Origin of the sequence: Acidovorax bellezanensis (assembly GCF_025421555.1) — a bacterium.
Taxonomy (GTDB): domain Bacteria; phylum Pseudomonadota; class Gammaproteobacteria; order Burkholderiales; family Burkholderiaceae_C; genus Comamonas; species Comamonas bellezanensis.
The window spans coordinates 615,968-718,679 of the sequence record NZ_JAODYH010000004.1 but is presented as its reverse complement, the minus strand read 5'-3'; the positions used below and the strand labels follow the sequence as shown (position 1 = coordinate 718,679).

The window sequence follows — 102,712 nt, the reverse complement described above, 5'->3', positions numbered from 1 at the left end:
GCTGAAGAACGAAGCCAAGGTAATCTAAGGAGTTGATGGAAATGACCGCACTGGTAATTGCAGAACACGACAACGCGTCCATCAAGCCCGCGACCCTCAACACCGTCACCGCCGCTGTCGCCTGCGGTGGTGATGTGCACGTGCTGGTGGCCGGCCTCAACGCCGGCGCCGCCGCCGCTGCCGCCGCCCAGATCGCTGGCGTGAGCAAAGTCATCCACGCCGACGGCGAAAGCCTGGCCCACGGCCTGGCCGAGAATGTCGCCGCCCAAGTGCTGGCCATCGCCGGCAACTACAGCCACATCCTGTTCCCGGCCACGGCTGGCGGCAAGAACGTGGCTCCGCGCGTGGCCGCCCAGCTCGACGTGGCGCAGATCAGCGACATCACCAAGGTGATCGCCGCCGACACTTTCGAGCGCCCGATCTACGCCGGCAACGCCATTGCCACCGTGCAAGCGCTGGACGCGACCCGCGTCATCACCGTGCGCACCACGGGCTTTGACGCCGCTGCAGCCACCGGTGGTTCCGCCGCCGTGGAAACCGCCGCCGCAGCAGCCGACGCCGGCCAGAGCACCTTCGTCGGCAGCGAAATCGCCAAGAACGACCGCCCCGAACTGACGGCCGCCAAGATCATCGTTTCCGGTGGCCGGGCGCTGGGCAGCAAGGAAAAGTTCGACGAAGTGATCACCCCCCTGGCCGACAAGCTGGGCGCGGCCATCGGTGCTTCGCGCGCCGCCGTGGACGCAGGCTACGCAGCCAACGACTTGCAGGTCGGCCAGACCGGCAAGATCGTCGCGCCGCAGTTGTACATCGCGGCCGGCATCTCGGGTGCGATCCAGCATCTGGCCGGCATGAAGGACTCCAAGGTGATCGTGGCGATCAACAAGGACCCTGAAGCGCCTATCTTCTCGGTAGCCGATTACGGCTTGGAAGCCGACCTGTTCGTGGCCGTGCCGGAGCTGGTCCAGGCGGTATAAGCCCCAGAGTGAAGCGTTCAAACGCCTGCCCAGGAGACGGGGCAGGCGTTTTTTATTTTGACGAGAGAAAGAGAAAAACATGTCGCAATCGACTTCACGCCGTTCATTCCTTCACACCGCCGCCGCTGGCGCCGCCGTGGCCTGTGCGCCGGCCTGGTCGCAGACCGGCTGGCCCAGCAAGCCCGTGCGCATCATCGTGCCCTACACGGCGGGCGGCTTCACCGATCAGATGGCGCGCCTGCTGCAGATCGGCCTGCAAAAAGCCCTGGGCCAGCCCATAGTCATAGAGAACAAGCCCGGCGCCAACAGCATCATCGGCGTGGACCAGGTGGCCAAGGCCGCGCCCGACGGCCTGACATTCGGCGTGGTGATTCCCGCGTACGCGGCCAACACCACGCTGTACGACAAGCTGCCTTACAACCCCCAGAAAGACCTGGTGGGCGTTTCGCTGATGGGCGTGTCGCCCCTGGTCGCCGCCGTGGCCATGAACGCGCCGTTCAAGACCACCAAGGAGCTGGTGGCCTATGCCCGCGCCAACCCTGGCAAGGTGAGCTTCGCGTCCTCGGGCAGCGGCTCCAGTGCCCACCTGACGACGGAACTGCTGAAGCTGATCACCAAGACGGACATGGTGCACATTCCCTACCGCGGTGCTTCGCCGGCCCTGGTGGACTTGATGGGCGGGCAGGTGCCGCTGTTTCTCGATCCGCCCCCCAATCTGGTCCAGCCGGCCAAGGCCGGACGCATCCGGCTGATCGGCGTGGCCAGCGAAAAGCGCATTCCCAGCCTGCCCGAGGTGCCTACCTTCATCGAGCAGGGCATTGACGGGCTGGTGGCCAGCACCTGGGCGGCGATGATCGCGCCCGCGGGCGTGCCGCGCGACATCCTGCAGCGCATGTCGAGCGAAGTGCGCCGCATCATGCACAGCGAAGAGACGCGTGCGCGCCTCGATGCCATGGGCACCGTGGCCGAAGGCTCCACGCCCGAGGAGTGCGACCGCTTCATAGCGGCCGAGACCAGGAAATGGGGCCGCGTGATCCGTGATGCCAACGTGACGCTTTAAGCCGCCCTGCGCCCAGGCCGGCACCGGCCTGTGCGCTGCCCCCGCCGCTTCGCCACAGCGCCATGGCGTGGCGGCCCAGCGACCGCCTGCACAGTCGCCTCCATTCCCCCGCCGACGCGCCGACGCGCCGCCGGCCGCCGGGGCGCACTCCCGCATTTTGTGATCAGAATCACTTCGTTTTAATTCGTTTTAATTCGAATCGCTGCGCGTCCAAATGAATATGATTCTTATATAGATCCTATGGGCGGACGCGCCATTCCTTGCGCGGCCACCCATAGGCCCAGCAGCTGCCTTGTACGTCCTTTTAAAATGAAGGGGTATTATCGGTTTGCTGGAAATTGCTATCTATTTTTAGGAATGAAAAGAAAAATTCTATGTATTGAAATCGTTGATTTTTTGTTTTGTGACAGTTTGTTGATACAAAATGAAACAATGCTTCGTACGGAATTTCTGCCTGGCAAATCCACGTCGTTCAGAGGGGGATGGCTGCGTGGTGCGCGACAAGAAAATCAGTGGGCTGACGAATAGCAGTGTTTGGGGATGGAAAGATATCCTTTGAAGTTTTGCAAAAAGCGACCGATATATATCCAGTCCACAGCGTATTTGATCAGTTAACGGACGATGCCATTTTGCTGATCATGGAAATAGGTTCTGCGAAATATGGGAAGAAACCATCGGCCTGATCCCAGTCCATGGGGATTTGATCAGTTAACTGACAATGCCAATCATTGGCGGATTGAAAGAAATCCTATGCAATTCTGGAATAACTGCTCGGTCAAAGCCAAGCTCATCGGTACTTTCGCTTTGCTGATCGCCCTGATCATTGGCATTTCGGGCTACGCCATCTTCGTGATGAAGGAAGACAGCCAGCGATTCAGCAACTACATCGGCGGCATCAAGGCCCGCGGCGATGCGGCCAACAAGGTGCGTGACGCGGTCGATCTGCGCGCCATCGCGGCGCGCAATCTGGTGCTGGTGACCAAGCCGGAAGACCTGGCCCATGAGAAGGCCGTGGTGCAGACGGCGGTGGTCGATGTGCGCAAGAGCCTGGCGCAGCTCAAGGAGCTGTCCTCCAAGCCCGATGTGCCGCCGGAAGTGCGCGCCAAGATCGACGCCATCGCCAAGATCGAAGCCGAATACGAGCCAGTGGCCCTGTCCATCGTGGAGATGGCCCTGGGCGGCCAGCGCGAGGCGGCGGTGGAGAAAATGAATGCGCAGTGCCGGCCTTTGCTGGCGGCGCTGATCCAGGCCACGGACGACTACAGCAGCCTCACGGCGACGCGCTCCCAGACCATCATCGCCGAGACCGAAGCGAGCAACCAGCAAAAGCAGCTGGCGCTCATCATCGGCTGTGCCATCGTCGTGGCCCTGACCTGCTGGTCCGCGGCGCTGATCGTGCGCGCGGTGGTGCGGCCGCTGAACCAGGCCGTGGACCTGATCAACGACATCGCCCAGGGCGATATCAGCCAGAGCATCACGGTGGACAGCAAGGACGAGTTCGGCCGCCTGCTGTCGGCCCTCAAGAGCATGCAGGAAAGCCTGGTCACGCTGGTGTCCTCGGTGCGTCAGGGCGCCGATGGCGTGTCCACGGCCAGCGCGGAAATCGCCCAGGGCAACCAGGATCTGTCGGCGCGCACCGAAAGCCAGGCCAGCGCGCTGGAGGAAACGGCGTCTTCCATGGAGGAGCTGGGATCGACCGTGCGCCAGAACGCCGACAACGCCAGCCAGGCCAACCAGCTGGCCCAAAGCGCCAGCACCGTGGCCCAGCAGGGCGGCCAGGTCGTGGAACAGGTGGTGGTGACCATGCGTGGCATCAGCGATTCCAGCAAGCGCATTGCCGACATCATCAACGTCATCGACGGCATTGCCTTCCAGACCAATATCCTGGCCTTGAATGCGGCCGTGGAAGCGGCCCGCGCCGGTGAGCAGGGCCGGGGCTTTGCGGTGGTGGCCAGCGAAGTGCGTTCCCTGGCGGGCCGCAGCGCGGAAGCGGCCAAGGAAATCAAGCATTTGATCAACGAGAGCGTGGAACGCGTCACGGCTGGATCGACGCTGGTCGATCGCGCGGGCCACACCATGAGCGAAGTGGTTGGCAGCATTCGCCGTGTGACCGACATCATGGGCGAGATCAGCGCCGCCAGCTCGGAGCAAAGCGCGGGCGTGGCCCAGGTCGGCGAAGCCGTGACCAACATCGACCATGCGACCCAGCAGAATGCGGCGCTGGTCGAAGAGATGGCTGCAGCGGCCGGCAGCCTGAACGCGCAAGCCCAGGAGCTGGTGCGCTCGGTCAGCGTCTTCAAGCTCTCGCCCTCTGCGGCGCCCATGCGCCCGGTCAGCGTGGCGCGAGTTGCAGCACCCCAGCCGTCGCGCCCCGCGGCCGCGCCGGTCGCCAAAAAAACCAAGCCGCTGGCCAAGCCTGCGCTGGCTCCGGCCCGCAGCGCGGCCGAAGGGGAATGGGAAGCTTTCTGAGGCACACTGTGCGTTGCGCGCCCGCGGGCGCATCTCTGCTTGCCCCCTTTGCTGGGGGCAAGTGCATTCAGAAGGCCATTTCCCCATGAGCGATTTCCAACAACGTGTTGCCGCCAGCTTTGGCGCGCAAGGCCTGATGACCACCCTGGGCGCCACGCTGGCCCTGGTGGCCGACGGCGAAGTGCATATCGCCCTGCCTTTTTCTCCGCACCTGTCGCAGCAGCACGGCTATGTGCACGCCGGGGCCGTCACCAGCGTGGTCGACAGCGCCTGCGGTTACGCGGCCCTGACCCGCATGGCCCCCGGCCACGAAGTGGTCACGGCCGAGTTCAAGATCAACTTCATGCGCCCGGCACTGGGTGAGCGCTTCCTGGCCGTGGGCAAGGTGGTGAGCGCGGGCAAGCTGCTGCTGGTCTGCACCGGGGAAGTGCGGGCCTTCAGCGCCGGTAACGCCGACTACAAGGTGGTGGCACTGATGCAGGCCACCATGGTCAGCGTGGCGCCGCGCTAGGCAGCGGCTTGGTCAGCGCGCCAGCAGCGCCAAGGCTTCGGCCGCGATGCGCTGCGTCAGCGCCGCCGCGCCCATTTCACGCCCCAGGGGCGCGGCCTGTCCGGCCCACAGCGAACTGAAATCCGCCGATCCCTGTGCCTCGGCCGCCGTCTTCAGCGGCGCCAGTGCCCCACCGGCCAGCGGAAACGCCGGCGCCAGGGGCGACAGCGGGCCGGATTCGCGCATCAGGCGGTTGACCATGCCGCGCGCGGGCCGGCCGGTGAACAGGTTGGTCAGCGCCGTGGTCTCGGCCTGGGGGCTGCGCAAGGCCGCATGGTGGGCGGGAGTGACTTTGGCTTCGGGCGTATAGAGATAGGCCGTGCCGAGCTGCACGCCCGCCGCGCCCAGCATCAAGGCCGCCGCCATGCCGCGCCCGTCCATGATGCCGCCGGCCGCGATCACCGGCACGCGCACGGCATCGACCACCTGGGGCACGAGGGCGAAGGTGCCCAACTGGCTGTAGACCTCGTCCGTCAGAAACACGCCGCGGTGGCCGCCGGCCTCGGAGCCCTGGGCGATGATGGCGTCCACGCCGCGCGCTTCCAGCCAGCGCGCTTCGGCGACCGTGGTGGCCGAGGAAATCACCTTGGCGCCCGTGGCTTGGACGCGCGCCAGCAGCTCGGGCGCGGGCAGGCCGAAATGAAAGCTCACCACGGCCGGGCGGAATTCCTCGACCAGCGCGCACATGGCCGCGTCGAAAGGGTTGCGGCTTGAGGGCGCCACCGGCATGTCCGGGTCCAGGCCCAATTCCAGGTAGTAGGGGCGCAGGTGGGCGCGCCAGGCGGCTTCGCGCGCGGCGTCCGGCGGCGGGCTCTGGTGGCAAAAGAAGTTGAGGTTCAGCGGCGCCGCGGTCTGCGCGCGGATCAGCGCCAGTTCGCTGCGCACCTGGGCTTCACTGAGCATGGCGCAGGGCAGGGCGCCCAGACCGCCCGCCTGGGCCACGGCGATGGCCATGGCATGCAGGCCGGGCCCGGCCATGGGCGCTTGCAACAAAGGCAGGTCAATGCCGAAAAGATCGAGCAGACGGGAGTCGGGCCAGGTGTTCATGGTGGAGCTTGGATGGGGAGCCACGGAACTGCAGATTCTGCACCGGATGGCGACCGGCGGATGGCGGACGACTCAGCAGTGCAGGGCCGCAGCCGCCAGCGTCGCCACCCGCAGCGCCGTTTCGCCCGGCGTGCCGTCTTCGGCATGCCAGGCAAACGACAGGCCGGACCAGGCCAGAGTCCATTGCAGCAGGTGCTGGCGCTGCAGATCGAAGCCGGGCAGCTCTTCGGCGTTGTGCGCGATCTTGAGCATGGCGCGCTGGCCGCGCCACAGCACGGGCAGGAGCAAGGAGCCAGGGGTGTGCTGGGGCGGGCCATCCCGGGGCGGGCCATCGGCCGTGAGGCCCCAGCGGTGTGTGATTTCAGACAACATGGGCCCAGCCTAGCATTGCGTGGCGCCCACCGCCGCAGCTAATCCAGTTTGATCCCGGAAGAGTCGATGGCTTCTTTCCATTTGCCCGTGTCCTTTTGCACAAACTCGGCAAAGGCCTGGCCCGACAGCGCGCTGGGAAGGCCGCCCGTCTGCGACAGTTTGTCGCGCAGCTCGGCATCCTGCATGGCCGCGGCCATGGCGGTCTCTATTTTCGCGGCCATGTCGGCCGGGGTGGCGCTGGCCACGAAAATGCCGACCCAGGCACTGGAGAGCATGTTCTTGTAGCCGGCTTCGGCCATGGTGGGCACCTGGGGCAGCTCGGGCACGCGCGACTCCGAGGTGACGGCCAGGGCGCGCAGCTTTTGCGACTGGATGTGCGGCAGGGCCAGCGTGAGGTTGTCGAACTGAAACCGGGTTTCTCCCGCCAGCAAGGCCATGGTGGCCGGGGCCGAACCTTTGTAGGGCACATGCACGGCCGTGCTGTGGGTGCGCAGATTGAACAGCTCGCCCATCAGGTGGCTGGTCTGGCCAATGCCGGCCGAGCCGAAGGAGGCCTGCTTGGGACTGCTTTTGATGGCCGCGACCAGGTCCGCCACGCTCTTGTAACCCGTGCTGGCATTGACCACCAGCACATTGGGAAAGGAGATCACGCCGGCGACGGGCCGCAGATCCGCGGCCTTGTACGGCAGGTTGGGGTAGGCGCTGTAGTTGATGGCCTGGGGCCCGACATTGCCGGCCAGCAGAGTGTAGCCGTCGGCCGGCGTGCGCAAAAAGGCCTGCGTGCCTATGATGCCGCCGCTGCCAGGCCTGTTGACCACGATCACGGGCTGGCCTGTCAGGCTGGAGAGCTTTTGCCCGAGCAGGCGAATCGGGGTGTCCACGCTGCCGCCCGCGGCGCCCGGGACGATGATGGTGACGGGGCGCGTGGGCCAGGCTTCGGCGGCCTGGGCGGGTGTCAATGCCGTCAGGGCCCAAAGGCCTAGCAGGGCGCAGAGTGCGTATGGGCGCGGGGATGTCATGGTGGTGTTTCCTTGTCGGCGTTTTCAGAGCAGGCAGCCCAGGTGGTGGTCGGCATTGCCCAGCAGCAGGTCGTTGTCGAAAATGCGCTTGGCGTAGTGGCTGATCGGCGTCTCGTCCTGAAAACCGATGGCGCCGTGCAGTTGCAGCACGTCCAGGGCCATGCGCCGCCCTGTGACGCCGCTGAGGTACTTGAGCTGGCGGGCCTGGCGAGTGAGGGTCTCGGCGGGCGCGCCATCGAGTGCTTCGAGCACGCTGTCCAGGTAATGGCTGGCCTTGCTCCACTGGCGGTACAAATCCGCGACCCGGTGCTGCAGCACCTGGAACTCCGACAGCGGGCGTGAAAACTGCTTGCGTATGCACAGATAGTCCACGGTCTGGCGCAGGGCCTCGCGGCTCGCGGCCAGGCTTTCGGCGCTGAGGGCCAGCAGCGCAAAACCATGGGTTTTTTGCAGTGCCTGGCGCAGCGGCTCGCCTTGGGCGATGCGCTGGTGGCTGGCAATGGGCAGTTGCTCGAACTGCACGGCAAACGCCGGCCGGCCGTCGTGCAGGCGATAGGCTTGCAGTTGATCGCGCGCCGCGCATTGCGCGAGTTGCTGCGGCGTGAGGTGCAGCAGCAGCAACTCGCCCGAAGGGCTTTCGCTGGCGCTGAGCAGCAGGCCCGCGTCCGCGCCCTGGGCCTGGCCCTCGCCCATGACCAGCGCCGCGCGCCCGGTCAGCGTCCAGCCGTCGCCGCGCGCCGTGGCCGCAAACGAAGCGTCTTCTTCCAGCGGCAGGCCCAGGCGCAAGCTGCCCGCGCCCAGGCCCCGCAAAAGCGCGTCACTGGCGGCGCTGGCGGGCAGGGCCTGCAGCAATTGCATGGGCAAGACGCTTTGCCACAGCACGGGCGCGTTGACCAGCGACTCGCCCAGCGCCGCCATGGTGCGCACGGACTCGGACGGCGGGCGCTCCAGGCCGTCCAGCCGCTCGGGCAGGTTCATGGCCAGCAGGCCCAGGTCGATCAGCGGGGTCAGCACATCGCTGGCAGTTTCCCCGTCCACGGCCTGCAGGCGTTTTTGCCGCAGATCGAAACTGTGCTGCCTGTCCAGCCAGCTGCGCAGGGACTCGAGCAGCATGGCGCATTCGGGGGAAACCGGCGGCGCGGGCGGTTGGTGCAAGGCCGTCTGCTGGCCCAGAACCGCCTTGGCCACGATGCCCAGTTGCACTTCGGTCGAGCCGCCGGCCAGCGAGCTGCCGCGATAGCGCCAGAAATGCAGGGCGGCGTTGCCGTCGGCCTGTTCCGCGTGCGTGGCGGGCAGGCCTTGCAGGGCCTGGGGCGAAAGGCGCAGCGATTGCCGGCCGCGCAAGTCCATGTCCAGCAGGTGGATGTCCTGCAATAGCTCAATGCCGTCGAGCTTGAGCAGCGAGGCCTGCAGCGCCGGGCTGCCGCCGGCTTCGGCCAGGGCAATGGCCGGGTTCCAGCAGGCATCCAGGGCCTGGCCGCGCACGCGCAGTGCGGCCAGGCGGCTGCGCAGCAACACATGCTGGGCATTGTCCGGGGACCGGCCCAGGCGCTGCGCCATCTCGGCTTCCAGGGCCGCCAGGCCGGCCTTGCATTCGGCCACGCGGGCCACGAACAGCCGCTCTATGACCAGCAAGCCCTTGGCGATATGCCAGCCCTGGTCGACTTCGCCCACCAGTTGATCGGCCGGAATGCGCACCTCGTCAAAGAAGATCTGCACATGAAACGGCGCGCCGTGGATGTACTGGATGGGGCGCACGCTCACGCCGGGCGCCTGCAAGTCCACGAGGAAGACGGAAATGCCGTCCTGTTTGCGCGCGGCCTCGGGGTTGGTGCGCGCCAGCACCAGCGCCCAGTTGGCCCAATGGCCCAGGCTTTGCCAGATCTTGCTGCCGTTGAGCACCCATTCGCCGTCGCGCAACCGGGCCGAAGTCTTCAGCGCGGCCAGGTCAGAGCCCGCATCGGGTTCGGAGTAGCCCTGGGCCCAGTAGTCGTCAAAGTTGAGCATGCGCGGCAGAAAGCGCTGGCATTGGGCCGGCGTGCCAAAGCGCATCAAGGTCGGGCCTATGGTGTCTATGCCCAGGTTTTCGGCATGGGGCGCATCGCTGGCCGCCAGCTCCTCCTTGAACACGGCCTGCTCGCGCAGCGACCAGCCCGTGCCGCCGTATTGGCGGGGCCAGGAGGGCGCGGCCCAGCCTTGCTGGTGCAGGATTTTTTGCCAGCGGCTGGCCTGCTCGCGCGTCACCAGGGCATGCGAGCTCGTCGCGGCCTGGATGTCCGGCGGCACGGCGGAGGACAGGAACTGGCGCAGCAGTTGGCGAAAGCCATCGAGATCGGTGTCGGTCATGCGGAGCAAGGGAATGGGGGGAAAGGGCGGAGGGGCTGGCTTAGCGCTGGTCCGAAGGCCAGACCGGCGGGCGTTTTTCCACGAAGGCGGCCATGCCTTCACGCGCATCGTCGGTGGCCGCGACATTGCCGAAGTGTTCCACCGCCGACGCCACGCCCCGGCGGTACTCGACGTCGATGGCCTTGTGGAAAGCCTGGCGGCCCAGCTTCATGACCAGCGGGGATTTGCGGCAGAACTGCTGGGCGATGGCGCGCGCGCGCTCCAGCACCTCGGCCTCGGGCACGATCTGGTTGATCAGGCCCAGCTGCAGCGCTTCGGCCGCGGAAAAGCTGCGGCCGGTGAACAGCAGCTCGAAAGCCCGGTGCTTGCCGATGATGCGCGGCAGGTGGGTGTAGTGGATGGCTGGGGTGACACCCACATCGATTTCCGGGTAGCCGAAGCTGGCGGTGTCGGAGGCGATCAGCATGTCGCAGGAGACCGCCAAGGTCATGCCGCCGCCGCGCGCCGTGCCGCTGACAGCCGCGATGGACGGCTTGCCCAGCCGTGTCTGGGCTTCGAACAGTCCGCTGTAGAGCTTTTCCACCAGGGCCAGTTTGTACTCGAAGTCGGCATCGCCCATTTCGCTCAAGTGCAGGCCGGCGCAAAACCGGCCGGGGACGGCGCTGCCCAGGATCACGGCCTTGACGGCGGGGTCGCGCGCCGCGTCGGCCAGGTGCTGCAGCAGCTGGTCCATCATGGCTTCGGTGATGGCGTTGACCGGCGGGCAGTTGAGCAGGATTTCGGCGACGGACTGGCGCACCGTATAGGTGAGTGCGGGAGTGTTGGAGTGCATGGCAGGCCTTATGCGTGGGTGGCGACGACGCGATCGGCCAGCAAGGCATCGATCTCGTCGGGGGAGTAGTGCGCCTGGCGCAGGATGTCGCGGGTGTGCTGGCCCAACAGGGGCGGGGCACAGACCTGTTCGCGCGCCGCCTGGTTGAAGCGTATGGGCAGATTGACGCTCTTCATGGCGCCCAGGGTGGCGTGCTGGCTTTCCCCGACCACCTGGCGCTGGGCCAGCTGCGGGTGCTCCAGGGCCTGGTCCAGGGTGTGTATGGGCGAGCAGGGCACACCCGCGGCCTGCAAGGCCTGCAGCCAGTGGCGTATGGGCTGTTGGGCGATCTGCTGCTGCACCAGCGCCACGGTTTCGGCGAAATGCGCCACGCGGGCGCCGTTGGTGGCAAAGCGGGGATCGTCCTGGAATTGCGACAGCTGGGCGATGGGACAAAAGCGCTGCCACTGGCTGTCGTTGCCCACGCCGATCATCAGCGGCCCGTCGCTGGCCTCGAACACCTGGTAGGGCGCCATCGCGGGGTGGCCCGTGCCCATGCGTTGCGGCAGCTTACCGCTGCACCAGTAGTTCTGCGCCAGATAGCCCATGAAGCCCATGGCCGTGTCCAGCAGCGAGACTTCCACCAGGCTGCCGCGCCCGGTCTGGGCGCGCTCCAGCACGGCGGCCAGCACGCCGCCAAAAGCCATCATGCCGGTGCCCAGGTCCACGGGAGAGAAGGTGGCGCGGACCATGGGGCCGTCGGGCTCGCCCATCACCGCGACCATGCCGCTGAAGGCTTGCAGCATGACGTCGTAGCCCGGCTCCAGGCCCAGGGGGCCGTCGCGGCCGTAGCCGGAGATCTCGCAATAGATCAGGCGCGGGTTGAGGGCGGACAGCGTCGCATGGTCCACGCCCAGTTTCTCGGCCGTGCCGGAGCCAAAGCCCTGCAGCACGATGTCGGCATCGGCCACCAGGCGGTGCACGATGGCCCGGCCTTGCGGGCTTTTGAGGTCCACGGCCAGGCTTTGCTTGTTGTGGTTCACCGCCAGAAAGGTCGCGGACTGTCCCTGCCTCTGGGGCAGCCATTGGCGGGTGTCATCCCCCAGGCCCAGGGGCTCGACCTTGATCACTTCCGCGCCGAGGTTTCCCAGGTATTGGCCGCACAGGGGGCCGGCCAGCACCTTGCTCAGGTCGACCACTTTCAAGCCTTTCAAAGGCGTCATTCCATGCTCCGATCAGATAGGGGGGCGATTGCAAACGGGTTGGTCATCAGACGGGGCGAATGTCGATCTGCTTGCCCAGCAAGGCCCAGTGCTCGGTGTCCTTGAGCACGAAGGCATGCACCTTGTCGGGCGCGATGGCCATGCCCTGGGCGCCGCGCGCCTGCAGGGCGGCGATGTACTCGGGGTTGGTGATGCTGCGGTACAAGGCCTGGCGCAACTTTTGCACCGCGGGCGCGGGTGTCCTGGCATGGATCTGCAGCGACAGCCAAAAGCGCAGATTGACGGCTGGGTAGCCGCATTCCTGCATGGTGGGAATGGCGGGCAATTGCGGTGCGCGCTCCGCGGAAGTGATGGCCAGGCCCTTGAGGCGCCCGCCCTGGATCTGTCCCAGCGAGGTGGTCATGCTGTCGAACAGAAAGTCCACATTGCCGGCCATCACGTCGGTGGCGGCCGGCGCGCTGCCCTTGTAGGGCACGCCCACGGCGTCGATGCCGGCATTCTTGAGCAGCAGGGCCGCATAAATGTGCGGCGAGCTGCCCGAGCCGAACGTGGCATAGGTCAGCGTGCCGGGCTTTTGCTTGGCCAGCTCCACAAGCTCGGCCAGCGAGCCCACGCCCAGCTTGCCGGGGTGCACGACCAGCACATTGGGCACCACGGAGACAATGCCCAGCGTCTGGAAGTCGCGCGTGGGGCTGAAGCGCAGATTGGGGTACATCAGCGGGTTGATGGCCTGCATGCCCACGGTGTTGAGCAGCACGGTGCTGCCATCGGGCGGCGCATCGGCGACCATTTGCGCCCCGATGTTGCCGCCCGCGCCCGGCTTGTTCTCGACGATGACGGTCTGCTCCAGCTCCTTGGCCAGATAAATGGCCGCCAGCCGCGCCGAGAAGTCGCCCGGGCCGCCCGCGGCAAACGGCACGACGATGCGCAAAGTCTTGTCCGCATTGGCGCGGGCCAGCGAATGCGTGGCAAGCAGGCCCAGGGCCGTGCTTTTGAGCACGTCGCGTCGGTTGAACTGCATGGGGCGTCTCCTGTTGTTGTGTTTCAGGCCTCCAATGTGTCCAGGAATGCTATAACCGTCAAAGACCAAATATTGATGGTAGGTATCAATCTGATATATACCCCGGCGCAGGTCCGCGCTGGAAACGGTTCTGTTTTCGCTTTCATCCGCCATGTCCATCGATATCCGAAACCTGCAGTGTTTTCTGGCCGTCTGCGCGGCCGGCTCCATCTCCAAGGCGGCGCAGACCATGTACATCGCCCAGCCGGCGATGAGCATGCACATCAAGGGGCTGGAGACGGAGCTGGGGCTGCAGTTGTTCGAGCGCAGCGCGCAAGGCGTGACGCCCACCGCGGCCGGGCGGCGGCTGGAAAAGCATGCACAGGCCCTGCTGGCGCAGTTCGATCTGGCGCTGGACGAAGTGCGCCACATGGACGCCACGCCCAGCGGGCCGCTGAATGTGGGCCTGCCCCAGTCCATGGCCAAGCTGCTGACCGTGCCCCTGGTCAACGGCACGCTGGCCCACTGGCCTGGCGTGCAGTTGCAGGTGGCCGAGCTCAGTACCGGCTACATCCCGCAGATGCTGCTGCAGGGCCAGGTGGATGTGGGCCTGACGTTTCAAAAGCACGCCAGCGCGGGCATTCTTTACGAGCAGCTGGCGACCGAGGCCCTGGTGCTGGTGGCCCCGCCAGGCCAGTTCGCGCGGCGAAAGAACGCGGCCTTGCCCAAGATAGCCTTTGCCAGCTTGCAGCGCTACCCGCTGATCCTGCCCGCGCCCGAGCACGGGCTGCGCATTCTGCTGGACAGCGTGGCCAGTGCCCACCACCTGCAGCTGCAGCCCTTGGCGCAGGTCAACGCCATCCACCAGATCATCGATCTGGTCGCCTCAGGCGTGGGCTGCAGCATCCTGTCCTATGCGTCCGTGTTCCAGGAAATCAAGCGCGGGACGGTGTCCGCGGCCCAGATCCACGCCCCCGAAATCTCCCGGCCGGTGTACCTGGCGCGCCGCTCCACCGACAACCCCAGCATGGCCGAGTCGTCGATCTGCAATCTGCTGCGCGCCATTGTCCAGGAGCTGATCGCCAACGGCAGCTGGCCGGCCCAGGTCGCGGCCGGCTGATGCCGGACGCGACCGCCGGGCTCAGCGCGGCTGCCGGTACTGGTCGCGCAATTGCTTGCGGTTGAGCTTGCCGACGGCGGTTTTGGGAATCTCCTGCAGGAACAAGACCTGCTGCGGCTTCTTGTACGAAGCCAGCTGCTGGGCCACATGGGCGATCAAGGCCGCTTCGCTGACCTGCTGGCCCGCATGCAGTACCACGGCGGCCGTGACGATTTCCACCCACTTCTCGTGCGGCAGGCCGATCACGGCGCACTCGCGCACCGCGGGGTGGGTCATCAAGGCGTTTTCCACTTCGCGCGGATAGACGTTGTAGCCGCCGCTGATGATCATGTCCGAGGTGCGGTCCTTGAGGAACAGATAGCCTTTGGCGTCGAAGACGCCGACATCGCGCGTATAGACCCAGCCATCGGCGCCGAAAGTTCCCGCGGTCTGCTCGCTGGCGTTGTAGTAGCCGGCCACGGCCGACGGCGCGCGCACGGCGATTTCTCCGGGCGTGCCGGTGGGCACCGTGTGGCCGTGCTCGTCGACCAGCTTCATTTCCACGTCCAGCGCGGGCTGGCCGCAGGCGTCGAGCAGTTCCTCGCGGTGGTCTTCAGGCCGCAGCACGGCCAGGCACAGCGGCACTTCGGTCTGGCCGTAGTACTGCCAGAAGCGGTGCTGGCCCCACAGCTGCATGCCGCGTTGGATGATGGCGCGCGGCATGGGCGAAGCGCCGTAGATGACGGTGTGCAGCGCGCTGACATCGGTGGTGGCGATGTCGGCGTGCTCGAACAGCATCTGCATCATGGTCGGCACCAGATTGATGGCCGTGATGCGCTCGGCCTGCAGGGTGCGCAGGAACAGCCCGGGCTCGAAGCTGGGCAGGATCACGGTGCGCGCGCCGCGCAGCCAGAAGGGCAGCACGAAGACGCCGCTGGCGTGGATCATCGAGGCCGCGTGCAGCATGGCGTCGTCCGGCGTGGCCGGCAGCAGGTTGAGCAGCACGTTGCGGCAGACGCCGGCGTAGGAAGCCTGGGTGTGCTGGGCGGCCTTCAAGGTGCCGGTGGTGCCGGAGGTGAACAGGGTCAGGACGATGTCGTCGGGCCGCACTTCGATCTCGGGCCAGGTGGTGGGCTGGCGCTGCGCGAGCCGCATCAGGTCCTGCCCTCCTTCGACCTGGGTGTCCAGGCCCAGGCAGCTCAGGCCGGGCAGGGCGGCGTCCAGGGCCTGGGCGCGCTCGGCCAGGTCGGCGCCGAAGACCAGGTGCGTGCAGCCGGTTTCCTGCAGCATGCGCACATGCTCGTCCAGCGACAGCCGCGCATTGAGCGGCACGCGGTTGATGCCGGACTTGACGCAGGCGAAATCCAGCGGAACGCTGTACAGGCCGTTGTTGAGCAGCAGGCCTACGCGGCTGCGCGGCGCGATGCCGCAGCCCAGCAGCGCATGGGCCAGCCGGCTGCTGAGTTCGTCGACTTCGGTGAAGGTCATGCTTTGCGCGCCGAAGACGATGGCGGTGCGCGGGCCATGCTGCAGCGCGCCGCGCCGTATCAGTGCATGGTAGGTGGGGCTGCTGGGGAAGGAGGCGGTGGCTGCGGTGGAGTTCATGGAGGTCTTCTGTAGCGGTAACGGGTCAGGTAGGGCGGGTCGAAGGGGTGATTCCAGCTGGGCCAGCGCGGCCTAGCGCTTGAATTGGCCGTGGCGGCCGTCGCCTTGCATGAAGCGGGCGGCACCGGCCTCGCCTTCGGCGAAGACCATGGGCGTGCCCTGCGCGCCTTCGCGGCGCAAGGCCTGGGCCAGCGGCAAATCCCATTGCTCGTAGGCCGAGCGCCTGTCGGCCAGCATGCACTGTTGGGGAAAGGCGGCGATCTGCTGCGCCAGTTGCTGCGCGGCCGCCAAGGCGCCGCCTGGAGGCGTGATGCGGTTGACCAGGCCCATGGTCAGGGCTTCCGCGGCGCCCACGGGGCGGCCGGTGAGAATGAGGTCCAGTGCGCGCCCCATGCCGATCACGCGCGGCAGGCGCACGGTGCCGCCATCGATCAGCGGCACGCCCCAGCGGCGGCAGAACACGCCGAAAGTCGCGTCTTCGTCGGCCACGCGCAGGTCGGCCAGCAAGGCCAGTTCCAGGCCGCCGGCGACGGCGTAGCCGTTGATGGCCGCGATCAGGGGTTTGGCCAAGGCCATGCGCGTAGGCCCCATGGGGCCGCTGCCGCCGCCGTCGGGATCCAGTTCGTTGCGCAAGAGCGGATCCGCCGTGGCCGCGAGGTCCGCGCCCGCGCAGAAGTGGCCGCCAGCGCCGGTCAGGATGGCGACGCGCAAGGCAGCGTCGGCCTCGAAGCGCTCGAAAGCGGCACGCAGTTCGGCGGCCACCGGGCCGTTGACCGCATTGCGTTTTTCCGGCCGCTGGAGGGTGATGGTGCAAACGGCTCCATCCGCGTCGTATGAAATGTGCTGCATGGCGCTCTCCCAGGGCGTTGGCCCTGGTTTAATTACAAAAAAATCGGTTGACGGCCATGCTACGAAACATTTCTTTATTACACAAACATGGACGCTATCTGTAATGTTCCAGTGGAGCGGCCCACGGCGCCCGACCTGATCCTCGACCTGCTGGTGGCGAATGGCCGGGTCTTGCCGGTGCAGGCCCTGTGCCGCGCGGGCGCCTTGATGGGCATCAGCGATGCCACCATGCGCGTGGGCCTGACCCGGCTGGCCAGCCAGGGCAAGATCACCCACAGCGCGCGCGGCGCCTATGGCTTGAACCGCGGCGGCCCGGCATTGGCCCGAGATATCGACGATTGGCGGCGCAAAGGCGCGCAGACCGTGGCCTGGCGCGGCCAGTGGCTGGCCGTGCAGGATGCGGGCGTGCCGCGCTCGGACAAGACCGCCTGGCGGCGCCACAGCCTGGCCTTGCAGCTGCGCGGGCTGGCGCCGTTCCAGTCGGGCCTGCATCTGCGGCCCGACAACCTGCGGGGCGGTGTGGGCGCCGTGCGCGCCCAATTGCTGGAACTGGGCCTGGCACCGCAGGCGCTGGTGTTCTGTCTGGACGGTCTGGATGCGCAGCGCAGCGCGCAGGCCCATGCGCTCTGGGATGTCGCTGCGTACAGGAACGATTACCGCCGCCTGCAGCGGGCGCTGCAGGAGAGCGGCCAGCGTTTGCCCGCCATGGGCCTGGCGGCCGCGGCGCGCGAATCCTTGCTGCTGGGCCGGGCGGTGATTGCCTACCTGGTGCGCGACCCGCTGCTGCCGCCGGAGTTGATGGCGGACGACGCGCGCACGGCCCTGGTGCAGCAGATGCAGGCCTACCAGGACGCGGCCGTGCGCGTGTGGCGGGACTTCATGGGACTGCCGGCCGGGGCGCTTTAGCTTTGCAGCGCGGCCTGGGTGTGCTCGATGTGCTTTTCCAGTAAATCCACGGCCAGGGCAATGTCCTGGTCCATGCAGGCCTGGAGAATCAGCTGGTGCTCGGTCTGCGGCGTCTTGCGCCCGACCTTGTAGGACTGCATGGCGCGCAGGTGGCGACCGATGCCGCGCACGCTGTCCTCTATCATCTTGAGCAGCTTGGCGCGTCCGCAAGGGCGGTACAGCGTCAGGTGGAACTCGAGGTTGAGGTCGGCCCACTCCTGCGGGGAATCGCTGTCCTCATAGCGTTCGAGGATTTTCTGCGCCGCGCGGTGGTCCGAGGGCTGCATCAACGGAATCGCTAGCCGTAGCGCCCGCGCTTCGAGCGCGATGCGGATGTCCAGCGATTCAATGAGTTCCTGCACCGACTGGGACGAGACGATGGAGCCCTGGTGGGGGCGGTGCTCCAGCAGCCCTTCGGCTTCCAACCGCTTGAGGGCTTCGCGCACCGGAATGCGGCTGACGCCGAAGCGCTCGGCCAGGGCCTGTTGTTTGAGCTGTACGCCTATGCCCAGCTCGCCGTTGAGTATCAGGTCACGCAAGGCGTCGGTGATCGCATCCGCGGTAAGGATGGATTCGTTGGCGGGCGCTAGGCTGGCCATGGATGGGCCTGTGGGTCGTTGGCGTGCATGTCCCCATTTTATGAGCGAATCCAAAGTCGGATCCGTTCTTGCAGGCCCGAGCAGGCATGTCGGCGACAGTGCCGCTCACATGCCTGGCAAGGCCAGGTGCGAGGAGTTTTTGACCTCTTCCATGACGGCGTAGGTGCGGGTTTCGCGCACGCCCGGCAACTGCCACAGCACGGTGCCCGCGAAGTTGCGGTAATCGCCCATGTCCGCGCTGCGCGTCTTGAGCAGGTAGTCGAAGCCGCCAGCCACCATGTGGCACTCCATGATTTCCGGGCGCACCTGCACGGCGGCCTTGAACTGTTCGAAGACATTGGGCGTGGTGCGGTCGAGCAGGACTTCGACAAACACCAGCATGCCCGCGCCCAGCTTGAGGGGGTTCAGGCGCGCTTCATAGCCCAGGATGAAGCCGTCGCGCGTGAGGCGTTGCACGCGCGCCAGCACGGCCGTGGGCGACAGGCCTATGGTGTCGGCCAGCTTCAGGTTGGTGATGCGACCGTCGGTTTGCAGCGCCGCCAGGATGCGCAGGTCGAGCCGGTCCAGGTCCAGCGAGCCTATCGATTCGTCTAGTGATTTATTCTGCATATTTGATAAATTATGAACAAAAAAACGGCTAACAACCGCGCATTATGTGGGATATCACCAGTCAACGCGGAAATTTCCATGAACATGCATGCGCAGAACCATCCCGCCACATGCGGCCTTGTCGGCGAACTGGCCGAGCCTGGCGCGCTTCGCCGCCAGATCACGCGCGCCTACCGGCGGCCCGAGCCCGAGGCTGTGGCGGACCTGCTGGCGCAAATCCCTAGGGATGCCGACCCGCGCGTGCAGGCCCTGGCCTTGCAACTGGCCGAGCGCCTGCGCGCACGCAAGAACGCCAGCGGCCGGGCGGGCCTGGTGCAAGGCCTGTTGCAGGAATATGCGCTGTCCTCGCAGGAAGGCGTGGCGCTGATGTGCCTGGCCGAAGCGCTGCTGCGCATTCCCGACGCCGCGACGCGCGATGCGCTGATCCGCGACAAGATCGCCAATGGCCAGTGGCAGTCGCACACGGGGCGCAGCCCTTCGGTGTTCGTCAATGCCGCGACCTGGGGGCTGCTCTTGACCGGCAAGCTGGTGGCCACGCACAGCGAAGCGTCGCTGGCGACGCAGCTCACGCGCCTGATCGGCAAGGGCGGCGAGCCCATGATCCGCAAGGGCGTGGACCTGGCCATGCGCATGATGGGCGAGCAGTTCGTCACCGGTGAAACCATTGCCGCCGCGCTGGACAACGCACGCAGCCTCGAAGCCCAGGGCTTTCGCTACTCCTACGACATGCTGGGCGAAGCCGCCATGACGGCCGAGGACGCGGACCGTTACCGCCATTCCTATGAGCAGGCCATCCATGCGATAGGCAAAGCCTCCCAGGGGCGCGGCGTCCATGAGGGGCCGGGCATTTCCATCAAGCTGTCGGCCCTGCACCCGCGCTACAGCCGCGCCCAGCACGGCCGCGTGATGGACGAGCTGTATCCGGTGGTGCGCAGTCTGGCACTGCTGGCCCGGCGCTACGACATCGGCCTGAACATCGACGCCGAGGAGGCGGACCGGCTGGAGCTGTCGCTGGATCTATTGGAAAAGCTCTGCTTCGAGCCGGCGCTGGCCGCCTGGAACGGCATCGGCTTCGTGATCCAGGCCTACCAGAAGCGCTGCCCGGCCGTCATCGCCTATCTCATCGACCTGGCCCGGCGCAGCCACCAGCGCCTGATGGTGCGCCTGGTCAAGGGCGCCTACTGGGACAGCGAGATCAAGCGCGCCCAGGTCGACGGCCAGGACGGCATCCCGGTCTATACGCGCAAGGTCTATACCGACCTGTCCTACCTGGCCTGCGCGCGCCAGCTGCTGGCGGCGCCACAGCAGATCTATCCGCAGTTCGCCACCCACAACGCCCACACCATGGCGGCGATCTACATGCTCGCCGACCCGGCCCGCTACTACAGCGGGCAGTACGAGTTCCAGTGCCTGCACGGCATGGGCGAGCCGCTGTACGAGCAGGTGGTCGGCCGCAGCGAGGACGGCAAGCTCGGTCGCCCCTGCCGCATCTATGCACCCGTGGGCACGCATGAGACGCTGCTCGCCTACCTGGTGCGGCGCCTGCTGGAAAACGGCGCCAATACCTCCTTCGTCAACCGCATCGCCGATCCCGGCATCTCTATCGCTGCGCTGGTGGAAGACCCGGTGCAAGCCGTCGCCCGCATGGCCGACGAGGAAGGCCAGCCGGGCCTGCCCCATCCGGCGATTGCCCAGCCCGCGGCGCTCTATGGCCAGGCGCGGCGCAATTCGCAAGGCCTGGACCTGTCGAACGAGCTGACGCTGCGCGCGCTGGAGGCCACGCTGCAGCAAGGCGCGGACATCCGCTGGAGCGCGGCCCCGCTGCTGGCCGCCGCGCCCACGGGCGAGAAGGCCGAGGCGATGCCGGTGCGCAATCCCGCCGACCAGCGCGATGTGGTGGGCGAAGTGCGCGCCGCCAATGACGCCGAGCTGGAAGCCGCCTTGGCCGCGGCCGCCGACTTCGCGCCGCGCTGGGCGGCTACCGCGGCCGAGGAACGTGCCAGCGCCCTGGAGCGCACGGCCGACCTGCTGCAGGAGGGCCTGCCCCAGCTGCTGGGCCTGCTGTCGCGTGAAGCTGGCAAGACTTACGCCAACGGCATCGCCGAAGTGCGCGAAGCCATCGATTTCCTGCGCTTTTATGCGGCCCAGGCGCGCGCCGACTTCGACCAGCGCACACACCAGCCGCTGGGTCCCGTGGTCTGCATCAGCCCCTGGAATTTTCCGCTGGCGATTTTTGTGGGCCAGATCGCCGCCGCCCTGGCCGCGGGCAACTGCGTGCTGGCCAAGCCCGCCGAGCAGACGCCGCTGGTCGCCGCCGAAGCCGTGCGCCTGCTGCACCAGGGCGGCGTGCCGCCGGCCGCCCTGCAGTTGCTGCCGGGGCGCGGCGCCACCGTGGGTGCGCGCCTGGTCGCCGATGCGCGCGTGCAGGCCGTGATGTTCACCGGTTCGACCGAAGTCGCGCGCCTGCTGCAAGCCACGCTGGCCGGGCGGCTCGGGCCCCACGGCGCTCCCGTGCCGCTGATTGCCGAGACGGGCGGCCAGAACGCCATGGTCGTGGACTCCTCGGCCCTGGTCGAGCAGGTGGTCGGCGACGTGCTGGCTTCGGCGTTCGACAGCGCGGGCCAGCGCTGCTCGGCATTGCGCGTGCTGTGCGTGCAAAACGACGTGGCCGATCGCCTGCTGCACATGCTGCGCGGCGCCATGGCCGAATTGACCGTGGGCAACCCGGCCTGGCTGCGCACGGACGTGGGGCCGGTGATCGACGCCACGGCGCGCGAGCGCATCGAGGCGCATATCACCGCCATGCGCTCGCGCGGGCGGCGCGTGCAACGCCTGGGCCGCTGCGCGCCCGAAGTGCGCCAGGGCGGCACCTACGTCGTGCCCACCTTGATCGAGCTGGACAGCATCAGTGAACTGCAGCGCGAAGTCTTTGGCCCGGTGTTGCACGTGGTGCGCTATGCGCGCCAGGACCTGGGCGCGCTGATGGCACAGATCCATGCCACGGGTTACGGCCTGACGCTGGGCCTGCACACCCGCATCGACGAGACCATCCAGCAGGTGGTCGCCAGCGCCCATGTGGGCAATATCTACGTCAACCGCAATATGGTGGGTGCCGTGGTGGGCGTGCAGCCTTTCGGCGGCGAAGGCCTGTCGGGCACGGGGCCCAAGGCCGGCGGCCCGCTGTACATGTACCGCCTGCTCGCGCGCGGCCCCGAGGATGTGCTGTTGCGCGCGGCGCATTGCGGCCTGCCGGGATCGGTGGAAGAGGGTGCTGCGGTCGCCGCCCCCTCCTTTGCGTCGCTGCTGTCCTGGCTGGAGCGCCAGGGCGAGCGCGAACTGCTGGCGCAGTGCCGGCAACTGGCCCAGAGCGCAGGCCAGCGCCGGGCGCGGCTGCTGGCCGGCCCCACGGGCGAGCGCAATGTCTATTCGCTGCACCCGCGTGAAGCCGCGCTGTGCCTGGCGCAGACCGACGCTGCGCGGCTGTTCCAACTGGCCGGCGCGCTGGCCGTGGGCTGCCGCGTGATCTGGCCGGTAGGCCCCGAGGCGCTGGCGCTGCGTGCGCGCCTGCCGCTGGACATTCAGGAAGCGATTGCGCTGGCCCAGGACTGGCAGGCGCCGGGCGTGGTGTTCGATGTGGCCCTGCACCAGGGCAGCCCAGCCGACCTGCTGGCCACGGCGGCCCTGCTGGCGCGGCGCGACGGCCCCATCGTCAACCTGCGCTGCTTTGCCCCCGGCAGCGCCGGCGCGCCGCTCGAAGCCCTGGTGATGGAGCGCGCGGTCAGCACGAATACCGCCGCAGCGGGCGGCAATGCGAGCTTGATGACGATTGCCTGAGAAATACCGGTGAATGATTCAGCGATACGGCCGAACTTCGAACAATCATTCGGTTTCGGTCGTTCCAAAATAAAAACCATTGAACAAGGAAATGACGCCATGAGTGCTCCATTGACAGCGAAGTCGCATCCCCGCCTGGCCTTCATCGGTGGCGGGCAGATGGCGTCGGCCATGGTAGCCGGCCTGTTGCGGGCCGGACAGGACCCGGCCTCCATCCTGGTCGTCGAGCCCACGCCGGCCCAGCGCGCCCACCTGGAGCAGACGCTGCAGGTCAGCACCGCTGCCTGCGCCGACGCGCGCCTGTCCGCCGCCGACGTGGTGGTCTGGGCCGTCAAGCCGCAGGTGCTGCGCCAGGCCGCCGACGCGGCGCGCGCGCATCTGGGCGCGGCCTTGCATGTCAGCATCGCCGCCGGCCTGTCTTTGCAGACGTTGAGCGACTGGCTGCACAGCCAGCGCGTGGTGCGGGCCATGCCCAACACGGCCGCGCTGGTGGGGGCGGGCGTCACGGGCATGGCCGCGGCCGAAGGCGTGTCGGCAGCGGACCGGCAACTGGCGGCGAGCGTGCTGGCTGCTACCGGCCATTGCTTTTGGGTGGACAGCGACGAACGCATCGATGCCGTGACGGCCGTCAGCGGCAGTGGGCCGGCCTATGTGTTTCACTTCCTCGAAGCTTTCCAGGCCGCGGCCCAGACCCTGGGCTTCGATACCGAGGCGGCGCGCGAACTGGTGCTGCGCACGGCCGCCGGAGCGGTTGCCCAAGCCCAGTTGGGCGAGCCTTTCGGCATGCTGCGCGCGCGCGTGACCTCCCCCCAGGGCACGACGGCCGCCGCGCTGAACTGCCTCGATGCCCAGGGCACGCCACAGGCCATGCAGGCTGCCGTGCGCGCCGCCTATGAGCGCGCGGCTGCCTTGTCGCTGGAACTTTCCGGGCAGACCGCATAAGCCCCAAAGTCCGGTGCCATCTCCGTTTTTACTGAAAATTGGATCCATAATTGGATTTGATTTAGTTTGCGCCCGTTTCGCATGACCTGCCACATGACAAAATCTTCTCTTCACGGCCTGCAGCGCTTGCGCTGCCTGGCCCCGCACGCCGCCCGGCAGCCCCGCCGGCTCGCCGCCGCTTTCCTGTCTGGCACGGCCAGTTCTTTCGCACGAGGCTGAACGTGACTCCATACCTCGCAGGTGAAACCCCCCAGCTCCCGGAAACCGTCTGGCGCCTGTCGTCGCCGCCGCTCGTTCCCTGTCAGCCCTTGCGCGGCCATGTCGAGGCCGACGTGGCCATCATCGGCGGCGGCTTCACGGGGCAGATGGCGGCCATCACCTTGCGCGAAGCCGGGCGCAGCGTGGTGCTGGTGGACGCGGCCGAGCCGGGCTGGGGCGCTTCAGGGCGCAACAACGGCCAGGTGATTCCGGGCTTCAAGTGGAACCCTGACGAAATCGTCGCTCGCTATGGTCCTCAGGCCGAGTTGCTGGTCGCCTGGGGCGGCGGCGCACCGGGCTTGGTGTTCGAGACCATTGGCAATTACGGGATCGACTGCAGTCCCGTGCAAAAAGGCTGGATCCAGCCGGCCTACACCGACATCGGCGCCGAGCAGATCGCGCGCCGCTGCGCGCAGTGGGCCCAGCGCGGCGCGGCCGTGGAAATGCTGGACGCGGCCCGACTGCCCGAGATGCTGGGCACGCCGATTTTCCAGGCGGGCTGGATCGACCACCGCGGCGGCAGCATCAATCCGCTGGCCTATGCTCGGGGACTGGCGAAGACGGCCATGGCATTGGGCGCGCAGGTCCATGCCCACACCACGGCCCTGTCCCTGCGCAAGCAGGGCGCCGGCTGGATCGTGGACTGCCTGGGCGGGGCGCGCATCGAAGCCAAACAGGTGATCGTGGCCACCGCGGCCTATGCCAGCGACATGGTGCCGGGCCTGGCCCGCTCCATGGTGCCGGTGCGCACCGCCCAGGTGGCGACCGCGCCGCTGTCCGAGCAGATGCTGCAAACCATACTGCCCGGTCGCCAGTGCGCTTCCGATACGCGCCGTCTGCTGACCTCGTTCCGGATCTCGCCCGACAACCGCCTGGTCATGGGCGGCTCGGGAGCGACCGCGACGCTGGACCATTCGTCCATCGTGCCGCGACTGCACGCCGCCGCTGCCGAAATGTGGGGCCACCTGGGGCCGCTGCAGTGGGAGTTGGCCTGGAGCGGCTTCTTCGCCGTCACCAACGACCATATGCCGCACATCCACGAATCCGCGGACGGCGTGATCTGTGCGCTGGGTTGCAATGGGCGCGGCATCGGCCTGTCCACCGCCATGGGCAAGCTGCTGGCCGAGCGCCTGCTGGGCATGGATGCGCGCGCCATGCCGCTGCAGCCGACGGCCATGCAGCCCTTTGCCTTTCACGCTTTTCGCGCAATGGGAGTGGCCGTGGCGACGCGTTACCACGGCCTGCGCGACAGGATAGACAAGGCGCGTTCGGCCTGAAGGCGGGCGGGACCCATCGGTTTTTGCGGATGACAAGACGCCCAGGCTTGCGCATAGTGAAAGATGCAGGAACTTCTTCGAAATACGAAACAAGTCACTGATTTCATCGCCCTAAGATTGCAAGCAAAGCTGCACCCGTTCTTCCATGTCTGTCGCCAAGAATTTTCTTCCGCCGTCTTGGACTGGCATTGCTGCCGGGACGCGGGTGATGGCCGTCGAACATGCCGCAGCACTGCCAAAGCATGTCTTTTTTGGGATCCAATCTGGGATTTCTCAGTGGATCCTTGAAGTGAAAAGTCTTGTAGCGGGTGGACGAGGTTCCCGCAACGCCAGCCATCGCGTGGTGATGGGCTGAAAAATTTTGCAAGAAAACAAGGAGCAAACGTGAGTACCAAATACCTGATCTCCGGCGGACGATTGTTGAACCCCCACCAGGACAGCCTGGGCCCGGTGGTGGATATTCTGGTGGCGGATGGTTTGATCCAGGAAGTTTCCGAATCCCGCATCCGCTGTCCCGACGCCGAAAAAATCGACGCCACGGGCCTGACGGTGATGCCCGGCCTGATCGATGCCCACGTTCATATTTTCATGAACGAAATGAATATCGCGGCGCTGGCCGGTGTGCCGCAAACCTATGCGGCGGCCAAATCCACCAAGGTAATCCGTGAAATGCTGCACCGGGGTTTCACCACGGTGCGCGATGTGGCGGGCGGCGATTACGGCATGCGCGATGCCGAGCAGGCCGGTTATATCGAGTCGCCGCGTTTATTCGTGGGCGGCAAGGCCATCAGCCAGACCGGTGGCCATGGGGATTTTCGCGGCCGGGCCGAAGCGGATTTTGGCTGCGCCTGCTGCACGGGGCTGGCGCTGTTCAGCACCCTGGCCGACGGCGTGCCCGAAGTCATCAAGGCCACGCGCGAGCAGCTGCGCCAGGGCGCGGACCATATCAAGATCATGCTCAGCGGCGGCGTGGCTTCGCCCAATGACCCGCTGGACAGCATCCAGTACCGCAACGACGAAATGCAGGCCTGCGTGGAAGAGGCCGAGCGCTGGGGCTCGTATGTGTGTGCACACGCTTACTCCGACGTGGCGATTCGCCGCGCCGTGGTCAACGGCATCCGCACCATCGAACACGGCAACTTCGTCAGCGCGGAAACCGCCGCCATGATGGCGGAGCGCGGCACCTTCGTCGTGCCCACGCCCATCGTGCATGAAGCCAACCACCGGCTCGGCGCGGCTTCCGGTAAATCGCCGTCGAGCATGGAGAAAAACGAGCGCGTGCGCGTGGCGGGCATCAATGCCTTGAGCGTCTATAAAGCCGCGGGCGTGCAGATTGGTTTTGGCACCGATTTGTCCATGCATACGCAGAGTTTCCAGACCGAGGCCTTGCGCCTCACGGCCAGCGTGCTGGGCAATGCGGATGTGATTCGCTCGGCCACTGTGGTCAACGCCAAAATCCTGCGCCAGGAAAAGAAGCTCGGCGAAATCGTGCCGGGCGCGCATGCCGATTTGTTGATCGTCGATGGCGATCCTTATGCCGATATTTCCGTGCTCGTGGAAGCGGATTCAAAAATCATCGCCGGGATGAAGGCAGGCGCATTTTTCAAGCGCCAGTCCAGTCTGTAATTTCAGTCAGTCGATTTATTAAAACCACTCAGGAGACATCGATGATCAAAGCAGTTTTGGCGGCGCTGGCAGTCGCCATCAGCGGACATGCGGCAGCGCAATATCCCGCCAAGCCCATACGGGTGATTGTTCCGTTTGCACCGGGCAGTGCCACGGATCTGCTGGGGCGCGTGGTGGCCCAGGGCCTGTCGGACAAATTGGGGCAGCCCGTGATCATCGAGCCCAAGCCGGGCGCGGGCACGTCGATTGGCGCGCAGGCCGTGGAGAAAAGCCCGGCCGACGGCTACACCATCCTGCTGGGAACGAATGCGACCTTCGCGCTCAACAGCATCCTCTACCAGAAGCTGCCCTACGACCCCCAGTCGTTCAGCTTCATCGCCGCCACCGGCGCCATGCCCAGCTATCTGCTGGTGTCGTCGGCGTCGAAGTACAAGACCTTCGCGGACTTCATCAAGGCGGCCAAGGACAAGCCCGGCACGGTGACTTATGCCTCCTCGGGCGTGGGCTCGACCGGCGACATGGCGGGCAAGCTGCTGGCCCATGCCGCGGGCGTGGAGTTGCTGCATATCCCGTTCAAGGACGGCCCCATGGCCTTGACGGCCACCATGGGCGGCGATGTCGAAGGCATTTTCTACACCTCGATCGCGTCCATGCCGCTGATCAATGCCGGCAAGATCCGCGCGCTGGCGGTCACCACCGACAAGCGCACGGTGGAGCTGCCGCGCGTGCCGACCATTGCCGAATCGGGTTTCCCCAACTTCAACCTGTCGGGCTGGACGGTGCTGGCCGTGTCCAACAAGACGCCGCCGGCCATCGTCCACAAGCTCACCGAGGCGATGCAAAGCCTGTACGCCAATCCGGCCTACCAGCAAAAGATCGAGGCCCTGGGCCTGGTGCCGCAGAAGATGACGGGCAAGGAGCTCGACAACTTCATCGCCAAGGAGCGCGCCAGCATGCAGGAAGTGGCCAAGGCCGCGAACATCAAACCGGAGTGAGCCATGGTCCAGAACCACTCCATGCAAACCAGGGCCGGGGGGCTGAGGCGGCGTGAGCTGCTGCTGGCATCCTTTGCCGCCCTCTGGGGCCAAGGCGCGACGGCGCAGATGCTGGCGGGCCGGTCGCTGCTCATTGCCTCGGCCACCGAGCCCAGCTCGTTCGATCCGCATTTCCAGTACTTCGGTCCCAACCGCCAGGCCCATATGCCGGTGTTCGAGCCGCTGGCCATGTTCGGTCCCCAACTGGAACTCCAGCCCGCGCTGGCCGCATCCTGGCGCGCCACGGGGGCCGATACCTGGGACATCGCCTTGCGTCCGGACGTGCTGTTCCACGACGGCACGTCCTTCACGGCCGACGATGTGATCTTCTCGCTGGCCCGGGCCACGGCCATGCCCCACAGTCCGTCTTCGATGGGGGTGTACACCCAGGCGATCGCGAAGATCTGGGCGCTGGACGATCTCACGCTGCGCGTGCAGACCAAGGGCCCGGCGCCGCTGCTGATCCATGATCTGGCGAACATCCCCATGTTGTCCAGGCGCGTCTCGGGCAAGGCCAGCACGGCGGACTTCGATGCGGGTGTGGGCGTGGTGGGCACCGGGCCGTTCCGCTTCGTCGCCTGGAACAAGGGCAGCAGCATTCGCTATGCCGCGTTTGACAAGCACTGGGCCGGGCGCTTTCCCTGGAGCAGTGTCGAAGTGCGGCTGCAGGCGGACGGCAACGAACGCGTCAAGGCCTTGCTTGCGGGCCAGGCCCAGCTCATCGACCAGGTGCCGCCGGCGCGCATCGCGGATCTGCGTGCCGCGCCCGGGCTGACCTTGTCGGAGACCGCCAGCAATTTCCTGCTGTTCCTGCACATGGACCAGGCCCGGGCCATGACGCCTTACATCACGGACAAGCAGGGCCAGGCCATCGCCAATCCGCTGCGCGACGTGCGGGTGCGCAAGGCCTTGTCCATGGCCATCGACCGCGAGGCCCTGGTGAGAAGCATTCTGCAAGGCTCGGCCACGCCTGCCGCGCAGTTGCTGCCGGCGTCCTTTGCGGGCACGCTGCAAGACCTGAAAGCGACGCCCCATGACCCGGGAGCGGCCATGGAACTGCTCAAGGCCGCGGGCTACCCCGACGGCTTCCGTCTGGTGATGCATGGCACCAAGGGCCGCTACGTCAACGACGAAGCGGTGCTGCAGGCCATGGCCGCGGGCTTGAAGTTGGTGGGCATTGACGCCGTGGCGGTGTCCCTGCCGTCCAACGAGTTCTTTGCGCGCGCGTCCAGCGGCAGCCGGGGCGAGCCGGAGTTCAGCGTCATCCAGGTGGGCTGGGCTTCGGTCGAACCTTCGGGCGCCTTGAAAGGGCTGCTGGCGACGTCGGACAAGAAGTCGGGCGCGGGCTCATCGAACCGCGGTCGCTACAGCAACCCGGCGATGGATGCCGTGCTGCAAAAAGCGGTGCGCACCGTGGATGCCGGCGCACGCGCACAGCTGCTGCAACAGGCGACGCGCATGGCCGTGGTGGATGACCAGGGGATTATTCCCTTGTACTACCCCAACAACATCTGGGCCAGCCAGGCCAAAGTGAAATATGCGGCGCGGGTGGATAGCAGCACCTTCCCCATGGACGCTGCACTGGCTTGAAGGATTACCCTTTTTTGGAATGAATCACATCATTTGATGGATCCAATTTTGGATTCTTCCATGGTATTGCAATCGCTTCTGTTCATAAAAACGCTCTGGAGATACCAAGATGAAACGCTCTGTTCTGTGCCTGGCTGTGTTGTGTGCGCTGGTCGGCGAGGCTTCGGCCCAATCGAACGTCAATATGTTCGGCATCGTCGATGCCGGTGTGCGCTATGTCAAAAATGGCAGCAATTCGGCGACGCAGCTGGCTTCGGGCGGCATTGCGGCCAGCCGTTTGGGCATCCGCGGCTCGGAAGATCTGGGCGGCGGCCTGTCGGCCAGTTTCTGGCTGGAAAGCCAGATCAATGCCGACACCGGTGAAGTGATTGGCAAGTTCTGGGGGCGCCGCTCCACCTTGAGCTTGACCGGCGGCTTTGGTGAAATCCGCATGGGCCGCGATTTCACACCCGTTTACCGCGTGGCGACGCTGTTGTCCGATCCGTTTGGCAACTCCGGCATGCCGGCCATCGATTCCATTTTCTCCACGGCCAAGATCAATGGCGTGGCTTACAGCACGCATTACCGGCTGGACAACTCGGTCACCTATTTCCTGCCGAACAGCTTGGGCGGTGTGTACGGCCAAGCCACGGTGGCGCCGCGCGAAGGTGTGGACGGTGCGGGCCATACGGGCGGCCTGCTGGGCTACAAGTCGGGGCCGCTGGATGTGGGCGTGGCCTACGGCCAGACCAAGGTCGCGGTGGGTTCGGTGAAAACCGCGGCCTTGGCGGGCAATTACGACTTCGGCGCGTTCAGGCTCTACGCGGGCTGGTCGCAGCTCAAATACACCAGCGCCACGGAGAACCGCTACAACCTGGGCGCGTTGGTGCCCATGGGCCAGGGCACGCTGAAAGTGAACCTGGCCCAGTCGATTGGCAAGGGCGGCCTGTACCAGGTCGATGGCATGGACAACAAGGCCAGCAAGATTGCCGTGGGTTATGCCTATGACCTGTCCAAACGCACGGCCCTGTACACCAATCTGGCCTATATCAAGAACAAGGGGGGCGCGGAGTTTGTCGTCGCACCCGGCCCGGTGATGAATGGCCGCACATCCAAAGGTGTGGATTTCGGTATCCGCCACAACTTCTGAGCGCGCTGCGTGATGCACCCGACGTCGCTGCTGCGGCTGTCGGGTGCGTGTGTTCATGGTTTTTTGTATTCGTTATTTCTGAGAGATGGGGTTTGTATGGCGGCAAAAGTTGGAAGAGTCGATCATCCGGTGGTGGCAGTGCATCAGCTGGAGCCTACGCGCGTGCAGTACAAGAAGCTGGGCTTTGTGGTGCCGCCGACGGGTTACCACCGCGAATGGGGCACGGCCAATGTGTGCATCATGTTTGCCGAGGACTACCTGGAGATCCGGGGCGTGGGCGACCCGCACAAATTCCTCGCCGGGCTGGACAAGTTTCTGGTCCACGGCGAAGGCCTGTGCGGCGTGGCTTTCAATTCCAGGAATGCGGACGAAAGCTATGCCGAGGCCATCGCCACCGGCGTGGGCATCGAGCTGCCCAAGCACTTGAACCGCCAACTGGTGCTGGAAGACAAGACGCTGGACCTGCATTTCAAGACCGTGATGCTGGCCCACGACCTGTACCCGGGCCTGACCCATGCCAACCTGTGCGAACACCTGACACCCGAGGCCTTGCGCCAGCCGGGCTGGCTGGACCACCCGAATGGCGTGATTTCCTTTGGCCGGCTGGTGGGCGTGGTGCGTGATTTCGACGCGGCCCAGGCCGCCTACACGCGGCTGCTGGGCGCGCACAACGTCAAGCGTGAAGCCGATCGCATTTTCCTGGACTTTGGCGAAGGAGCCGATGTGGAGCTGATTGCCCCGGAGGAAGCCGAGCGCCGGGGCGATGCCCAGCCCGTGCGCGGCGATTACATGGCGGCGGCGACGCTGTTGGTCAAGGACATCGCGACCACCGAAAAGTGGTTTGCCGACAACGCCATCCGTTATCGCCAGGTCGACGGCCAACTGGCCGTAGCGCCTGCGGATGCCTGCGGTGCGCACCTGTATTTCCAGCAGGCCTGATGTTCCATTGTTGCGAGTGATCTGACCATGCCTGTCATCCGAGTCGAACTTTCCGCTGGCCGCAGCCAGGAGCAAAAGCAAAAAGTGGTGACCGACGTCACCCGGTCCCTGGTGGCGCACTGCGGCTGCACGCCCGAATCCGTGCACGTGGTGTTTGTCGATGTCCAGGCCTCGGACTGGGCCGTGGGTGGGGCGTTCCTGGGCCCGCCCAAGTCCTAGTCGTCCAGCGGCCTCGCCGGAGGCTGCATTTCACCGCATCCCTTGTGGCATCCGCTTTCCGGTGCTGGTGAAAACCTGGGGGGTGTCGCCCGGTTCAGTGGAGTCCCATCGCGGCGCGGGACGGCGGTGGATGGGGAAGTCAAAGCCAAGGTTTTTCCGTCCGTCCTCAAGGCCGCTGGGAAGCGGATGGGGTGGGAAGGCTGTTGCGGCCGGGCTTGGCTGGAAGGCTCAGGAGCGCAGCTGCTGCTGGCGCCAGGCGCTGGGGCTTTGCTGGAAATGCTTGCTGAACCAGCGGGTGAACGAGCTGTTTTCCATGAAGCCGGACAGGGCGGCGGCTTCGCTGACCGAGAGATCGGGATTTTTCAGGGCGCGAATCGCGGCTTGGCTGCGCACGGCGTCCAGGGTCTCCTGGAAGCTGGTCTGGCTGTTTTCCAGCTGGCGCTGCAGCGAGCGCGAAGTGCAGCCCAGCGCGCCGGCGACCTGGGCGATGCTGTGGCGCCCGTGTGGCAGCAAGGACTGGATGGTGCTGTGCACTTGTTGTTCGACGGAGCGCGCCGATGGGCGCGGCGCGTGCACGTCGATCAGCTGGCGGGCGTGGTCTTCCATGCGGCTGTCGTGCTCGGGGTCGAGGCGTTGCAAATCCTGGTTGCTGACCACGATGCCGTCAAAGTCCGAGGCGAAGACGGTGTCGCAGCCGAGCACGCGCCGGTGGTGGGCCGAGCTGGCCGGAGGGGCGTGCGTGAAGTGCACGCCCATCGGGTTCCAGTCCTTGCCGAGCTGGTGGCGGCACAGGCTCAGCAAGGCCGTGATGCCCAGCTCCATGGGGTGACGCCCGGGCGTGTCGCGCTCGGTATGCAGCTGCAGCTGGATGATGGAAATCCGCTCCTGCACCACGATTTCCGTGGTGATGGTGCTGCTGATCAGGTGCTGGTAGTCCTTGAGCGTGCGCATCAGCGTGGCCAGGCTGGCCTGGTGCTGCAGCAGCAGACTGATCTGGCCGAAGTCCGACAGGCGCCAGCGCGATCCCATGAGCAGACCCAGCGCCGCGCCGCTGGTCTGCGCGGACGAAGTTTCCAGCAGCTGGGCGAAAGCGGTCTCCGGCACCAGCAGATCGGGGGAGTTCAGGCAGATCTGGTCCAGGCCGGCCTGCCTGAGCATGCGCAGAGGGTCCATGCCCAGCTCTTGCACGACGTTGGCGTACTTGCTCAGGCTGATGCTTCGAATGCGGGGCGTCATGGCGGCGGGTGCAAATTTATACGCTCAGGCGTGAGCACTTCATACGCCGGCCAAGGCCAGCGTCGAGCGGAAAGCGTGAGGTATATCAAGTCGGAATGCCGGGGTCAATGGTATTAGCCCGGGGGTGCTTGGCAGCGCCATGCGTAAAGACCCGCTCAGGGTTTTCCCGTCGTAGCGTGAGTGGGCAAGAGCCTGTCGCAATCGGTCAAGTGGCTTGTGGGGCGCCGCTCCGAGAATTCCGCCCAAGCAGCAGACATTCCAGCCAGGCTGGGATGAACCTGTACAGGTGAAATTCAAGGAGAACAGCCATGGCACAAGTCATCACATTCGCGCAGACCGGGGGACCCGAAGTCCTGCAACTCCAGGACGTGAGCGTCGGCGCACCCGGCCCAGGGCAGGTGCGGCTGCAGCATAAAGCCGTCGGCCTGAACTATGCGGACACCTATTTCCGCTCCGGCATCTATCCCGTGTCCCTGCCCAACGGCGTGGGCAACGAAGCGGCTGGCGTGGTCACCGCCGTGGGCGAAGGCGTGAGCAACGTGGCCGTGGGCGACCGCGTGACCTACACCGGCTTCACCAACACCCTGGGTGCCTACAGCAGCGAGCGCCTCATCCCCGCCGCGCCGCTGATCAAGCTGCCCGACAACATCGATTTCGATACCGCCGCCTGCATCACCATGCGCGGCCTGACGGCGGCCTATCTGATGCGCCGCATCTACCCCTTCCAGGGCAACGAGACCATCTTGCTGCATGCCGCCGCCGGCGGCGTGGGCCTGATCGTCATCCAGTGGGCCAAGCTGCTGGGCCTGACGGTGATAGGCACGGTGTCAACCGATGCCAAGGCCGAAGTGGCCAAGGCCTACGGCTGCGACCACGTCATCAACTACAGCCACGAGGATGTGGTGGGGCGCGTGCGCGAGATCACCGGCGGGGTGGGCGTGTCCGTGGTCTTCGACAGCGTGGGCAAGGACACTTTCATGGCTTCGCTGGACTGCCTCAAGCGCCGCGGCCTGCTGGTCTGCGTGGGCACGGCCTCGGGCAAGATTCCACCGTTCGACCCGGCCATCCTGGCGCGCAAGGGCTCGCTGTTCGTCACCCGCCCGGGCCTGGCCGACTACATCGCCGACCCCGTGGAAAAGCAGGAGCTGGTCGACGAGCTGTTCGGCCATGTGGCCTCGGGCCGCATCCGCATCGAGATCCAGACGCGCTACGCCTTGGCCGAGGCCGAGCAGGCGCACCGCGATCTCGAGTCGCGCAAGACAGTCGGCGCTTCGGTGTTCGTGATCTAAGGAGGCCGCCATGAAAGTCGAACAATTGACGTGCACCATCGGTGCGGAAATTTCGGGCGTGAGCCTGGGCGATGCTTCGCGCGATCTGGGTCTGGCCAATGAGCTCAAGGCCTTGCTGCTGCAGCACAAAGTGCTGTTCTTTCGCGACCAGGACATCACGCGCGCCGAGCATGTGGCCTTTGCCCGCCACTTCGGTGAGCTCGAAGACCACCCCGTGGCCGGCAGCGATCCCGACCATCCGGGCCTGGTGCAGATCTACCGCAACGACAAGCGCGAAAACTACGAGAACAGCTTTCACACCGACGGCCAATGGCGCGAGACGCCGACCATGGGCTGCGTGCTGCGCTGCATAGAATCCCCGCCCGTGGGCGGCGACACCATCTGGGTGAACATGGCCGAGGCCTACCGCAATCTGCCCGAGGAGATCAAGCAGAAGATAGCCAAGCTCAAGGCCAAGAGCAGCATAGAGCACGGCTTCGGCGCCGTCATGCCCGAGGACAAGCGCCTGGAGCTGGGCCGCCTGCACCCGCCGGTGGAGCATCCGGTGGTGCGCACCCACCCCGAAACCGGGGAAAAAGTCCTCTACGTCAGCAGCTTCACGACCCATTTGGCGAATTACCACACGCCGGAGAATGTGCGCTACGGACAGGACAAGACGCCGGGCTCCAGCATGTTGCTGAACTACCTGACCAGCCAGGCCGCCATTCCCGAATACCACGTGCGCTTTCGCTGGAAGCCGGGCAGCGTGGCCATGTGGGACAACCGCTGCACCCAGCACTACGCCGTGCAGGACTACTGGCCCGCCCCGCGCAAGATGGAACGCGCAGCCATCGTCGGCGACAAGCCGTTCTGAGTCGCAGGCCCAGTCCATCCCAGGAGACAGACATGAAAAAACAAAAAAGTTCGTGGTGGCGTGGTTTCGCTCTGGCCGTCGGTGTCGTGGGGTGGAGCTTCACGGCCCTGGCCCAGCAGCCCTGGCCCAGCAAGCCGATCCGCCTGCTGGTGGGTGCTCCCGCGGGCGGCAGCGCCGACTCCCTGGCCCGGCTGCTGGCCGAAGGCCTGCAGCAGGACCTGGGCAAGCCGGTGATCGTGGAATCCAAGCCCGGCGCGGCCGGCGTGCTGGCGGTCAATGACTTGCTGGCCAACGGCAAGGACGGCTATACCTTCCTGGTCATCCAGGGCGGCATCGTCAGTGAGACGCCGCTGGCTTACAAAGCCAACTACCAGCCGTTCACCGACCTCAAGCCCCTGGCCCAGATCAGCCGCACGGGCCTGGTGCTGGTGGCCAACAAGGACGTACCCGCCTCCAACCTGCAAGAGCTGGTGAGCTACGGCAAGGCGCAAAAGGACGGGCTCAACTTCGCCTCCTACGCCGCGGGCATGAAGGGCCACACCTCGGGCATGTTGCTGGGGCAACTGACCGACATGCCCATGAAGCATGTGGGCTACAAGGGCTCGCCGCCCGGTTTGACGGATTTGATGGGCGGCCATGTGCCGCTGATGTTCGACGGCCTGCCCACTTCGCTGCCGCTGATCAAGGCCGGCAAGATCAAGGCGATTGCCGTGAACTACCCGACCCGGATCGCCGAGTTGCCCGAAGTGCCGACTTTCAAGGAACTGGGCTATCCGCAACTGGCCCAGGCCGGCTGGTTTGCCGTCTGGTCGCGCCCCGACGCGCCAGCGGAGGTGCAACAGAAGATCCGCGAACTGGCCTTGAAGCATTTTCAGAAGACCGCCGTGCGCAGCCGTGTCAGGGACATGGGCATGGACTCCGGCGGCGCCGCGACTTCGCAAGAGCTGATGGCCGACCTGAAGCAGGCCTATCAGCAGCAAGCCGCGCTGCTCAAATCGATCAACTACCAGCCGCAATAAGGCCTGGTCCCCTGTGTTTTTGAGCGTGTGCAAATGCCATCCGGCATTTGCGTAGGCTCGGTTTTCCCGTGTTCATAACTTTTCTAATGGAGACAACGGCGATGAATAAAAAAATACTGTGGAGCGCGCTGGTTCTGGCGCCGCAGCTGGTTTTCGCGCAATCGGGCGCCGCGCAAACGGGCGTCAGCGTCTACGGCGTGGTCGACATGGCGCTTTCGTCCTACCGGGGCGAAGGAGCGGGTTCGCGCACCATGTTGACGTCCGGCGGCAACCAGGCCAGCCGCCTGGGCTTCAAGGGCCGCGAGGATCTGGGTGACGGTCTGGCGGCCGGTTTCGAGCTGGAGTCGGGGCTCAATACCGACACTGGCGCGGGACAGGCGAGCAATACCAACAACCAGCCTTCGGGCACGGTGAATGCCAATGGCGCCATCACCTTCAACCGCAAGTCCTATGTCTATCTGGAAGGCAAGGACTGGGGTCAGCTGCGCCTGGGCCGTGATTACACGCCGGCCTTCTGGAACCTGTTTGCCTACGACCCGTTCCGCGTGGGCGCGGGCATCAGCGGCCATGTGCTCAATGGCACGACGGTCACGGGTTTCCGTGCCTCGAACGCCGTGGGCTATTTCTCGCCGGGATGCACCAGCTTCGCGTGCAAGGGCGTGTTCTTCCAGGGCATGCTGGCTTCGGGTGAAAACGCCAGCACCGGCGCCACCAAGCGCGACGGCAATGTCTATTCCTTCCGCCTGGGCTATGGCGGCGAGAACTTCGACCTCGCCGTGGCTTCCGCCACCACCAAGAACGCGGCCGTGGGCGACTTCCGCCAAAGCAATCTGGGCGGCTCCTATACCTGGCAGGGCCACCGCCTGATGGCGCTGGTGGGCGAGAACAAGACCGGCCTGCCCGTCGCCTCGCTGGACGGCACGAGCCGCGGCCGCTTCTGGCAGGTGGGCGCCTGGGTGTCCACGGGCCTGGGCTATATCCCCGTCAGCTACATGCAGCTCAAGCGCAATGATGTGGCGGACAGCTCGGCGCGCAAGCTGGCCGTCGGCTATGTGCATCCGCTGTCCAAGCGCACGACGCTCTATGGCACCTATGCGCATGTGACCAACAAGGGCGCGATCCGCCTGCCCGTGAGCTCGGGCTCCGAGCTGGGGCCGGTGCCGGTGCGCGGCGGCAGCGCCTCGGGCTTCGACCTGGGCATTCGCCACGTGTTCTGAGGGGGGCAGCGCCCGCCGTCGTGGATGGCGGGCAACGACTTCCGGCGGCCGCTTGCGGCCGTTTTTCATTGGTGGCGCGCGCGGGCGCGGAGGTTGGCGCGAAATGCCAAGTGCGCAGCGTGATCTGGCAAATGTTTCTTCGCGCCCTGTCCTAAAGTGAAGGCACTTCAGCACTTCGAGCGCCCAGCGCCCCCTGGTGGCGCAGGCCTGCGGGCCTGGCGCTCGAAGTCGAAACCCCATTGGAGACAAAGCATGAATTTCCTCGACGGCCACCTGTTCCCAGAAAACCAGCAGCCCTTGATCATCACGGCCGCGCCCTATGCGCCGGGCTGGCTGCCTTCGGACTTCCCCGAAGACATTCCTGTCGCCATGGAAGCGCAAATCCAGAAGGCCGTAGACTGCTACAACGCCGGCGCCACGGTGCTGCACCTGCATGTGCGTGAAATGGACGGCAAGGGCTCCAAGCGCCTGTCCAAGTTCAATGAACTGATTGCCGGCGTGCGCAAGGCCGTGCCCGAGATGATCATTCAGGTCGGCGGCTCGATCAGCTTCGCGCCCGAGAACGAAGGCGAAATGGCCAAGTGGCTCAGCGACGACACGCGCCACATGCTGGCCGATCTGGACCCCGTGCCCGATCAGGTGACGGTCACCGTGAATACCTCGCAGATGAACGTCACCGACCAGGCCGAAGACGCGGACTTCAAGGGCACGTCGCGCGAAATCCCGGCCATCTTCAACGCCTACAAGGAAATGACCGTGCCGGCCCAGCCCGGCTGGGTCGAAGAGCATGTGCGCCGCCTGACCAAGGCCGGCATCCAGAGCGCCTTCCAGTGCTACAACATCAACAGCTTCGAATCGGTGGAGCGCCTGATGCGCCGCGGCTTCTACATGGGCCCGCTGGTGATGAACTGGGTGGCGATTGGTGGCGGCATGGACATGCCCAGCCTCTACAGCCTGGCCAACTTCGTGCGCGCCGTGCCCGATGGCGCGGTGCTGACGGTGGAAAGCAATGTGCGCAACGTGCTGCCGGTGAACATGATGGGCATTGCCGCGGGCCTGCACGTGCGCTGCGGCACGGAAGACTGCCTGTGGAACCAGGACCGCAGCGCCAAGGCCAGCACGGTGTCGCAGATCGAGCAACTGGTGCGCATGTCGCTGGACTTCGGCCGCCCCATCGCCACCGCCCGGCAGGCGCGCGAAATCAGCAAGATCGGCGTGTTCTACGACACGGTGGAAGAGTCGCTGGCCGCCAACGGCTTCGCGCCCAACCGCAATGGCGGCAACCAGGGCTTTTTACGCAAAACCGCCTGATTCCGGTACGCGGCGTCTGCGGACGCTGTCGCAAAGCCAGCGCCGCTGCAAAGTGGCCGCTGGCCTTTTTCGTTCACACCGCTGCTGGCCTGCGCGCAGAGAAAGTCCATCCCATGCCTGAAACCCACTGGATTGCGGCCGGCGCCGCCGATGCCCTGGCGCCTGGCGCGCGCAAGCTGGTCTTCGTGCCCGGCGGCGAGTCCATCATCGTCTACCATCTGAACGGCCGGTTCTACGCGCTGGAAAACAGCTGCCCGCACGCGGGCGCGGCGCTCAGCGGCAGCGCCTGCGTGGACCACGTCATCAGCTGTCCGGCCCACGGCCTGCGCTTCGATGTGCGCAACGGCCAGTGCCTGGCCTCGGCGGGCATGCGCATCCCTAGCTATGGCGTCGTCATCGAGGACGGCCAGCTGTGGCTGCAGCCGCCCGAGCCGCTCGCCTGAGCAAGCCCCTCCCCGCATAAAAAAATACCTGCAGGCCACGCGATCTGCAGGGCAGTGAGACATCCACTGCGGCAGTCCAGCCCCGCTGGCTGCCACTTGCCATCCTTTTTTGCGAGACCAACGCATGCATACCCGAGATATCTTTGTCGTCAGCACGGCCCGCACGGCCATAGGCACTTTCGGCGGCAGCCTGAAAGACGTTACTCCCAGCCAACTGGCGACCACCGTGGTCAAGGCCGCGATTGCGCGCGCCGGCATCGCCGCCGACGCCGTGGGCCATGTGGTCATGGGCCATGTGATTCCCACCGAGACCCGCGATGCCTATCTGTCGCGCGTGGCCGCCGTCGATGCCGGCTGCCCCGTCGAGACTCCGGCGTTCAATGTGAACCGCCTGTGCGGTTCGGGCCTGCAGGCCATTGTGTCGGCGGCCCAGTCCATTGCCCTGGGCGACTGCGACGCGGCCATAGGCGGCGGCGCCGAATCCATGAGCCGCGGCCCTTACCTCGACACCAGTGCCCGCTGGGGCGCGCGCATGGGCGATGTCAAAAGCGTGGACTACATGCTGGGCATCTTGCTCGACCCCTGGCAGAAGATGCACATGGGCGTGACGGCGGAAAACGTGGCCGAACGCTACCGGATCAGCCGCGCCATGCAGGACGCACTGGCCCAGGCCAGCCAGCAGCGCGCGGCCGCGGCGATTGCCGCGGGCTACTTCCAGGAACAGATCGTTCCCGTGGAAATCGCCACGCGCAAAGGCACGGTACGGTTCGATACCGACGAGCATGTGCGCGCCGCCACCACGCTGGAAACCCTGGCCGGCATGAAGCCGGCGTTCAAGAAGGACGGCGGCACCGTGACGGCGGGCAATGCTTCGGGCATCAACGACGGCGCGTCCGCCGTCGTCATGGTCGCCGGTGACCGCCTGGCGGCCTTGGGCGGCAAGCCCCTGGCGCGCCTGGTGGGCTATGCCCACGCGGGCGTGGAGCCGGCCTATATGGGCATAGGTCCCGTGCCCGCCACGCAAAAAGTGCTGGCCCGCTGCGGCCTGAAGATCCAGGACATGGACGTGATCGAGGCCAATGAAGCCTTCGCCGCCCAGGCCTGCGCCGTGATCCAGGAACTGGGCCTGGACCCGGCCAAGGTCAACCCGAATGGCTCGGGCATCGCGCTGGGCCATCCCGTGGGTGCGACCGGCGCCATCATCACCACCAAGGCCATCGCCGAGCTGCAGCGCACGGGCGGGCGCTACGCGCTGGTGACCATGTGCATTGGCGGCGGCCAGGGCATTGCCGCCATTTTTGAGCGGGTGTGAGCCCCTGAGCGCTGAACGCGCATAAGACCAAGGCCTGCCGGAGTCTCCTCGGGCAGGCCTTGGTGCATTTGCGCAGGGTACCTGGACTGCAGCTTCTTCTTGCCATTCCCGCCTCGCCCTGATTTCGTGGCGGGCCCAAAAGGAGAAGCTGCAGTCAGGTACCTGGTTCCAGCGGCTTATTCCGGCTGGTAGTTGATGGACTTGAGCAGGGCGGCCTGCTTGGCCGAGCCGTCCTTGAGGTCGGCGGTCATTTCGGCCGAAGTCAGCGGCAGGGGCGGCTCCATGCCCATGGTGCGGACGGTGGCGAGAACGGAAGGCTGCTTGAAATGCTCCACGGCCACGTCACGCAATTTCTGCTGGATGGCCGCGGGCGCATCGGGGTTGGACCAGACGGCGAACCAGCCGGCCTTGGCCATCTGTGGGTAGCCCAGTTCGGTGAAGGTCGGCACATTGGGCAGCTCGGACAGGCGCGTGGGATAGACCACGGCGATGGGCGTGATCTTGCCGGCCTTGATCAGCGGCAAGGAAGTGCTCAGTCCGTCGAACATCACGGGCACATGGCCGCCCATCAGGTCGATCAGCGCGGGTGGCGAGCCCTTGTAGCCGACATGGCGCATCTTGATGTTCGCCAGCTGGCCCAGCTGCATGCCCGAAGTGTGGCCCTTGAGACCGGCCGAGTAGGAAGCGAAGTCCAGGCCGTCCTTTTGTGCCTGGCCGTAGCTGATCAGCTCTTTCAGGTTGGTGATGGGCACCTGCTTGTTCGCCACCATCACCAGGCCGGTGCGTGTCAGCTGGGCCAGGGGCTTCAAGTCCTTGAACGGGTCGTAGCTGACCTTGGTGGCCTGCGGCGACTCGGTGACCGTGCCTTCCTGGATCACCAGGAAAGTGTAGCCATCCTTGCCTCGGGCCTTCAATTCCTGGATGGCGATGCCACCCGAGGCGCCGGGCTTGGATTCGACGATCACGGCCTGGCCCAGGCTTTTGTGCATGCCGTCGGCCAGCAAGCGGGCGAGTGCGTCGGCCGTGCCGCCCGCGGGGCCGGCCACGAGCAGGCGAATCGGCTTGTTGGGCCAGGCGGCCTCGGCGTGCACGGCCTGCAGGCCGCTGAGGGCGAAGACGCCTGCGGCCAGGGCCAGCGCATGTTTTTTCAAAGTGGGTGCGTGCATGGTGTTGTCTCCTGCTAAATCTTGTTTCAGGCGGTGGCGGCGCTCAGCGCGAGCGCTTGCTGGACCAGTTCCAGGGCCTGCGGCCAGTGGCCGTGGCCTGAAGCCGGGTTCACGTGGCCGATAGGGCCGAGCTCGACCAGCTGGCTGCCCCAGTCGCTGGCGAAAGAACGCGTGCGCTCGAGTTGGGCCAATGGATCGTTGCTGCTGGCCGCGACGATGCTGGGGAAGGGCAGGGGCGCGCGGGGCACGGGCAGCCAGCCGTGGCTGTCCAGCACGTCCACCGTGGGGTAGCCCGCGGGCATGGGCGTTTCCAGATCGGCCGGGGCGACCAGCAAGGCCGCCTGGATGGCGCGCGGGGTGCCGCGGGCCGCCGTACGTGCGGCCCAGTGGGCCACCATCATGCAGCCGGCGCTGTGCGCGACGATGACCACCGGGCCCTGGATGCCGGCCAGGGCGTGATCGATGGCATCCAGGCGCGCGGCGCAGCTGAGCTTGTCCTGCTCCAGCGGCGGAACAATGCAGGCCTGGGGCAGCTCGGCGGCGAGCAGGGTCTGCCAGTGGTTTTCGACGTGGTCGCGCAGGCCGGGAATGATGAGAAAAGTAGGAGTCATGGACATGTTGCGGAGTTTCAGAAAGTGGCGTCGCCGATGATGGCCGTGCGTTCCATCTTGCGGTGGCAAGGCGGGTAGTCCATGACGGCGTAATGCTGGGTGGAGCGGTTGTCCCAGAAGGCGATGCTGTTGGGCTGCCAGCGAAACCGCACCTGGTATTCGGGAATCATGGCCTGGCTGGTCAGGTAGTTGAGCAGCTGGGAGGCGCCGGGCGACTTGTCCAGACCGAAACGCACGTTGGCGGGCGTGTTGTAGTTGGTGAAGTGCGTGGTGAAGCTGGCGTTGACGAACAGGATCTTCTCGCCGGTCTCGGGGTGGATGCGCACCACGGGGTGCTCGGCATCGGGGTACTGGGCCTTGAGCGCCAGGCGTTTCTCTATGGGCATGGCGGCGCCGAAGCTGGCTTCTATGCTGTGGCGCGCGCGCAAGGGGGCGATCTTGGCCTTGATGTCGTCGGGCAGCTGCGCGTAGGCCTCGACCATGTTGACCCACATGGTGTCGCCGCCCACGGGCGGGCATTCCACGCAGCGCAGCACGCAACCCATGGGCGGCTCGTCGCGCCAGGTGGCGTCGGTATGCCAGGAGTTCTCGTTGCGGTCCTGCGGGCTGTCGGGCGTCTTGTAGATTTGCACCAGGCCGCGGTGATCGGGATGGCTGCCGACCACGGGGTGGTCTTCCAGCTCGCCAAAGCGGCGGGCGAAGGCCACATGCTCGGCGCGCGTGATGTCCTGGTCACGAAAGAAGATCACACGGTGCTTGAGCAGCAGGGCACGGATTTCGGCCAGCAAGCCATCGTCCTGGGCCGCGGCTCCAAGGTCGACATTGCTCAGCTCGGCGCCAATCTTGCAAGTCAGCGGATTGACCTGTATGGATCGCGTCAACGAGGTCGCACGAACCACGGCCGGAGCAGCTTGAAGAGCAGTCATGATCATGTCTCCCATGTAGAATGGATTAATGACTTTAGTGTGTAAATTTTTCGCGCTTTTCGCTTGTCATTACATGACTGAAGTTTGGCATTTCATGCCAAATAATTGATCCCGATGACGTCTCTCGTTCGTGCTGCCTGCCTTACCAATTTCGGCGAAGTGGCCAAGGCTTCGGGCTTGAATCCCGCGCGCATGCTGCTGGATGCGGATTTGAGTCCCAGTGTGCTCGATGAGCCGGACTTGATGATTCCCGTGGAGCGTGTCGGCCGCCTGCTGCAGACCGCGGCCACGGTGTCGGGCAACGAAAGTTTTGGTCTGTGCATGGCGCGCTCGCGCCTGCTGTCCAATCTGGGCGCCGTGGGCTTGCTGATGCGCGACCAGCAAAGCCTGCGGGATTCGCTGGCGCTGCTGGTGCGCTACCAGGCCTTTCTGAATGGCGCGCTCACGCTGCTGGTCGAAGAGGGCGAGAACACGGTGGTCATCCGCGAGCTGCTGATGGCCGGCAGCACCCACCAGCCCACGCGCCAGCGGGTCGAGCTGGCGCTGGGCGTGATGGTGCGCCTGATTCGCCAGCTGATAGGGCGCGACTGGCAGCCCAGGCGCGTGTGCTTCGAGCATTCGGCGCCGCGCGACCTGAGCATGCACACCCAGATGTTCGGTCGCCATGTGGAGTTCAATCACGAATTCAACTGCATTGTCTGCAGCAAAAGCGATCTCGATACCCCCAACGAATTTGCCGATCCGGCCATGATTCGCTACGCCCAGCAGCTGCTCGATGCGCTGGTCAAGCCCAGCGATGAAACCATGCTGGACGAAGTGCGCCGCACGATTTTCCTGCTGCTGCCCAGCGGGCGCTGCAGCATTGAAAAAGTCAGCGAGCACCTGGGCGTGGTGCCGCGCACGATTCAGCGCCGCCTGACGGAGCAAGGCCAGAGTTTCTCCGCGCTGATGAACGATATCCGCAAGGAACTGGCGGCGCGCTATGTCTTTGAAGGCAGCCGCTCGCTGACCGATGTGGCGGAATTGCTGGGCTTCACGGCGCCCAGCAGTTTCTCGCGCTGGTACCAGATGCAGTTTGGCTGCAGCGCCAAGGAAAGCCGGGCCAAGGCCATGGCCGCCCAGCGCGGGGCCGCCTCCTAGCGCGATCCGCGCCCGGCGGCCCGCGCCCGGGTGCCCCGCGCCCGGGATTCACGCCGTCTTGAGCGTCGCCCAATGCTGGGCCGGGCGCACGACATGGAAGATTTCCAGGGGTGCCGAGCGTCCGCGCACCTGCACCTGCTGGGCCTTGCCCAGACTGCCCTGGACCTGCGCCAGACGGGCCACATCCGCCGACAGCACCAGCCTGGCCTGGGCGACTTTGGAGTACTCCTGCAGTCGGCTCGCGGTGTTCACCACTTCGCCCACGGCCGTGAAGCTGGTGGTGTTCTCGAAACCCACGCGCCCCAAAGCCACGCTGCCCGCATGCAGTCCCATGCCGTATTCCAGGGTCTGGCCGAATTCGGTGTGAAAGGACTGGCCCCAGGCCTGCATGCGCTGGTCGATCAGCATGCAGGCCTGTATGGCTTGGCGGGCGGCGCTGGGCAGATCCGTCTTCAGGCCAAAAATGGCCATCACGCTGTCGCCAATGAATTGATTGGCCACGCCGCCACACTCCTGCACGGCGCTGCCTATCAATTCGAAATACCGGTCCAGCACCCAGGACAGGTCCACCGGCCATTGGCGCTCGGACAGGCCGGACCATTGGCGCAGGTCGACAAACAGAATCACCACCGCGCGCTCCTCCCCGCCGCTGGTCACGCGGGTCTCGGCTTGGGGGTGGAACAAGGGCGTGACTTCAATATCGCCCAGCGGGCGCAGCTGGCATGCGAGACGCACATCGGCGGGGGCATGCACACGCTCCAGGGTTTTGCGCTCATCGCGCCCCGGTGGCGGGAAATGGGCGCTCGCCCCCCGCACCCGCACGCGGCAGGTGGAGCAGCGCGCTCTGCCGCCGCACAAGGACAGGTGTTCCAGCCCATGGGAGCGGCTGGCCTCCAGCACACTGAAGCCCCGCGGCACCTGCAGCGTGCGGCCCGGGTAATGCAATTGGATCATGCCGGTCCCCGGCCGCTGGCGCAGCCAGCGCCACAGGCGCGGCCCGGCCAGCGCGGCCGCGAGCAGCAGCAGCCAGCCCAGGCGCAGATCCGCCGTCATGCCTTGCAGGTCCTGGGAGACTTGCAGGGGGGGCTCCTGTGCCACGGCGGGAATGCCAACGGCGATTTCCCTGGCCATGGCCAGCACGCCCAGTGCCGCCAGGGTCGGCAGCAGCACGGCCAAGCTCAGGAGCACAGGCTGGCAGCGCTGCCAGGCACTGCGCGCGCGCAGCGCGAAATGCAGGCCCAGGCAGCCATGCGCCCAGGCCGTGGTCAGCAGCAGCAACTGCAGGCTGATGCTGGCCGGATTCCAGATCGCGGGAATGAGGCGTTCATAGCTGTTGGCGATGGCCCAACTGGCGTAGGCCCAACGCGTGGCGGAAAAATGCGCGGCCAGCAGCAGCGGCAGGCACAGGCCCAGCACCAGGCGTATGGCTTCCATCGCCGGCATGCGCAGGCTGCGCCTTTGCCACACGGCCATGAGCGCCATCGCCCCATGGGTGGCGAACGCGCCGTACAGCAGCACGGTGCCGGGCACGGAGCGCCAAAGACTTTGCACTCCCATGCGCATGGTTTCCGCGGCGTGCAGCGACACCAGCCCCAGGCCGTGGTTGATCAGGTGCAGCGCCACATAGACCCACAGTACCAGGCCGCTTCCCCAGCGCAGCTTGCGCAGGGAAGGCATGGACATCGGGGGCCGCGCAGATCGCACGGAGGAGGGGGATTTCATCGGGTTCTTCAGGAGGGCAAGGCCGGCACGACAGCTGCGCGCCGGCGGCCAAGATAAGCCATAGGCGATGTCCTGTCCTTCCTGGGGGCAGCGCAGGGCCTGCCAGCGGCGGCGGCCATGCCTGCCGATAATTGCCGCTGTCCCCTGCTTCGCCCCCGCCTTTCATGCCTGCTCCCATCGTTCGCTCCAGCCTGGCATTGCGCCAGATTTCACTCTTCGCAGGCCTGGACGATGACTGCCTGAACCGCATTGCCGCGGCCTGCGAATGGCGCCATGTCGATGCCAAGAAGCCGGTGTTCACGCGCTCATCGACGGGCAGCGACGTGTTTTTCCTGCTCACGGGACGCGTGCGCATCACCACTTATTCGGCCAGCGGGCGCGAAGTGTCGTTTCGCGATTACCAGCCCGGGGAGCATTTTGGCGATCTCTCGGCGATCGACGGCCAGATGCGCTCGGCCGATGTCGTCGCGCTCGAGTCCTCGCAGCTGGCCGGCCTCGGCGCGGCGGATTTCATGGCGCTGATGGCGCGCGAGCCCCTGATCGCACGGCGCATGTTGCAGCACCTCACCGGGCTGGTCAGGCAGTTGACCGACCGTGTGCTGGAGCTCAGCACCTTGAGTGTGCAAACGCGCTTGCATGTGGAGCTGCTGCGCCTGGCCCATGCCGCCGGGGTGCTGGCGGACGGCAGTGCGCGCATCGAGCCCGCGCCGCCGCATTCGGCGCTGGCCAGCAAGATCAGCACCAACCGGGAGCAGGTCGCCAGGGAGATCAGCGCGCTCACCAAGAGCGGGCTGCTGCGCAAGCAAGGCCAGCGCACGCTATGCGTGACTTGCGTGCAGGACCTGCAGGAATTGGTACTCGCCTGACCTGCGCTTTCTGCGCAAAACTGTGCGTTTACGCACATACAGCTCCATGACGGAAGAAGAAACTTCAGTCCATGCAGAACGCAAGCCCGCACTGCAAGACCTTGAAGAAAGCACCGTCATGAAAACCACCAAGAACATCCTCGCCATCGCCGCCATCGCCGCCGCTTCGTTTTCCGGCATCGCCTCGGCGCAAAACCCGCAGGTCTGGTTCGGCGCCGAGCCTGTGATCTCCGGTCCGTCGCTGTCGCGCGCGGAAGTGCTGGCCGACCTGGCGATCTGGAACCGTGCCGGCATGAACATCTACCACCAGGGTGAAAACACCAGCTTCGATGCCGGCTACGAACAGCGCATGGCGCAGTACCAGAAGATGCGCCGCGGCGCTGAATTCCAGGAAGAACTGCGTCGCCAGGGCGGCGTGGCGAAGTAAGCCTTTGCGGGGTGGGCTATTTCAGCCCACCTTTTTTGACTCACTGCATCAACGACCGATGAACAAAGAATCCCCGGATATTGGAGCGCTGCTCGCAAGAGCACTGCTGAGTGCTGTCTTCCTCTACAGCGGCATAGGCAAGCTGCTGGGACCAGAGGCCTCGATGGCCTACATCGCCAAGGCCGGCATGCCCTGGCCCGCCATGGCTTATGCGGCGGCGCTGTGCGTCGAAGTGGTCGTGGCCACGGCTTTCCTGCTGGGCTACAAGACGCGCATCAGCGCCTTTGTCTTGCTGGCGTTTACCTTGGCCACCGCACTGCTGTTCCACGCCGACTTTGGCGACAGGTCGCAACTCATCAGTTTCCTGAAGAACCTGGCGATTTGCGGCGGCCTGCTGCAGGTGCTGATCAGCAGCCCTGGCGCATTGCGCTCCCGGCAGGCCCTGGCGCAGTGATGCGCCCTGCCGGCTAGCGCGGCCAGCCGCTTACTGCGGCGTGGTGGGCATCTTCAGCTTCACCAGGATCTGGCGGTTCTGCTCCACGGTGTCGGCCAGTTTCTTTTGCAGTTCCTCGAACGTGCTTTCCTTGGGCTGGTCATAGCCCTGGGCGGCCATCATTTCGCGGAACTTGGGCGAGCGCATGACTTTTTCCATCTCGCGGCGAATGCGCTCGCTCATGGCCGGCGGCGTGCTGCTCAGAATCATCACGCCGACGCTGGCATCGGGCATGACCAGATCGGGCATGCCCAGTTCCGCGAAGCTGGGCACATCGGGCAGGTGGGGCGAGCGCGTGGCCGAGACAATGCCCACGCCCTTGATCTTGCCGGCCTTGACCAGCGGCGCCACGTTGCTGAGCACGTCGAAAGTCAGCTGCACCTGGCCGCCCATCAAATCCACCAGGACCGGCGCCGAGCCCTTGTAGGGCACGACCAGGATGTTCTTGCCGCTTTTCTCGCTGAGCAAATCGCCCAGCAGGTTGGAGCGCGTGCCGGTGCTCATATTGGCCACGCTGACCGTGTTCTTGTTCTTGCGTGCGTGGTCCAGGATCTCTTGCGGCTTGTTGGGTGGGTAGGTGTTGCTCGCCACCAGCACATGGACCATGCTGGCCACGTCGGCCACATAGGTGAACGTCTTGTGGGGGTCGAAAGGCGTCTTGACCGAGAAGGGGAAATCGGTCCAGACGCTGGAAGGCGCGACCATCAAGGTGTAGCCGTCGGCCGGAGCGCTGAGCATCGCCCGCTCGGCGATCACGGCCGAGCCGCCGGGCTTGTTGTCGATGATGACCGGCTGGCCCAGGTTGACGCGCAACTGCTCGCCGATGAGGCGGGCCACGCCGTCCGTGATGGCGCCCGGCGGCGCGGGAACAATGATGCGTATGGGCTTGGTCGGCCATTCCTGGGCGCTGGCAAACGACACGGCAAGTACCGACGACAAAAGAACGGCCGCAAGAGAACGCAGGCGCTGGAGAGAATTTTTCATGATGACTCGCAGGGAAAGTGGGGCGCTCAGAGGACGAAAATCGACGAACCGGTGGTTTTTCTTCCCTCCAGATCGCGGTGTGCCTGTACGGCGTCTGCCAGTGCGTAGCGCTGGTTGATTTCAATCCGGATGCGGCCCGCGGCCACATGGCCGAACAGTTCGTCCACCAGCTCCTGCTTTTCCACCGGATCGGCAATGTAGTCGGCCAGGCCCGGGCGGGTGACATAGAGCGAGCCCTTGCGCGCCAGGATGGCCGGGTCGAACGGCGGGATCTTGCCCGAGGCCGTGCCCACGCAGACCAGCAGGCCGCGGCGCTTGAGGCAGTCCAGCGAGAGCATGAAGGTGTCCTTGCCCACGCTGTCAAACACCACGGACACGCCCACGCCGCCGGTGATCTCGCGCACGCGCGCCACCACATCCTCGTGGCTGTAGTTGATCACGTGGTCGCAGCCGTGGGCCTTGGCCACTTCGGCCTTGGCGTCGGTGGAGACCGTGCCGATCACGCTGAGGCCCAGCAGCTTGGCCCACTGGGACACGATCAGCCCGACACCGCCGGCGGCGGCGTGCAGCAAGATGGTTTCTCCGCGCTGGAATGGATAGATCTTGCGGCACAGGTAGGCGGCCGACAGGCCGCGCATGGTCATCGCGGCGGCGGTCTCGCAACTGATGCCTTCGGGCAGCTTGATCAGCGGTGCGGCGGCGATCAGCCGCTCGCTGCTGTAGGCACCCAAGGTGTTGGTGAAACCGGTGTAGGTCACGCGGTCGCCCACGGCCAGGCCGGTGACGCCAGGGCCCACGGCTTCGATCACGCCCGCGGCTTCGTTGCCTATGCCGCTGGGCATGGGCACGGGATAGATGCCGGAGCGGAAATAGGTGTCCGCAAAATTCAAGCCCACGGCCACGTGGCGCAGACGGACTTCTCCGGGACCGGGTTGACCGACGTCAACGTCCTCGAAGCGCAGTACTTCGGGGCCGCCTGTTTCGTAAAATCGAACGACTTTCGCCATGTTGTCTCCTGTTGTCTGTGAAATGCCCGGCTGCGGGTGTTTTCAGCGAGAACTTCATGATGGAGCGAGCGGTCGTCCAGCACTTGACGTTTTGTGTCTTGGACTTCGCTTTTCATGACTGTCGCACCCCGCGAAAACCCGCATCCAGACAGGGCCGGGCGCCGCGCCAGGCAGCGCCCCGCGGGCAGCGCGGTCGGAGAATGGTCGGCACGCTTTTCACGTCGCCGAGACCGTGCGGGCCAAGGCCCGCCGCATCACTTGCGCTGGGAGTCCAGCACTTCCTGGTTGCGGACCACTTCCTGGGCCTTGGCGTAGCTTTCGATCAAGAGCTGGTAGTTGGGGAAAATGCCGGTATAGGCCTGGGCCCACTGGGCGGCGTCGTCGCGGTTCCAGGTCTTTTGCAGCTCGGAGGCCACGGCCGCGACATCGATGGGCACCACGCCGGCCTGGATCATGCGCGCCAGCGTGATCTCCTGCGCCATCTTGGAATAGGTGCCCGAAGCGTCGATGACGGCAAACACCTGGTAGCCCGCGGCCACGGCGGCAATCGAGGGGAAGGCCATGCAGACGCTGGTGATGGTGCCGGCAATGATCAGCTGCTTCTTGCCCGTGTCCTTGACGGCTTGCACGAAGTCGGGATTGTCCCAGGCGTTGATTTCGCCTTTGCGGGCGATGTAGCGGGCGTGGGGCGCGTTCTGGTGGATTTCGGGAATCAAGGGGCCGTTGGGGCCCTGGGGCACGGAGGCCGTGGTGATGACCGGGATCTTGGACAGGGTGGCGATGGTGGCCAGGGTGCTGGCCAGACGGCGCAACGTGGTGAACGGCATGTCTTGCACCGTCTGGAACAGGCCGCTCTGGTGGTCTATGAGCAGCATGGCGACGTTCGCAGGGTCGATGACGGGCGCGGCGCCGTTGAAATTGGCGGGAATGGCAAGCTGGGACATGATGGATTTCCTTGGCAAGAGTGGATGAGCAGGGCATCGGACCTGGCGACGTCGGGGCCGTAGAGGACGCCATCCATGCCGATGAATGCAATTTATCCGAGGGGTATTTGCCTGGATAGTGGCAAAAATCGCCGTCAGCGTTCTGAATTTAGAACGCTGAGCGCGCGAGAATCCGCTGTACGGCCAAGCTGCTCGCCTGTGCCTTGTCTAAGGCATCAGCGCAAACCGGCCCGGGCCGGTGACGGCCAGCAGCAGCAGGCCGCCCATGATGCTCAGGTTCTTGTAGAAGTTGATCTGGTTGTCATGGCGCGCGGCCCCTTCCAGCTTCCAGTAAGGGTGGCCCATGACGGCGGTGGCCAGCGTGAAGACGAAAAACAGCAGGGCCAGCGGCCGCGTCCACAGGCCCAGGATCAGCGCAATGCCGACGAAGAACTCCATGAAAATGGCAATCGCTGTTGCCACCTGCGGCACGGGCGATCCCGTCGACGCCATGTATTGCACCGTGCCGGCAAAGCCGGTGATCTTCTGCCAGCCGGTGATCAGAAACAGCGCCATCAGCAGCAGGCGTGCCAGAAGGATCAAAGCGTCGCTATAGCCCAGGATCAGAGAGTTCAGCATGGTGGCTCCTGCTCAGTTTGGATCGGACCCGTCTTCAAGGCCTGGATGTTTCCAGGCGGCATGCCAGGCGCTAGAACGGCGTGCCGTCCAGCTGGCCCATTTTTCCACTCGCATAGTCGCGCTTGGTTTGCGCCAGGCGCTCGGGCGTGTCCATGACGAAGGGGCCGCCGAACAGGACCTCGCCTTCCACCGGCGCGCCGCCGAGCAGGACCGCGTCCACGCGCTGCATCGCGCTGGCCGTCAGCGTGACGTAGCTGCCGGGGCCCAGAATGGCCAGCTCCCCGGAGCCCAGCTGGGCGCCGCGGCCCAGGTCCAGCCAGCCTTGCATCAGGTAAATGCCCAATTCAGCCACGTCGCCCAGCGGCAAGGTGATGCTGGCGCCGGGCTCCAGGTGGATATGGGCGAAAAGCGTGGGGCTGGTGGTCTGCATGGGACCGTGCACGCCCGCGAGCGTGCCCGCGATCACCCGCACGCGGGCGCCAACGCGGTGGATTTCGGGAATTTCGGCGCTGCGAAACGAGGCATAGGCCGGATCGACGAGTTTTTGCGCCGGCGGCAGATTGGTCCACAGCTGCAGGCCGTGGCGCCCGCCGCTGGGCTGCTCGGCGTGCAGCATGCCGCGCCCGGCGCGGATCCACTGCGCGTCGCCAGGCCCCAGGCGGTCCTTGAATCCCAGGCTGTCGCGGTGCTCCACGCCGCCTTCGAGCAGGTAGCTGATGACTTCGATGCCCGCATGCGGATGCGGCGAGTCGCCGATGCCGCGCCGGCTCTGGTGCCGGTAATGGTCGATGAAAATGAACGGGCCCAGCGAAGTGCGGGCCGGCAAGGGCAGGGCCCGCCACAAAAGCATGTCGCCGTCATCAATGACACGCTGGGCGGGCAGGACGAGTGAAATCAGGCGTTGCATACCACGGGCTCCTTAGGAAGGTGGCTTGACGGGATCAGCGGTGGGCGCGTGCCCTCGCAACGCGCCGCCGGATGCCAGCCTACTCCGAATCCTGCGCGCCATCCAGTCGGATGAGGGCATGGGCCCGCATGCCGTCTCAGTCCAGCTTGATCTTGGCGTAGGCCGCCACGCGCTTCATCTTGTCGATTTCACGCACGATCTGCTGGGAAAAGTCCGCGGGCGTGGTGCCAGAAGGGTACAGGCCCTGGGCGGCCAGGCGGTCGCGCACGGCAGGCTCCTTGAGCGCGGCGGCCACGGCCTGCTGCACGCGCAGCACCAGCGGGGCGGGCGTGGAAGCGGGGGCCACCAGACCGAACCACGAGGCATCGTTGGCCTGCTTGTAGCCCAGCTCGGCGTAGGTCGGCACGTCGGGCAGCACGTCCAGGCGTGCGGGCCAGGACACGGCCAGGGCCTTGAGCTTGCCGGACTTGACGTGGGGCAGGGACGAAGCCACCTGGTCGAAGTACACCGGCACCTGGCCGCCCAGCACGTCGTTGAGGGCCGGGCCTGCACCGCGGTAGGGAATGTGCACCATGCTCGTGCCCGTGGCGCTCTTGAACAGCTCGCCCCACATGTGGCCGATGGTGCCGGTGCCGGGCGTGGCGTAGGAAATCTTGCCAGGGTTGGCCTTGAGGTACTTGACCAGATCGGCAAAGTCCTTGACGGGCAGCACCTGTGGATTGACCACGATGATGCCCGGGGCCTTGACGATTTCGGTCACGCCCACGAAGTCCTTGATCGGGTCGTAGGGCAGCTTGGGATAGACGGCGGGGTTGACGCCGTGCGTGGACAGCGTAGCCACGCCGAAGGTCAGGCCGTCGCCCGCGGCACGGGCGATTTCCGCCATGCCGATGGAGCCGCCCGCACCGGCGCGGTTTTCGATGACCACGGTCTGGCCCAGCAGGCGTTGCAAGGGTTCTTGCAGGGAGCGGCCGGCGATGTCGGTGGCGCCGCCCGGAGGGAAGGGAACGACGATGCGCAAAGGCTTGTCCTGGGCGAGGGACAGACCGGGAAGAGCGGTGGCGGCGGCGATGGCGGCGAGTGCGTGACGGCGTTGCATGGGGGCGGTGTTTCCTTTGAAGATTCAACAAGCGTAACAAGTACGGACGCAAACACCAAGCAATGCGCGTGCCCGCTGCCGATTCACGCGGCCTTCAGCCTTGGCTTTCGCGCCGCAGCAGCTCGCGCTTGCGCTCCACGCCCCAACGGTAGCCGGAAAGTTCGCCGTCGCGGCGCACCACGCGGTGGCAGGGAATGGCGACGGCGATATGGTTGGCGGCGCAGGCCTGGGCCACGGCGCGCTGGGCCTTGGGCGCGTGGATGCGCTCGGCCAGCTGGCTGTAGTTGACGGTGCTGCCCGGCGGAATTTCGCGCAAGGCCTGCCAGACCCGCTCCTGGAACGCCGTGCCGCGCACGTCCAGCGGCAGGTTCAGGCCCAGCGCCGGGGCCTCGATGAAGCCCACGACCTGCGCTACCAGCTGCTCGAAACCGGCATCCGCGCCTATCAGGCTCGCCTTGGGAAAGCGGTCCTGGAGGTCGCGCAGCAGCAGCTCCGGGTCGTCGCCCAGCAAGATGGCGCAGATGCCGCGCTGGCTTTGCGCCACCAGGATGGCGCCCAGCGAACACTGGCCCAGGGCAAAGTGGATGTGCGCGCCCGTGCCGCCGTCGCGCCAGTCGCGCGCCGGCATGCCCAGGCGCTGCGTGGAAGTCTCGTAGAAGCGGCTGCTGGACTGGAAGCCCGCGCCGTAGATGGCCTCGGTGACCGTGGCCTCGGGCTGCAGCAATTGCTGGCGCAGCTTGCGCGCGCGTTCGGCCGAAGCATAGGCCTTGGGCGTGAGGCCGGTTTCGGCCTTGAACACGCGGTGGAAATGCGCCGGGCTCAGGCCGGCCTGGGCGGCGAGGGCGGCCAGCGAAGGCGGTGTGTCGGCGGCCTCGATCTGCCGGCAGGCCTGGGCAACGAGCGCGGCCCGCGCGGCGGAGGCCGAAGCGTCGGGAAGCTGGGAGCGCATGGTGGATTCCTTGGAAAGCGAAGGGATGCGGCCAGAATAGCGGCGCATTCCCGCCTTGGCACTCCGTATCTTGCGGTGCTGCGCTTCAGTTGCGCACCAGCTGGCGCGAAAGAAAGCTGCAGGTCGCCACCAGCAGCTTGGCGCATTCCGCGACATTGCCTTCGATGCGGTGCCGGGGGCCGGCCACGGCCACGGCCAGGGTTTCGTTGTTGATCGTCAAGAAGGTCGCGACCGCCCAGACATCGCTGACGTTCTCGCCGCGCGTGACGAAATAGCCCATTTTCCGACTCTCCAGAATCTCCTGGATCAACTGCTCGGGATCGGTCTTGGTGGTCGTCGTGATGGAGCGCAGCTGCCGGCCCTGCACCCAGCTGCGCAGCTCGGGCTCCTTGAGGCTGCCCAGCAAGGCCTTGCCGATGGAGCTGGAGTGCAGGGGCTTGAATTCGCCGGGCTTGGCCGAGTAGCGAATGGAGTGCGGGCCTTCGATGACTTGCAGGTAGATCACGGATTCGCCCTGGCGCTTGCCGAGGATCACGGTTTCGCGCGTGGCGTCGCGCAAGCGTTCCAGCACCGGCGTCGCGTGTTCGACAAACGGGTCCTTGGCGAGGATGTCGCTGGCCACGTCGTACATGCGCTTGGTGGGATAGAGGGCGCGCGGCCGGTTGAGCATGTAGAGATAGCCGCGCTCCGTCAGCGTGGCGACGATGGCGTGGCAGGTGCTCTTGGGAATGTTCGCCGCCTCGGCCAGGTCGGTCAGCGACAGCGGCCGCTGGCTCGCCTGGAAGGCCTCGAAGATGTCAATGACCCGCTCGATCGCAGTAACTCCGGACATGGCGCTTCCCTTTCTGCAGAGGTTTGGAACGTAAATTCAGCGGGCTGAACAAACGGCATTTGCTTGGCTGACTTCCCGCGTTGCTTTGGATTATGTTCGTAATACCGAACAAGTGTTCTTGTTTTTGAATTTTTGCGCTCGTAGCATCCACCTGCAACCAATCGACGGAGGCAGGTAACGTGCAAACAAGCAATGACATCGCAGTGGAGACACACCCCGACGGGGTGGTGTGGATCGTCGTCAACCGGCCGCAAAAGCACAACGCGCTGGCCCGCGGGGTGCTGGCGCAGCTGGCCCAGGCCGTGAGCGACGCCGGGGCGCAGGCGCAAACGCGTTTCATCGTGCTCAGCGGAGCGGGCGAGCGCTTCTTCGCCGCCGGCGGCGATCTGGTGGAGCTGTCCAGCGTGCGCGACGCGGCCGCCACCACCGAGATGGCCGAGCAGTCGCGCGCCGCGCTGGACGCCGTGCGCAACTGCCCGGTGCCGGTGCTGGCCTATCTGAATGGCGATGCCATCGGCGGCGGTGCCGAGCTGGCCCTGGCCTGCGACATGCGCATGCAGGCCAGGCACGCGCGCATAGGCTTCATCCAGGCAAGGCTGGCGATTTCCTCGGCCTGGGGCGGCGGGCCCGACCTGTGCCAGCTGGTGGGCGGTGCGCGGGCGATGCGCATGATGGGCCGCGCCGAGCTGATCGACGCCGACCTGGCCTTGCAATGGGGCCTGGCCGATGTGGTGGTCGCGGACGGGCCGGCCGGCGCGGACCTGCAGGAATTCCTCGCGCCTTTGCGCGGCTGCGCACCGCAGGTGCTGCGCGGCATCAAGGCCCAGACGGTGGCCTGGCGCCAGGGCGCCTCCTACGACAATCGCCGCGCGGTGGAGCGGCAGCAGGTGCTCAAGACCTGGCTGCATGACGATCACTGGCGCGCATCCGATCAATTCCTGACAAGGAGCGCCAAATGAGTGCCCGCGAAAACCTTCCCCAACTGGAGCCGCAGCTGCGGCCCGTCAGCCCCAGCGGCATCGAGGTCCCGGTCAGCGTCGGCCCCGAAGCCGTGCAGGCCGAGAACATCGGTGTGGCCGGCGAGTACCCTTTCACCCGCGGCATCTTCCCCGATGGCTTCCAGGGGCGGCTGTGGACCATTCGCCAGTACTCGGGCTTTGGCACGGCCGAGGAATCCAACGAGCGCTACAAGTTCCTGCTGGAAAAAGGCCAGACCGGCCTGTCGGTGGCGCTGGACCTGCCCACCCAGTGCGGCCTGGACCCGGTGCACCCCATGGCACGGCCCGAGATCGGCAAGGTCGGCGTGTCGCTGTCCAATCTGAGCGAAGCCGAGATCCTGTTCAAGGACCTGGACCTGGCCAGGATCTCGACCTCGTTCACCATCAATGGCACGGCGGCGATCATCTACGCCATGTACCTGGCCGTGGCCGACAAGCAGGGCGTGCCGCGCAGCAAGCTGACCGGCACCATTCAGAACGACATCCTGAAAGAGTACGTGGCCCGCGGCACCTGGATCTTCCCCGTGCGGCCGTCGATGCGCCTGATCGCCGACTCCATCCTCTACTCCAACGAAGTCTCGCCGCGCTTCAATCCCATCAGCATTGCCGGCGCCCATGTGCGTGACGCCGGCGCGACGGCGGCCGAGGAGATGGCCTACACCCTGGCCAACGGCCTGGCCTATGTGGACGAGCTGCAGGCGCGCGGCGGCGATGTGGAGAAATTCGCCAAGCGCCTGTCCTTCTTCTTCTACGTGCACATGGACTTCTTCGACGAGATCGCCAAGTTCCGCGCGGGCCGGCGGCTGTGGGCGCGCTTGATGAAGGAGCGCTACGGCGTGCAGGACCCCAAGGCCCAGCATTTCCGCTTCGGCGTGGTCTGCGGCGGCTCGTCCCTGGTTGCGCCCCAGCCCTACAACAACGTGGTGCGCGTGGCGGTGGAAACCATGGCCGCGGTGCTGGGCGGCGCCCAGTCCATCTTCACCTGCGCCTTCGACGAAGCCTTCCAGATTCCGACCGAGTTCTCGGCCGAGTTGGCGGTGCGCACGCAGCAGATCATCGCTTTCGAAAGCGGCATAGGGCGCACGGTCGACCCGCTGGGCGGCAGCTACTTCCTGGAGCAGCACACCGACCGCATGGAGGCGGAAATCACCAAGGTGATGGGCGAGATCGATGCCTACGGGGGCGTGGTCCGCGCCATCGAGGACGGCTGGATCCAGCTGCGCCTGGCCGAGCGCGGCCTGGAGCGCAAGCTCGACACCGATTCGGGCCACAACGTCATCGTCGGCCAGAACCATTTCAAGAAGGCCGACGAGGAAGTCAAGGTCGGCGAAGTGTTCAAGCTCGATCCCACCGTGGCCCAGCGCGCGCTGGAGAAATTCCAGCGCACGCTGGACACCCGCCAGCAGTCCGAGGTGGACCGCACGCTGGCCCGGCTGTCCGCCGCCGCGGCCAAGGACGACGAAAACCTCATGCCCTACCTCGTGGAGTGCTGCCACGCCTACGCCACCGTGGGCGAAATGGTGGCCTGTCTGAAAGAGCAATGGGGCGAATTCAAGGAGCCGGTGAACTTATGACTGTCCAACCCACTTCAGCCGCGCTGGCGGCCAAACGCATACTGATAGGCAAGCCGGGCCTCGACGGCCACGACATAGGCGCCAAGATCATCGCCCTGACGCTGCGCAACGCGGGCGCGGAAGTGATCTACACCGGTCTGCGCCGCAGCCCGCTGCAGATCGCCCAGGTGGCCGTGGACGAGGGCGTCGATGCCGTCGGCCTGAGCATTCTGTCGGGCAGCCACAAGGAGCTGGTCGCACAGGTGATGGAGCAGCTGCGCGAACTCAAGGCCGAGGGCATCAAGGTGTTTGTCGGCGGCACGATTCCCGCCGAGGACCAGGCGCATCTGCATGGCCTGGGCGTGGCGGCGATCTTCACCGCCGACATGCCCCTGGACAGCGTGGTGCGCGCTTTGGCGAAGAGTCTGGCATGAACGCGCCGCTCGCCGGGATACGCATCGTGGAAGTCGGCCACATGCTGGCCGGCCCCTACTGCGGTCTGATGCTGGCCGACCTGGGGGCCGAAGTCATCAAGATCGAGGCCCCCGAAGGCGACATCGCGCGCAGCGTGAGCCCGCATTTCGTCGGGCCGCACAACGCCTATTTCGCGAGCCTCAACCGCAACAAGAAAAGCGTGGTGCTGGACCTGGCGAGCGAGGAGGGGCGCGAAGCGCTGGGCCGCATCGTCGAGACGGCGCATGCGCTGGTGACCAATCTGCGGCCTTCGGCGATACGCAAGCTGGGCCTGACCTACGACGCGCTGCGGGTCTGGAACGAGCGCCTGGTCTGCGTGGCCGTGACCGGCTACGGCCTGGAGGGGCCGTACGCCGAGAGCCCGGCCTATGACTACGTGATCCAGGCCATGACCGGCGTGATGGCCTTGACCGGCGATCCCGCGGCGCCGCCGACCAAGGCCGGCTACTCCGCCGTCGACAATTCGGCGGGGCTGGTGGCGGCCGTGGGCCTGCTGGCCAAGATCGTCCAGGGCCAGGGCGGCCAGGTCGACGTGGCGATGTACGACGTGATGCTGTCCCAGCTCAACTACCTGGCGGGCGCGGCGCTCAATGCCGGCGAGACCATGGAACGCCTGGCGGATTCGTCCCATCCCTATGTGGTGCCGGCGCAGATCTTCGCCACGGCCGACGGCTGGCTGACCTTGTTCATCACGCATGACAAGTTCTGGAAGATCTTCTGCGACGAGATCGCGCGCCCCGAGTGGATTGCCGACCCGCGCTTCGCCACCATGGCCGCGCGGCGCACGCACCGCGCGCAAGTCATCAGCGCCGTGGCGGAGGTGCTGCGCCAGGCGTCGGCCGCCGAATGGGTGCGCCGCCTGGCTCCGCTGGGCGTGGTGGCGGCCGAAGTCGGTACGCTGAATGCGGCTTTGCGCAGCGACATCGCCGCCGCGCGTGCGCTGGTGGTGACCCTGGGCGACGGCAGCCTGCCGCTGCAGGCCGTGGCCTGCCCGATACGCTTTCAGGGCTACGCGCCGACCTACGGCCTGCCGCCCCTGCTCGATGAGCATGGCGACGCCGTGCTGGGACGGGTGGCGACATGAGCGCCGCGCCGCTGGATCGATGGGCGCTGGGGCGGGCGCTGACGCGCATGGCCAATGCCAGCACGGCCGAGCGGGCGCGGGCCGCGCCGCGCGAGGCGCCCAGGCAGGTCGCGCGCCGCATCGGCATCACGGGAGCGCCCGGGGCCGGCAAGAGCACGCTGGTCGGGCATCTGGCGCTGGAGCGCCTGTCCAAGGGGCGGCTGGGCGTGCTGGCCGTCGATCCCAGCAGCCCCAAAAGCGGCGGCGCCATCCTCGGCGACCGGGTGCGCATGGACGATCTGGAGCGCTCCACGGAGCTGTACATCCGCTCGTTGGGCTCGCGCCGCACCTGCGACGGCCTGGCCGACAACCTGCCCGAGATGCTGGACATCATGGACGAGTTCGGCTTCGACGAAGTGCTGCTGGAAACCGTGGGCATAGGCCAGGCCGAGTACGCCGTGCGGGCCCAGGTGGACACGCTGGTGCTGGTGCTGCTGCCCGACAGCGGCGACACGGTGCAGGCCATGAAGGCCGGGATCATGGAGATGGCCGACATCTTCGTGGTCAACAAGTCGGACCTGCCCGGCGCGCAAAAGATGGCCACCGATATCCAGCGCATCGCCGCCGTGCTGCGCCCGCCTGCCGGCGCGTGGCGCCCGCCCATTTTGCTGGCCTCGGCTTCGCAGCCGGACTCGATCCGCGCGCTGTCGCAGGCCATAGACCAGCACCAGGCCTGGCGGGGCGCCGATCCGCAATGGCGCACGCAGCTGCGTGCCCAGCGCGCGCGCTACCGGCTGCGGCGGCTGCTGGAAATGCGCGCCGCCGAAGCGATTGCCGGGCAGGGCGACGATTTTGTGGACCTGCCCATGGCCGAGCAGCTGACGGCGGTGCTGGCTGCGATGCGCGCTGCGCTGGCGCTTTGACTTTCCAAGGAACCGTGATGCCCAAACGTCTTTTGCTCTGCGCGCTGCTGGCCAGCGCCCTGGCGGCTCCAGCGGCCTTCGCCGACCCGGCCTTTCCGAGCAAGCCGGTGCGCATCATTGTTCCGCAGACGCCGGGCGGCGCTTCCGACGCGCTGGCGCGCATCGTCGCCCAGAAGCTCGGCGAGAAATGGGGCCAGCCCGTGGTCGTCGAGAACCGCCCCGGGGCTGGCGGCAACGTGGGTATGGAAGCGGTGGCCGCGGCCGCGCCCAACGGCTACGTGTTGCTGATGAGCTACGTCGGCACGCAGGCCATCAATGGCGCGCTGTACCGCAAGCTGTCTTTCGATCCGGTACAGGGCTTTGCGCCCGTTGCCACGCTGGCCACCTTGCCGTTCGTGCTGGTGGTCAAGCCGGACGCGCCGTTTCGCAGCGTCGTCGAACTGGCGCAGGCCGCGCGGACCGCGCGCATCACCTACGGCTCGGCCGGCAATGGCTCGGTCAACCACCTGCTGGGCGAAATGTTCAATACGGCGGCCCACATCAAGCTGGTCCATATTCCCTACCGCGGCGCGGCGCCGGCGCTGCAGGACCTGATGGGCGGACAGATACAGCTGGTATTCACCAGCCTGCCTTCGGTGGCGGGCGCGCTCAAGAGCGGCAGCCTGCGCCCGATTGCCGTGACCAGCGCGCGCCGGGCCACGGGCTTCGCCAGCATTCCCACCATCGCCGAAGCCGGCTTCCAGGATTTCGACGTCAACCCCTGGTTCGGGCTGATGGCGCCCCAGCGCACGCCGCCCGCGGTGGTCGCGAAGATCAACCAGGACGTGAACGACGTGCTGCGCTCGCCGGAACTGGTGGCGAGCTTCGCGGCCCAGGGGGCCGAGCCCTATGCCACCCAGCCCGAGGAATTCAGCCGGCTGCTGCAGGCGGACGCGCTGAAGTGGGGCGCGGTGGTGCGCTCGTCCGGCGCGCAGGTGGATTGAGCCATGTCCAGTCGCCAGCGGCCGCCGCCGACGGCGGGAATCGCCGGGCCGGGTCCTCCCGCGCAGCGGCTTCGCGCACTGCCGACCGGGCGGTCGGCGGGCGAGTTCATGGCACGCGAACAGCAGGAGACAACATGAAAATTTCTCTTCTCGGCACCGGACCGGCAGCGCCCAGCGGCGTAGCGGCGGCGCTGCTTTCCCTGGCCGTCTGTGCACCGGCAGGCGCGCAAATCAATGACGATGTGGTGAAGATCGGCGTGCTGGCCGACATGTCCGGGCTTTACTCCGACATGGGCGGCAATGGCATCACCGAGGCGGTGAAGATGGCGATTGCCGATGTGGGCGGAACGATCAACGGCAAGCGCGTGGAGATCGTGACGGCCAACCATTCCGCCAAGCCCGACATCGCGGCGCTCAAGGCGCGCGAATGGTTTGACACCCAGGGCGTGGACATGATCATCAGCGGCCCGAGTTCGGGCACCAGCCTGGCAATCGCCAAGGTGGCCGCGGAAAAGAAGAAGATCGTCATGGTGACCGGCGGGGTGGCGGCCCAGATCACCAACGAGGAGTGCTCGCCCTACACCGTGCACTATCTCTACGACACCGTTGCCCTGGCGCGCGGCACGGGCGCGGCCATGACCCGCCAGGGCGGCAAGAGCTGGTACTTCCTGACCGTGGACTATGCCTTTGGCGATTCCCTGGAAAAGGAGACCACGCAGGTGGTCAAGGGGAATGGCGGAAACATTGTCGGCAGCGTGCGCCACCCCTTGTCCGCCTCGGATTTCTCCTCCTACCTGCTGCAGGCCAAGGCGTCCAAGGCCCAGGTGCTGGGCCTGGCCAATGGCGGCGGGGACACCATCAATGCGATCAAGGCGGCGCGCGAATTCGGCGTCTCCCCGGGCATGAAGATCGCGGGCCTGATGCTGTTCATCACCGACGTGCATTCCCTGGGGCTGAAAGCGACCAGCGGCATCAATCTCACCGAAGCCTGGTACTGGGACACGGACGCCAAGTCGCGCCAATGGGCGGCGCGCTTTCAGGACAAGATGAAGAAGATGCCCACCAGCATGCAGGCGGCCAGCTATTCGGCGGCCTTGCACTACCTGAATTCCGTCAAGCAGATCGGCAGCGACCAGGCCGACAGCGTGATGGCGCAGATGCGCAAGGAAAAGATCAACGACATGTATACGCAAAGCGGCCAGATCCGCGGCGACGGCCGCATGGTGCACGATCTGCGCTTGATGGAAATCAAGAGCCCGGCCGAATCCAAGGGCGCTTGGGACTATTACAAGCAGGTGCAGATGATTCCGGGCGAGCAGGCCTTCGCCTCCAAGGCGGAGTCCAAGTGCAAGTTGTGGAGCTGACGGCAGCCCCGTTGGCGGATTGTGAGAGCAGGTGATTTTTCGGCAACCACTATTGAGGAGACATCCATCATGACGACTTCAGGGTATACGGAAATTCAGGGCCGCGTGGCCGCATCGGCCAGCGTTCAGGCGGCCATTGCCAAAGGCAAGGAGCTGCCGCTGCTGGACGTGGGGCCTTATCTGGCGGGGGAGCCCGGGGCGCTGGAACAGCTGGCGGCCGATGTGAAGTGGATCCAGGAGAACCTGGGCTTCTTCGCCATCGTCAACCACGGCATTCCGCAGTCGCTGATCGACGAATCGTTCCGCCAGACCGCCAAGCTGTTCGAGATTTCGATGGAGGAGAAGAACCGCCACCGCGTGGGCTACCACCACCAGGGCTATCTGCCGCCCAAGTCGTCGATCCTGAAATCGACGGCCATCATGGAGAAAATCGCCGTCAACACCAAGAAGGACACCAACGCCGCCTGGCTGTTCATGCGCAACCGCAGCGCCGACGACCCGAAAGTGCTGGCCAATGTGCGCCACCGCGGCCTGAACCAGTGGCCCGACAGCCTGCCGGACTTCAAGAAGACGCTGCATGCCTACCAGCTCGCCATGGAGCAGCTGTCGCTCAAGCTGCTGCCCATTTATGCGCGCGCCCTGGGTCTGCCGGCCGACTACTTCGCCCCCATGTTCAAGGCCCCCGAGTATTACCAGCGCTGCGCCTACTACCATCCCGAAGAGAAGATGGAAGAAGGCCAGTACGCGCTGGCGCCGCACTCCGACGGCAGCTTTCTGACGCTGCTGCCCATGACGCCCGTGGTCGGGCTGCAGGTCATGACGCCTAGCAAGGAATGGCTCAAGGTCAGCTATGTCGAAGGCGCGCTGATCGTCAACACCGGCCAGGTGCTGAATCGCCTGTCGAACGACCGCTTCATCGCCACGCCGCACCGCGTCGTCAACCCCCCGATGAAGCGCTATGCGATGACCTTCTTCTTCTACCCCGACGACGATGCCAGCGTCGCGCCGATCAAGGAATGCATGGCGCCGGGCGAGAAGGCGAAATACGATGAGCGCTCTTTCTATGACTTCTTCGTTCCCTACCTGGACGATCTCTACCACTACAACGACGCCAACTTCATGAAGGAAGTTGAGCCCGAACCGGCCGAGGCGGCTGATTCCAAGGCTTGAAGCGTCGTCATCGGCCGTGGTCTGGCGCCTGCCGGGCCATGGCCTTCACTGGAAGGAGCAAGGCGTGAGCAAATTGTTGATCGATGGCCAATGGGTCGAGGCGATCGGTGGCGAAACCATCGATGTCATCGACCCCTGCAGCGGACTGGCTTTCACGAAAATCGCCCGCGGGCGCAGCGCCGATATCGACCTGGCCGTGGCCGCGGCGCAGCGGGCGCTGGACGGCCCCTGGGGGCGCATGACGGCCACCGAGCGCGGGCGCATCCTGCTGCGCCTGGGCCAGATCATTCTGGCGCACGGCGAGGAACTGGCCCAGCTGGAAGCGCGCGACACCGGCAAGCCCATGTCCGTGGCCCGCGCCGACGCCGCGGCCGTGGCGCGCTATTTCGAGTTCTATGGCGGTGCGGCCGACAAGATCCTGGGCCAGACCATTCCCTATCTGAATGGCTACAACGTGAGCGTGGTGCGCATTCCGCATGGCGTCACGGCCCACATCATTCCCTGGAACTATCCCGCGCAGATGATGGGGCGCACGCTCGCGCCCGCGCTGGCCATGGGCAATGCGGCCGTGGTCAAGCCGTCCGAAGACGCCTGCCTCACGGCCTTGAAGCTCGGCGAGCTGGCGCTGCAGGCCGGGCTGCCGCCGGGCGCGCTGAACATCGTCACCGGCTATGGCACCGAGGCGGGGGCCGCGCTGACGGCGCACCCGGGCATCCACTTCGCGACCTTCACGGGCTCGCCCGAAGTCGGCATACAGGTGCAGCAATCCACGGCACGCAACCATGTGCCCTGCGTGCTCGAGCTGGGCGGCAAGTCGCCGCAAATCGTCTTTGACGATGCTGACCTGGCCAAGGCCGCACCCATCATCGTCAAGGCCATCGTGCAGAACGCCGGCCAGACCTGCTCGGCCGGCAGCCGGCTGCTGGTGCAGCGCGGCATCTACGAGCGCTTCGTCGCGACCATGAGCGCCCACTTCGCGGCGCTGCAGGTCGGCACGCCGGAGATGGACCTGGACTGCGGTCCCCTGATCAGCGCCCGGCATTACGACCGGGTCAGCAGCTTCATCGCCGATGCCGCCGCCATGGGCGTGCCCAAGCTGGCCGAGGGGCGGCTGGCGGCTGGCATCCCGCGCGCAGGCTATTTCGTGGCGCCCGTGCTGTTCGGCCCCGTGCCGCGCGAGCACCGCCTGGCCTGCCAGGAAGTCTTCGGCCCGGTGCTGTCCGTCATGCCCTTCGAGGACGAGGAAGACGCCGTGCAACTGGCCAATGCCACGGAATACGGCCTGGTTGCGGGCGTCTGGACGGAGAACGGCAGTCGGCAGGCGCGCATGGCGCAGCGCATTGCCAGCGGTCAGGTCTTCATCAACTGCTACGGCGCGGGCGGCGGCGTCGAGCTGCCCTTTGGCGGCGTGAAGAAAAGCGGTTACGGCCGCGAGAAAGGGCTGCTCGCCCTGGAAGAGATGAGCACCACCAAGACCATTGTTCAGCACTACGCATAAGGAAATCCCCATGTCCAGATTGAGCAACAAGATCGCCATCGTCACTGGCGCCGGCAGCGGCTTCGGCGCGGCGATTGCCCGGGCCTATGTCGACGCGCACGCCAAAGTCGTGCTGGCCGACCTGAACCTGGAAGCGGCCCGGCGCATCGCCGCCGAACTGGGCGACAACGCCAGCGCCGTGGCCTGCGATGTGAGCAACTACGAGCAGGTCAAAGCCATGGTCCAGCACTGCGTGCAGCGTTTCGGCACGCCCGACGTGGTGGTCAATAACGCCGGCACCACCCACCGCAACCAGTCCATGCTGGACGTCGACGAAGCCACTTTCGACCGGGTGTTCGCCGTCAACGTGAAGTCCATTTATCACATGACGCGCGCCGTCGTGCCGCTGATGCAGGCCAACAAGCGCGGCGTGATCATCAACGTGGGCTCGGTCGGCGGCATCCGTCCGCGCCCCGGCCTGACCTGGTACAACAGCTCCAAGGGCGCGGTCAAGGTCATGACCAAGTCCATGGCCGTGGAGCTCGCGCCCGACGGCATCCGCGTCAACCTGATCTCGCCGGTGATGGCGGCCACGGGCCTGCTCAAGGACTTCATGGGCGTGGAGGACACGGCCGAGAACCGCGCGCGCTTTGTCTCCACCATTCCCCTGGGGCGCATGTGCGAGCCAGTCGACGTGGCGAACGCCGCGTTGTTCCTGGCCAGCGACGAAGCGCGTTTTCTGACCGGCTTGGAGATGCCGGTGGATGGTGGCCGGTCGATTTGAATGGCACCCCCTGAGCCGCTCACGCGGCTTCCCCCTCTCAACCTTCGGTGGAGGGGGACGGCAGCCTCGCTGCGGGGCGGCCCTTCCTCGCTGCCCCCTGCTGTGCCGTGCCGGTTTCAAACGCTGTGACCTGTGCCAAAGGCCGTTCGCCCTGAGCTGGCCGAAGGATGGAAGCGCTACGTCACCCCCTCAACCTACATGCTAAGATTTCGCCGCCCACGCGCTCTGCGCGGGCCGGGCCAGGGACGACTTTGGCCTTGAATCCACAGGGGGACGGCCCTTTGCTTCTTACGAGGTAGTCCCATGGCCGAATCCCCGCACATCCCTCCCGCAGCGCCGGCTGCTGACCGGCTGCTACCGCCCGCCACCTGGTGCCTGCTCGCCGCCGCCTGGCTGGTGGTGGGCTTGTTCATGGTCTTCGGCGAGCGCTGGCTGGCCGCGCCCATCAGTCCCGGCGTGGCCGCGGGCGTTTTCCTGCTGCTGTTCGTCACCATCCTGGCAGCGTCGTTCGGCGTGGTGAAAGAGGCCGACCATCTGGCCCACCAATTGGGCGAGCCTTACGGGACCTTGATCCTGACGCTGTCCATCGTCGCCATCGAAGTGATTCTGATCGCCTCGGTGCTGCTCGGGCCGGGCGACTTCCCGACCATAGGCCGCGACTCCATCTTCGCGGTGATGATGATCATCATGAACCTGGTCATGGGCATTTGCCTGATCGCGGGCTGGCAAAAGCATGGCGACCAGGAATACAACGCCCAGGGCGCGAGCGCCTATCTGGCTATGATCGCGCTGCTGACCGGCACGGCGCTGGTCCTGCCCAACTACACCAGCGGCAGCGGGCGGTTCACCAGCTCCCAGGCCCTGGGCATGGCCGGTTTGACGGCGCTGCTGTACGGCGCTTTCCTGTGGCTGCAGATGCGCAGTTGCCAGCGCTTCTTCATCCAGCCGGCCCCGGGTTCCCTGGCCGTACCTGCATCCGCGCCTTCGGCCGCACCCGCGGCCCAGCCCGGTTCCGTCCCGGACGCGGCCGCGCGCAAGACGCTGTGGCTGCGTTCGGCGCTGCTGCTGGCCATGATTTTGCCCATCGTGCTGCTGGCGCACTACCTGGCCGTCGTCACCGACTACGGCATCGCTGTCGCGGGCGCGCCCACGGCCGTCGGCGGCGTGCTCATCGCCATCATCGTGTTCACGCCCGAGTCCATGACGGCCGTGCGCGCGGCGATGAACAATGAAATGCAGCGCGCCATCAATCTGTGCCTGGGCGCTTTCGTCTCCACCGTGGGATTGACGGTGCCGGCCGTGCTGCTCATCGGCCTGCTGACCGGCAAGCCCGTGGTGATGGGCATCTCCGGCACGGAAACGCTGTTGTTTGCCGTCACCCTGGCGCTGGGCATGCTCAGCTTCAACGGCCAGCGCACCTCGCCCATCCAGGGCTACATGCACCTGATGCTGTTTGTCGTCTTCGGCATGCTGCTGTTCCAGCCCTGAAACCCTCTTGCGCTGACTCAGCGCTCGGCGCGATTGCGCCCCGCGGCCTTGGCGCGGTACAGCGCGCGGTCGGCGGCCTCGACCAGTTGCACTGGGCTGAGCGGGCCCTGCTCGGTGTGCAGGCTGGCGACCCCGATGCTGACCGTGACGCAGCCGAAGGGGCTGGCGCGATGGGCAATGTCCAGGTCCTGGATGCGTTCCTGCAGCAGCCGCGCCACGTGCATGGCGCCCTCCAGTGTGGTGTTGGGCAGGATGATGCCCAGTTCCTCCCCGCCATAGCGCGCCGCCAGATCCCCGGGGCGCTGCGCGCACAGTGCCAGCTGACGGGACACGGCCTTGAGGCACTCGTCGCCGGCGACATGTCCATAGCTGTCGTTGAAACCCTTGAAGTGGTCCAGATCGACCAGCAGCAGCACCAGCGGCGTTTCCTCGCGGGCGGCGCGCCTGGCTTCGCGCTCCAGCACTTCGTCAAAGTGCCGGCGGTTGGCCAGATGGGTCAGCGGGTCCTGGATGGCCAGCTGTTCCAACTGGCGATTGGCTTTGAGCAGCTTTTCGCGCGCGGCCAGCAAGGACGCTTCGGCCCGCACGCGCAGCCCTATGGTCCGGATCAGTCGCCAGCCGATCACGGCAATCGCCGCCAGCAGGCTGAGCACCACCCCGGCGGTGAGCAGCGTTTGGCGGCGCCATGTGCCCAATGCTTCGTGCTTGCCCTGGGCCACCGTGGTGAAGATGGGATAGCGGTCATTGCTGCGGAAGGCGTAAAGCCTTTCCGTGCCATCTATGCCGGAACGAAAGGAGGCCGTGCCGGACTTCAGGCCCGCGTAGTAACGCAGGAAATTCGGGGAGCGGGAAAAATCCTGGCCCAGGTTCTGCTCGCGAAACGGATGGCGCACGAGCAGCTGTCCGCTGGCCGTGGCCAGCGCGATGACGCCTTGTTTGCCGATATCGATCTTGCCGAACAGATCGAGAAAATGTTCCATGCCCAGGGCCACGACGATGACGCCGGCGAACCGCCCCTGCCGGTCCTCGAAACGCCGGCTGACGGTCAACACCCATTCGCCCGTGGAGCGACTGCGGATGGGCGGCCCTATCAAGACGTCCTGCGAAGGGCTGTCGCGGTGGTGCAGAAAAAAGCTGCGGTCGGCGCTGTTCGACCCGGGGGGGAACGCCCCCCTGGAGGACATCAGCCACTGCCCGCGCGCATCGAGCACCAGCAGCTCGTTGAGCTGGTTGAGCAAATGCGTCTGGCGATTGACCAGCTGCTGCATGCGCTGCAAATGCCCGGACGTGACGCCTTCGACCTCCAGGCGCTCGGCCATGCCCAGCAGCAGCATGGAGCTCTGGGTGAGAACGCCTTCGGCATAGGTGTCCAGCGTCTGCGCCAGGTTGCGGTTGTGGGTTTCGATCTCGGCCAGGGCACGCTGGCGCGCCGAGGCGATCTGCCAGAAAGTGGCCGCCAGCACCGAGACAAAAACCACCAGCAGCAGGCATGTTGCGAGCTGGGCATCGCGTTTCACGGCCTGCGCCTTGCCCCGGCTTTCGCCATCCTGCACGAGGGCATCTTCCTGCCCCTTGCTAAAAAACATTTCCACATTCCCGATCATCATTCAGGCATTAGCGGCCCTCTTGCGTTGCCTGCTGCTGCGCCCCCCTGCTGGTCTGGATGGGATAGGGCCGGGGGGAATTCTCCACCATCCCCGGAAATCCCCCCGAACGGCACAGCCAGGCCGGCACGGGCGCTCGACTGGCGAGAGGCGCAAGACTATATTGCCCGCTACAGGCAAACCTGGAGCCCTTATGACTGCGCTCACCTTGTACTACCACCCGCTGTCTTCCTATTGCCACAAGGTGTTGATTGCCTTGGATGTCCTGCGCATCAGCGTCGACAAACGCGTGCTCGACCTGGGCGATCCCGCGCAGCGCGCCGCGCACCTGGCCTTGTGGCCCACGGGCAAGATTCCGCTGCTGGTGGACCGGGGGCGTGCCATCCCCGAGACCAGCATCATCATCGAGTACCTGCAGCGCCACCACGCCCAGGGCGATCTGCTCATCCCCGCAGACCCGGACGCCGCCCTCGAAGTGCGCTTGTGGGACCGCTTGTTCGACCAATACGTGATGACGCCCATGCAGGCGCTCACGGCCGACCTGCTGCGCCCGGAGCAGGCGCGTGACGCGTTCGGCGTGGCGCAAGCGCGCAGCAAGCTGTCACAGGCCTACGCGTGGATAGACCAGCAACTGGCGGGACGCAACTGGGCCGCCGGCGCGGCGTTCAGCATGGCCGACTGCGCCGCGGCGCCGGCCCTGTTCTATGCCCTGGCCTATGTGCCGCTGCCGCCCCAGCATGTGCACCTGGCTGCCTATTTCGAGCGTTTGCTCGCGCATTCCTCCGTGGCCGGGGTGATAGATCAGGCCAGGCCCTGGTTGCCGTTCTTTCCTGGGCGCGCGGGGCTGTCGCGGCGCTTCTTCGACCCGAGCGCCGGCTGATCGGCGCCGCGCCCAGCCCTCAGAACCTCAGTTCCGCGCCCGTGGCGCGCTGCAGCTCCAGGTCGGAGATAGCGACCAGTTTCTCCATCACCTGGAAACCCGCGGGCGTGACCTGGATCACCGCCAGGTCGGTGTAGATGCGGTCGACCACGCCCAGTCCGGTCAGCGGCAGGGTGCAGCGCTGCAGCAGCTTGGGGCTGCCGTCCTTGGCGTTGTGCTCCATCAGGATGTAGACCTTGCGCGCGCCCACGGCCAGGTCCATGGCGCCGCCCACGGCGGGCGGCTCGCCGGGCTTGCCCAGCGACCAGTTGGCCAGGTCGCCGGCGGCCGAGACCTGCATGCCGCCCATGATGCACAGGTCCAGATGGCCGCCGCGCATGATGGCGAACGAGTCCAGGTGGTGGAAATAGGCGCCGCCGGTCAGCAAGGTGACGGGTTTCTTGCCGGCGTTGACCAGGTCGGGGTCGATGTCCGCGCCGCTGGCCATGGGGCCCATGGCCAGGATGCCGTTTTCGCTGTGCAGCAGGATTTCGTCGGCGGGATCGAGGTGGTTGGCCACCAGTTCCGGCATGCCTATGCCGATGTTGACGTAGCTGCCGGGCGCGATATCGCGGGCCAGCCGGGCGGCCATCTGGTCGCGTGTCAGTCTTTGCATGGCGTCCTCAACTCGAAACCTGGGGGTGGGGCACTTCGACCACGCGCTGCACGAAGATGCCGGGCGTGACGATGGCTTCGGGATCGAGCGCGCCCAGGGCGACCTGCTGCCTGACCTGGACGATGGTGGTCTTGGCGGCCTGGCACATCACGGGCCCGAAGTTGCGCGCTGCCTTGCGGTAGACCAGGTTGCCCCAGCGGTCGGCCTGGTGGGCCTGGACGAAGGCGAAGTCCCCGTGCAGCGGGGTCTCGAACACGCAATGCGTGCCGTTGATCAGGCGCACTTCCTTGCCCGCGGCGAGCTCGGTGCCGTGGCCGGTGGGCGTATAAAAGCCGCACAGGCCCGCGCCCGCGGCGTGCAGGCGCTCGGCGATGGTGCCCTGGGGCACGACTTCCAGCTCTATGCGTCCTTCGCGGTACATCTGGTCAAACACGTAGGAATGGCTGGCCTTGGGAAAGGAGCAGATCATCTTGCGCACGCGCCCGGCCTGGATCAAGGCGGCCAGCCCGGTCTCGTGGTTGCCCGCGTTGTTGTTGACCACCGTGAGTTCGCGCGCCCCCTGGTCTATCAAGGCATGCAGCAGTTCGGTGGGGTGGCCGGCGCCGCCGAAGCCGCCGACCAGAATCGTCGCGCCATCGAACACATCGGCCACGGCCGCGTGTACGCTTTCGGCGAATTTGTTGATCATCTTGTTCCCGTTCAGTCCGTTTCCATGCCCAGGTTCTTGACGACTTTCTCTTCGTCGGCGAAGGCCTTCTTGGCGAATTGCGTATAGGCCTCGTTGTCCATGTAGGTAGCGCGCAGGCCGTTGGCATCCATCAGTTTCTTGAAGTTGGGGTCTTCCAGGGCCAGCTTGACGGCCTTGTCGAGCTTTTCGACGATGGGCTTGGGCAGGCCCTTGGGGCCGGCCAGGCCCAGCGGCGAGGGGACGAACACGTCGTAGCCCAGCTCCCTGAGCGTCGGCGCCTTGAAGACCGGGTTCACGACGTCGCCGGCCGAGGCCAGCACGCGCACTTTGCCGGCCTGCATGAAGGGCATGATGCTGTTGGCGATCACCGCTGTCTTGAGGTGGCCGCCCAGCAGCGAGTTGGTCGAATCGGAGTCGCCCTTGAACGGCACATGGGCGAACTTGGCGCCGTACTTGGTGCCCAGCATGGCCAGCACCACGTGGTTGCCCGAGAAACGCCCGGGCGTGCCGTAGCTGACGGCGCCCGGGTTCTGCTTGGCGAAGTCCACCATGTCCTTCATGGTCTTGAACGGTGAGTCGGCCGGCACCGCGACGAAGAAGTCGTACTCCATGAAGGCCGCGATGTAGGCCAGGTCGCGAATCGGGTCGTAGCGCACGGGCTGCAGGTGGGGCTGGCGGAAGATGCCGACCGGCGCCAGGGTCAGGCGGTAGCCGTCGGGCGCGGCCTTGGTCATTTCCGTGACGCCCATCGAGCCTCCCGCGCCCGGCTTGTTCTCGATGAGCACGGGTTGCTGGAACTGGCGTGACAGGTTTTCGGCCAGGGCCCGCGCCGCCATGTCGGTGGTGCCGCCCGGGCTGTAGGGCACGATCAGCGTGATGGGCTTGTGCGGATAGTCGGCTGGCGAGGCGGCCAAGGCGGGCGCGAGGGCCGCGAAGCCCGCGGCGAGCCCTGCAACGGTGAGAAGTCTGCGCAATTTGCGGTGGTGCATGGCGTGTTTCCTGGTGGTTGTAGCCGGGACGCTGCGCAAGGCAGCATCCGCCGAGGGGGACGAGACGCTGAAATCAGGGCAGACCGGTGGCGCTAGGCGCGCTGGCCGTCGATCAGGATGAAGGCCACGCGCGCCATGGCCTGGCTGCGGTTGGCCCAGGCATGGTGGGTGCCGCGTTGCACCAGAATGTCTCCGGCGCGCAGCAGGGTTTCGCCTTGGTCCAGGATGGCCACGATGTCGCCTTGCAGCACGATGGCATAGTCGATGGTGTCGGTGACATGCATGCCGGGGTGGCGCGGGTTGGCGCTGTCATGGCGCGCGTCCTGGAACATGCCGGCGAACACGGCCGCATGCTGGCGGCGCTGTTCCTCGGGGTCGCTGGGCTGCGGCGGGAAATCGATGACGCGCAGCACTGTTCCGCCAGCGGGCGGCAGCACGCCGCGGTGCTGCGTGATGTCATCGGGGGCCAGCACCGCGGCGGGTGCGCCCACGGTGCGCCAGAGGTTGGCATTGCAGTAGCCGGGCCGGGCTTCGCTGGTCAGCCGTGCGGGGGAGGGCCCGTCCTCGGCGATGAAGGAGCGACCCTGGTCATCGATGGCCGTCAGCACGCGGCGCACGGGAGGCAAGGCAAGGTGCATGCGGTTTCAATCAATGTATTAAACGTTGTTTGAATTGTGCTGGCCTGCCGCGCGACCACGAATCAGGGGATACCCGCTAGGCGCTGTGGGGCCGCGCAGGCGCCGCGTAGCGCATCCCGCCTTCGACGAAGCGGCTCAGCGCGGCCAGCAGCGCCGCGGGGTCGGCGCCGTCGAGCCGGCCTTCGGTCAGGCTGGCGATGCGGTTGGTCTTGTGGCCGTCGGTGGCCGCCAGCACCACGGCGCCGGCCATGAACATGTAGCGCCAGGGCCATTCGTCGGCCGCCACGTCCGGGCAGGCGCGGGCGAAGGCGCGTATGTACTCGCGTGCCAAGGGATCGAAGTGGCGGGCGATGATGCGCTGCGTCATGGCCGTGGGCGCCAATCGGTGCTTGAGCACCAGCTGGGCCAGCAGGCAGCCTTCCTGCGCGTGCGCGGGATCGAAGTAAGGCCGCGCGAAACTGGCCACGATGTCGGCCACTTCGGGCCGCAGCTGGTGTTCGGCGGCGCGCTGCAGCAGGCCGTCGAGCTCCTGCAGGCGCATGGCATTGAGCCGCGGAGCGAGTGCATCGAAGATGGCTTCGGCCAAGCCTTCCTTGCTGCCGAAGTGGTAGTTGACGGCCGCCACATTGGCGCCGGCCATGGCCGTCAACTCCCGCATCGAGACGTTTTCTATGCCGCGCGCGGCAAAGGCCGCGGTCGCCACCGCGAGGATGCGGCCGCGGGTGTCGTCGGGCAATGGGGGGGAGGTCGGGCTGGGCATAGGATCGCCGGCAGTATCGCACGGCCGCGCCGCGTTGAGCTCGCAGCGGAGCATGCGTTTTGTGCCGATAATTTGACGATTGGCGCCACTGCCTGCCTACCGCGACTGCATGTCCTCTCTCACGCCATCCTCCGTCCCAGCCCTGTTGCCCGGCCCTATCGCTTTCGTGCTGTTTCCGCAGTTTGCGATGATGGCGCTGGCCTCGGCGATGGAGCCGCTGCGCATCGCCAACCGCTATCTGCGCACGCCCTATGCCTGGACTCTGCTGTCCCTGGACGGCGCAGCGGTCACCGATGACAACGGCATCTCGATCCAGCCCCAGGGCTCCATCCACGATGGCCAGACCTACGGCAGCGTGATCCTGTGCGCGGACATCCAGCCCGAGCGCTACTACTCGCGGGAGCTGCGCCGCTGGCTGCACCAGGCGCAGGCCCGGGGCGCGACCCTCGGTGCGCTGGACACGGCGGGCTTCTTGCTCGCACGCGCCGGCCTGCTCGACGGCCGGCGCGCGACCGTGCACTGGGAGGTGGTCGAAGCATTCCGTGAACGCTTTCCCAAGGTGGTGGTGGCGCAGACCCTGTTTGAAATCGACGCCCGGCGCCTGACCTGCGCGGGCGGCACGGCGGCCATCGACATGATGCTCAGCGCCGTGGCCATAGACCATGGCCTGGAACTCGCCAACCGGGTCGCCGAGCACTGCCTGCATGAGCGCATCCGCCCCGGCGACCTGGCCCAGCGCATGGAGCTGACCACGCGCAGCCGCATCCACCACCCGGCCCTGGCCAGCGCCTTGCGCTTTCTGGAAAGCACGCCCGAGCGCGCGATCGACGTGCCCGAGCTCGCCGAGCATGTGGGCCTGTCGACGCGCCAGCTGCTGCGCCTGTTTGCGCAAATGGTGGGCGAAGGCCCGAGCCGCTACCACCGGCGACTGCGCCTGGAGCATGCGCGCAGCCTGCTGCGCCACAGCTCCATCAGCGTCACCGAAGCCGCGGTGGCCGTGGGCTTCGAATCCCTGGCCCATTTCTCGCGCGCCTACCGCCAGCAATACGGCCTGAGCCCCGGCGCGGACCGCAGCAGTCCTTCCAAGAGCCCGCCCTTGCTGCGCGACCGGGCCTGAGGCCGGCTACTTTTCCCGCAGGGCAGCGGCCAGCCGCGCCATCGCGATGTCGATTTCATGGGCCGTCAGGCTGGCGTAGCCCAGCAGCCAGCCTTGCCGCGGCTGCTCACCCTGGTAGAGCCGGCTGAGCCCGGGCAGTTGCACGCCCACGGCCGCGGCCTGGCGAATGGTTTTTTCTTCCGACCAGCCCGGCGCCAGAAAGCAGGGAATCTGCATGCCGCCCGCGGGCCGCACGGCCGTGACGATGCCGTGCAGGTGGCGCTCGATGGCGGCCAGCATCGCGTCCTGGCGGCTGGCATAGAGTTTGCGCATATTGCGCACATGGGCGTTGTAGTGGCCGCCTTCCATGAAGCGGGCCAGCGTCAGCTGCTGGATTTGCGGCGTGTGCCCGTCCATGATGCTGCGCGCATGGGTGAAGGCCGCGACCAGCGACGGGGGCAGGGCCATGTAGCCCATTCTCAGGCCCGGGTAGAGGGTCTTGCCGAAGGTGCCGATGTAGAGCGTGCGCTGGTGGGAGTCCAGGCCCTGGACGCAGGCGGTGGGCAGGCCGTCGTAGTGGAACTCGCTGTCGTAGTCGTCTTCCAGAATCCATTTGCCGTTTTCCGCCGCCCAGCGGATCAGGTCCAGCCGGCGCTCCAGCGACAGCGTGGCGCCCGTGGGGTATTGGTGGGAGGGCGTCACGTAGACGCAGGCGGCGCCGCTGCGGTCGGCACGCAGCAGGTCGCAGCGAATGCCTTGCTCATCGACGGCGATGGGCAGGACCCGCGCTTCGGCCGCTTCGAAGGCTTTCCTGGCGCCGAAGTAGCCGGGGTTCTCCAGCAAGATGGGCTGGCCGGCGTCGGCCAGCAACTGCGCGCTGAGGAACAGCGCCTGGCGCGTGCTGCTGAGCACCAGGATTTGATCGGCCGTGACCTTGGCGCCGCGCTCCAGGTTCAGGTAGGCGGCAATTGCTTCGCGCAAGGGTGCGACGCCCTGGGGATCGCCGTGCAGCAGGACCTGGCCGCGATGCGCCTTGAGCACCTGGCGCTGCAGGCGGGCCCAGACATCGCTGGGGAAGACGCGGGTTTCGGGCAGGCCGGTGGCAAAGGCGCGGATGCTTTGCTGGTCCGCCACGCCGCCGCTGTCGAAAATGGCCTGGCCCCGCCGGCTCAGGCCTTGGCCGGCCGGGCCGGGCAGGGGCGCGGCGACCTGGGGTCTGTGCGCCGCGCCGCGCAAGGGCGTGCCCAGCGTGGGCGAGACATAGCTGCCCGATCCGCCGCGGCGCACGATGAAGCCGTCGCGGTGCAGCTGCACATAGGCGTTCTCCACGGTGTCGCGGGCCACGCCCAGCGATTGGGCCAGCGCGCGGGAGGCGGGCAGCTTCATGCCAGGCGCCAGGGCCGCTTCCAGGATCAGGGCGCGCAGCGCGCGCTGGATGCGCTGGTGCAGGTCCAGGCCTTGCAGCGCGGCGCTGTGCAGCCGCATCTTCAGCGTGTCGAGCTCGAACGTCGGTTTCAAAGGTGGTCTGCCCGGTAACCGGTGATAGGAGGTTATGAAGCAGGCCATTGTAGGCAGTGAAGCGGGAACGGGTACGCAAAGTGGTCTGTCTTGTTGTTGAAAAGCGTACTGATGGAACAGTCCGCTGCAGGGCTATAAATCGGTATTCCCGTCGTCGACGGCCGCTTGTCTTTCAGGGGAGATCCCCCAGCACCATGCCATCCTGCGCTTCACCATCGTCCCTGCGGGCCCGCGATTTCCTCCACCCCATCGTCGCCGGCCTGATTTCCGTCATCGTCAACTACGGCGGTACGTTCATCCTGGTCCTGCAGGCCGCCAAGGTCGCGGGGCTGTCCCCCGAGCTCACGGCGTCCTGGGTCTGGTCCGTCTCCATAGGCGTGGGCATCACCGGCATTTATCTCAGCTGGATGTCGCGCGAGCCCATCATCACGGCCTGGTCCACGCCGGCCGCGGCCTTTCTGGTCACGGCGCTGGCCACGGTGCCCTATGCCGAGGCCGTGGGCGCCTACCTGATTTCGGCCCTGGGTTTTGTGCTGCTGGGCCTGTCGGGCGGCTTCGAGAGCGTCATACGCCGGGTACCGGCAGGCGTGGCGGCCGGCCTGCTGGCCGGCATCTTGCTGCAGTTCGGCATGGGCGCGTTCGGCGGCCTGAGCGTCGATCCGACGCTGGCCGGCCTGCTGATCGTGGCCTATGTGGTGTTCAAGCGCTTCACGGCGCGCTACGCCGTGGTCGGCATCCTGCTGCTGGGCCTGGGCTTCCTGCTGCTGCAGGGGCGGGTCGATCTGTCGGGGCTGACGCTGAAGCTCGCGGCGCCCGTATGGACGACGCCGGTCTTTTCGCTCAATGCCTTGCTGAGCGTGGCCCTGCCGCTGTTCCTGATCACGCTCACCGGGCAGTACATGCCGGGCATGCTGGTGCTGCGCAACGACGGTTTTCGCACCAGCGCCAACCCCATCGTCACCATCACCGGCCTGGGCTCGCTGCTGATGGCGCCGTTGGGCTCGCACGCTTTCAACATCGCGGCCATCACGGCGGCGATCTGCACCGGCAAGGAGGCGCATGAATTGCCGTCCAGACGCTGGATCGCGGGCGTGGCCGCAGGCGTTTTCTACATTCTGGTCGGCGTCTTTGGCGTCACGCTGGCCGCCGCCTTCATGGCCTTTCCGGCGACCTTCATCACCACGCTGGCCGGCCTGGCCCTGCTGGGCACCATTGGCGCCAGCCTGGCCAGCGCCCTGGCCGAGCCCCGCACACGCGAAGCGGCCTTGATCACGTTCCTGGCCGCGGCCGCCAACATCCAGCTGTTGGGCATCGGCGGCGCTTTCTGGGGGCTGGTGATAGGCCTGCTGGCCCATGCCGTGCTCAACGGCCGCTGGCCGCGCCGCGCGCCGGCCGGGTCCGCGCATTTCCCTGCAAAGGTTCCATGATGTCCTATCCCCAGGCCACCAGCGTGGAAGACTTTCGCCGCCATCTGGCCGCCGTGCAGGCGCGCATCCACGCGGCCTGCGAGCGCGTGGGGCGTGATCCCGCCGGCGTGCGTCTGCTGCCGGTGAGCAAGACCGTGGACGAAGCACATATCCGCCTGTCGTATGCCGCGGGTTGCCGCCAGCTGGGCGAGAACAAGGTCCAGGAAGCCCACCGCAAATGGCAGGCCATGGCCGATCTGCCGGACCTGCGCTGGTCGGTCATAGGCCATCTGCAGAGCAACAAGGCGAAATGGGTGGCGCGCTTCGCGACCGAGTTCCAGGCCCTTGACAGCCTGCGCCTGGCCGCGGCCCTGCAGCAGCGCTTGCAGGCCGAGGGCCGGTCGCTGGATGTCTTCGTTCAGGTCAACACTTCGGGCGAAGCGAGCAAGTACGGCCTGGCGCCGCGGGACGTGCAGGCCTTTCTGGCGGCCATGCCGGCCTATCCCGCATTGCGGGTGCGCGGGCTGATGACGCTGGCCCTGCTGTCCACCGATACCGCGCGCGTGCGCCAGTGCTTCATCGGGCTGCGCACGCTGCGCGACCAACTGCGCCCGGGCGCCCCCGCGGGCGTGGATCTGGGCGGCCTGTCCATGGGCATGTCCGGCGACTTCGAGATCGCCATCGAGGAAGGCGCGACCGTGGTGCGCGTGGGCCAGGCGATCTACGGTGCCCGCGCCTTGCCCGACAGCCATTACTGGCCCGGCGCCGCGTCCACGGGCGTTGGCTGACCCTCCTTTTCCATGCATTCACTTCGCTTGCTCCGCCACGACCATGCCCCCCCGTGCACGTAGTTGACCATGCGCCGCTGCTTTTCCCCCGCCGGGCCTGGCCGGCGGCGGGTGCACGCCCGAGCGCTTGGTTGAGGTGCCCGCGCGCGCTGATGCACAATGGTTTGGTGCGAGACAAGCTTTCCGATACCCCTGTGATTTCCAGCGGCCGTCACCCGCGCGCGAGCGCGGTTTCGCCGCGCGTGCCGAACGCCGAGGCGCGTTGGCGCCCGCGCCTGCTGGAGCAGCTCAAACAGGCGCGGCACAGCCGCTGCATCGTGATCGAGGGGCCGGCGGGCAGCGGCAAGACCCATTTGCTGAGCGCCTGGCGGCGCGAACTCATGGCCGGTGCGTCCGACGTGGTCTGGCTGGACCTGGGCGCGGGCGACGATGCAGTGGCGGCTTTCTCGGCGGTGCTGCTCGATGCCCTGTCGCAGCTCGGCCCCGAACTGGCCCAGGCCTTGTCGCTGCGGGAGGACGACGGGGCACTGGAGCGCCTGGCCATCGCCTTGCTGCGCGGCATCGCGCAGCGGCCCAACGACGTCACGCTGGTCTTCGACGGTGCCCACCATCTGCGCGATGCCCGCATCCTGGCCGCGCTGCAGCTGCTGCTGGACCACGGGCCGCCCAATATGCACTGCGTTTTCGCGGCACGCACGCCCTTGGCGCTGTCGCTGGCGCGGCTGCGGGCGCAGGAGCAGTTGTTCACGCTGGACTTCGAGGCGCTGCGCTTCACGCCCGAGGAGTCGGCCGAGTGGGTGCAAAGCCTGCTGCCCGCGTGCGACGACGAAAGCGTGCGCTGCCTGCATGCGTTGAGCGAGGGCTGGGCCGCGGGCTTGCAGCTGCTGTGCCTGCATGTGCGCCAGGCCGGCGCCAGCGCGCAGCAGTTGCGCGACGCGCGCATTCTGGCGCCTTATTTCGAGCGGGAAGTGCTGGCCCGGCTGTCCCGCGCGGACAGGCAGTGGCTGGTGCGCTGCGCGCTGCCGGAGCACTTCAATGCCGGGCTGTGCGAGGCGCTGGCGGACAGCCCTGGGCAGCGGTTGGCCCGGCTGCAAAGCCAGGGCGTGTTCCTGCTGCCCGCGGGCCAGCGCTATGACCAGGACTGGTGGCGACTGCATCCCCTGCTGCGCGACGTGCTGCAAGCCGATGTCGAGGCCTTGCCGTCGGATGAGCGCCGCCGCCTGCATGCGCTGGCCTGGCACTGGTTTGCCGCAAGGTCCATGGTGCACGATGCCGTCCACCACGCCTTGCAGGCCGGTGCGCAGGACGCGGCCGCGCGGATGGTGCAGGCCGCCGCGACCGAAATGTTCGAGCAGGGGGAGCTGCGGCGCCTGGTGGGGCTGGTGCGCCAGTTGCCGGATGCCTTGGTGCGTGAGCGCAACAGCCTGCGGCTGTGGATGGCCTGGGTGCAGGTGTACGAGCGGCGCCTGGAGGAAGGCGCCTTGAGCCTGGCGCAATTGCAGCGCGATCTGGTCGATGCTTCGCCGGCCGAGCGCTTTCGGCTCACGCTGCTGCGCGGGCTGCACGCCGTGCAATGCGATGACAGCGCCGCGGCAGTGGCGATCCTGCCGCTGCTGCAGGAGGAGCCGCCCGGGGCCGACGTGATGGCGCTGACCGGCCGGCGCAATCTGCTGACCTGGATTTATCTCTACCGTGGCGACTATGAGAAAGCGCGCCTGGTGCAGCTCGGCGAGGTGCCGACCAATCTGCAGGGCCAGCCCTTGTACGGCACGCCCTTCGGTGTGCTGGCCGGGCGCTGTCTGGTGGGTTTGACGCATGCGGTCGAGGGCCAGATGATCCAGGCCGAACGCATTTACCGTGACGTGCTGTTCGAGGCCGACCGGCGCGGCAGCGGCTGCATCGATGCCGGCTGTCTGGCCGTGGGCCTGCTGGCCGAAGTGCTGTACGAGCTCAACGACGTGGCTGGCGCCGTGCGGCTGCTGGAGCAGCGCCTGGAGGTGCTGCAGCGGGTGTCGATTCCCGACACCGTGATGCGCGTGATGCTGGTGATGGGGCGCGCGCACGGCTTGGCCGCTCGCCCGCTGGCGTCGCTGGCCTGTTTCGAGCAGGCCCAGGCCTATGCCGAGCGCATGGGCCTCGATCGCCTGCTGGCCTACAGCTTGATGGAGCAGGTGAAGATCCACCTGATGCGCAATGCCCCCGAGGCCGCGCGCGCACACATGGCCCAGCTCGATGCCCTCGATGCGCGCCACCGCGGCAGCGCCATCGGGACCTTGAGCGAAATCCATGTGGCCGCCGAGCGCGCGCGCATTCAGCAGGCCATGCACGCTGGTGACTGGGCGGGGGCGCTGCAGCGGGTGCAGACGCTGGAGGCCCTGTGCCGCGAGCGCGGCCGCGTGCGCCGGATTCCCTACCTGCGCATGCTGGCCGCCGCCATAGCGCGGCGACTGGGCCAGGCCGACGCCGCGCAAGCCCATGTGCGCGAGGCCCTGCGTCTGGGCAATCGCCTGGGGCTGATACGCACTTTGCTCGACGCGCACGCCGATGCAGCGCTGCTGATCCAGGAAGCCGCCGACGGCCTGGACGACGACCCCGTGCTGCGCTTTTATGCCGAGCGGCTGGCGTTTGCCGCGCGTACCCAGCCGGCCCAGGCCGAGCCGCCGGGCGCCAGTCAGCAGAGGGCGGCGCGCGAGAAAGCGTTTGCCTCGCTGAGTCCGCGTGAAGCCGAAATCGTGCAACTGCTGCTGCAGGCCATGCCCAACAAGAAGATCGCGCGCGTGCTGGGCCTGTCGCTGGACACCGTGAAGTGGCACCTCAAGAACTGCTACAGCAAGCTGGGTCTGGGTGGGCGCGACGAAGTGGTGGAGCGCCTGCGCGACCTGGGCTGAGCCGGGAGTTACCCTAGCCCACCCCTCAGGAGGGGGGGCGTGGGGAGGGCGGGGGGCGATGATTTCCGCATGCTGTGAACAGCTTCACTGGAGACATCGCCATGGACTTTCGACCCGGATCAACGCTGCGCCTGCGGGCCGTGCGCTTCGCCCGCCGCGTGACTTTGCTGCTTGCGCTGGGCACGGCCGCATGGCTCGCCCACGCCGACTACCCCGAGCGTTCCGTGCGCATGGTGGTGGGCCTGCAGGCGGGCGCGAGCACCGACACGCTGGCGCGCCTGGTGGCGCAAAAGCTCGGCGAGCGCCTGGGCCAGCCTTTCGTCATCGAGAACAAGCCAGGTGCGGCCACGCGCATCGGCATGGAGTCGATGAGCAAGGCGCCGGCCGACGGCTACACCTTGGGCGTGGCCAATGCCGTGACGACCAGCTTTCCGCTGATGTTCGACAGCTTCCCCTTTGTGGCCGGCAAGGACTTCGTGCCCATCACCCTGCTGGGGCGCGCGCCCTCGTTTCTCGCTGTGCGCGCCAGCCTGCCGGTGCACAACGTCCAGGAGTTCGTGGCCTACGCCAAGGCCCACAACGGCAAGATGAGTTACGGCCAGGGGGGCAACGGCAGCAATCCGCACCTGGCCGCGCTGACGCTGGTCAAGTCCCTGGGCATCCAGGCGGTGGAAGTGGCCTACAAGGGCAATGCGCCAACGGCCGTGGCGGTGGCGGGCGGCGAAGTGGATTTCGCCATCCTCGAATACCAGGCCGTGCGCCCGCTGGTCGAAGCCGGCAAGCTGCGGCTGCTGGCCGTGACCGAGCCCGAGCGCTCGGTCCTGGTGCCGTCGATTCCCACCAGCGGCGAGCAGGGGCTCACGCGCAAGCTCGACGGCATGACGCCCTGGTTCATGCTGCTCGCCCCCGCGGGCACGCCGGCGCCCGTGGTGGCACTGCTCAACCGCCACGTCAACGAAGTGCTCAAGAACCCCGAGGTGAAGAAAGCGATGCTGGCCGCGGGCATAGAGATCGCGGGCAGCAGCAGCGAGCAGGCGCTGGCCTATTTCCAGCAGCAGCGCGAACAGGTCGCGCGCCTGGCCCGCGAAATGAACCTTTCCTTCAAGAACTGAGCACCGATCAAGGAGTATCCCATGACAGTCCAGACCCTGGAATTCGGAGAATCCCAACTGCAGATCGACGGCCCGGTGGCCACGTTCTCTCACCAGCGGCCGGCGTCGCGCAATGCCATGTCCATGCTGCTGCGCGCGGACTACGCCCGCATGATCGACCAGGTGCGCGCCGACCGCGCTATCCGGGCGCTGGTCATCACCGGCTCGGGCGGCAGCTTTTGCGCGGGCGGCGACGTCAAGGGCATGAACGAGCGCATGCAAAGCGCCGACCCCGAACTCAATTCGCCCGACGCCACGCGCCGCCGGCTCGAAGACTCGCACCGCTGGCTGGCGGCCTTGCGCGAGCTCGATCTGCCGGTGATCGCCGCCGTGGACGGCGCGGCCTATGGCGCGGGCTTCGGACTGGCGTTGCAGGCGGATTTCGTGCTGGCCTCGAGCCGCGCGGCGTTTTGCATGTCCTTCGCGCGCGTGGGCGCCGTGCCGGATTACGGCGCGCTCTACACCTTGCCGCGGCTGATCGGTCTGGCCCGGGCCAAGGAAGTGATGCTCACGGCGCGGCGCATAGGCGCCGAGGAGGCGCGGCAGATCGGCTTCGTGCACGCCGTGCATGCGCCGGAACTGCTGCTGTCAGAGGCCCAGGCCTTTGCGCAGCGGCTCAGCGCAGGGCCGCGCGAAGCCGCGGCCATGACCAAGAACCTGCTCAACAAGAGCTTCGAGACCGACTACGCCACCATGTGCTCGCTCGAGGCCTATGCCCAGGCCGTCGCCATGCAGACGCCTTACCACGCCCAGGCCGTGGCGCAGTTCGCCGCCGGCCAGCCCAGCAGCTACGACTGGGACCAGCTGACGGTCCCCCGCTGATCCGCCCACTTCTTCACCGAGCCACGCCATGTCGCATTTCTCCTCCACCGCCGATCTCGACGCCTTCCGCTGCGAAGTGCGCGCCTTCCTGCAAACCGCCGTGCCCGAGGACATCCGGCGCTCGGTGCAATCCCATTGCCTGGTCACGCGCGACCAGGCCATGCGCTGGCAGCGCATCCTGCATGAGCGCGGCTGGGCCGCGGCCGGCTGGCCCGTCGAACACGGCGGCACGGGCTGGTCGCTGGTGCAGCAGGCGATTTTTCGCGAGGAAATGGCGGCCTGCCCCGCGCCGCGCTATGAAAACCTCGGCATAGACACCATAGGCCCGACCATCATGCGCCACGGCACGCCAGAGCAGAAAAGCCGTTTTCTGCCGCGCATGCTGTCGTTCGAGGACTATTGGGCCCAGGGCTATTCCGAACCCGATGCCGGCTCGGACCTGGCCTCGCTGCGCACCGTCGCACGCCGTGAAGGCGATCATTTCGTGGTCAGCGGCACCAAGATCTGGCAAAGCTACGGCCATTGGGCGGACTGGGCGCTGGTGCTGGTGCGCAGCGATGCCGGCGCCACGCGCAAGCAGGACGGCATTTCGGTGCTGCTGATCGACTTGAAGGCCCCCGGCGTGTCGATCCGGCCCATCCGTTTCATCAACGGCGCCACTTTCCATGTGCAGATGTTCTTCGACGAAGTGCGCGTGCCGGTGGAGAACCTGGTGGGCCAGGAGCACGCGGGCTGGTCCGTGGCCAAGGGCCTGCTGGTGACCGAGCGGTTGTTCGTCGCCCGCGTGGCCGAATGCCGGGCCGCGCTGCGGGAAACCGTGGCGCTGGCCCAGGGCAGTGCGCCGGACGGCGGCTCGCTGCTGGCGCAGGACGTCCACGCGCGCCGCCTGGCCGAGCTCGACATCCGCACGCGCGCGCTGGAAGCCGCCTGGTGGCCGACCATACGCGCGGTGGAGGACGGCCAGGAGCCTGCATTGGAAGCGTCGCTGATCAAGCTGCAAGGCAATGAAGTCCTGCAGGACGTGCACCAGTTGCAGCTGGACCTGCTGGGCACGCAGACCCTGGCTTTCGACCCCGAAGCCATCCTGGGCACGCCCTGCGCATCGCCGCTGGCCGCGGGCCATGTCAACAACCTGCCGCTGCATGTCTGGCGTTACCGCGGCATCACGCTGGGCGGCGGCACGTCGGAAGTGCAGCGCGGCATCGTCGCCAAGGCGATCTTTTCCGGCCAGACCGAGCTGGAGCAGCCCATGGTCGCCGGGCTGTCCGACCAGCAGGCCATGCTCGACGACGGGCTGCGCCGCTTGCTGGCCGACCGCTACGATTTCGACCAGCGGCGCGCCATCATCGACACCCGAAACAGCTTCGACGATAGCGTCTGGACCGCGCTGGCCGACATGGGCCTGACCGGGCTGCTCGCGCCCGAGCGCGACGGCGGCTTCGGCGGCCAGCCCATCGATCTGATGCCGGTGATGGAGGCCTTGGGCGAGTCCCTGGTGGTTGAGCCCCTGCTGTGGAATGCCTGGCTGCCGACCCAGCTGCTGCTGCACGCCAGCGATTTCGCGGGCCGCGGCGCGGCCTTGACCGCACTGGTGGAAGAGGGCGCGCGCACGGCCTTGGCCCACGAGGAGGGCAGCCGCGACTTCGCGACGACGGCGTTTCGCGACGGCGAAGGCTGGCGCCTGGTGGGAGCCAAGCGCCTGGTCCTGGGCGGCGACTGTGCCCAGCGCCTGATCATCAGCGCGCGCCCGGAGGGCGGCGGCATGGCGCTGTTCGACTGCGGCGTGGATTGGCCGGGCGTGATTCCGCGCCGCTATACGCTGCACGATGGGCGCGGCGCCGCCGATTTCCGCTTCGAATCGCTGTGGCTGCCGGCCTCGGCCCTGGTCGCCGGTCCCGAGCGGGCCGGCGCCATCCTCGAGGAAGCGCTGGCGCTGGCGACCTTGGCGCTGTGCGCCGACAGCGTGGGCGCGATGCGGCGCGCGCTGGCGCTCACGGTGGAATACATGCGCACGCGCAAGCAGTTCGGCCGCAGCCTGGCCGACTACCAGGCGCTGCAGCACCGCGTGGTCGAGCACTTCCGCCGCTGGGTCGATGCGCGCACGCTGATGCGCGAAGCCGCCGTGGGTTGGCCTTCGGCTTCGCCGGCGGAACGCGCCCAGCGCATCGCCGCCGCCAAGTGGATGGCCGGCCGCGCGGGCCGGGCGATTGCCCTCGACAGCTTGCAGCTGCACGGCGCCATCGGCCTGCAGGACGAGACGGCCGTGAGCCACTACGCCAAGCGGCTGGTGAGCAACGACATGCTGCTGGGCGACAGCACGCAGCAACTGGCGCGCTTCATCGCCGCCGGTCAACAGGCGCTTTGAGCGCGACCAGGAGACTTTGTGCACCCTAACGATTCCTCCCCAGCCCAAGGCCCGCTGGTCGGCCTGCGCGTGCTCGACATCGCCACCGTGGTGGCCGCGCCGTCGGCGGCCGCCATGCTGGCCGACTATGGCGCCGAAGTGCTCAAGATCGAGCTGCCCGGCAGCGGTGACAGCTGCCGCGGCTTCCCGCCGTTCAAGGACGGCAAGCCGTTGTGGTGGAAAGTCACCAACCGCAACAAGAAGCTGATTTCGATGGACCTGCGCAAGCCCGAAGGCCTGGCGCTGTTCAAGCAGCTGCTGCCGCGCTTTGACGTGCTGATCGAGAACTTCCGCCCGGGCACGCTGGACGGCTGGGGGCTGGACCGCGAAACCTTGTGGGCCTTGCAGCCGCGCCTGGTCATTCTGCGCGCCACGGCTTTCGGTCAGACGGGGCCTTACCGCGACCGCCCGGGCTTCACGCGCATCTTCGAAGCCATGGGCGGGCTGACCTACATCTCCGGCGAAGCCGACGGCGAGCCCATGCACTCCGGCTACCCCATAGGCGATTCCATCGGCGGCCTGTTCGGCGCGCTGGGCGTGATGACGGCGCTGTGGAAGCGGGCGCGCGAGCCCGACGCGCCGGGCGAAGAGATCGACTTGTCGCTGACCGAAGCCATGCTCAAGCTGATGGAGTTCCTGCCCATCAAGCAGGCCTTGCTGGGCGAGACCCATGGGCGCTCGGGCAACACCAGCCAGTACGCGGCGCCCACGGGCGTCTACCCCACGCGCGACGGGCAATGGGTGTCGTTGTCGGGCAGCACCAATGCGCTGTTCGCGGCCAATTGCCGGGCCATCGACCGCGAGGACTTGATCACCGATGCGCGCTACGCCAGCAACCGCGAGCGCTGCACGCACACGGCCGAGCTCAATAATCTGTTCCGCCAGTGGTTCGCCGCACATGATCTGGACCATGTGCTGGCGCGTTTTGAGCAGCACGAAGGCACGCTGGCGCCGATTTACTCCGCGCGCCAGATCGTCGAAGACCCGCAGGTGCGGGCCCGCGGCTTTCTGTGCGACGTGCCCGACCGTGATTTCGGCAGCGTGCCCATCCAGGGCGTGGTGCCGCGCTTTCACCACGACCCGGGCGCGGTCTACCGCAGCGGCGGCGATGTGGGCGAGCACAACGACGAGATCTACGGCGAATGGCTGGGCCTGGATGCGCAGCGCTGCGCGGCCTTGCGCGCCGAGGGCGTGATCTGATCCGCTGCGCGGCGCCCGTCGGTTCAGCGGCCCACGGGCTCGCGCATGGTGACGAATTCCTCGGCGGCGGTGGGGTGGATGCCGATCGTGGCGTCGAAGACGGCCTTGGTCGCGCCGGCCTTCATGGCCACGGCGAAACCCTGGACCACTTCGCCGGCATCGGCGCCGACCATGTGCAGGCCCACGACGCGGTCGCTGGCCGTGTCGACGATGAGCTTCACCAGCGTGCGCTCGCTGCTGCCGCTGAGCGTGTGCTTGAGCGCCTTGAACTCGCTGCGGAACACCGTGATCTGGCCGAAGCGCTCGCGCGCCTCGGCCTCGCCGAAGCCGACCGTGCCGATGTTCGGGTGGGTGAACACGGCCGTGGGAATGTAGTCGTAGCTCATGCCGCGCTGTCCCTGGCCGAACAGCCGGTCGACGATCACCATGGCCTCGCCCAGGGCGACGGGCGTGAGCTGCACGCGCGAGGTCACGTCGCCCGCGGCATAGATCGACGGCACCGAAGTCTGGTAGTGGGCATCGACGACGATGGCGCCGTGGCGGCCCTGGGCGACGCCGGCCGCTTCCAGCCCGACGTCGCGGGTGTTGGGCACGCGGCCGGTCGCATACAGGATGGTGTCGGCCTCCACCTGGGAGCCATCGGTCAGCGTCGCCACCAGGCCGCTGGCCGTCTTGGCGATGGAGGCCACGTCCGCTTGCGTGCGCAGGTCGACTCCGTGCTTGCGCATTTCATCGGCCGTGAAGCGGCGCACGTCGTCGTCGAAGCCGCGCAGCACCTGCTCGCCCCGGTAGAGCTGGGTGACGGCCGCGCCCAGGCCGTTGAAGATGGACGCGAACTCGCAGGCGATGTAGCCGCCGCCGACCACCAGCAGGCGGCGCGGAAACGGATCGAGGTCGAACATGCTGTCCGAGGTGACGACATGCTCGCTGCCCGGAAACGAGGGCACGCTGGGCTGCCCGCCGGGGCAGACCAGAATGTGGCGTGCAGTGAAGTGCTCCACGCCCGCGGCCGTGCGCACCTGGACGGTGTTCGCATCCTGCAGCGTCGCCCAGCCGGCAACGACTTGCACGCCCGCGCTGGCCAGCAGGTTGGCGTAGACGCCGTTGAGCCGTGTGATCTCGGCGGCACGGTTGGCTTTCAACACGGCCCAGTCGAAACGGATTTCGCCGGTCTGCCAGCCGAAGCCCTGGGCGTCGCGAAAGTCGTCCGCGAAATGGGCGGCGTAGCTGTAGAGCTTTTTCGGAATGCAGCCGACGTTGACACAGGTGCCGCCCAGCGCGCCTGCTTCCGCCAGCACCACGCGCGCGCCTTTTTGCGCGGCCATGCGCGCCGCGCGCACGCCGGCGCTGCCGCCGCCGATGACAAACAGGTCGCAATGCAGATTCGACATGGAAATTCCTTTTTGATGCGGGTAGTGCTCGCCACAGAACAAGCCCCTGGGCAGGCATTGTCCGTGATGGCGATCAGTGGGGTGGTTTTTAGCGGCTAAAAAATGCAGGGCCAGTGCCGCCCCAGCGGAACGCTGACCGGATCGTCGATGATGCGGCAGGGCAGCGCGCACCCCTGCGCCATGCGTTCGGCGGTGAAGCGGTCGGCCGGCCATGTCTGCGGGTTTCCCGCGCTGTGGACAATGGCGGGCCGTGATCTGGCGGTTTGGATGGAAATTGGCATGCGACTTTTACTGGCGGAAGACGAATCGGCCCTGGCCGACTGGCTGGTGCGCACCCTGGCCCAAAGCGGCTTTCAGGTGGACTGGGTGGCCGACGGCCGGCTGGTGCGCCGCGCCTTGCGCAGCACGCACTATGACGCCCTGATTCTCGACCTGGGGCTGCCGGGCCTGGCCGGGGAAGAGGTGTTGCTGAGCCTGCGCCAGGAGGAGGATCCCGTGCCCATTCTGATCCTCACCGCCCGCGACACCCTGGCCGAGCGCGTGGCCACGCTCAGGGCCGGCGCCGATGACTTCCTGGCCAAGCCGTTCGAAGTCGAGGAGCTCGAAGCGCGTCTGCTGGCCTTGATTCGCCGCTCCAGGGGCCGCGAAATCACCAAGTACAGCTGCGGCCAGCTGGTGTACGACGCCAGCACCAAGCGTTTCGAGCTGGGCCAGGCCCTGTTCAGCCTGACGGCGCGCGAGCATGCGCTGCTCAAGACGCTGATCCAGGCGGGCGGCGAGCCCTTGACCAAGCGCGATCTGCTGGAGCGGGTGTTCACCGGCGACAGCGAAGTGCACGCCGAAGCCGTGGAAGTGCTGATCCACCGGCTGCGCAAGCGGCTGATGCACACCGGCACGCAGATTTCCACCTTGCGGGGGCTGGGCTACGTGCTTGAGGTGGCGCCGTGATGGACGCCTTGCACCGGGTCAGCCTGCGGCGGATGCTGATCGCGGTGCTGCTGGCCGGCGTGATGGTGGGCAGCCTGGTGCAGGTCTGGCTCACCTGGCATACGGCGCGCCAGGCCGTCAACGCCGCCTTCGACCGTTCGCTGCTCGGTGCCATCAAGGCGATCGACGCCAACATCTCCACCGAAAGCGGGGGCCTGGCGGTGGAGCTGCCCTATGTGCTGTTCGAGTTCTTCGAGCTCACGGCCAGCGGCCAGGTCTATTACCGGGTCGCCACCCAGGACGGCCTGGTCGAGATCGGCAACCCCGATCTGCCCTTGCCGGAGCAGCCGCTGCGGGAGCGCCAGCCGCATTTCGACACCGTCGAGTACGCGGGCTCCCAGGTGCGCATAGGCTCCTACCTGCGCTCCCTGCCGCAGCCCATAGGCGACAGCAGCGACACGCGCCTGATCATCCAGGTCGCCGAGCCCTTTGCTTCGCGCGACCAGTTCAGCCGGCGCTTCATCTGGGGCGCGGTGGCGCGCGACGTGCTGCTGGCCGCACTGGCCGCGGCGGCGGCGGCGGCGGCCGTGGCCTGGACGCTGCGCCCCTTGCGCCAGCTGCGCCAGGAAGTGGCCGCGCGCGCGCCCGACGACCTCTCGCCCATGGACACCAGCCGCGTGCCCAAGGATGTGCTGCCCCTGGTCGAGGCCATGAACCAGCATATTTTTCGCCACCGCGAGCTGCTCGACAGCCAGCGCCGCTTTGTCGACGATGCCTCGCACCAGCTGCGCACGCCCTTGAGCACGCTGCTGACCCAGCTGTCGTTCGCCCAGCGCGCCACCGACCTGCCCACCGTGCAGACCGCCCTGGGCGCGCTGCGCGAGCAGCTCAAGCACACCATCCACCAGACCAACCAGATGCTGGCCCTGGCGCGCGCCGACACCTGCGACCTCGCCACGCAGCAGGTCGATCTGGCCGAGCTGGCGCGCGGCGTGACCAAGCGTTTCTGGCCCCAGGCCCGCGGCCAGCAGATCGACCTGGGCCTGGAAACGCCGCCCCAGGCGCTGTGGCTGCCGGTCCAGCGCGCGCTGATCGAGGAAGCGCTGGCCAATCTGCTCGACAACGCCTTGCGCTACACGCCGGCGGGCGGGCGGGTGACCGTGATGGTGGAGGCCGGCGAGGAGGGCGCGTGCCTGAGCGTCAGCGACAGCGGCCCGGGCATCCCGCCCGACGAGCTGCCCCAGGCCATGCAGCGCTTCTTTCGGGCCAGCAACTCCCAGGGGACGGGCTCGGGCCTGGGCCTGGCCATCGTCAGCGCGATTGCCAAGCGCCACCAGGGCAGTTTGGTGCTGCGACGGGCACAAAGCGAGGGCGGCCTGCAGGCCAGTATCGTGCTGCCATGCGTAGATCTACGAACGCCTTGATGCGGGTAAGCCCGAGCCGCAATCTGCGGCCTTTGTCTTAGCCTTGGCGCACTGGGCTGGCACTCGCTACAACCGAAGCGATTGACCATCGGCGCGCTCGCGCCTATCCACCCCACGGACCGCTACGCCATCCGCGACAGCACACCGGCCCTGCTGCGCATGCCAACGAACGTCCAGTTCGGGCCGGCGGCTTTTCCCTGACCTCCACGTACTTCGCACATCCCTGGGATGGGCGTATGTGCTGCCGTTTGCACATGGCGGGCCGGTCGGAATGCCGGCCGCCATGGGAACTGAACTGACAAGAGACTTCAAATGCATCCAGACAACTCGTTGGTAGAACAGCCCCGCGCGCCTCGCCGCGGCCCTTGGGCCCTCACGCTGCTGGCCGCCCTGGCGCTCAGCGCCTGCGCCGGCCGCCAGGCGCCCCCGGTCGAGGCCCAACTGGTCTATACCAACGGCAACGTATTGACCGTGGACAAGAACAATACCGCGGTGCAGGCCGTGGCCGTCCGCGACGGGAAAATCCTGGCCGTGGGGCCATCCAATGCCGTCGCTGCTTACGTAGGCGCGAACACCAAGGTGGTGGACCTCCAGGGCAAGACCATGATTCCCGGCATTTATGACGCGCACAGCCATTTCGCCGTCGCCAGGAACACGGGCACTTTCGTGGCCGACCTGAACAGCCCGCCCATAGGCACGGTGCGCAACATCGACGATTTGCTGGGCTTGCTCAAGATCCAGCAGGGCAAGGTCGGCCCCAAGGAATGGGTCAGCGGTTCGGGCTATGACGACACCTTGCTGGCCGAAAAGCGCCACCCCACGCGCGCCGACCTCGACAAGATTTCCACCACCCAGCCGATCTACCTGACCCATGTCTCCGGCCACCTCGCCGTGGCCAACAGCGCGGCCCTGGCCCTGGCCGGCATCACGGCCAGCACGCCCAATCCCACGGGCGGCGTCATCCGCAAGAACGCCCAGGGCGAACCCGATGGCGTGCTGGAAGAGACGGCGTTGACCATGGTCGCCAAGTTCCGCCCGGCGCTGACCGACGCCCAGCAGCGCGAAGGCATACGCCTGGCCGGCCAGTGGTATGCCGCGCACGGTGTCACGACCGCCAACCATGGCGCGGCGACCACGCCCGTGGTGCTGAACATGCTTGAGGACGCGGTCAAGAACGGCCAGTTGTCGATCCGCGTGATGACCTGGAGCGGTTTCGATTCCATGGAAGCCGTGGACAAGGTGAAGCTGACCACTGGCAAGATCAAGGTCGGCGGCGTCAAGGAGTTCTCGGACGGCTCCATCCAGGGCTATACCGGCTATCTGGCCGAGCACTACCATTCGCCTTTCCACGGCGACGCGCATTACCGCGGCTTTCCGCGCTTCACGCGTGAGGAACTGGCGGACCGGGTGCTGAAGGTGCACCAGTCCGGGCGCCAGATGATGATCCACGCCAATGGCGATGCGGCCATCGACGATGTGCTCTACGCCTACCGCAAGGCGCAGGAAGCGTCGCCACGCAAGGACGCGCGCCAGGTGCTGATCCACTCGCAGATGATGCGCGAAGACCAGTTGGACGAAGTCAAGCGCCTGGAAGCCATTCCTTCCTTCTTCGTGCTGCACACCTATTACTGGGGGGATCGCCACCGCGACATCTTCATCGGCACGGACCGCGCCTCCCGCATCAGCCCGGCACGTTCGGCCCAGGCGCGCCGCCTGCCCTACACCATCCACACCGACGCCCCCGTGGTGCCCATGGACCCCATGCGCCTGATCTGGTCGGCCGTGAACCGCGTGACCACCAGCGGCGTGGTGCTGGGCGCGGACCAGCGCATTGCGGTGGCCGATGCGCTGCGCGCGACCACGCTCAACGCGGCCTACCAGAACTTCGAGGACAAGGAGCGGGGCTCGATCGAAGTCGGCAAGTACGCGGACATGGTGATCCTGTCGGACAACATCGCCCAAGTCGACCCGATGGCCATCAAGGACATCCAGGTACTGGAAACCATCGTCGAAGGCCAGTCCGTCTACCGGGCCGCGCGCTGACCAGTCGTTCGGCCGGCCGGTCTATTTCGCGACCTGCAGGCCGAACTCCTGCACCAGCAGGCGGTATTGCGCCACCTGCTGGTGGACATAGCTGTCGAGCTGCTTGCCGACCAGGGCCATGGGAAACAGGCCGCGCTCGGTGCGCAGCTGCTGGTAGGCCGGCGTGGCCAGCATGCTGGCGAAGGCCTCGCTCCAGGCCGCATAGTCGGCGTCCGAGACTTTAGGCCCCAGATAAAAGCCGCGCACGATGGGCCACTCCAGGGGCGCGCCGGCTTCCCTGGCCGTGGGCACCTGGGCCAGGTCGCCCGGCAGGCGCTTGTCGGACATCACGGCCAGTATGCGCAGCTTGGCGCCGGCCTGGACCTGCTGGCGGGTTTCCGCGACGTCGCCGGTGAAGACCTGGATGTGGCCGCCTTGCAAGGCCCGCAGGGCTTCGCCCCCGCCTTCGAAAGCCACAAAGCGCATGCGTTTGGGACTGGCGCCCGCGGCACGGGCCAGCAGCGCGGCTTTCATCCAGTCCTGGCTGCCGATGGTGCCGCCCGCGCCCAGCACAACCTTGGCCGGGTCGGTCTTCATGGCTTGCATCACGTCGGCCAGCGTGCGGTAGGGGGAGTTTTCCGCCACCACCACCGCACCGTAGTCCGTGGCGATGGCCGCCAGCCAGCGCACGTCGTTCTCGGTATAGCGCCCGAACTTGCCCTGGGCCAGGTTCAGCAGCGAGCCGCCGGAGAAGGCGATGATGGCGTTGGCCTGGTCGGGGTGCTGGGCGACTACCGTGCGGTAGGCCAGCGCACCGATGCCGCCGGGCAGGTAGCGCACGCGCATGGGCTGGGCAATGAACTTGCCTTGCAGCAGACCGGTTTGCGCCAGCTTGCAGCTCAGATCGAAGCCGCCGCCGGGCTTGGCCGGCGCAATGCATTCGGTCTGCTCCAAGGGGCCGGCCGCGGCGCTGCACAGGCCTGCCGCCCCAGCCAGCAGTGCAAAAAGAATCCGGTATTTCATGCGCCGAGCATATACACAGCTTGCCGTGCCACGCACGACCTAGGGTAAACAGATTTGACGTGAAAGCCTCCTGAAAGCCCGGCGCAGGCAGCATGGCGTCTTCCTCAGAATATCGGAGACAAGAATGCATACATCCGCAGCGAATCCTTCGGCGCTGGCGACCGTTGCCACACGCCGCCAACTGCTGTCCGCTGGCGGCGCCCTGGCCTTGTCGGGCCTGCTGCCCGGCGCGGCTTCGGCCCAGGCCGCGTGGCCGTCGAAATCCGTGCGCTTCATCGTGCCTTTCGCGCCCGGCGGCAGCTCGGAAATCGTCGCCCGTTCCACGGCGGTCGAACTGTCCAAGACCTTGGGTCAAAGCGTCTTCGTGGACAACAAGCCCGGCGCTGCGGGCAACATCGCCATGTCCGAAGCCGCGCGCGCCGAAGACCAGCACACGCTGATCCTGGGCCACATCGGCACGCTGGCCGTCAACCCTTACATCTTCGACAAGCTGCCCTGGGCGCTCAAGGACTTCCAGCCCGTGAGCCTGCTGGCCAAGGTGCCCAGCCTGTATGTGGTGCACCCCGACGTGCCGGCCAAGAACCTGCGCGAGTTCATCGCCTATGCCAAGAGCAAGCCGGGCCGCCTCAGCTATGGCTCGGCCGGCAATGGCAGCGCCGGCCATCTGGCCTTCGAGTACCTGAAGATGTCGTCGAATGTCTTCATGCTGCACGTGCCCTACCGCGGCACGGGCCCCATGCTGACCGATTTGATGTCCGGTCGCGTCGATGCGTCGGCCATCGGCGCCGCGGCCATCATTCCCTTCATCAAATCGGGCAAGGTGCGCTGCATCGCCACCGGCTCGGCCCAGCGACTGCCGCAGCTGCCGGACGTGCCCACCGTGGCCGAGCAGGGCTTTCCGGGCTTCGAGATGACCCAGTGGTACGGCATGCTGGCGCCGGCCAATGTGTCGCCCGCCCATATCGAGAAGCTGTCTGCCGAAACCATGAAGGCCGTCAAGGCACCCGATGCCATGCGCCGCCTCACGGGCGACGCGGCCGAAGCCGTGGGCAGCACCCCGGCGCAGTTCGCGCAGTTCATCGCCGCCGAGCAGGACCGCTGGAAGAAAGTGATCGCCCGCGCGCAGATCAAGCCTGATTGAGGGGGCAGGCCGCGGCTTGGGCCTTGTCCGACAGACCTGGTGCTGCGGCTGTGGATGATGGAAGCGCCGGCGCTGGACGTCGGCGCACCCACTTTCAGGAGACACGCAATGCCTAGCAAGAACACGATTTGTCTGTGGTTCGACGGCACGGCCGAAGACGCCGCGAACTTCTATGCGGCGACTTTTCCCGACAGCGCGGTCAAAGCCGTGCACCGCGCGCCGGGTGACTATCCCGGCGGCAAGAAGGGCGATGTGCTCACCGTGGAGTTCACTGTCGCCGGCATCCCCTGCCTGGGCCTCAACGGCGGCCCGGTCTTTCCGCACAGCGAAGCTTTCTCTTTCCAGATCGCCACCGACGACCAGGAAGAAACCGACCGCCTGTGGCATGCCATCGTCGCCAACGGCGGCCAGGAAAGCGCTTGCGGCTGGTGCAAGGACCGCTGGGGCCTGTCCTGGCAGATCTCGCCGCGCGTGCTCATAGCGGCCGTCACCGACCCCGATCCCGCCGTGGCCCAGCGCGCTTTCATGGCGATGATGACCATGACCAAGATCGACATTGCGGCCATCGAGGCCGCGCGCCGGGGCTGAGGCCGGGGGAGCAAGGCCTGGATGCAGGCTGCCCTGGCGCGTTACACAGGCTTTTCAGCCGCCAGAAGATCGACCGAATGCAGAACACGGCGCAGGCGCAAGTCTTCCGTGTCCTGCCATTTGCGCACCACCAGTTCAAACGTTTCCTTGAACTGGTGCGCCGCAGGATTGAGCGCTTCTTGCGCCCGCCGGATGAACCCCACGGTGTTGGGCCGGAATCTCTCTCTTAGCTGTACGGCGATGATCTTGTCCCGAAGTTCCATGGTTTCCACCAGCGGCCAGGGACAGAAACTCAACATATCGGTTTGCTGCACCAGTGTCAGCATCAAGGTCGGCGAATGTGCCAGATGGACCTGCTGCACCGGCTCCGGCAGTCCGTGTTGGCCAAACAGGTTGGCCATGAAGCTGCCGCGTTCCTGGGGGGTGTAGTTCACGATCCAGTCGTTGTTCAACAGCTCGCTCAGCGACTGCGCCTGGCATTGCGGATGGTCTTTGCGGGCGACAACCGTCATTTCATAGCGGAACAAAGGCGTTGCCTCCAGCCCATGCATGGCATCGCCCTGGGCCAGGCGGCCGATCAGCAAGTCCAGACTGCCTTCGCGCAAGCGCGGATAGGCGAGGGCGGACAAGCCGTCAAACAATTCCAGTTGCACATGGGGCATTTGCTGGCGGAACAAGGGGACGACTTGTGACAGCAGCGTTTGAGCCACCCAGGGCGTGACGCCAATCGACAGCTTTTGCGGCGCTTCAAAGTTTCTCAAGCGTGCCGCCGTGGCCTCGGCCTGCTGCAGCAAGGCACTGATGCGCTGGGCATATGGCAAGAGCTGCAAACCTGCGCTCGATAGCTGGATATGGCCGCCCTGCCGATCAAACAAGGCCAACTGCGCATCTTGCTCCAGCTCCCTCAAACCCTGGGTCACGGAGGCCGCACTGACGCCGGCTTCTCGCGCCGTGGCGCGCACGCTGCCCTCTTGCGCAAACAGGGCCAGATAGCGCAGTTGGTGTTGCTTCATGGGTGGATGGTAATGCCTGTCAATGGAAGGTAATGCCTTTCTTTCAGTGCTGCCGTTCAACTTCTAGACTGAAGTCAAGCAAGTCGCCTCTTCACCTTCACCTCAATCATGAAACCTGTTGCCCTGCAAGAAAAAGTCCTTCCCGGTGTGCTGGCCGATAGCCCGGAAATGGTGGCGCTGCGCCACCACCTCCACGCCCACCCGGAGCTGGCGTACCAAGAATTCCAAACCAGTGATCTGGTCGCCCGGAAGTTGGCCGAGTGGGGGTATGCGGTGGACCGCGGTCTGGGCGGAACGGGCGTGGTGGGCACGCTCAAGCTGGGAGCCGGCGCAAAGACGCTGGGCATTCGCGCCGACATGGATGCCTTGCCGATCGAGGAAACCACGGGGCTGCCCTATGCAAGCACCCATGCAGGGAGGATGCATGCCTGTGGTCATGACGGCCATACCGCCACCTTGTTGGCGGCTGCCCGCTGCCTTGCCCGGGAGCGGTGCTTCGATGGCACGGTGCACCTGATTTTTCAACCTGCGGAAGAAGGGCTGGGCGGCGCCAGAAAAATGATCGCCGACGGCCTTTTCGAGCGCTTTCCTTGCGATGCGGTTTTTGCGTTCCACAACATGCCAGGCTTCACGGCGGGCATGTTCGGCTTCATGGAAGGGGCCTTCATGGCCTCGTCCGATTCCGTCATCGTGACCGTACAGGGGCGGGGCGGTCACGGTGCATCGCCCCATCTGGCGGCAGACCCTGTGGTGGCGGCGGCCCACATCATCGTGGCATTGCAAACCATTGTTTCGCGCAATGTGGACCCGCGTGAGATGGCCGTTATTTCCGTCGGCTCCATCGTGGGCGGCGATGCCCCGAATGTCATTCCCGACAGCGTGCAAATGCGCTTGACCGTGCGGGCCTACCGGCCGGAAATCCGCGCTTTGCTCAGGGAGCGCATCACGGCCGTGATCAGAAGCCAGGCGGAAACCATGGGAGTCAGCGCCGAAGTGGAATACCTCTGGCGCTATCCCGCCCTGGTCAACGATGTGCAAGCCACACGCTTTGCCCGGGAGGTCGCGCAAGGCCTGGTCGGCGAGCAGAACCTGATGAGCGATCTGCAACCACTCACCGGCAGCGAGGACTTCTCTTTCATGCTCGAGCAATGCCCGGGAAGCTACCTCATCGTGGGCAACGGCACGGGCGATCACCATGCAACAGGCGGCTGCATGGTGCACAACCCAGGTTATGACTTCAACGACGCCATCCTGCCCATCGCGGCCAGCTACTGGGTGCAGTTGGCCCGCCGCTTTTTGCCCACACAGCACTGAGATCCAGATGCGCACATCCTAGGAGCAAAGCAGATGAAATACCTTGCGTTCAAATTTTCCTGGAGCGGGCCCATCGCCGCCATAGGCATTGCCATCGGTGTGCACAGCCCGGGTGCTGTTGCGCAAACGGCCTATCCCGCCAAGCCCATACGCGTGGTGGTGGGCTACGCACCCGGTGGCGCCGTGGACACGGCGGGCCGTATCGCCGGCGATATGCTGGCCAAGTACCTGCATGCCACGGTCGTCATCGACAATGTGCCCGGCGCCGCGGGCGTAGTGGGGGCCCAGCGCGTGGTGGGCGCGGCCGCGGATGGCTACACCTTGCTGCTGGGGTCCAGCAATGAGCTGGCGGCCACCAAGCTTGTCAACCCGGCACAGAAGTATGACCCGCTCAAGGACTTGACGCCGATCGGACTGGTGGCGACATCACCGCTGGTCTGGGTCGCAGGGCCGCATATCAAGGTCAAGGCCACCGATGAGTTCATTGCGCTGATCAAGGCCAACCCAGGCAAATACAGCTACGGCAGCTCGGGCGTAGGGTCCACGCTGCACTTTGCGGGGGAAATGCTCAAGCAGCGCGCCAACCTGAAAATGCCCCACATACCCTATCGCGGTACTGCGCCGCTGCTGAGCGATCTGGCGGGAGGAACGTTGGACTTCGCCATGGTCTCGCCCACCGCCGCCGCACCCTTCATCCAGAGCGGGCGCATTACCGCCCTGGGCGTCACTTCGGCCACGCGTTTCACGGCATTGCCTCTTGTCCCTGCACTGGCCGAGAACGCCGCACTCAAGGACTTTGAACTCAACGGCTGGTTCGCGCTGATGGCACCGCGCAATCTGCCCGCCGACATTCAGCAAAAGCTGAGCGCAGCACTCCAGCAGGGCTTGCAGGACGCCCCATTGCGCAAACGCCTGGCAGCGGCCGGTACGGTGCCCGCAGGCGGCAGTGAAGATCTGCGCCAGACCATGCAGGTGGAGCAGAAAAAATATGCAGAGTTGGTGCGGTTCGCGGATTTCAAGGACTGAGGTGTTTTTCGCGTGGGAGCCAAGGCGTCAGCGCACTGGCGGCTCCATGGGGTCCAGATGCGGCGCCACCACCTGGCCGAGCCAGTTCAGCAGCGCTGTCACGCGTGGCGCGATCTGCCGGCGGTGCGGGTACAGCAGGGACACGGGCATGGGCGGCGCGCAGAACTCGGGCAGGACGGCGACCAGCAGGCCCAGGTCCAGCAGCGCCTGCGCGCCATATCGGGGCGCCTGGATCAGGCCCAGTCCCGCCACGCAGGCCGCCTGGTAGGCATCCGTGCCATTGACCACGAGCGCGCAGCGCATGGGGTGGAGCACCGTCGCTGTGCCTGCCTGGTATTCCCAGCCCGCGCCCTGCAGGCCGAGCTGGCTGGCGTAGTGAATGATGCGGTGCTGTGACAGCTCGGCCAGGCTGCGGGGCGTGCCGTGCGTGGCCAGGTAGGCCGGGCTGGCCAGATTGCACATGGGCAGCAGGCCCAGGGGGCGGGCGATCAGCTCGGTATCGGCCAGCGGGCCTATGCGCAGCACGCAGTCAAAGCCCTGGTGCACCAGGTCCACGCGGTGGTCGCTGGTGCTGATGCCCACTTCCAGCAAGGGATGGGCCGCGAGGAATTCCGGCAGCCTGGGAATGATCACATCCCGGGCCAGGGCGTTGGGCAGGTCGACGCGCAAGCTGCCGCGCAAGCCGCTGGCCGCCGGCTGGAACATGGCTTGCAGCTGTTCGGCGTCGGCGATCAGCTCCTTACAGCGCGCGAGGAACTGCTCGCCATCGGCCGTCAGCCGCACCTGGCGAGTGGTGCGCTGCAGCAGGCGCGTGCCCAGCTGCAACTCCAACTGCTGCACGGCGGTGGAAACGCGGCCCTTGGTCAGCCCCAGCTGCTGCGCGGCCAGGGTGAAGCTCGCGCGTTCGGCGACGCGGCAAAAGATGCGCAGGGCGTTGAGATCCATCGCCAGATTGTATTTTTTTAGAGAACAGTCTGGGCACGTTTTGGCGGTTTATCTCTTTCCTGTGAACGCCTAAAGTCCAATCTTCCTTCCACTTTCAGCGAGACTTCCATGAACGCATCCTCCCCCCGCATCGCCTTGGTGACCGGCGCAAGCCGTGGTCTGGGCCGCAGCGAAGCCCTGCATCTGGCCCGGCAAGGCGTGCACCTGATCATCACCTACAAGGACAATGCGGCCCAGGCGCAGGAAGTCGTGCGCGAGATCGAAGCCCTGGGCAGCCGCGGTGTGGCGCTGCGCCTGGACGTGGCCGACAGCAAGAGCTTCGCGGCCTTCGCGCAAAGCGTCAAAAGCGCGCTGGCCGACACCTGGCAACGCGCGCAGTTCGACTATCTGGTGAACAACGCGGGCGTGGGCACCATGGCGCCGTTTGCCGAAACCACCGAGGAACAGTTCGATCTGCTGGCCAATATTCACCTCAAGGGCACGTTCTTCCTGACGCAAAAACTGCTGCCCTTGATCCGCGACGGCGGCCGCATCGTCAACACTTCTTCCGGCCTGGCCCGTTTCAGCTTGCCGGGCTACGCCGCCTACGCCGTGATGAAAGGCGGCATCGAAGTGCTGACGCGCTACCTGGCCAAGGAGCTGGGCCCGCGCGGCATCAGCGTCAACACCATCGCGCCCGGGGCGATCGAGACCGACTTCGGCGGCGGTGCGGCGCGCGACAACGCCCAGGTGAATGCCCACATCAGCGGCCTGACGGCCCAGGGGCGCGTAGGCCTGCCCGACGACGTGGGCGGCGCGGTGGCGGCGCTGCTGGCCGAAGGCAACCACTGGGTCACGGGCCAGCGGATTGAAGTGTCGGGCGGGATGGTGCTTTGAGAGCGGCGGGGGCAAGCCCCGCGCCGGCTGCGCAACACCCGTGGGCGAAACCTGATCCCGATCCCTTTTCGGGATAGGGCTATTCCAGCGTGAATCCAATCTTCAGGGCCACCTGCCAGTGCGCCACCTTGCCATCGACCACATGGCCGCGCGTCTCGGTGACGGTGAACCACTGGATGTTGCGTACCGTCTCATGCGCCTTGGCGATGGCGGTGCTCACGGCCTCTTCGATGCTGACACTGGAAGAACCGGTCAGTTCAAGCAGCTTGTAGACATGGTTGCTCATGGCATGACTCCCAAAGTTGGATGTGGCTGTCCGGCAAAAGCTTATGCGCTTTGCGCGGCGAACACAAACTCCTGACCTGGGGATGCCGACCGCCAGGAGCAACCGGTCTCAGTCGCCGCCTGCCCGGGTCGCCCCGGCATGGCCGTTTTCGCGACAGACAATGCCCTCCATCCACCGCCCGACCTGCTCCAGCCGCTGCTGCGTGGACAAATCCCCTTCCAGGCAAAGAACCGGGCATTTGCGCGCCGCCAGCCAGGCGCGTTGCCTGGCCAGGCTGCGGCCTTCGGGCGGGCCGGCGTCGTACTGCGCGGCCCATTCCAGAAACTCCGGGTCGGCCTTGCCGTAGAGCCGCAGCTCGCGCTCACGCAGGCGTGCCAGGCGCAAGGCGGTATCGACGTAGAGAAAGACGATGCCGTCAAAAGCATCTTCGACTTCGGCCCCCCAGGCGTTGACCGAGCCCGATACCACCAGTTGCGGACTGCGCTGGAACTGTGCCAGGAGCAGGGTGCGCCGTTCCTCCACCGGGCGCGTGGTCTGATAGGGTGGGTCGGAAGGCAGCCAGAAGAGGTCATCGCCTTCCTGAAAGCGCGCGCCCAGCTGCGCCGCGAGGGCCTTGCCCAGCGTGGACGTGCCGGATCCGGCGGCACCGGTGATGTGAATGCGCATTTTTGGGGCCCCCAATTCAATGCATCGCACTGTACCGTGGCGAACGGCGCGGCACGGCCCGTGCACGCCATGGCAGCCATCCGTGGCAGCAAGGTAGAATTTTCCGCACCCATGGACACCTCCACCCTGCTGCTCTTTGTGCCCGCCTGTTTTGCGCTCAACATGGCGCCCGGCCCCAACAACCTGTTGTCGGTCAGCAATGCGGCGCGCTATGGCTTTCGCCATGCCTGCGCTGGCGCCATAGGGCGTCTGCTGGCGTTTGTCGGCATGCTGGCGCTGGCTTCGGCGGGGCTGGCCGTGGTGCTGCAGGCGTCCGAAACCGTGTTTGCGCTGATCAAGTTCGCCGGCGCGGCCTATCTGCTGTTCCTGGCGGTCAATCTTTGGCGCGCGCCTGTGGCTGGCGACGGCGATGCGCCCGTGGCCGCCCCATGCAAGAGCCGCCTGGAACTGGCCCGGCAGGAGTTTCTCGTGGCGGCGGGCAACCCCAAGGCGATTCTGATCTTCACGGCCTTTTTGCCGCAGTTCGTCAATGCGCAGCTGCCTGCGGCAGGCCAGTTCACGCTGTTGGGCGCATTGTTCTTGCTGCTGGAGTGCCTGGCGATTGCGCTGTACGCCTATATGGGCGTGCACATGCAATCCCTGCTGGGCAAGCCTCGGGCCAGGCGCATGTTCAACCGGGGATGCGCGGGCTTGCTGGCGGGCGCGGCCGCGGGCTTGCTGCTGTCGCGCCGGGCCTAGAACGTGTTTTCCTGCTGCGCCTTGCCGTGCGCCACGGACAGCGCGCCGGGCAGGCGCACGCCGTTCTTGACGGCCAGGATTTCGGCCATCACGCTGACGGCGATTTCGGCCGGAGTCTTGCTGGCAATGTAGAGGCCGACGGGCGCGTGCAGGCGGGCGAGCGAGGCTTCGCTTGCATCGAAATGCGCGATCAGCCGCTGCCGGCGGTTGTCGGTGTTGCGGCGCGAGCCTATGGCGCCCACATAGAAGGCGGGGCTGTGCAGTGCCTCCAGCAGCGCCAGGTCGTCGAGCTTGGGGTCGTGGCTCAGGGCCACGATGCAGGTGCGCGCATCGGGATGCAGGCTGTGCACCGCGTCGTCGGGCATTTCGGTGCTGGTCTGCACGCCCGCCACGGACCAGGTGGCCAGGTATTCGCTGCGCGGGTCGCAGACCGTCACCGCAAAGTCGTTGAACAAGGCCATGGTGGCGACGTATTCGGCCAGCGCAGAGGCGCCAATCAGCAGCATGCGGTACTGCGGCCCCAGGGTGCAGGCCAGGGTGGCGCCGTCGAAGTGCAAAGGCGCGGGCGTTTGAATGCTGTGCAGCGTCACGGCGCCGCTGGCGCAATCCACGCTGCGCCGCACCAGCTGCCCGGCTTCGAGTTGCACCACCAGGGCCTGCAGCGCGGCCAGGTCCGGGTTGAACTCCAGCAGCAGCTGCAGCGTGCCGCCGCAGGGCAGGCCGAAGCGGTGGGCTTCGTCGGCGCTCACGCCGTAGCGCACGACCTGGGGCG

General features: G+C 66.5%; 94 protein-coding genes (1 of these 94 only partly in view). 56 read left to right on the top strand and 38 right to left on the bottom strand.

Annotated features, from left to right (window positions below):
- Nucleotides 1–41 precede the first annotated feature (41 nt).
- The 4 genes from N0K08_RS11500 to N0K08_RS11485 all read left to right on the top strand — a co-directional run bounded on the left by N0K08_RS11500 (nt 42) and on the right by N0K08_RS11485 (nt 5,014).
- Entirely contained in the window at nt 42–974 is a 933-nt protein-coding gene (locus N0K08_RS11500; protein ID WP_261500472.1) for an electron transfer flavoprotein subunit alpha/FixB family protein, read from the top strand.
- A 79-nt stretch (nt 975–1,053) separates the two neighbouring features.
- On the top strand, nt 1,054–2,034 hold the full coding sequence (locus tag N0K08_RS11495; protein ID WP_261500471.1) for a tripartite tricarboxylate transporter substrate binding protein: 981 nt from the start codon (nt 1,054–1,056) through the stop codon (nt 2,032–2,034).
- A gap of 750 nt (nt 2,035–2,784) precedes the next feature.
- Nucleotides 2,785–4,503: a methyl-accepting chemotaxis protein gene (locus tag N0K08_RS11490; RefSeq protein WP_261500470.1), complete on the top strand. Its 1,719-nt coding sequence runs from the start codon at nt 2,785–2,787 to the stop codon at nt 4,501–4,503.
- An 85-nt stretch (nt 4,504–4,588) separates the two neighbouring features.
- On the top strand, nt 4,589–5,014 hold the full coding sequence (locus tag N0K08_RS11485) for a PaaI family thioesterase (protein ID WP_261500469.1): 426 nt from the start codon (nt 4,589–4,591) through the stop codon (nt 5,012–5,014).
- A gap of 12 nt (nt 5,015–5,026) precedes the next feature.
- Here the strand turns inward: N0K08_RS11485 and N0K08_RS11480 are convergent, their stop codons facing one another.
- The 7 genes from N0K08_RS11480 to N0K08_RS11450 all read right to left on the bottom strand — a co-directional run bounded on the left by N0K08_RS11480 (nt 5,027) and on the right by N0K08_RS11450 (nt 12,892).
- Nucleotides 5,027–6,100, bottom strand: coding sequence for an NAD(P)H-dependent flavin oxidoreductase (locus N0K08_RS11480; protein ID WP_261500468.1), 1,074 nt, complete (start codon nt 6,098–6,100; stop codon nt 5,027–5,029).
- Between the two features lie 72 nt (nt 6,101–6,172).
- The gene (locus N0K08_RS11475; protein ID WP_261500467.1) at nt 6,173–6,472 is read right to left on the bottom strand and encodes a hypothetical protein; all 300 of its coding nucleotides are present in this window, start codon (nt 6,470–6,472) and stop codon (nt 6,173–6,175) included.
- A 38-nt stretch (nt 6,473–6,510) separates the two neighbouring features.
- Nucleotides 6,511–7,491 carry a Bug family tripartite tricarboxylate transporter substrate binding protein gene (locus N0K08_RS11470; protein ID WP_261500466.1) on the bottom strand — a complete coding sequence of 327 codons (981 nt, stop codon included), beginning with the start codon at nt 7,489–7,491 and terminating at the stop codon, nt 6,511–6,513.
- Nucleotides 7,492–7,515: 24 nt separating this feature from the next.
- A complete protein-coding gene (locus tag N0K08_RS11465; RefSeq protein ID WP_261500465.1) occupies nt 7,516–9,837 on the bottom strand; it encodes an acyl-CoA dehydrogenase family protein in 2,322 nt (773 codons plus the stop codon).
- Between the two features lie 40 nt (nt 9,838–9,877).
- Nucleotides 9,878–10,669, bottom strand: a complete 792-nt coding sequence (locus N0K08_RS11460) for an enoyl-CoA hydratase/isomerase family protein (RefSeq protein WP_261500464.1) — start codon at nt 10,667–10,669, stop codon at nt 9,878–9,880.
- 8 nt (nt 10,670–10,677) lie between these two features.
- On the bottom strand, nt 10,678–11,871 hold the full coding sequence (locus N0K08_RS11455) for a CaiB/BaiF CoA transferase family protein (RefSeq protein ID WP_261500463.1): 1,194 nt from the start codon (nt 11,869–11,871) through the stop codon (nt 10,678–10,680).
- A 46-nt stretch (nt 11,872–11,917) separates the two neighbouring features.
- Nucleotides 11,918–12,892 (bottom strand): Bug family tripartite tricarboxylate transporter substrate binding protein, encoded by a 975-nt coding sequence (locus tag N0K08_RS11450; protein WP_261500462.1) that lies wholly within the window; start codon nt 12,890–12,892, stop codon nt 11,918–11,920.
- A 151-nt stretch (nt 12,893–13,043) separates the two neighbouring features.
- Here N0K08_RS11450 and N0K08_RS11445 point away from each other — a divergent pair, with 151 nt between their 5' ends.
- On the top strand, nt 13,044–13,991 hold the full coding sequence (locus N0K08_RS11445) for a LysR family transcriptional regulator (RefSeq protein ID WP_261500461.1): 948 nt from the start codon (nt 13,044–13,046) through the stop codon (nt 13,989–13,991).
- Between the two features lie 21 nt (nt 13,992–14,012).
- On the opposite strand, the gene N0K08_RS11440 is transcribed toward N0K08_RS11445, so the two are convergent.
- Together N0K08_RS11440 and N0K08_RS11435 are read right to left on the bottom strand one after the other, a co-directional pair.
- Nucleotides 14,013–15,575 carry a class I adenylate-forming enzyme family protein gene (locus tag N0K08_RS11440; protein ID WP_261500460.1) on the bottom strand — a complete coding sequence of 521 codons (1,563 nt, stop codon included), beginning with the start codon at nt 15,573–15,575 and terminating at the stop codon, nt 14,013–14,015.
- Nucleotides 15,576–15,647: 72 nt separating this feature from the next.
- Nucleotides 15,648–16,424 carry a crotonase/enoyl-CoA hydratase family protein gene (locus N0K08_RS11435; protein WP_261500459.1) on the bottom strand — a complete coding sequence of 259 codons (777 nt, stop codon included), beginning with the start codon at nt 16,422–16,424 and terminating at the stop codon, nt 15,648–15,650.
- Nucleotides 16,425–16,511: 87 nt separating this feature from the next.
- Here N0K08_RS11435 and N0K08_RS11430 point away from each other — a divergent pair, with 87 nt between their 5' ends.
- Complete coding sequence (locus N0K08_RS11430) at nt 16,512–17,330, top strand: PaaX family transcriptional regulator (RefSeq protein ID WP_261500458.1); 819 nt, start codon at nt 16,512–16,514, stop codon at nt 17,328–17,330.
- Here the strand turns inward: N0K08_RS11430 and N0K08_RS11425 are convergent.
- Both N0K08_RS11425 and N0K08_RS11420 read right to left on the bottom strand, forming a co-directional pair.
- Complete coding sequence (locus tag N0K08_RS11425; protein ID WP_261500457.1) at nt 17,327–17,968, bottom strand: GntR family transcriptional regulator; 642 nt, start codon at nt 17,966–17,968, stop codon at nt 17,327–17,329. The two genes, N0K08_RS11430 and N0K08_RS11425, sit on opposite strands and share 4 nt — an antisense overlap.
- Before the next feature lie 105 nt (nt 17,969–18,073).
- Nucleotides 18,074–18,577 (bottom strand): Lrp/AsnC ligand binding domain-containing protein, encoded by a 504-nt coding sequence (locus tag N0K08_RS11420; RefSeq protein ID WP_261500456.1) that lies wholly within the window; start codon nt 18,575–18,577, stop codon nt 18,074–18,076.
- A 78-nt stretch (nt 18,578–18,655) separates the two neighbouring features.
- On the opposite strand from N0K08_RS11420, the gene putA reads away from it, so the two are divergent.
- The 10 genes from putA to N0K08_RS11370 all read left to right on the top strand — a co-directional run bounded on the left by putA (nt 18,656) and on the right by N0K08_RS11370 (nt 31,425).
- Nucleotides 18,656–22,411 carry a trifunctional transcriptional regulator/proline dehydrogenase/L-glutamate gamma-semialdehyde dehydrogenase gene (gene putA, locus N0K08_RS11415; RefSeq protein ID WP_408642941.1) on the top strand — a complete coding sequence of 1,252 codons (3,756 nt, stop codon included), beginning with the start codon at nt 18,656–18,658 and terminating at the stop codon, nt 22,409–22,411.
- Nucleotides 22,412–22,510: 99 nt separating this feature from the next.
- Complete coding sequence (gene proC / locus N0K08_RS11410) at nt 22,511–23,353, top strand: pyrroline-5-carboxylate reductase (RefSeq protein ID WP_261500455.1); 843 nt, start codon at nt 22,511–22,513, stop codon at nt 23,351–23,353.
- Between the two features lie 221 nt (nt 23,354–23,574).
- Nucleotides 23,575–24,888 (top strand): NAD(P)/FAD-dependent oxidoreductase, encoded by a 1,314-nt coding sequence (locus N0K08_RS11405; protein ID WP_261500454.1) that lies wholly within the window; start codon nt 23,575–23,577, stop codon nt 24,886–24,888.
- 145 nt (nt 24,889–25,033) lie between these two features.
- Nucleotides 25,034–25,243 carry a hypothetical protein gene (locus tag N0K08_RS11400; RefSeq protein ID WP_261500453.1) on the top strand — a complete coding sequence of 70 codons (210 nt, stop codon included), beginning with the start codon at nt 25,034–25,036 and terminating at the stop codon, nt 25,241–25,243.
- 29 nt (nt 25,244–25,272) lie between these two features.
- A complete protein-coding gene (locus N0K08_RS11395; protein ID WP_261500452.1) occupies nt 25,273–26,514 on the top strand; it encodes a metal-dependent hydrolase family protein in 1,242 nt (413 codons plus the stop codon).
- A gap of 41 nt (nt 26,515–26,555) precedes the next feature.
- Entirely contained in the window at nt 26,556–27,509 is a 954-nt protein-coding gene (locus tag N0K08_RS11390) for a Bug family tripartite tricarboxylate transporter substrate binding protein (protein WP_261500451.1), read from the top strand.
- Nucleotides 27,510–27,512: 3 nt separating this feature from the next.
- The gene (locus N0K08_RS11385) at nt 27,513–29,138 is read left to right on the top strand and encodes an ABC transporter substrate-binding protein (protein ID WP_261500450.1); all 1,626 of its coding nucleotides are present in this window, start codon (nt 27,513–27,515) and stop codon (nt 29,136–29,138) included.
- A gap of 109 nt (nt 29,139–29,247) precedes the next feature.
- Entirely contained in the window at nt 29,248–30,267 is a 1,020-nt protein-coding gene (locus N0K08_RS11380) for a porin (protein ID WP_261500449.1), read from the top strand.
- A 96-nt stretch (nt 30,268–30,363) separates the two neighbouring features.
- Nucleotides 30,364–31,206, top strand: coding sequence for a VOC family protein (locus N0K08_RS11375; protein ID WP_261500448.1), 843 nt, complete (start codon nt 30,364–30,366; stop codon nt 31,204–31,206).
- Between the two features lie 27 nt (nt 31,207–31,233).
- Complete coding sequence (locus N0K08_RS11370) at nt 31,234–31,425, top strand: tautomerase family protein (RefSeq protein WP_261500447.1); 192 nt, start codon at nt 31,234–31,236, stop codon at nt 31,423–31,425.
- 228 nt (nt 31,426–31,653) lie between these two features.
- On the opposite strand, the gene N0K08_RS11365 is transcribed toward N0K08_RS11370, so the two are convergent.
- Entirely contained in the window at nt 31,654–32,661 is a 1,008-nt protein-coding gene (locus N0K08_RS11365; RefSeq protein WP_261500446.1) for an AraC family transcriptional regulator, read from the bottom strand.
- Between the two features lie 308 nt (nt 32,662–32,969).
- Between N0K08_RS11365 and N0K08_RS11360 the strand changes: the two genes are divergently transcribed.
- From N0K08_RS11360 to N0K08_RS11330, 7 genes are all read left to right on the top strand, one after another.
- A complete protein-coding gene (locus N0K08_RS11360) occupies nt 32,970–33,950 on the top strand; it encodes a quinone oxidoreductase family protein (protein WP_261500444.1) in 981 nt (326 codons plus the stop codon).
- Nucleotides 33,951–33,960: 10 nt separating this feature from the next.
- Entirely contained in the window at nt 33,961–34,803 is an 843-nt protein-coding gene (locus N0K08_RS11355; protein ID WP_261500442.1) for a TauD/TfdA dioxygenase family protein, read from the top strand.
- A 32-nt stretch (nt 34,804–34,835) separates the two neighbouring features.
- Nucleotides 34,836–35,822 carry a Bug family tripartite tricarboxylate transporter substrate binding protein gene (locus tag N0K08_RS11350; RefSeq protein WP_261500441.1) on the top strand — a complete coding sequence of 329 codons (987 nt, stop codon included), beginning with the start codon at nt 34,836–34,838 and terminating at the stop codon, nt 35,820–35,822.
- 101 nt (nt 35,823–35,923) lie between these two features.
- Entirely contained in the window at nt 35,924–37,039 is a 1,116-nt protein-coding gene (locus N0K08_RS11345) for a porin (RefSeq protein ID WP_261500440.1), read from the top strand.
- A 252-nt stretch (nt 37,040–37,291) separates the two neighbouring features.
- Entirely contained in the window at nt 37,292–38,350 is a 1,059-nt protein-coding gene (locus tag N0K08_RS11340; RefSeq protein WP_261500439.1) for a BKACE family enzyme, read from the top strand.
- A gap of 113 nt (nt 38,351–38,463) precedes the next feature.
- Entirely contained in the window at nt 38,464–38,793 is a 330-nt protein-coding gene (locus N0K08_RS11335; RefSeq protein ID WP_261500438.1) for a Rieske (2Fe-2S) protein, read from the top strand.
- Nucleotides 38,794–38,917: 124 nt separating this feature from the next.
- Complete coding sequence (locus N0K08_RS11330) at nt 38,918–40,105, top strand: acetyl-CoA C-acyltransferase family protein (protein ID WP_261500437.1); 1,188 nt, start codon at nt 38,918–38,920, stop codon at nt 40,103–40,105.
- A gap of 176 nt (nt 40,106–40,281) precedes the next feature.
- Here N0K08_RS11330 and N0K08_RS11325 read toward each other — a convergent pair whose 3' ends face one another.
- From N0K08_RS11325 to N0K08_RS11315, 3 genes are read right to left on the bottom strand one after another with little or no spacing between them, the layout of a single operon-like run.
- Nucleotides 40,282–41,271 carry a Bug family tripartite tricarboxylate transporter substrate binding protein gene (locus tag N0K08_RS11325; protein ID WP_261500436.1) on the bottom strand — a complete coding sequence of 330 codons (990 nt, stop codon included), beginning with the start codon at nt 41,269–41,271 and terminating at the stop codon, nt 40,282–40,284.
- Nucleotides 41,272–41,297: 26 nt separating this feature from the next.
- Complete coding sequence (locus tag N0K08_RS11320) at nt 41,298–41,888, bottom strand: RBBP9/YdeN family alpha/beta hydrolase (RefSeq protein ID WP_261500435.1); 591 nt, start codon at nt 41,886–41,888, stop codon at nt 41,298–41,300.
- Between the two features lie 11 nt (nt 41,889–41,899).
- Entirely contained in the window at nt 41,900–42,808 is a 909-nt protein-coding gene (locus N0K08_RS11315; RefSeq protein ID WP_261500433.1) for a TauD/TfdA dioxygenase family protein, read from the bottom strand.
- 114 nt (nt 42,809–42,922) lie between these two features.
- On the opposite strand from N0K08_RS11315, the gene N0K08_RS11310 reads away from it, so the two are divergent.
- Nucleotides 42,923–43,948 (top strand): AraC family transcriptional regulator, encoded by a 1,026-nt coding sequence (locus tag N0K08_RS11310; RefSeq protein WP_261500432.1) that lies wholly within the window; start codon nt 42,923–42,925, stop codon nt 43,946–43,948.
- Nucleotides 43,949–43,996: 48 nt separating this feature from the next.
- On the opposite strand, the gene N0K08_RS11305 is transcribed toward N0K08_RS11310, so the two are convergent.
- Nucleotides 43,997–45,631: an adenylate/guanylate cyclase domain-containing protein gene (locus tag N0K08_RS11305; protein WP_261500430.1), complete on the bottom strand. Its 1,635-nt coding sequence runs from the start codon at nt 45,629–45,631 to the stop codon at nt 43,997–43,999.
- Nucleotides 45,632–45,834: 203 nt separating this feature from the next.
- On the opposite strand from N0K08_RS11305, the gene N0K08_RS11300 reads away from it, so the two are divergent.
- The 3 genes from N0K08_RS11300 to N0K08_RS11290 are packed head-to-tail and all read left to right on the top strand — an operon-like array spanning nt 45,835 to nt 47,417.
- Nucleotides 45,835–46,536: a Crp/Fnr family transcriptional regulator gene (locus N0K08_RS11300; protein ID WP_261500429.1), complete on the top strand. Its 702-nt coding sequence runs from the start codon at nt 45,835–45,837 to the stop codon at nt 46,534–46,536.
- Nucleotides 46,537–46,582: 46 nt separating this feature from the next.
- A complete protein-coding gene (locus N0K08_RS11295; RefSeq protein WP_261500428.1) occupies nt 46,583–46,963 on the top strand; it encodes a DUF4148 domain-containing protein in 381 nt (126 codons plus the stop codon).
- Nucleotides 46,964–47,021: 58 nt separating this feature from the next.
- On the top strand, nt 47,022–47,417 hold the full coding sequence (locus N0K08_RS11290) for a DoxX family protein (protein WP_261500427.1): 396 nt from the start codon (nt 47,022–47,024) through the stop codon (nt 47,415–47,417).
- A 30-nt stretch (nt 47,418–47,447) separates the two neighbouring features.
- Here N0K08_RS11290 and N0K08_RS11285 read toward each other — a convergent pair whose 3' ends face one another.
- From N0K08_RS11285 to N0K08_RS11250, 8 genes are all read right to left on the bottom strand, one after another.
- Nucleotides 47,448–48,440 (bottom strand): Bug family tripartite tricarboxylate transporter substrate binding protein, encoded by a 993-nt coding sequence (locus tag N0K08_RS11285; RefSeq protein WP_261500426.1) that lies wholly within the window; start codon nt 48,438–48,440, stop codon nt 47,448–47,450.
- 26 nt (nt 48,441–48,466) lie between these two features.
- Nucleotides 48,467–49,447: a quinone oxidoreductase family protein gene (locus N0K08_RS11280; RefSeq protein WP_261500425.1), complete on the bottom strand. Its 981-nt coding sequence runs from the start codon at nt 49,445–49,447 to the stop codon at nt 48,467–48,469.
- Between the two features lie 254 nt (nt 49,448–49,701).
- Complete coding sequence (locus tag N0K08_RS11275; RefSeq protein WP_261500423.1) at nt 49,702–50,391, bottom strand: isochorismatase family protein; 690 nt, start codon at nt 50,389–50,391, stop codon at nt 49,702–49,704.
- A 207-nt stretch (nt 50,392–50,598) separates the two neighbouring features.
- Nucleotides 50,599–51,009, bottom strand: a complete 411-nt coding sequence (locus N0K08_RS11270) for a DoxX family protein (protein ID WP_261500422.1) — start codon at nt 51,007–51,009, stop codon at nt 50,599–50,601.
- 70 nt (nt 51,010–51,079) lie between these two features.
- A complete protein-coding gene (locus tag N0K08_RS11265) occupies nt 51,080–51,916 on the bottom strand; it encodes a pirin family protein (protein ID WP_261500421.1) in 837 nt (278 codons plus the stop codon).
- 136 nt (nt 51,917–52,052) lie between these two features.
- Nucleotides 52,053–53,015 (bottom strand): tripartite tricarboxylate transporter substrate binding protein BugE, encoded by a 963-nt coding sequence (locus tag N0K08_RS11260; protein WP_261500420.1) that lies wholly within the window; start codon nt 53,013–53,015, stop codon nt 52,053–52,055.
- 94 nt (nt 53,016–53,109) lie between these two features.
- Complete coding sequence (ada, locus tag N0K08_RS11255) at nt 53,110–53,964, bottom strand: bifunctional DNA-binding transcriptional regulator/O6-methylguanine-DNA methyltransferase Ada (RefSeq protein WP_261500419.1); 855 nt, start codon at nt 53,962–53,964, stop codon at nt 53,110–53,112.
- Nucleotides 53,965–54,049: 85 nt separating this feature from the next.
- The gene (locus tag N0K08_RS11250; RefSeq protein WP_261500418.1) at nt 54,050–54,796 is read right to left on the bottom strand and encodes an IclR family transcriptional regulator; all 747 of its coding nucleotides are present in this window, start codon (nt 54,794–54,796) and stop codon (nt 54,050–54,052) included.
- A gap of 203 nt (nt 54,797–54,999) precedes the next feature.
- Between N0K08_RS11250 and N0K08_RS11245 the strand changes: the two genes are divergently transcribed.
- The 11 genes from N0K08_RS11245 (at nt 55,000) to N0K08_RS11195 (ending at nt 67,073) form a co-directional block, all read left to right on the top strand.
- Nucleotides 55,000–55,755, top strand: a complete 756-nt coding sequence (locus N0K08_RS11245) for an enoyl-CoA hydratase/isomerase family protein (RefSeq protein ID WP_261500417.1) — start codon at nt 55,000–55,002, stop codon at nt 55,753–55,755.
- Entirely contained in the window at nt 55,752–57,368 is a 1,617-nt protein-coding gene (locus N0K08_RS11240) for an acyl-CoA mutase large subunit family protein (protein ID WP_261500416.1), read from the top strand. The genes N0K08_RS11245 and N0K08_RS11240 overlap by 4 nt, the downstream gene beginning before the upstream one ends.
- The gene (locus tag N0K08_RS11235) at nt 57,365–57,781 is read left to right on the top strand and encodes a cobalamin B12-binding domain-containing protein (protein ID WP_261500415.1); all 417 of its coding nucleotides are present in this window, start codon (nt 57,365–57,367) and stop codon (nt 57,779–57,781) included. The genes N0K08_RS11240 and N0K08_RS11235 overlap by 4 nt, the downstream gene beginning before the upstream one ends.
- Nucleotides 57,778–58,905: a CaiB/BaiF CoA transferase family protein gene (locus N0K08_RS11230; RefSeq protein ID WP_261500414.1), complete on the top strand. Its 1,128-nt coding sequence runs from the start codon at nt 57,778–57,780 to the stop codon at nt 58,903–58,905. The genes N0K08_RS11235 and N0K08_RS11230 overlap by 4 nt, the downstream gene beginning before the upstream one ends.
- Nucleotides 58,902–59,807 carry an ArgK/MeaB family GTPase gene (locus N0K08_RS11225; protein ID WP_261500413.1) on the top strand — a complete coding sequence of 302 codons (906 nt, stop codon included), beginning with the start codon at nt 58,902–58,904 and terminating at the stop codon, nt 59,805–59,807. The genes N0K08_RS11230 and N0K08_RS11225 overlap by 4 nt, the downstream gene beginning before the upstream one ends.
- A 17-nt stretch (nt 59,808–59,824) precedes the next feature.
- Nucleotides 59,825–60,790 carry a Bug family tripartite tricarboxylate transporter substrate binding protein gene (locus N0K08_RS11220; RefSeq protein WP_261500412.1) on the top strand — a complete coding sequence of 322 codons (966 nt, stop codon included), beginning with the start codon at nt 59,825–59,827 and terminating at the stop codon, nt 60,788–60,790.
- A 134-nt stretch (nt 60,791–60,924) separates the two neighbouring features.
- A complete protein-coding gene (locus N0K08_RS11215; protein WP_261500411.1) occupies nt 60,925–62,154 on the top strand; it encodes an ABC transporter substrate-binding protein in 1,230 nt (409 codons plus the stop codon).
- A gap of 69 nt (nt 62,155–62,223) precedes the next feature.
- Nucleotides 62,224–63,324, top strand: coding sequence for an isopenicillin N synthase family dioxygenase (locus tag N0K08_RS11210; RefSeq protein ID WP_261500410.1), 1,101 nt, complete (start codon nt 62,224–62,226; stop codon nt 63,322–63,324).
- Nucleotides 63,325–63,388: 64 nt separating this feature from the next.
- The gene (locus tag N0K08_RS11205; protein ID WP_261500409.1) at nt 63,389–64,822 is read left to right on the top strand and encodes an aldehyde dehydrogenase family protein; all 1,434 of its coding nucleotides are present in this window, start codon (nt 63,389–63,391) and stop codon (nt 64,820–64,822) included.
- Between the two features lie 10 nt (nt 64,823–64,832).
- Nucleotides 64,833–65,585, top strand: a complete 753-nt coding sequence (locus N0K08_RS11200) for an SDR family oxidoreductase (RefSeq protein ID WP_261500405.1) — start codon at nt 64,833–64,835, stop codon at nt 65,583–65,585.
- 303 nt (nt 65,586–65,888) lie between these two features.
- Nucleotides 65,889–67,073: a calcium:proton antiporter gene (locus tag N0K08_RS11195; protein WP_261500404.1), complete on the top strand. Its 1,185-nt coding sequence runs from the start codon at nt 65,889–65,891 to the stop codon at nt 67,071–67,073.
- Between the two features lie 17 nt (nt 67,074–67,090).
- Here N0K08_RS11195 and N0K08_RS11190 read toward each other — a convergent pair whose 3' ends face one another.
- Nucleotides 67,091–68,659, bottom strand: coding sequence for a sensor domain-containing diguanylate cyclase (locus N0K08_RS11190; protein ID WP_261500403.1), 1,569 nt, complete (start codon nt 68,657–68,659; stop codon nt 67,091–67,093).
- Between the two features lie 211 nt (nt 68,660–68,870).
- On the opposite strand from N0K08_RS11190, the gene N0K08_RS11185 reads away from it, so the two are divergent.
- Nucleotides 68,871–69,557 carry a glutathione S-transferase family protein gene (locus tag N0K08_RS11185; RefSeq protein WP_261500402.1) on the top strand — a complete coding sequence of 229 codons (687 nt, stop codon included), beginning with the start codon at nt 68,871–68,873 and terminating at the stop codon, nt 69,555–69,557.
- 19 nt (nt 69,558–69,576) lie between these two features.
- Here the strand turns inward: N0K08_RS11185 and N0K08_RS11180 are convergent, their stop codons facing one another.
- The 5 genes from N0K08_RS11180 to N0K08_RS11160 all read right to left on the bottom strand — a co-directional run bounded on the left by N0K08_RS11180 (nt 69,577) and on the right by N0K08_RS11160 (nt 73,287).
- Complete coding sequence (locus tag N0K08_RS11180; protein WP_261500401.1) at nt 69,577–70,212, bottom strand: 3-oxoacid CoA-transferase subunit B; 636 nt, start codon at nt 70,210–70,212, stop codon at nt 69,577–69,579.
- A 7-nt stretch (nt 70,213–70,219) separates the two neighbouring features.
- A complete protein-coding gene (locus N0K08_RS11175) occupies nt 70,220–70,900 on the bottom strand; it encodes a 3-oxoacid CoA-transferase subunit A (RefSeq protein ID WP_261500400.1) in 681 nt (226 codons plus the stop codon).
- Nucleotides 70,901–70,911: 11 nt separating this feature from the next.
- Nucleotides 70,912–71,889 (bottom strand): tripartite tricarboxylate transporter substrate binding protein, encoded by a 978-nt coding sequence (locus tag N0K08_RS11170; protein WP_261500399.1) that lies wholly within the window; start codon nt 71,887–71,889, stop codon nt 70,912–70,914.
- Nucleotides 71,890–71,981: 92 nt separating this feature from the next.
- Nucleotides 71,982–72,527, bottom strand: a complete 546-nt coding sequence (locus N0K08_RS11165) for a cupin domain-containing protein (RefSeq protein ID WP_261500396.1) — start codon at nt 72,525–72,527, stop codon at nt 71,982–71,984.
- 76 nt (nt 72,528–72,603) lie between these two features.
- Nucleotides 72,604–73,287, bottom strand: a complete 684-nt coding sequence (locus N0K08_RS11160; RefSeq protein WP_261500395.1) for a TetR/AcrR family transcriptional regulator — start codon at nt 73,285–73,287, stop codon at nt 72,604–72,606.
- Between the two features lie 109 nt (nt 73,288–73,396).
- Here N0K08_RS11160 and N0K08_RS11155 point away from each other — a divergent pair, with 109 nt between their 5' ends.
- A complete protein-coding gene (locus N0K08_RS11155) occupies nt 73,397–74,404 on the top strand; it encodes a GlxA family transcriptional regulator (protein WP_261500394.1) in 1,008 nt (335 codons plus the stop codon).
- Between the two features lie 6 nt (nt 74,405–74,410).
- Here the strand turns inward: N0K08_RS11155 and pdxR are convergent, their stop codons facing one another.
- On the bottom strand, nt 74,411–75,901 hold the full coding sequence (gene pdxR / locus N0K08_RS11150) for a MocR-like pyridoxine biosynthesis transcription factor PdxR (RefSeq protein WP_261500393.1): 1,491 nt from the start codon (nt 75,899–75,901) through the stop codon (nt 74,411–74,413).
- 194 nt (nt 75,902–76,095) lie between these two features.
- On the opposite strand from pdxR, the gene N0K08_RS11145 reads away from it, so the two are divergent.
- From N0K08_RS11145 to N0K08_RS11115, 7 genes are all read left to right on the top strand, one after another.
- Nucleotides 76,096–77,328, top strand: coding sequence for a benzoate/H(+) symporter BenE family transporter (locus N0K08_RS11145; protein ID WP_261500392.1), 1,233 nt, complete (start codon nt 76,096–76,098; stop codon nt 77,326–77,328).
- Nucleotides 77,325–78,095 (top strand): YggS family pyridoxal phosphate-dependent enzyme, encoded by a 771-nt coding sequence (locus N0K08_RS11140; RefSeq protein ID WP_261500391.1) that lies wholly within the window; start codon nt 77,325–77,327, stop codon nt 78,093–78,095. The genes N0K08_RS11145 and N0K08_RS11140 overlap by 4 nt, the downstream gene beginning before the upstream one ends.
- 152 nt (nt 78,096–78,247) lie before the next feature.
- Nucleotides 78,248–80,983 (top strand): LuxR C-terminal-related transcriptional regulator, encoded by a 2,736-nt coding sequence (locus N0K08_RS11135; protein ID WP_261500390.1) that lies wholly within the window; start codon nt 78,248–78,250, stop codon nt 80,981–80,983.
- Between the two features lie 101 nt (nt 80,984–81,084).
- Nucleotides 81,085–82,095, top strand: coding sequence for a Bug family tripartite tricarboxylate transporter substrate binding protein (locus N0K08_RS11130; RefSeq protein WP_261500389.1), 1,011 nt, complete (start codon nt 81,085–81,087; stop codon nt 82,093–82,095).
- A 21-nt stretch (nt 82,096–82,116) separates the two neighbouring features.
- Entirely contained in the window at nt 82,117–82,956 is an 840-nt protein-coding gene (locus tag N0K08_RS11125; RefSeq protein ID WP_261500387.1) for an enoyl-CoA hydratase/isomerase family protein, read from the top strand.
- Between the two features lie 28 nt (nt 82,957–82,984).
- The gene (locus N0K08_RS11120) at nt 82,985–85,321 is read left to right on the top strand and encodes an acyl-CoA dehydrogenase family protein (RefSeq protein WP_261500386.1); all 2,337 of its coding nucleotides are present in this window, start codon (nt 82,985–82,987) and stop codon (nt 85,319–85,321) included.
- An 18-nt stretch (nt 85,322–85,339) separates the two neighbouring features.
- A complete protein-coding gene (locus N0K08_RS11115; protein WP_261500385.1) occupies nt 85,340–86,560 on the top strand; it encodes a CaiB/BaiF CoA transferase family protein in 1,221 nt (406 codons plus the stop codon).
- Between the two features lie 23 nt (nt 86,561–86,583).
- On the opposite strand, the gene gorA is transcribed toward N0K08_RS11115, so the two are convergent.
- On the bottom strand, nt 86,584–87,951 hold the full coding sequence (gene gorA, locus N0K08_RS11110; protein ID WP_261500384.1) for a glutathione-disulfide reductase: 1,368 nt from the start codon (nt 87,949–87,951) through the stop codon (nt 86,584–86,586).
- Between the two features lie 279 nt (nt 87,952–88,230).
- On the opposite strand from gorA, the gene N0K08_RS11105 reads away from it, so the two are divergent.
- From N0K08_RS11105 to N0K08_RS11095, 3 genes are all read left to right on the top strand, one after another.
- Nucleotides 88,231–88,899: a response regulator gene (locus N0K08_RS11105; protein WP_261500383.1), complete on the top strand. Its 669-nt coding sequence runs from the start codon at nt 88,231–88,233 to the stop codon at nt 88,897–88,899.
- Nucleotides 88,899–90,302: a sensor histidine kinase gene (locus N0K08_RS11100; protein WP_261500382.1), complete on the top strand. Its 1,404-nt coding sequence runs from the start codon at nt 88,899–88,901 to the stop codon at nt 90,300–90,302. The genes N0K08_RS11105 and N0K08_RS11100 overlap by 1 nt, the downstream gene beginning before the upstream one ends.
- A gap of 312 nt (nt 90,303–90,614) precedes the next feature.
- Nucleotides 90,615–92,345, top strand: coding sequence for an amidohydrolase (locus tag N0K08_RS11095; protein WP_261500381.1), 1,731 nt, complete (start codon nt 90,615–90,617; stop codon nt 92,343–92,345).
- 21 nt (nt 92,346–92,366) lie between these two features.
- On the opposite strand, the gene N0K08_RS11090 is transcribed toward N0K08_RS11095, so the two are convergent.
- The gene (locus tag N0K08_RS11090; protein ID WP_261500379.1) at nt 92,367–93,347 is read right to left on the bottom strand and encodes a Bug family tripartite tricarboxylate transporter substrate binding protein; all 981 of its coding nucleotides are present in this window, start codon (nt 93,345–93,347) and stop codon (nt 92,367–92,369) included.
- Nucleotides 93,348–93,471: 124 nt separating this feature from the next.
- Between N0K08_RS11090 and N0K08_RS11085 the strand changes: the two genes are divergently transcribed.
- Together N0K08_RS11085 and N0K08_RS11080 are read left to right on the top strand one after the other, a co-directional pair.
- A complete protein-coding gene (locus tag N0K08_RS11085; RefSeq protein WP_261500377.1) occupies nt 93,472–94,488 on the top strand; it encodes a Bug family tripartite tricarboxylate transporter substrate binding protein in 1,017 nt (338 codons plus the stop codon).
- 108 nt (nt 94,489–94,596) lie between these two features.
- On the top strand, nt 94,597–95,076 hold the full coding sequence (locus N0K08_RS11080; protein WP_261500376.1) for a VOC family protein: 480 nt from the start codon (nt 94,597–94,599) through the stop codon (nt 95,074–95,076).
- 41 nt (nt 95,077–95,117) lie between these two features.
- Here the strand turns inward: N0K08_RS11080 and N0K08_RS11075 are convergent, their stop codons facing one another.
- On the bottom strand, nt 95,118–96,089 hold the full coding sequence (locus N0K08_RS11075; protein WP_261500374.1) for a LysR family transcriptional regulator: 972 nt from the start codon (nt 96,087–96,089) through the stop codon (nt 95,118–95,120).
- Nucleotides 96,090–96,197: 108 nt separating this feature from the next.
- On the opposite strand from N0K08_RS11075, the gene N0K08_RS11070 reads away from it, so the two are divergent.
- Both N0K08_RS11070 and N0K08_RS11065 read left to right on the top strand, forming a co-directional pair.
- Nucleotides 96,198–97,403, top strand: coding sequence for a M20 aminoacylase family protein (locus N0K08_RS11070; RefSeq protein WP_261500373.1), 1,206 nt, complete (start codon nt 96,198–96,200; stop codon nt 97,401–97,403).
- Between the two features lie 33 nt (nt 97,404–97,436).
- On the top strand, nt 97,437–98,429 hold the full coding sequence (locus tag N0K08_RS11065; RefSeq protein ID WP_261500372.1) for a Bug family tripartite tricarboxylate transporter substrate binding protein: 993 nt from the start codon (nt 97,437–97,439) through the stop codon (nt 98,427–98,429).
- A 27-nt stretch (nt 98,430–98,456) separates the two neighbouring features.
- Here the strand turns inward: N0K08_RS11065 and N0K08_RS11060 are convergent, their stop codons facing one another.
- Entirely contained in the window at nt 98,457–99,374 is a 918-nt protein-coding gene (locus tag N0K08_RS11060) for a LysR family transcriptional regulator (protein WP_261500371.1), read from the bottom strand.
- A gap of 108 nt (nt 99,375–99,482) precedes the next feature.
- On the opposite strand from N0K08_RS11060, the gene N0K08_RS11055 reads away from it, so the two are divergent.
- Entirely contained in the window at nt 99,483–100,250 is a 768-nt protein-coding gene (locus N0K08_RS11055; protein WP_261500370.1) for an SDR family NAD(P)-dependent oxidoreductase, read from the top strand.
- 79 nt (nt 100,251–100,329) lie between these two features.
- Here N0K08_RS11055 and N0K08_RS11050 read toward each other — a convergent pair whose 3' ends face one another.
- On the bottom strand, nt 100,330–100,536 hold the full coding sequence (locus N0K08_RS11050) for a dodecin (RefSeq protein WP_261500369.1): 207 nt from the start codon (nt 100,534–100,536) through the stop codon (nt 100,330–100,332).
- A 108-nt stretch (nt 100,537–100,644) separates the two neighbouring features.
- Nucleotides 100,645–101,202 (bottom strand): AAA family ATPase, encoded by a 558-nt coding sequence (locus N0K08_RS11045; RefSeq protein ID WP_261500368.1) that lies wholly within the window; start codon nt 101,200–101,202, stop codon nt 100,645–100,647.
- A gap of 111 nt (nt 101,203–101,313) precedes the next feature.
- Here N0K08_RS11045 and N0K08_RS11040 point away from each other — a divergent pair, with 111 nt between their 5' ends.
- Nucleotides 101,314–101,940, top strand: a complete 627-nt coding sequence (locus N0K08_RS11040) for a LysE family translocator (protein ID WP_261500367.1) — start codon at nt 101,314–101,316, stop codon at nt 101,938–101,940.
- Here N0K08_RS11040 and N0K08_RS11035 read toward each other — a convergent pair.
- On the bottom strand, nt 101,937–102,712 hold the 3' portion of the coding sequence (locus N0K08_RS11035) for an XdhC family protein (protein ID WP_261500366.1). Its footprint extends 238 nt past the window's final position; the window shows 776 of its 1,014 coding nt (coding positions 239–1,014); its start codon lies off the right edge, out of view — the gene reads right to left on this strand; it ends in the stop codon at nt 101,937–101,939. The genes N0K08_RS11040 and N0K08_RS11035 overlap by 4 nt on opposite strands.

Coding starts and splice junctions, on each gene's coding strand:
- N0K08_RS11445 (WP_261500461.1), top strand. CDS start 13,044: ATGTCCATCGATATCCGAAACCTGCAGTGTTTTCTGGCCGTCTGCGCG.
- N0K08_RS11360 (WP_261500444.1), top strand. CDS start 32,970: ATGGCACAAGTCATCACATTCGCGCAGACCGGGGGACCCGAAGTCCTG.
- N0K08_RS11420 (WP_261500456.1), bottom strand. CDS start 18,577: ATGCAGAATAAATCACTAGACGAATCGATAGGCTCGCTGGACCTGGAC.
- N0K08_RS11095 (WP_261500381.1), top strand. CDS start 90,615: ATGCATCCAGACAACTCGTTGGTAGAACAGCCCCGCGCGCCTCGCCGC.
- N0K08_RS11300 (WP_261500429.1), top strand. CDS start 45,835: ATGCCTGCTCCCATCGTTCGCTCCAGCCTGGCATTGCGCCAGATTTCA.
- N0K08_RS11375 (WP_261500448.1), top strand. CDS start 30,364: ATGGCGGCAAAAGTTGGAAGAGTCGATCATCCGGTGGTGGCAGTGCAT.
- N0K08_RS11070 (WP_261500373.1), top strand. CDS start 96,198: ATGAAACCTGTTGCCCTGCAAGAAAAAGTCCTTCCCGGTGTGCTGGCC.
- N0K08_RS11475 (WP_261500467.1), bottom strand. CDS start 6,472: ATGTTGTCTGAAATCACACACCGCTGGGGCCTCACGGCCGATGGCCCG.
- N0K08_RS11310 (WP_261500432.1), top strand. CDS start 42,923: ATGACGTCTCTCGTTCGTGCTGCCTGCCTTACCAATTTCGGCGAAGTG.
- N0K08_RS11075 (WP_261500374.1), bottom strand. CDS start 96,089: ATGAAGCAACACCAACTGCGCTATCTGGCCCTGTTTGCGCAAGAGGGC.
- N0K08_RS11380 (WP_261500449.1), top strand. CDS start 29,248: ATGAAACGCTCTGTTCTGTGCCTGGCTGTGTTGTGTGCGCTGGTCGGC.
- N0K08_RS11295 (WP_261500428.1), top strand. CDS start 46,583: ATGACGGAAGAAGAAACTTCAGTCCATGCAGAACGCAAGCCCGCACTG.
- N0K08_RS11270 (WP_261500422.1), bottom strand. CDS start 51,009: ATGCTGAACTCTCTGATCCTGGGCTATAGCGACGCTTTGATCCTTCTG.
- N0K08_RS11160 (WP_261500395.1), bottom strand. CDS start 73,287: ATGCCCAGCCCGACCTCCCCCCCATTGCCCGACGACACCCGCGGCCGC.
- N0K08_RS11495 (WP_261500471.1), top strand. CDS start 1,054: ATGTCGCAATCGACTTCACGCCGTTCATTCCTTCACACCGCCGCCGCT.
- N0K08_RS11435 (WP_261500459.1), bottom strand. CDS start 16,424: ATGCAGCACATTTCATACGACGCGGATGGAGCCGTTTGCACCATCACC.
- N0K08_RS11275 (WP_261500423.1), bottom strand. CDS start 50,391: ATGTCCCAGCTTGCCATTCCCGCCAATTTCAACGGCGCCGCGCCCGTC.
- N0K08_RS11215 (WP_261500411.1), top strand. CDS start 60,925: ATGAAAATTTCTCTTCTCGGCACCGGACCGGCAGCGCCCAGCGGCGTA.
- N0K08_RS11130 (WP_261500389.1), top strand. CDS start 81,085: ATGGACTTTCGACCCGGATCAACGCTGCGCCTGCGGGCCGTGCGCTTC.
- N0K08_RS11050 (WP_261500369.1), bottom strand. CDS start 100,536: ATGAGCAACCATGTCTACAAGCTGCTTGAACTGACCGGTTCTTCCAGT.
- N0K08_RS11090 (WP_261500379.1), bottom strand. CDS start 93,347: ATGAAATACCGGATTCTTTTTGCACTGCTGGCTGGGGCGGCAGGCCTG.
- N0K08_RS11100 (WP_261500382.1), top strand. CDS start 88,899: ATGGACGCCTTGCACCGGGTCAGCCTGCGGCGGATGCTGATCGCGGTG.
- N0K08_RS11260 (WP_261500420.1), bottom strand. CDS start 53,015: ATGCAACGCCGTCACGCACTCGCCGCCATCGCCGCCGCCACCGCTCTT.
- N0K08_RS11140 (WP_261500391.1), top strand. CDS start 77,325: ATGATGTCCTATCCCCAGGCCACCAGCGTGGAAGACTTTCGCCGCCAT.
- N0K08_RS11345 (WP_261500440.1), top strand. CDS start 35,924: ATGAATAAAAAAATACTGTGGAGCGCGCTGGTTCTGGCGCCGCAGCTG.
- N0K08_RS11315 (WP_261500433.1), bottom strand. CDS start 42,808: ATGACTGCTCTTCAAGCTGCTCCGGCCGTGGTTCGTGCGACCTCGTTG.
- N0K08_RS11365 (WP_261500446.1), bottom strand. CDS start 32,661: ATGACGCCCCGCATTCGAAGCATCAGCCTGAGCAAGTACGCCAACGTC.
- N0K08_RS11230 (WP_261500414.1), top strand. CDS start 57,778: ATGAACGCGCCGCTCGCCGGGATACGCATCGTGGAAGTCGGCCACATG.
- N0K08_RS11235 (WP_261500415.1), top strand. CDS start 57,365: ATGACTGTCCAACCCACTTCAGCCGCGCTGGCGGCCAAACGCATACTG.
- N0K08_RS11440 (WP_261500460.1), bottom strand. CDS start 15,575: ATGAACTCCACCGCAGCCACCGCCTCCTTCCCCAGCAGCCCCACCTAC.
- N0K08_RS11165 (WP_261500396.1), bottom strand. CDS start 72,527: ATGCACCTTGCCTTGCCTCCCGTGCGCCGCGTGCTGACGGCCATCGAT.
- putA (WP_408642941.1), top strand. CDS start 18,656: ATGAACATGCATGCGCAGAACCATCCCGCCACATGCGGCCTTGTCGGC.
- N0K08_RS11425 (WP_261500457.1), bottom strand. CDS start 17,968: ATGGCCAGCCTAGCGCCCGCCAACGAATCCATCCTTACCGCGGATGCG.
- N0K08_RS11500 (WP_261500472.1), top strand. CDS start 42: ATGACCGCACTGGTAATTGCAGAACACGACAACGCGTCCATCAAGCCC.
- N0K08_RS11250 (WP_261500418.1), bottom strand. CDS start 54,796: ATGTCCGGAGTTACTGCGATCGAGCGGGTCATTGACATCTTCGAGGCC.
- proC (WP_261500455.1), top strand. CDS start 22,511: ATGAGTGCTCCATTGACAGCGAAGTCGCATCCCCGCCTGGCCTTCATC.
- N0K08_RS11105 (WP_261500383.1), top strand. CDS start 88,231: ATGCGACTTTTACTGGCGGAAGACGAATCGGCCCTGGCCGACTGGCTG.
- N0K08_RS11400 (WP_261500453.1), top strand. CDS start 25,034: ATGTCTGTCGCCAAGAATTTTCTTCCGCCGTCTTGGACTGGCATTGCT.
- N0K08_RS11390 (WP_261500451.1), top strand. CDS start 26,556: ATGATCAAAGCAGTTTTGGCGGCGCTGGCAGTCGCCATCAGCGGACAT.
- N0K08_RS11340 (WP_261500439.1), top strand. CDS start 37,292: ATGAATTTCCTCGACGGCCACCTGTTCCCAGAAAACCAGCAGCCCTTG.
- N0K08_RS11280 (WP_261500425.1), bottom strand. CDS start 49,447: ATGGCGAAAGTCGTTCGATTTTACGAAACAGGCGGCCCCGAAGTACTG.
- N0K08_RS11200 (WP_261500405.1), top strand. CDS start 64,833: ATGTCCAGATTGAGCAACAAGATCGCCATCGTCACTGGCGCCGGCAGC.
- N0K08_RS11220 (WP_261500412.1), top strand. CDS start 59,825: ATGCCCAAACGTCTTTTGCTCTGCGCGCTGCTGGCCAGCGCCCTGGCG.
- N0K08_RS11265 (WP_261500421.1), bottom strand. CDS start 51,916: ATGCAACGCCTGATTTCACTCGTCCTGCCCGCCCAGCGTGTCATTGAT.
- N0K08_RS11460 (WP_261500464.1), bottom strand. CDS start 10,669: ATGCACTCCAACACTCCCGCACTCACCTATACGGTGCGCCAGTCCGTC.
- N0K08_RS11465 (WP_261500465.1), bottom strand. CDS start 9,837: ATGACCGACACCGATCTCGATGGCTTTCGCCAACTGCTGCGCCAGTTC.
- N0K08_RS11385 (WP_261500450.1), top strand. CDS start 27,513: ATGGTCCAGAACCACTCCATGCAAACCAGGGCCGGGGGGCTGAGGCGG.
- N0K08_RS11180 (WP_261500401.1), bottom strand. CDS start 70,212: ATGCAAAGACTGACACGCGACCAGATGGCCGCCCGGCTGGCCCGCGAT.
- N0K08_RS11470 (WP_261500466.1), bottom strand. CDS start 7,491: ATGACATCCCCGCGCCCATACGCACTCTGCGCCCTGCTAGGCCTTTGG.
- N0K08_RS11325 (WP_261500436.1), bottom strand. CDS start 41,271: ATGCACGCACCCACTTTGAAAAAACATGCGCTGGCCCTGGCCGCAGGC.
- N0K08_RS11330 (WP_261500437.1), top strand. CDS start 38,918: ATGCATACCCGAGATATCTTTGTCGTCAGCACGGCCCGCACGGCCATA.
- gorA (WP_261500384.1), bottom strand. CDS start 87,951: ATGTCGAATCTGCATTGCGACCTGTTTGTCATCGGCGGCGGCAGCGCC.
- N0K08_RS11480 (WP_261500468.1), bottom strand. CDS start 6,100: ATGAACACCTGGCCCGACTCCCGTCTGCTCGATCTTTTCGGCATTGAC.
- N0K08_RS11240 (WP_261500416.1), top strand. CDS start 55,752: ATGAGTGCCCGCGAAAACCTTCCCCAACTGGAGCCGCAGCTGCGGCCC.
- N0K08_RS11450 (WP_261500462.1), bottom strand. CDS start 12,892: ATGCAGTTCAACCGACGCGACGTGCTCAAAAGCACGGCCCTGGGCCTG.
- N0K08_RS11170 (WP_261500399.1), bottom strand. CDS start 71,889: ATGCACCACCGCAAATTGCGCAGACTTCTCACCGTTGCAGGGCTCGCC.
- N0K08_RS11145 (WP_261500392.1), top strand. CDS start 76,096: ATGCCATCCTGCGCTTCACCATCGTCCCTGCGGGCCCGCGATTTCCTC.
- N0K08_RS11320 (WP_261500435.1), bottom strand. CDS start 41,888: ATGTCCATGACTCCTACTTTTCTCATCATTCCCGGCCTGCGCGACCAC.
- N0K08_RS11190 (WP_261500403.1), bottom strand. CDS start 68,659: ATGTTTTTTAGCAAGGGGCAGGAAGATGCCCTCGTGCAGGATGGCGAA.
- N0K08_RS11485 (WP_261500469.1), top strand. CDS start 4,589: ATGAGCGATTTCCAACAACGTGTTGCCGCCAGCTTTGGCGCGCAAGGC.
- N0K08_RS11045 (WP_261500368.1), bottom strand. CDS start 101,202: ATGCGCATTCACATCACCGGTGCCGCCGGATCCGGCACGTCCACGCTG.
- N0K08_RS11355 (WP_261500442.1), top strand. CDS start 33,961: ATGAAAGTCGAACAATTGACGTGCACCATCGGTGCGGAAATTTCGGGC.
- N0K08_RS11040 (WP_261500367.1), top strand. CDS start 101,314: ATGGACACCTCCACCCTGCTGCTCTTTGTGCCCGCCTGTTTTGCGCTC.
- N0K08_RS11120 (WP_261500386.1), top strand. CDS start 82,985: ATGTCGCATTTCTCCTCCACCGCCGATCTCGACGCCTTCCGCTGCGAA.
- N0K08_RS11430 (WP_261500458.1), top strand. CDS start 16,512: ATGGACGCTATCTGTAATGTTCCAGTGGAGCGGCCCACGGCGCCCGAC.
- N0K08_RS11065 (WP_261500372.1), top strand. CDS start 97,437: ATGAAATACCTTGCGTTCAAATTTTCCTGGAGCGGGCCCATCGCCGCC.
- N0K08_RS11290 (WP_261500427.1), top strand. CDS start 47,022: ATGAACAAAGAATCCCCGGATATTGGAGCGCTGCTCGCAAGAGCACTG.
- N0K08_RS11335 (WP_261500438.1), top strand. CDS start 38,464: ATGCCTGAAACCCACTGGATTGCGGCCGGCGCCGCCGATGCCCTGGCG.
- N0K08_RS11210 (WP_261500410.1), top strand. CDS start 62,224: ATGACGACTTCAGGGTATACGGAAATTCAGGGCCGCGTGGCCGCATCG.
- N0K08_RS11370 (WP_261500447.1), top strand. CDS start 31,234: ATGCCTGTCATCCGAGTCGAACTTTCCGCTGGCCGCAGCCAGGAGCAA.
- N0K08_RS11135 (WP_261500390.1), top strand. CDS start 78,248: ATGCACAATGGTTTGGTGCGAGACAAGCTTTCCGATACCCCTGTGATT.
- N0K08_RS11125 (WP_261500387.1), top strand. CDS start 82,117: ATGACAGTCCAGACCCTGGAATTCGGAGAATCCCAACTGCAGATCGAC.
- N0K08_RS11175 (WP_261500400.1), bottom strand. CDS start 70,900: ATGATCAACAAATTCGCCGAAAGCGTACACGCGGCCGTGGCCGATGTG.
- N0K08_RS11285 (WP_261500426.1), bottom strand. CDS start 48,440: ATGAAAAATTCTCTCCAGCGCCTGCGTTCTCTTGCGGCCGTTCTTTTG.
- N0K08_RS11455 (WP_261500463.1), bottom strand. CDS start 11,871: ATGACGCCTTTGAAAGGCTTGAAAGTGGTCGACCTGAGCAAGGTGCTG.
- N0K08_RS11085 (WP_261500377.1), top strand. CDS start 93,472: ATGCATACATCCGCAGCGAATCCTTCGGCGCTGGCGACCGTTGCCACA.
- N0K08_RS11350 (WP_261500441.1), top strand. CDS start 34,836: ATGAAAAAACAAAAAAGTTCGTGGTGGCGTGGTTTCGCTCTGGCCGTC.
- N0K08_RS11305 (WP_261500430.1), bottom strand. CDS start 45,631: ATGTCCATGCCTTCCCTGCGCAAGCTGCGCTGGGGAAGCGGCCTGGTA.
- N0K08_RS11080 (WP_261500376.1), top strand. CDS start 94,597: ATGCCTAGCAAGAACACGATTTGTCTGTGGTTCGACGGCACGGCCGAA.
- N0K08_RS11155 (WP_261500394.1), top strand. CDS start 73,397: ATGTCCTCTCTCACGCCATCCTCCGTCCCAGCCCTGTTGCCCGGCCCT.
- ada (WP_261500419.1), bottom strand. CDS start 53,964: ATGCGCTCCCAGCTTCCCGACGCTTCGGCCTCCGCCGCGCGGGCCGCG.
- N0K08_RS11185 (WP_261500402.1), top strand. CDS start 68,871: ATGACTGCGCTCACCTTGTACTACCACCCGCTGTCTTCCTATTGCCAC.
- N0K08_RS11225 (WP_261500413.1), top strand. CDS start 58,902: ATGAGCGCCGCGCCGCTGGATCGATGGGCGCTGGGGCGGGCGCTGACG.
- N0K08_RS11060 (WP_261500371.1), bottom strand. CDS start 99,374: ATGGATCTCAACGCCCTGCGCATCTTTTGCCGCGTCGCCGAACGCGCG.
- N0K08_RS11055 (WP_261500370.1), top strand. CDS start 99,483: ATGAACGCATCCTCCCCCCGCATCGCCTTGGTGACCGGCGCAAGCCGT.
- N0K08_RS11490 (WP_261500470.1), top strand. CDS start 2,785: ATGCAATTCTGGAATAACTGCTCGGTCAAAGCCAAGCTCATCGGTACT.
- N0K08_RS11195 (WP_261500404.1), top strand. CDS start 65,889: ATGGCCGAATCCCCGCACATCCCTCCCGCAGCGCCGGCTGCTGACCGG.